This window comes from Pectobacterium carotovorum (assembly GCF_033898505.1).
Lineage (GTDB): Bacteria > Pseudomonadota > Gammaproteobacteria > Enterobacterales > Enterobacteriaceae > Pectobacterium > Pectobacterium carotovorum_J.
The window spans coordinates 1,844,750-1,960,092 of the sequence record NZ_JAXAFK010000001.1; the positions used below are offsets into that span (position 1 = coordinate 1,844,750).

The following is a 115,343-nucleotide window of genomic DNA, read 5'->3' on the forward strand; positions in this document are numbered from 1 at the left end:
TGGAGAACCTGCCGGACGACGCTCAGGGACATGCCGTGATCCGTGTCGACAGTGAAGCAGATAAACTCGCTATCGCTAAACCATCACAGCTACAGCTGCACTGGGTCGTTGGCGGAACAGAGGCAACCGACACACTATTGCAGCATTTTCAGGCATTTCCTCCGGTGGAGAATGCGTTTTACTGGTTAGCGGGTGAGGATCGCATCGTGGTTCAGCTTCGCCGCCATGTACGTCGCGAACGCGGGTGTGAACGAAATCAGATGTATGCCGTGCCTTACTGGCGAGAGGGGTTAAATGAAGAGGATTATCATCATAAACGTCACGATATCATGGATAATCCTGATGAATAACCACAAAAAACACATTTGATATTATCATGATAGGGAGAAGATACGCAGATTCTCCCTTTTCATTTAAATTTCATATCAAAGCGTAAAAATCCGTAAAACTCCCCGCATCGCGTCGACAATCTGTTATCATCTTGTTCGTTTCATTACGTTATAACTACTTTTTAGTAACCTTTTGCTGTTTATTATTGTTTTAAGAGCTTAACAAATTTTTTTAAGACCTTAATAAATGGCTTTATGCCCTGAATAAGTCGAGTGGCCGGTATGCTAGCTTGAAGTATGACGGGGATATTTTGCCGCATCATTCCTCTGGATAAGGAGAACTCCCGCAATGAAGTCTCATGCTGAGGTGGTCAAAACTCGCCATCATGAATACTCGCTCATTTTTCCTGTTATTGCGCTGGCCGTGCTCTACATGTGGGGCACTTCACAAAATTTTGTCGCCATTCTCGGCATCAACGCCATCGCGCTAGCCGGGATACTGTTCAGCGCCTTCAGCGTGGTACGTCACGCCGACGTGCTCGCACACCGTCTGGGTGAACCCTACGGTTCATTGATCCTCAGCCTGTCCGTCGTCATTCTGGAAGTCAGCCTGATTTCAGCCCTGATGGCAACCGGTGATGCTGGCCCGGATCTGATGCGTGACACCCTCTATTCCATTATCGTGATTGTCACCGGTGGTCTGGTCGGTTTCGCCCTCTTACTCGGCGGCCGTAAATTCGCCACCCAGTACGTCAACCTGAGCGGCATCAAGCAGTATCTGATGGCGATCTTCCCATTGGCGGTGATTGTGCTGGTTTTCCCCAGCGCCTTGCCCGGTGGTAATTTCAGCGTAGCGCAGTCGTTGATTGTTGCTGCTATTTCTGCGGCGATGTACGGCGTTTTCCTGCTGATTCAAACGCGTACGCACCAAAGCCTGTTTGTGTATGAGCATGAAGACGAAGGCGACGGTGACGATCCGCACCATGGTAAACCGTCCGCACACAGCTCCCTGTGGCACACCGCCTGGCTGCTGGTTCATCTGGTTGCCGTTATCGCGGTCACCAAGACGAACTCCATGCCGCTGGAAACGCTGCTGACCGAAATGAATGCGCCGACGCAGTTTACGGGCTTCCTGGTCGCGTTATTAATCCTCTCTCCTGAAGGACTGGGAGCGATCCGCGCCGTCCTGAAAAATCAGGTACAGCGCGCTATGAACCTGTTTTTCGGTTCCGTGCTGGCAACCATTTCACTGACGGTCCCTACCGTTACGATTATCGCTATGATCACTGGCCGCACGCTGAACTTCGGTCTGGATATGCCGCACATCGTCGTGATGCTGTCAGTGCTGGTGCTATGCCACATTACGTTCTCCACCGGCAGAACCAACGTATTAAGCGGTAGTGCGCATCTGGCACTTTTTGCCGCCTATCTGATCACCATCACGCTGTAACCCCTCTGCCGACGCGGTTTTCGCCGCGTCGGCCCCGCAAGATTGCACTTCTCTTGATGTATATCTGGATCTTCTGAGCGCGTCCGGCGTATCGTAAGGCTGTCGTCGACGGACCGGCAGGCCCGCCATGTTGATTTACTTCCTTACTTTGGTTTCTGCTTAGATGAAAACGCACGGAATTAACGGCGTCAGGCCGTTCAGCGCGCTGATTGACGCGTGCTGGCGCGAAAAATATACGCTGCAACGTTTTACCCACGACATTATCGCCGGCGTTACCGTCGGTATCATCGCCATCCCTCTGGCGATGGCGCTGGCCATTGCCAGCGGCGTTCCCCCACAGTACGGGTTATATACCTCGGCTATTGCCGGGATCGTCATCGCCGTCAGCGGCGGTTCGCGCTACAGCGTGTCAGGCCCGACAGCCGCCTTCGTCGTTATTTTGTATCCCGTGTCGCAACAGTTCGGGCTCTCTGGCCTGCTGGTTGCCACCTTGCTTTCCGGTGTGTTTCTGCTGCTGATGGGGATCTGCCGCTTCGGCCGCCTGATTGAATACATTCCGCTTTCCGTGACGCTGGGGTTTACCTCCGGGATCGCCATCACCATCGGTACTATGCAAATCAAGGATTTCTTCGGCTTGCAGATGACCGTGGTTCCCGAGCATTACGTCGAAAAAGTGGCAGCGCTGGCGCAATCGCTGCCTACCCTGCACCTTGCGGATACGCTGATTGGAGCCACGACACTGCTGGTTCTCATCGTCTGGCCCAGACTCGGCATTCGCCTGCCCGGCCATTTGCCCGCACTGCTGGCAGGCGTCGCGGTGATGGGGATCATGTCGCTGCTCGGTGAAAATGTAGCCACCATCGGTTCCCGGTTCAGCTATATGCTGGCGGACGGTTCGCAAGGGCAAGGCATCCCGCCCATTCTGCCGCAGCTCATTCTGCCGTGGGATATTCCGTCACCAGATGGAAAGACGATGACGCTGGATTGGCAAAGTATTTCCGCTCTGCTGCCTGCCGCATTTTCTATGGCGATGCTGGGTGCGATTGAATCGCTGCTGTGCGCGGTCGTGCTGGACGGGATGACGGGCAAAAAACACAATTCTAACGCGGAACTGATGGGACAAGGTTTCGGCAACATTATCGCCCCGTTCTTTGGCGGTATTACCGCAACCGCGGCGATTGCCCGCTCCGCCGCCAACGTGCGCGCAGGCGCAAACTCGCCGATCTCCGCCGTGGTTCACGCACTGTTGGTGCTATTGGCGTTGCTGATACTTGCGCCGTGGCTGTCTTATCTGCCGCTGGCGGCAATGGCGTCGCTGCTGTTGATTGTCGCCTGGAACATGAGCGAAGCGCACAAGGTGGTGGATTTACTGCGCCACGGACCGAAAGACGACATCATCGTGATGCTGCTTTGCATGTCGTTGACCGTGCTGTTCGACATGGTGATCGCCATTACGGTCGGCATCGTGCTGGCGTCCCTGCTTTTCATGCGGCGCATCGCGCAGATGACCCGCCTGAGCGAACTGCCGGACACCAAAATACCGGATCATCTGGTATTGCGTGTTAACGGCCCGCTGTTTTTCGCCGCGGCAGAGCGCATCTTCAACGATCTGACCGTGCGCAGCGAAGGCTATCAAAATATCATCTTGCAGTGGGATGCGGTGCCAGTGCTGGATGCCGGCGGGCTTAATGCGTTCCTGCGCTTTAGCGAAACGCTGCCCGAAGGCAAGCAGCTCATCATCACCGACATTCCCTTCCAGCCGTTAAAAACGCTGGCGCGGGCGAAGATCCACCCGATTGAAGGACGGCTCAGCTTCTACGGCTCACTCGCACAGGCGATTGAGGCGACGACGGTGCGCCCCAGCGTAGCAAAAACAGAGTAGAAATATCGTGCAGGCCACGCCGTGCTAATGCTGCACGGCTGGCATGTTGAACCGGACGGACAGGCGTTCGTCCCGCAACGTTAAATCCAGCGCCGCGTCACATTCGCGGCTAATGGTGCCCAATTGCTCGTCCGTCAACGAATAAGGCAGTTGGATATCAAACACGTTCAAGCCTTGCTGGCGTGCCAGCGTGATCAGCCTGATAATGTTGGTTTCGTCACTCACCTGCGTAGACAGCACCTGTAGCGCCAGTACCTTCAGCCGCTCTTTCGGCGCACTCTGCCGAGACGGCGCCGTCTTGGTCACCATGCCAAAAATCGGCATCACGCCGTACATTGCATCCATGAAGCGCCAGCGTTTCTTACACAGTGCCGCCAAATAATCCGTATAGTCCAGACAGAGTTGCTCACTGGAACTTGCAGACTCAGGGGATTTTTCCATATTCCCTTCTCTCCTCTTCGCCAGTGTTTTGCTGCGCACTACCCTGACGGGTATAAAACCGTAACCTGTATAGTGGTTAATTCAGGTATATTGTCACGCTTCGCCCCCTTTTGACTAGCGTGTTGAGGAGACCTAATTGTGACAACTTTTTCTTCTGCTCCCGTGTTAATTACCGGCGGCGCACGGCGTATCGGGCTGGCACTGGCGCGTTCGTTTCTGGCTCAGTCGATTCCGGTCATCATCAGCTATCGCACGCCTTATCCCGAGTTGGAAGCACTACAGCAGGACGGCGCAATCTGCCTGACCGCCGATTTTTCCACCACGGAAAATATCTATGCGTTTGCGGAGCAAATCCAGTCGCTCACGCCGCGGCTGCGCGCCATTATTCACAATGCCAGCCGCTGGGAGCCAGAAAGCTCCACCACACCACCAGAGCAAACGCTGGCCGATATGCTGCAAATTCATGTCTATACGCCCTACTTGCTCAACCAGTTACTGGAATCTTGCCTGCGCGGGCAAGGCGTGGCTGGCGCGGATATCATCCATCTGACGGATTACGTGGTAGAAAAAGGCAGCGACAAACACATTGCCTATGCCGCCAGTAAAGCGGCGCTGGACAACATGACGCGCTCGTTTGCCCGCAAACTGGCACCGGAGGTGAAAGTCAATGCGATCGCCCCCGGTCTCATCCTGTTTAATGAACAGGATGACGACGCCTATCGTCAGCAGGCGCTGGACAAATCCTTGATGAAAATTGCCCCCGGCGAAGCGGAAATTGTCCGACTGGTGGATTATCTGTTCAGCAGCAATTACGTCACCGGAAAAACGCTGGGCGTTGATGGTGGGCGGGCTTTGCGTTAAAGCCCTGAGTCTCAATGTGAGGATAAAAACATCACCACCAGCGAAGTTCGTCAGCAGTTGACTGCTCATTTGACGCGCCTATGGCGCTATGGACTGGTGCTGTCACGTAGCCATGAGGTGGCCGAAGAGCTCGTCCAGTCTACCTGCGTTCGTGCACTCGAAAAGAGTGCACAGTTTACGCCCGGCACGCGTATCGACAGATGGCTGTTCTCCATTCTTCATTCGATATGGATTTCCGAACTGCGCGCCCGTCGCGTACGTCAGGGACAAGGGTTTATCGAAAGCGAAGAATTACTGGCACCCGATACCCATGAGCAGGATGACAATCGCCTGCATTACCAGAAAATAATGCAGCGCGTCAGCGCGCTTCCAGAAGCACAGCGCAACACCGTCTTTTTAGTTTATGTCGAAGGGTTTACCTATCAGGAGGCGGCAGACACGCTATCAGTACCCATCGGCACCATTATGAGCCGACTGGCCGCAGCACGAGGTACGCTGGCGAAATCAATTGACACCCAGCCCTCGGCAAAGGAGAGACTGTCTTGAAAACAATGCGTTTTACGCCCCCTTACAGTGACGAAGCTATCGTTGCCTGGCTGGATGGCGAGATGAATGAGGCCGATGCGCAACGCTTCAAGGCGCTACTTGAGGGAGATGAACAGCTTGCAGAACGCGTCGCGGAGCGGATGAAAAGTCAGCTTGATTTTGAAGCAGCCTTCGCGCCCTTGCTCGACAAAGCGCCTGAGGCGAGGATGCAGGCCAGACTGGAGACGTTATTGACGGAAGCACCGACATCAGCCACTGCTTCATCTTATGCCGGTGTCAGCCGCCGTTCACTCATTGCTGCTTCACTCAGTTTTTTGGTGTTGGGATCGGGGCTAGGCTACCTCGCGCGTTCTCCTGGAATGATTCTCAGCGACAGCGAGAAAATTCGCGATCTTGAAGCGCAGTACATGTCTCTGTACCGCGCGGAAACCCTACTCGATGCGGACGACACCGCACAGACCTTGCAACGTGGACTCTCTCGTACTGCTCAGTACATTGGGTTGCATCTCAATGAGCAACAGCTGAGGCTTCCCGCTGCAGAATTGAAAATGGTGCGTCTACTGCGCTATGACCAGACATCGATTGCGCAGATTACCTGGTTGCATGCCGAATATGGGCCGATGGCGCTGTGTATTTCCCCCGAGCGTCAGGCAACGTCCACTGCGCTTAAAAATGAGCAACGTCATGATATGCAGGTTGTCTGGTGGTACGCCTACGGCTATCAGTTCGTCTTAATTGGCCGTAGCCCCGTAGCACCGCTCACAGAAAGTGCACTCAGATTACAAACGTCGCTGGCATAACCCATGAACGGCCCTCCGCACACGGACGACTCCACGTGTTGAAGGCCACTATTTATTTTATACGCGTGTCGGGTTATACGGCGTGCCGGGCTTTCGCCCGAATTTCAATATTAATCGCGACGCGATCGTCTACCACCCCGGTAAACCGATCCATGTTAAAAGACGAGCGCGAAATAGCGGTGGTGGCATGAAGAGACAGCGAACCGTCATGAGATGCGGTTCCGTCATGTTCTTCAAGCGTGGCCTCCAGAATGACCGGACGTTGAACGTTTTTTACCGACAGTGAACCAAAAACCCGAAAGTGGCCATGCCCCAGCGCCACAACCCTGCTGCTAGTGAAAATAATATCGGGATAGTGCTCAGCATCAAAAAACAGGCTGCTTTTTAACTGGTAGGTCAACAGGCTGTTGGAAGCCTGTAACGTTGTGATGGGAATTTTCACATCAATACGGTCATTCATTTCCTTTTCCGCATCCAGTGTGATGTTGCCCGTCACGCCGTCGAGAGAGGCCTGTGACAGGTGACCAAATGCTTGCCATGACAGCGCAATGGCCGTGTTATCCGTGGCAACGGTGTAGTTAAGGGGCATAGCATGCAACAGTGGACTGATGAGCAGTCCGGTGGCCAATACGGGAACGATGCGCGTCATAACAGGATTCTCCTCAGAGTAAACAACGCGTAAACGCTCAGGCGTGCTAATTTATTCGGTCAATCCTTATTATTTTTCTCGATGCGGAGAAAACACCGAGCGTTGATGGGGGGCGGGCTTTGCGTTAAAGCCCTGCCACAAAGACATAGCCGGATATTTCACGCCATGTCTTCTTCTCTTGCATCTTACGCGGCCGTTAAGTTAATGCTCTTAACATGAGGGATAAGCATAAAAATCAGGGACACACTACGTGATTTTTTTCCTGAGTGATTAACAGGCTTTCAATATTTTTCGCTGACAGTGAGCGATAAAAGAACCATCCCTGAATTAAGCAGTTTGCATCAATTTCTCTGGCAATCGCTAATTGCTCAGCATCTTCAACACCTTCAAAAACAATGTCTTTCCCCATATCTTTAATAAGCGAGCAGATTGCATGCAATATTTTTTCTTTATTCTTGTTGTCCAGATTTTTCATTAACGAACCGTCAAGCTTAACTTCATCAAATCTGAAACCGGTAAGCCATGCTAAGTTCGAATTCGCCACGCCAAAATCATCAATCGCCAATTTGATGTTCATTTTTGCCACATGCTCAGCAAAAAGCTGGATTTCCTTTTGCGATAGCTGGCAGCGTTCGGATATTTCCAACTTTATCTGAGCAGGCTCAACACCATGTAAAGCACACACCTCAATCAATCGGCTTATGAAAGTCGGTTCGCTAATCTCATGATCGGTTATATTTATAGACAGCGTCAGCTTCCTGTTGCCATTGAGAACAGCAGCCATCTCTCTCACTGAAGTTTTTATTACAAAATCAGATATTTTTGGGTAAAACCCGATTTTTTCTGAAATCTTTATAAAGATCTCAGGAGAAACAGAGCCATGTTTGCCATCACGCCATCTGACTAGCGCCTCAAGACCGGCTACTTTCCCATCATTAGCGTTCACCATCGGTTGATATTCAAGAAAAATATCCCCTCTCTTGATGGACTTCTTCAAACGGGATTTCAGCGACTGTCTTTTATCGACAATATTTAAACAGAAGAAAGTCAGGAATCCACCCAGCATCAATGCGACCACCATAACAAAAGACAGGAGACCCGTTGTGAGCGACAGCAGCCCGCTGCGCGCATTTTGCGCCATCACGCAAAACAACCACTGAGGACTACAAAGGCTGGTGTTGGCGGTAAATACTTTACTCAGTAACGGATTACCCGAAGCAACATATTCCTTCGAATTCGATTCAAAATACTTTTGCGATTTATCTGCTGATGTCATAACGAAATACCCATCCGTTACCGTATTCAATATACCTTCATAGGTTCCCCGCGCAACAAACACCGCAGCATGGCCTTGATAGAGCCCGATATTGTTATACAGCGTCTTACTATTATTTTTCACTTCAATTAATGCTGGCTTATTATCTTCTGTTTCATTTTTAACAGTAATATGCAAAGGAGGGTTCACTTCCCCCCAAAAGGCACTGCAATAAATACGCTTTTCTTTTAAAGAAGCAACATCTTCAATATTAAGATGACGCCACCTTATCATTCTTAATTTTTCAATATAGTTTGGCGAACAAACATCATCATCAATAGCGTTAACATCACCTAACGCAGACAGGGCCTGTTCTGCTAACATTTCAGCCTGAAAGCGTAATTTCTCAGAGCGCAATATCAATTTGCTTTCCTGATGATTAACTAATAATTTATTTAATAAAAATAAAAAAGAAAATGAGATAAAAGCCATCATAAAAATGGTTGTTGTTATTTTTTTAAATCCTGAAAAACGCATCGCAGTCCAATGTCAGTTAATACTCAAAAGAGCATTTAAATCCAGGCCAGCGATAGTAACCAGATGAAATTTTCGTGTCCAGTTCTTTCAAAAACACGCAGTTGAAATTAGCACGTTTTTATAATTCACTTCGGTTAATAAATCAGCTCTGTCTTATTAAGCAATATCGATTAAAAAACCATGGAAGTAACCATTTGATTACATAAAGAAATAACCAACCAGTCACACATTAATGCATTTCATATACATTATTACCGATAATTATTGCACCACCGCAGTCCACCGGCATGCACGCGCCCGAAAGCACGTGCAACAAGATGGCAGAAATTATTTCGCCTCTTTTTTCTTCGCTCGCCCCTTACGCTGGTACGCTTTATTGTCGGCGATATACATCAGATAAGCCGCACGCGTCAGGCCACCGGTTCGCAGCGCAAAGGCATCGTAAGTGGTATCAGGCGGAAAATCGAACTCGGCCAAGACCTGTCCCCAGGCTTCACGATGTTCTGGATTGTGTAGCGTTTTATCGTAGTCAGGGAAACCGCTCCCCGCAAAGCACTCGGCCGACACGCTGCTATAGGCCCCATTGTTCATGTAGCTGCGTCCTGCCCTGAAAACCGTATCCTGGCTGGCTTTATTGATCGAACAAGGCCCCCATGATAGGCGATAGTCGCTTTTCTGTGCGCTGATACTGGGGCCATAGCCCACCGGGAACAGAATGTCTTCTTCCGACAGCATTTTCGATCCCACATACGCATAATTACCGCGCAGAAAAGCGTCATCCATAACGATCCAGCACTTTTCAGACAAGGGCGATGCCACAATCTCCGACAAGGATGGGTTACGCTCAGTCGTGCGGAAAAGATAAGGCCGGACAAACAGCGGCATCGTCATCACATCATTCCAGATGCTGTGTTCAGCAAACAGCTCATCCTTTTGCATCTGACGCAAGTTGCCAATAACCAAAACATAACCATCGGTATGCAAATCTATTTCGACCCGAAAGATATCGCCAGGAACCGTTTTATGCTGCTGGTTTTTCATACCCATCAGCCGTTCCAGCTTGTGCGCATAATCAACCGGTAATCGTTCACGATAAGATTGCAGCCAGTCAACAATCTCTTCTTTGCTGGTCAAATGACGGCATTCTGGCAGCGGTAGCCGGATAGAATTTCGATAATTGCTGGCGTTGATATAGCCGTAGCTTCCCGAGTTCAGCGTTCTGACACCCGCAGAAAACACAATGCCATCGGCCATCACGCTGGAAACGCTGGTATAAGTTAGCTTCTTTTCTTTACCGCGCGCGGTTCTCGGCAGAATGACATCACGGCCGCGCGTGTGAATAATGACGTCTTCTTCCTGATAATTTAGCGCGGTGGCGGTAATACGTTTGCGGATCGTGTCGCCATCAAAGCAGATAAAATAGCCATCGCGTACGGTTACAATATCCCATTCAGACGATAACGGCTCCAGCCCAAAATAAGGGCGTAAGGCTTCCTGCATCCAGCTGTTTATCTGGTCAATCGGTTTCATCTTCAGCGCGGTTCCCAGTGGAATAATCGGTAATGGTGGCGTGGCCGTTCTCGGTAAACGACGAGAATCCGGTGCAATATCGCCTAAAAAAGCCTGCTCCGCAGCTTATCTAATTTGGGCAAGTAAACAAACACTTAACACCCATTTACGCTTCATTTCTCGTTTATCATCTATCATCAGGCTATGCTATCAGCAGTGAGATGGGGATGACGTAGATACCATGCATAAGATTGTTTTTATAGAAGATGATACCGAGGTAGGAAAATTGATCGCGGCCTACCTCGGCAAGCATGACATTGATGTTCAGGTTGAAGCACGAGGCGATCAGGCATTGGCCTTTATTGAACAGCAGCAGCCCGACCTTGTGCTGTTGGACATCATGCTGCCCGGCAAAGACGGCATGACAATCTGCCGGGAATTGCGACCACAGTACAGCGGTCCGATTGTGCTGCTGACGTCGCTGGACAGCGATATGAATCATATTCTGGCGCTGGAAATGGGCGCCGATGATTACATTCTGAAAACCACGCCGCCCGCCGTTTTGCTCGCCCGCCTGCGTCTGCATTTACGCCAGTACGCTACCGCGCCACAGGCTGTGGCGGAAAAAGCTGCACCCGCCGCCTTGCAGGTGCACAAATCCCTGCACTTCGGCCTGCTCTGCATCGATCCGGTCAATCGGGAAGTGACATTAGGGCAAGAGCACATCGTGTTATCCACCGCGGATTTCGATCTGCTCTGGCAATTGGCGACCCACGCCGGCCACATCATGGATCGGGATGCGCTGCTGAAAAACCTGCGCGGCGTCACCTACGATGGTATGGATCGCAGCATTGACGTTGCGATTTCCCGCCTGCGTAAAAAACTGTACGACAATCCGCTGGAGCCGTTCCGCATCAAAACAGTGCGCAACAAAGGCTACCTGTTCGCTCCTAATACCTGGGAGAGCGTCACGCTATGAGAAAGCTGTTCGTCCAGTTTTTTCTATTGCTGTTCGCCTGCTTTGTCGTCATGACGCTACTGGTCGGGCTGGTCTATAAGGTCACGGCCGAACGCGCTGGCCGCCAGTCTATGGATGACCTGATGAAAAGCTCGCTGTATCTCATTCGTAATGAGCTGCGCGCGATTCCACCCCGCGACTGGCATAAAACGATCAACCAGCTGGATTTGAACCTGTCGTTCAAACTGCACATCGAACCGGTGAGTAAATATGCGCTGAGTCCCAAGAATCGCCAGCGTCTGAATCAAGGGGAAATTATCGCACTGGATGACGAATATACGTTTATCCAACGTATCCCTCGCAGCCACTACGTTCTCGCTGTCGGTCCTATTCCCTATCTGTTCTTCCTGCACGAAATGCGGCTGCTGGATTTACTGCTGGTGATGCTGATTGGGTTATCGCTGGCGCTGCCGGTGTTCCTATGGATGCGGCCACACTGGCAGGCCATGCTAAAACTGGAGAATGCCGCCCAGCGCCTGGGAGATGGTCATCTGGAGGAGCGTATTCATTTCGATAGCACCTCCAGCCTGTTTCGGCTTGGCGTCGCTTTCAACCGCATGGCGGATAACCTGAACCAGCTCATCAACAGTAAAAAACAGCTGATTGATAATATTGCACACGAGCTGCGCACGCCGCTGGTCAGGCTGCGTTATCGGTTGGCGATGAGCGACAACCTGACGGAAGACGAGCAGCAGGCGTTAAACCGGGATATTGGTCAACTTGAAGCGCTGATTGACGAGCTGCTGACGTATGCCAGACTCGACCGTCCGCAGGTGACGTTACACCTTGCCAATATTGATATTCCTTCGTGGTTACAGGCAAAAGTTGACGATTTTCGGCTGATCCACCCTGATAAACATATTTCGCTGGATATGCCCCATTTAGCGCAGATTGGCGCACTCGATCTACGCCTGATGGAACGGGTCTTGAATAACCTGATCGGCAACGGATTACGCTTCTGTCATAGCCGATTACACATCAGCCTGACGTCGGACGCCGGGCATATCGCCTGTCTGCAAGTTGAAGATGACGGCCCCGGTATTGCGCCCGAAAGCCGGGAAAGCGTGTTTGAGCCGTTTATTCGTCTGGAAGCGGGTATAGAGAACAGCAGCGGCGGCTGTGGGCTCGGACTGGCCATTGTTCATGCTATCGCCCGAGCTTACGAAGGCAGTATTACTGTGGACGAAAGCCCGCTCGGTGGCGCTCGTTTCCGTTTTTGCTGGCCAGTAAAAACCACGACAGCGCAGGCTGCCATCACCAGTCAGCACTAGCACCGAGACGGCGGAAACCCCGCCGTTTTTCTCCTGTTCCCCTCGTCTTCCTGGCCTGTACATTAGGTTACACGCCGAAACCAATCACTCACTGAAGCCGCTCTCTGTTTCTCCTATTCTCTCTTCACCGGCCCAACCGAGGGCTACGAAACGTGAATGAGATAACGAGGAAATGATGATGAATAAAGTATTAGTTATGATCGCAGGTGCGGCACTGGGTCTGTCCTCTGTAGCGTTTGCCGCGGACACCGTAACCAGCGCACCAGCTCAGCCTACGGCGACCACTTCTGCTCCGGCTAAAGCCGTTCACCATAAAAAACAGGTGAAAAAAGCTAAACCTGCCGCTGAACAAAAAGCGCAGGCTGCTAAGAAGCACGTGAAGAAAGCTAAGCCAGCCCCAGCTCAGAAAGCGCAGGCTGCCAAGAAACACGTGAAGAAAGCTAAACCAGCCCCTGCTCAGAAAGCACAGGCTGCCAAGAAGCACGTGAAGAAAGCTAAACCAGCTCCTGCTCAGAAAGCACAGGCTGCCAAGAAGCACGTGAAGAAAGCTAAACCAGCTCCTGCTCAGAAAGCACAGGCTGCCAAGAAGCACGTGAAGAAAGCGAAAACTGCAAAACCAGCGACCACCACGCCAGCAGCGTAATCGGTCAGCACCCGCTCCTTCCCACGGGAAGGAGTGACTTTCGGTCAGTCCCGATTTGAATCAAATCGCTAAAGGATGACCACAATAGAGCAACTATCAAACACCCGGTTTACCGGGTGTTTATTTCATCGGGGGACAGGAAAATGATGCGTCGTTACTCATTTGAAATTATGTTATCCCTCGTTCTGCTCTGTGGCATTATCACCCTGAGTTTTTTTCTCTAATCCTCAGTATTCCTCTCTCGCCCGACTATCCCCGTATTTTCAATATCGAAACCATGCACAGAGAAAGCCTCACGTCGCTTTGATAACAAGTCTCATTAACAGTATTATTTCTTGGTATAATTTAATAGTTTTCGTTCCCATCCGACAGGTCAAACCAGATAAAAGACCATCCAAAACGAATAATATCAACATCTTATAAATACATACCTCACCTGCAATGACAAATAACCCAATAACAATTGAATTATCTAAATCTTAAACTACAATTTCGAAATCAATAATAATTAACATTAGATCTCAACTTAAGTTTATTATTAAAAATAAAGCACACTAACTACAAGGTTTAATTCCCTAAGATATCATGACATAAAAAACAACGCCGCATTGCGGTATTGCCTGTCATTTCATGGTACTAATGAAACATTACCCATATAGCCATTTAAACTAATGAGGCCTTTATTGATAAAAAGACAATAATATATTTAGTCGAATATGGATTGACTTTAAAAACCGCACAATTAATCACATACCTTTAAGGAACTGACATTCATCATAAGACGAAATGGACGCGTTATAACTCCATCATGTACAGGTTTTAAATGAAAGAATTAAATACATCTATTTTTCGCATCACAAAAATACTTTCCCCACACAGCAATATCGCAACCCCAACCAAGGTTATTAAAGGGAAACGGCTCTATTTCTTTTATCCATCAGGGGAGCAAGTTATTTACTTCCTGGATGAAGGAACATTCTTAATGAAGCAATCCATCGATGATAAGGTTATTTCTGTTATCTTATCACCTGCTATCATTGGCTGGTCCATGGTGACACTTGATGGTGGCGAACTCTATCTGGAAAGGGTCGATTATGGGAAAATTCGTAGTATTCCTTTCAATACCGCCATGCGCATCATTACGGCTTATGAACGTTTCGATGATGTCTTAACGATCGTCAACACCGGCTTTCATGCACTGATCGATCACTGTATTGGGAATCATGGCGATTCACTTTCTATCGTGCATAAAATGCTACGTTCGCTGAATCAGCTTCCCCCCGATGTCAAACTCCGCTTTTCTGCGCTGTCCTATATTTATCAACGGACATCACTATCAAAAAGCACGATAAAACGGGGGCTGAAACAACTGCAACAACAAGGTTTACTCACGTTGGAACGCGGTAAATTACGCCACCTCACAGAATATAATTAAATAATCACTTATTACGACGGGTCGCCTGACCCGTCACGTCTCTTCAATACCGTCTTCCAACGTTTACTGATAGGTTAAGGTAAATGTTGCATCCGCATTTGCAGAACCGACCGTGACGGGCGTACCAATCGCCACATACTGCCCATAAAACACTAGCGGCACGCGCGCAGCGTTTGCCGACAGCGCATAAACGGGTGTCGGTTGACCAAGCGCCAACCGCCGGCGTTCGCTATCCAGTATCGCCACAGCAACATTAGTCGCACTGCTACTGGCGTTAAGCGCAAGCAGCGTACTATCCCCCGCTGGCGCGCTGCCATAAAACGTGATCTCGACGCCAGATGCCGCGACGCCGCAGTTCTCCAGTACAATCTCGAAACGTGTAGGATTGGGGTTTTGCGATCCTACCGCAAACTGCTTACTTGGCCAGGTACCGAGGTCAACCGTTTGTTCCTGCGTCCCTGTGCTGACGCTACAGCTGTTCGCCAGCAGCGTCGCAGTAAGCCGCATATTGGTCAGCCCGAGATCGGCACGGACTGGATGCACGGCACACGTTATAAAGAACAGAGAAACCCAGCCGAAACGCGCGGCCCATGTTACTCGCGTACGCACCGCGCCAGTCATCACACCCTGAGATCGGTTCATCGATTCCCCCTTTTAGTAAAAACCGACTAGTAAAAATCGACGCGCAGATAGGCATTTGCTGTCGCGACGCCTTCCTGAGGCTTAGTTCCCGTCACGCTGACCGGATACGCAGTAATCGCCACATTAGCACTTGCAGCCTCATCCAGCGTAAAAGGAATCACGCTCGCAATATCATTGGGCGTCAATGGATTACTTCCACTGTCTGTGACAATAAAGCCGACATCAGGATTATCAGAAACCACCATATTGCCAGACGATTTATCAGCCTGAAGACGCATCGACATACTCGCCTGCGCATCGATACCGTTGCAGGCGATACCAATCGTCCGCGTCACCGGTGGAACCCCCTCCGGTTTTTCACCCGCCGTTTTAAACAGCCCTGATGAAATTCCGCCAAAATCAATGCTGATGATCTGACCCGCATTCAAAACACAACTTTGAGGAACCGTGATCGAACCGCTCATATAGCCAACCACCAGCGGCGACCCCACACTTTGCCCATTTCCCCCCTGATTGCCATAAAGGTAAAAAATGGGTGTCATCGGGATATTAGAAACCCCGACAAACTTGCGCTTGATACGGAAATTGACCTGAACCCGACTGCCCGTTGTCGCATTCCCACCGCACAGTCCCGCACAGTTGTTGTTTACATCGGTAAACGGCACATTATGAAAAGTGCCACCCGAGGTTCGGTTATAAACAAAAATACGCGATGCCACCTGGAGATAATCATTACCGGTAATATCAAACCAGTTCACGCCACTTTCCGTTGACGCTAAAACCAACGATGGACCGGACTGGGCGGAATAGTAGACCGTATCCCGGTTATTACATGGGCCACTTATCGCGTAGGAACCGGCATCGGTTTTTTCATTCCACCCCGTAACATACCCGACATTGTTCTGACTGGAAGCCAGCGCGTAAGTGTAGTCATACATTAAAGGTGAACCGCTTGAGGTCGTGCATTGTATCGCACTGGCCTGGCTGGCAATCCCCAGCAAACCCGCCACGCTAACGCCGCGCCACCACATAGCGCTTCGCGCTGCGCCACTGCTATTTTTCATTAATAATTTCATTGACATACCGCCTTCGCATAAGATACCGGTTGGTTTTCACTGCCGTCTGGAAGAGCGTAGCGAAGCGTGCATTGCTGCTGTGAACCACTTCCCCATGCAACCTTCAGCTCGCCTTCAGGGGTTAGCCCAGACAGAAAGACCTGCCCATCATCACCAACAATACCGGTGCTATCGCTGTCTACACGGGAGACAAGCGCACCAAAAGGAATCGGTCGGCCATTACGCTGCTGTAGCGAAATTAGCGCCCGCCCGCCTTGATAGGCGGTAAAGCTGGCACGAACCATCGCCCCTCGCGTCGGGACAAGGTTGGCGACAGTATTGTTGATCTCAGTGTTTTGATTTAACGAGTTGACGTCGAGGGCGATGCGGTTATTGCGATAAACGCTGGCGTAAGGAATAACGGCATAGCCACGCCAGTCAGTCTGGATACCGGTGGTATTCTCCACTTTGATACGGCTGGTACCGGGAACTTTGATCAATACATTGGTATCGCCCAACGGCTGACTAAACGTGACTCCATCGGCATGTGCCACCACACCGCCGCTCACCCCATAGTTAAGCTGACGGGTGTTGCGCGTATAGTTGTAGTTGGCGTTACTGTTGCCATAGGTGCCCTGATAGCCAAGCCCCGCGTTCCCACTATTCCCAATGCCGCGATTACCATACCCTTGGGAGACGTTGTAGTTGAGATTGCCATCCGATAGCATCGTGCCACTGAGCCCCACCTGCTGTAACGTGCGTCCCTGATTGTCCGACGTCATGTTGTAGGTGCCGTAAGCCATATTCTGTGAACGCCGCAGGTTAATTCCTTCACGATGTCCACTGAGCCACTGACTCAGTGGAACAGAGAGGTTAAAAGCAAATAGCTGGTTCCGTTCTTCCAGCCCTTGATTTTTGTTATAGCTGTAACTCAGGTTATAGCTCACACCGCGGTACACATTGCTGTAGCCGATTTGCAGCAGATCGTTCGTCCCCTCGGTATGCCAATAATCCTGCCGGCTTCCCGTTAAAAATAACGCCCCCATTCCCTTCCCTAATTGCTGGGTGATATTCATCTGCATCCTGCTTTTTTTCGCGTTATTCAGGTTGTAGTAATCGCGTACCACAGGTTGAACATCAGTAAAGTCGACCGTATAACCACTCATGTTTTTATAGCTGGCTTCATCCAGCGTAAAAAAACCTTTGGTTGAATAGCGATAACCCAGGATCTGAAAATTCGTCCCCAGATCATTCAGCGATTTGGCATACAGGAAACGCAGTGACTGCCCTTTATGATCGCTACCATCTGACAACGTGCTATAAGCCTGCGTGAGATCGGCTGAAAATGCGCCCCAGTCACCGAGGTTCTTCCCCGAACCTAACGTCAGCGCCTGATAATCTTCAGCCAGCTGTGTGCCGCCATACAACGTCACCCCGGCCGAACGCCCCCAAATCAGCGTGCCTTGACCAAATAAGGGCTGCTCCTGTTGCGGATTGTTGCTACGGTACTTACCAACCATCGCGGAATATTTCATCCGGTTCTCACGCTGGAGCAGCGGCACAGCGGAGTACGGCACGACAAAGCTGTTCGTCGAGTTATCGCTCTCAGTGATGGTTACCTGTAAATCGCCGCTGGATGACGTTGGGTAAAGGTCGGTAATTTCAAACGCACCAGGCGCAACATAAGCCTGATAAATCACATAGCTATTCTGTCGGATGGTGACGCGGGCGTTGCTTTTGGCAATCCCCCTGATCGTTGGTGCAAACCCTCTCAGGCTGTCCGGCAGCATCGCGTCATCGGACGCAATCTGCACGCCACGAAATCCCAAACTATCGAAAACCTCGCCTACTGTATTGCTGTCGCCGAGAGTCAATTCACTGCGCCAGGGAATAATGGCTCGCTGTAAATAGGTGCTGACGTGCTGGAATTCGTTATAGCGCTGGTTTGCATAGCGGGAATAACGCCAGGTAGAGTAATCACGCAGTCGCCAGCCGTTCCAGTTCACTCCGCTATCAAGATTGAGAAAATAGCTGTCGCTGCGAGCATCGCCGTGAGTATTACTGCCCGTGAACTGGTAATTAAATAGCGCTGACGTGATGCCCTCATCCCACTCTTCCGGCGAAATGTATCCCCGTCCGGCATTTTTCAGCGCGATTTGCGGCAAGCTGATGTTCAATCTCTGGAGTTCAAAGTCAAAGCGCACGCTGGCATCAGGAATCGCCTGAGGCACGTTGATGCACGCGGAAGCGGGTTCATCACGTAAGGAAGAAAACGATTGCAGATTGACATTAAGCTGTTCCAGCAGCGCTATCGTCAGGCAAGGCTCAAGACCCGTATCGTCACTGGACGGTTTATCGGATGGCGTGCGTAGTTGAAACGCAATATCACGAGAAACCGCATAGTCTGCATTAACATAAATCTCTACCCGATAGGTGCCCGGCGGTTGCCCTTCACCTTTATCAAAGCGAGAGAGATCGGCAATAGCTGAAGGATCGTCCGATAAAAATGTCGGATTAAAGAAAGTTTCAGCATCGCCAGCGAGTGGGAATGCCATATACAGCATCACGGCCGGGCACCAGCGCAGGCATGGACGGACTGCGCGATAAGGGGCGGCGGAACGCTGCGGTTTCGTCGGTTCTGAACGCATACAAAATTCCTCATCTATGATAGTGAAAAGCGCAGGCAATCGCTGTAATGCAGCTTGACGCCAGCCTGTACCTCACCGTTTCATAGCCCTTTACCTGTGACGCGCGGCGTCATGGCTCCGTAATCGTTAATGGTCTGGAAGCTCACTGCACCTGATGCTCGCCCAGACAGCGTCAGTGATGTCGAACCTTTTGGCGGCACCATCGTGTTGGGAAGTTTCTGGCTACCAGACTGGAGGTTGACCAGCGTAATAAAATAGGGAGAGGGGTTAGTGATCGTGAGCGCCGAGCCTGACTGCTGGAAGCGCAGCGTCGCGGGTGCGCTATCGGCCCCCGTTGGAAGATTCGCGGGTCTAACAAAAAGTTTAATGCGGGATAACACCGCCAATTGCAGCGCGTTCTTCTCCTCCAGCGATCGTTTCTCAACCGCCGGAATCGCTTTGACATTGACCCAATAAACGGATTCGCGATCGGTAGGCAAAGGTGTGCCAACATGCATCAGTCGCAATGTGTTCTCACCTTTGGGTTTCACCACAAAAAGCGGAGGTGTCGCCAGAAAATCTTTGGTTTTATTCCCGTCTTTATCTTCTACCCAGGATTGAATCAAAAAGCGGTTATTTTCATCACTGTTAATAATCGAAAGTGAAGCCTGATTGGCCTCTGCGGGATAGATCACCCGCGTAGCGCCCAGCGCAATCCCCCCTGCCTGTGCCTGATGAACAATCAATAAAGCAAAAAGTACCAGACCAAAGGTGAAAGATTGAAATAAGAGAGATGAGTTCTGCACACGCAACCTCACAATAAAGTGTTGTTGAATTGGATCTAAAGACACAGCGAAAGCCAGTCCCTGGCTTTATTTCCTCCCTAAGGCATCTTTATTGATAATCGATGGTGAACGTGGCATCGGCATCTGCCGCGCCCGGCGTCGTGGTTGCCTGCGTCGCTTTATAGCGGGCATTAAACGCCAGTACGTTGCTGCCATCGTTCAGCGTTTGTGGGGCTGAATAAACAGCGCCATTTGGCGTCAGAACCGCCCCAGTACGATCGGAGATTTCAATACCCACGCCGCCTGCCGCACCGGATGCTCCGCCACCAATGTTACTGACGGCCAAAACGGTGTTGTCATTCGAATCAGCCGTACCGGTAAAGGCAACAGCTGCCGTAGTAGAAACACTGGAATCACAATCTTCGAGGTTGATGGTAAACGGCACTTTGCCAGAGTAGGTTCCCACACCCGTAAAGCGCGCGGTACGGTATTGGCCCAGATTCACAATCTGATCGGCCGTATTGGTACTGACCGCACAAGCAGCGTTAACGATCTCACCTTTAAAATGAACCGTTCCACCCGCAACGGTGGCCGCAAAAACGGTCACACTGGATGACAATAATGAGGCGCCAATCAAGGTATTGAGTAGAGATTTATGCATAACTTATATTTCCTGATAACAGATAAAAGTTAACGATCGCATTAACAAAACAATCGTGGCTCTGTCGCTAAAGCGACATCTCGATCTTTTTCCTCAGTGCATCAGTCAGGGTCTCTTCTGACGTCCTTAGACGCAGAAAAATGCTTGGGCACGTTCCGTCGCGATGCGTTAATAAATATTTTTCATGATTGTTAATTTGTAAAAGTTGGTTGCTGCTTGATAGAAAAAGTAAAAATCCAGAATTAAAAACCAACAAAACAAAAAATATTGAAATTTAAAATCAAAAAATAAAAACAACCAGGGATATACGTTTGTTTTTTATTCAGCAGTGAATCCTCGCATAAAAAATACGAGCGCATGAAATGGGCCAAATGAGCCCGTATGTTTATTTTTTATGATGTTTCATGGTTGATTTCACAACGTAAAGCGAACCACTGCGATAAAAACGCGAGTGCGTCATCGAGAGATAGGAAATAAAAAAGCGGATCACACAGGAGAAAGAAAAAACGATGGTATTGGGGTAAGTAGCTAATGGAGAAACAATAGACATTGCGATGAAATACCCAATCAAACGGGGCAAAAGCGCGTAACCTTAGAGTGATGTAATTAACTGATTTAAAAAATGATTATTCACACTGGATGAACATCACTCAACAAAGGTTTAGGTGTAATAAAGTTTTATCATTTGATGCCGTTTATACCATTACACACCAGGCAATACCGAGAACACCATAATGAAAAAAATCCTGCAAAAAACAGCCATCTTGCTCTGCATTATGGCTGCAACACCGTATACCTTCGCCTCATCCTCTTCGTCGACAGGCATCATTCGCTTTGTAGGTGCCATCGTCGAGCCCGTTTGCGATATTACGACACAGTCAAGCAATGTGACTGTCAGTTGCGAACGGCAAGGAAGAGTACAAACGCTACAAATGAAAAACAGCTCACACTATGCGGCTTTACCACAAAACATCGGTTCTGTGAGCGCGAAAACCTTGAGTTCAAATGTACGTATCGTGACCGTCAGCTACGAATAAGGCTGATGGCGCTGCGAGATGTCATTTACTGATGCGAAAACGCTACGCCACGTAAAACTGCGGCGTAGCGTTTAACATATGGGGACATGGTGAAACAGCCACAGAACGGTTTATCGTAAATAATCGAGTATCTTAGAAAACCATTTTGACGATTGATAATCCCCTCAGTCACAGCGCCGTGATGTCATGCGCCACCTTTTACACTCAATAACATTTTAATTTTCAGTCTCTCACCAACAAATACATCTATAGTTAATCCAACGCGCTATATTTAGCGCCTCAAGATGACTTTTATCATAAGGTTTATTCACTGCATGCGCATATCAGCCTGGTTGTTATGTTCATTATCATTTATTGCCCCGCTAAGTTGGGCTGAATCCTCACCAACAGATACCGATGCACAGAAGCAGCAACAAATCTTATTTTTCAACCACGATGATCGGGATATTGTTCCTGATACGGCTGTCTGGCCGTGGCAGGCTATTGGGCAGTTGGAAACCGCCAGCGGTAACCTCTGTACGGCGACACTGATTTCCCCCCATCTGGCGCTGACGGCGGGGCATTGCGTGGTCACGCCACCGAAAGGCGAGATCGATAAACCTGTCGCGCTGCGTTTTCTGGCGACAGAAAATGGCTGGCGTTACGAAACGACGGAAATTGAGGCGCTGGCGAATAAAACGCTCGCTAGGAAATTGAAAGCCGACGGCGAAGGATGGATCGTACCGCCTTCAGCCGCACCGCTGGATTATGCCCTGATTCGGCTAAAGCAAACGCCGCCGGGGATTCGCCCGCTCCCGCTCTGGCAAGGCAGCCGTCAGGAATTGATGCAGGCGTTGAAGGATAACGGTCAGCGCGTCACGCAGGCCGGCTACCCGGAAGATCATCAGGAGACGCTTTACCGCCATCAAAACTGTGTGATCACCGGCTGGGTTCATACCGCCGTGATGGCACACCAGTGCGATACGCTGCCCGGCGATAGCGGTTCCCCTCTGATGCTGAATTCAGCGGCAGGCTGGGTGCTCATGGGCATTCAAAGCTCTGCGCCCGATGCCAGTGAACGCGAGCGAGCCGATAATCGTGCCGTTTCCGTTACCGCGATTCGTCAGCAGTTAGAAACATTGGCAAAACAACGCTAACCCCCCTCGCAGATGCGCCACCGCCAGGCAGAAACCGTTATTTCGGGGTTGCCTGGCGTCAGCGGCTTCCCGTCAGCGTCATGGTATAAAGAAATATCTGTTCTATTCTTATCAGAGATATAGGTTAATCATCCATATTGTTACTGTAACAATGGAGTAAACATTATCAGGATGTTATTTTTATCTTATGGAACATGCCATTTTTTATAATTAGATTCCCATTTATTCGCAGAGCATTTTCTCAGCCAAACCGTTTATCTCCGCCCGCAAGTGATGGGAAAATATCATAAATTCATATCGTACGTTGAAAACCGAAAACATGATTTAAGACAAAAAATCGCCGAAATCTTAACGGAAAGATAAAGGTGGTATAATAAGTTACCTCAATTTTTAGCCTCTATGTTATTGTGTCGCCGTTAAATTAAATTGATGTCGTCGCGATTATTATTGCGGAAAGGAAGAGTCTACATGTTAAAACATTTGAGTCATGACGAAAAAAAACGCATGCAGACTCTCGACGAATTAAAAAAAACCGATAGTTCTCAAGACGATATTCTTCACAAACTCACGAAACTGGCCTGCCAACTGCTTGAAGCCCCAACGGCACTCGTGACGCTAACCGGCACTAAATCTCTGCACGTTAAAGCAAAAACCCATTTCCCATTGGATGATATGGATAAAATCGGTTCATTCGACCATTTTACCGTACAAACGGGTCAAGCCTTTATCTGCCCCGATGCCATGCATGACGAGCGTTTTAACGACAGTCCTTACGTAACCGGCAAACCGTTTATCCGCTTTTATGCTGGCGTTCCGCTTAAAACCAAAGAAGGCTATTCCATTGGGACGTTCTGCGTTATTGATTATGTTCCGCGCACTTTCAGTAAAATCCAACTGCGGTTACTGCACGATTTAGCCGCCATTGCGATGGTATTAATGGAATACCGCAATGCGATTGGGCTGATTGATGCCGTGACCCTGTTGCCCAACCGCCAGCGCCTGATTGACGACATCAGCCACATTACCGACATCCACGAGCGCTACCTGCTTATTCTGATTGATACCATCGACATCTCTTACGCCTATGAAATGGGATGTGCGCTGGGGATGCCCACCGTAGAAGGTCTGCTAAAAGATATCGGCATCTTCCTGCGTCTCAGTTTGAGTTCGCCAGATAATATTTACTGCGCCGCCGTAGGACGCTTCGCCCTGCTGGTGAAGGCGGAAAATAAGGAACAGGTTTTGGCGGAGCTCGACGCCTGTGCCGAACGGATTCATGAAAGCATCACCAGCCATATACCACTCAAGCTGGAGTTTTTCGTTGGCTATACCGAATTCCAGATTCCGGCCAACGATCCTCAGCGAATCCTGCGTGAATCCATGAGCGCGCTGCGCGCCGCTATCACCAAAAATATTCGCCAGTTCGCCTACAACCGCGAGGCCGATAAGGCACAGCAGATCGCCTTTACCTTGCTCAATGAACTAGCCGATGTGTTGCAGAACAACAAGCCGGGTCTCTATCTGGTTTACCAGCCGAAACTAAGCATCAAGACGAATACCGTTATCGGTGCCGAAGCGCTGATTCGCTGGCGTCATCCCGATCTGGGCGAGATTTATCCTGACCAGTTTATCCCGCTCGCGGAAGGCACCACGCTGATGCGTCCGTTAACGGACTGGGTTACCCGGGAAGCAGCATGCCAGGTGAAACAGTGGCGCCAGGAGGGGCTAAACTTCCCGGTGTCGATTAACGTTTCTGCCAGAAACTTCTCCGAGAATGACTTTATCCCACGCCTCATCACCATTCTGGAGAACCACGGCCTTACCCCTCAGGACATTGACATCGAATGTGTCGAGACGCAGAAAATCATCGAAAGCACTGAAACGCTCGCTACCATTCAAACGCTGCAACAGCTCGGATTCACTATCGCTCTTGATGATTTTGGCACGGGATATAGCAACCTAAGCTATCTGCGCAATATCCCTTCTACGGTGATAAAGCTGGATAAGTCGCTGATTAAAGATATCAAAACTGACCATAAAAGCCGTGTCATTGTGGAATCGATTATCAGCATGCTGCACAAACTGAACTATGTTGTGCTGGCGGAAGGCGTGGAAAACAAAGAAACACTCGACTATTTGGCCTGCTTTGGATGTGATGAAGTACAGGGCTACTATTTTTCCCGGCCTATTCCTCCAGCGGCATTCACCGCCTGGTTAACGGCGCACGCGTCACAAACGCCGACATAACATCCCCGTCGGGCGGGCTATTCAACAAACGGTAGGAGAACGCGCATGACGCTTCTTACGTCGCAGGATGAGCTCGCTATCAGAAATGCCATGGCTCTGCTGGAAGCCCCCTCTTTTGCAATACAGGCGGCGAATCTGGTTGGAAAACCGATTGAATGGAGCCTATCGAAGTTACCCGCCATGGTGAAAAACAAAATACAGGATGTGGTTCACACGGCGCTGTACAAAGCGGTAGACGCCGCGCTCTATACGCTGGACGATGCTCCCGCTCGTGTGGCATCGCCCAAGACACATAAGCTGGCCGTCGCCGCGTCCGGCGCAGTCAGCGGTTTCTTTGGCGCGGCCGGTCTGCTGGTCGAACTGCCTATCAGCACTACGATCATGATGCGTTCCGTGGCTGATATTGCCCGCAGTGAAGGTTTCTCCCTCGCCGATCTTTCCGTCAAAGCCGCCTGTGTGGAGGTTTTCGCACTCGGTGGGACACAAGAAAGCGACGACGCTGCCGATTCCGCCTATTACACCTCACGCGCCGTTCTGGCTGATATCACCAGACATACCACACGTGAATTAATCGGCATCGCTGGCAAGAAAAGCGCAGGAAAAGCCTCTGCCCGAATGAGTACCTCGCAGGCAGGAAAAACGTTAGCAAAGCTGATTGACGCCGTCGCCACCAGACTGGGGGTGACCATGACGGAAAAAATGGCCGCGCAGATTGTTCCGGTAATTGGTGCCGCCAGCGGTGCTGCCATTAATACACTGTTTATTCACCACTACCAAAACATGGCGAAAGGCCATTTCATTATAAAACGTCTGGAGCAGACCTATGGTGAAGAGGCGATCAGGTCGGCTTACCTTGAGCTTAAAAACAGCCATCGCCGACCTGATGTGATAACAAAAAGTTAGCCTTCAACCTGCTCCATCGCCTGCAATACGCGCTTATCGGAAATAGGGAACGGCGTCCCTAGCTGCTGGGCAAAGTAGCTGACGCGCAGCTCCTCAAGCATCCAGCGCACCGCTTTCACGTCGTCGTCATCACGTCGCTCCGCAGGCAGCTTGTTCCACCACTGCTGCCACGCCTGTTGAACCTGCTCCACCTTCAACATCTGTGCCCGATCGCGGTGGACATCCTGTGCCAGCTTCTCCAGACGTCGCTCTATCGCTTGCAGATAACGCAGCACGTCCGGCAGGCGCTGCCAGCCGTTTTCGGTCACAAAGCCACGGAATACCAGACCGTTCATCTGACTCTTGATATCGCTTAACGCCAGCGCCATCGCCATGTCTACGCGCCCTTTCAGGCGCTTGTTAATGGTGAAAACGGCCGTCAGGATTTGCTCAACCTGTTTGGCGATATCCACTACCGTCTCGTTCAACTCCGCGCGCACTTTTTCATGCAGTTGCTGGAAGGCTTCCTCCTGCCAGACCGGACCGCCGGCTGATTCAATCAGCTTATCCACCGCGCAGGCGATACAGTCATCGATGAGATCCAGCACTTTGCCATACGGGTTGAAATAGAGACCGAGTTTCGCCTTGTTCGGCAGTTTGTCATGCAGATATTTGATCGGTGACGGAATATTCAACAGTAACAGGCGGCGAAGCCCCTGCCGCATCACCTGCTGTTGCTGGTGCGGCGTATCGAACAGACGAATCGCCACGCTATCCTTTTCATCCACCAACGCCGGATAGGCTTTAACCGAGTAGCCGCCCCGTTTCTGCTCATAGCAGTCCGGCAGCGAACCAAAGCTCCAGAGGTGCAAACCGCGCTGCTCCAGCCCGTCATCCGCCACGGATGACAGCGTTTGCTGCACTTTATCTTTGAGCTGATCTTTCAGCGCGTTCAGGTCTTTGCCTTCCCGCTGCGTCCGGTTCTTCTCATCGATGACGCGGAACGTGATTTTCAGATGATCGGGCACCTGATCCCACTGCCACGCTTCGCGCGGTACCGTCACGCCCGTCATCAGCCGTAGCTCACGCTCCAGCGCATCCAATAGCCCTTTCTCTAATGGCGTGGTACGCGCCAGAAACGCCTCGGCATAGTTTGGGGCAGGAACAAAGTTACGGCGTAACGGTTTGGGCAAGGATTTAATCAGCGCAATTGTCAGTTCGCGGCGCACGCCGGGAATCTGCCACTCGAAGCCCTCTTCACGCACCTGATTGAGAATGGGCAGCGGAATATGCACCGTCACGCCATCCGCATCCGCGCCCGGCTCAAACTGATAGGACAGCCGTAATTTCAAGCTACCCTGATGCCAGAAGTTCGGATAATCCAGCGCGCTGACCTTCTCCGCACCGTCTTTAATCAACATGCTCTTTTCAAAATTAAGCAGGTCGGCATTATCCCGGCTGGCGGCTTTCCACCACTTGTCAAAGTGGCGTGACGAGATGATATCGTGCGGCAAGCGCTGATCGTAGAAAGCAAACAGCGTCTCGTCATCCACCAAAATGTCGCGGCGGCGCGATTTATGCTCTAAATCTTCGACCTCCGCCAGCAGCTTGAGGTTGGCGCGGAAAAAGGCGTGATGCGTTTGCCAGTCGCCTTCCACCAGCGCATGGCGGATAAACATCTCACGCGCCAGCGTCGGATCGATTTGGCTGTAGTTCACCTTGCGTGCCGCAACAATCGGCAGCCCGAAGAGCGTCACCTTCTCCTGCGCCATCACCGTGCCCTGCGCTTTCTCCCAGTGAGGTTCGCTGTAGCTCCGCTTAATCAGATGCTGAGCCAGCGGTTCGATCCACTCGGGTTCAATACGCGCGGCAATACGTCCCCACAGGCGGCTGGTTTCCACCAGTTCAGCCACCATCGTCCACTTAGGCGGCTTTTTGAATAGCCCAGAACCAGGGAAAATCGCAAACCGGGCGTTACGCGCGCCGCTGAACTCCTGTTTTTCAATATCTTTCTGCCCGATATGCGACAGCAAGCCGGTGAGCAGCGCGCAGTGGATACTCAGGTAATCGGCTGGTTCACTGTTGACCGGTAGCCCCAGCTCCTTCACCACCTGACGCAGCTGCGTGTAGATATCCTGCCATTCGCGAACGCGCAGATAGTTAAGGAAATCCGTGCGGCACTGGCGACGGAACTGGCTGGATGACAGCGCCTTTTGCTGGTCACGCAGGTAGTCCCACAGATTGACGAAAGCCAGAAAATCGGAGTCTTTATCAGCAAAACGACGGTGTTTCTCATCCGACGCCTGCTTCTTATCCAGCGGCCTTTCACGTGGATCCTGAATCGATAACGCGGCGGTGATGATCATCACTTCACGCACACAGCCGGTTTTACGCGCTTCCAGCACCATTCGCGCCAAGCGTGGATCGATAGGCAATTGCGCCAGCTGTTGCCCCTGCGGCGTCAGGCGGTAATGCCCATTTTCCGCCAGATTAATCGCGCCTAATTCCTCCAGCAACCGCACGCCGTCTTGAATATTGCGCTTATCCGGCGCTTCAACAAACGGGAACGCAGCGATATCGCCGAGCCCCAGCGACGTCATTTGCAGAATGACGGAAGCCAGATTGGTACGCAGAATTTCGGGATCGGTAAACTCGGGCCGCGACAGGAAATCCTGCTCGGAATAGAGACGAATACACACCCCGGCGGCGACACGGCCACAGCGCCCTTTACGCTGATTCGCCGACGCCTGCGAAATCGGTTCAATCGGCAGGCGCTGTACTTTGGTGCGGAAGCTGTAGCGGCTGATGCGCGCGGTGCCGGGATCGATCACATAACGAATCCCCGGCACAGTGAGCGAGGTTTCCGCCACGTTGGTCGCCAGCACGATGCGGCGGCCATGATGTGACTGAAAGACGCGGTTCTGTTCCTGATTCGACAGGCGCGCGTACAGCGGGAGGATTTCGGTATGCGGCAAGTCAAGACGGGTCAGCGCCTCTGCCGTATCGCGAATTTCACGTTCGCCGCTCATGAAGACCAGAATATCCCCCGGCCCTTCGCGCGTCAGCTCGTCTACCGCATCAAAAATCGCCTGTAGCTGATCGCGTTCGCTGTCGTCGGCGTCTTCCACCACAGGACGATAGCGCACATCTACCGGATACGTCCGCCCGGACACTTCGATGATTGGTGCGTTATTAAAGTGGTGAGAGAAACGCTGCGGGTCGATAGTAGCGGATGTAATAATCACTTTTAAATCAGGGCGTTTTGGCAACAGCTGACGCAAATAGCCCATAATGAAATCGATATTCAGGCTGCGCTCGTGCGCTTCATCGATAATCAGCGTGTCGTACTGCATCAACAGGCGATCCTGCTGAATTTCCGCCAGCAAAATACCGTCCGTCATCAGTTTGACCAGCGTATTGTCACTCACCTGATCGTTAAAACGAACTTTATAGCCGACGCTGCCCCCCAGCGGCGTTTCCAACTCGGCGGCAATACGGTCGGCGACGGTTCTGGCAGCCAAACGACGCGGCTGCGTATGGCCAATCAGGCCGTGCACGCCACGCCCCAGTTCGAGACAGATTTTCGGCAACTGCGTGGTCTTCCCCGACCCCGTTTCGCCCGCGACGATAATCACCTGATGATGACGCAGCGCATCCAGTATTTCGTCTTTTTTCTGGCTAACGGGAAGTTGTTCAGGGTAGCGAATCGCCGGACAGCTTGCCCGCCGGTTCTCGACCTTCTGGCGAGCCGCGACAATTTCCCCCTCAATTTCCTGAGCGATTGCAGCCTGAGCCTGCGGGCTGCTGACTTTCTCTGCGCCCTGCAAACGGCGGCGCAGACGTTGCCGATCGCGAAGCATTAGCTCACTTAACTGCGTAGATAATGCACTGAGAGGTGATTTCACGTTGCTCTTCCTTAATTGTTTCTCTAATTCTTTTCTCTGCCGGGACAATGCTCGTCCCGAATCTGGCTCGATTGAGCCTAACCTGATTCCAAGGCACGGCATGTTTAAACGATGAAAATGATTAAGCCGTGGGGATTTTTAAGACGTGGATAGTAGCACATTGTCATAGGCGGCTCTAATCGCCCCGCGCAGTCTTATTCAAACGTCGTCTTATTCAAGAAAATCGAATAAAGACCTCGAATATTTGCACTTTTCACTTTCCAGAGCACCGCATAAGATGTGACGCATCAAAGGGCGTTATGTTGTCGCCCACTTCAATCACTAAAGGAATTGGCAATGAGCAAAGTATTGGTTCTGAAATCAAGCATTCTGGCAGGTTATTCTCAGTCAAACCAACTGGCCGACCACTTCACCACCGAGTGGCAGTCTGCACATCCAAACGACAGCATCACCGTACGCGACCTGGCCGCTCAACCGATTCCGGTTCTTGATGGCGAATTAGTCGGCGCGCTGCGTCCTTCCGATGCGACGTTGACCCCGCGCCAGCAGGAAGCCCTGAAACTGTCCGACGATCTGATCGCAGAGCTGCAAGCGCATGACATTATCGTGATTGCCGCACCAATGTATAACTTCAACATTCCTACCCAGTTGAAGAACTACTTCGACCTGGTTGCCCGCGCTGGCGTAACGTTCCGCTACACCGAACAAGGCCCGGAAGGTCTGGTGAAAGGTAAACGCGCTATCGTATTAACCAGCCGTGGCGGCATCCATAAAGGTACACCAACCGATCTGCTGGAACCGTACCTGCGCGTATTCCTGGGCTTCCTCGGCCTGACCGACCTTGAATTCGTGTTCGCTGAAGGCTACGGCTACGGCCCAGATGTGGCGCAGAAAGCCACCGACGCGGCGAAAACCCAGCTGTCTCAACTGGTCACCGCATAACGAATCCTTGTTCGTACGAATAAGTGTTACCGACCTTGCCATTGGTTTACTTGGCTTAATTATTGCGCGCCTTCCGGCGCGCTTTTCTTTATCTCATCACCGGCCGCATTGTCCGATTTTTCGAGCAGTTGCGTCGCTTCTTTGTCCGCCTTGATGTGAATTTCATGCTCGATCTTCACGTTCATATTAATGGTAATGGGCTCTTTGGGCGCAGCCACCTCGATACGCGGCACGCATCCCGTCAGGAAAACGACCGTGCAATATGCCGCCAGCAATATCTCGCTCTTGTTCATTGTTCTGCCTTGAATTTATTCATTTGCCTGCTGTTCCAGCGTATCCCGCAAGTTATCGCCAAAACGTAAGCTGCGCCATAGCTGGAAGATATTCTCCTGATGGCGATAGTTAAGAATAACCTGCCGGTTCGCACTGAGCTGAGGATTTTTCCCCTGCACCTGCGAGGTCAATGTCAGTTCGCCCTGATTATTCAGGTCAAGCGTGGCATAGGAACGTCCGATCTCCAGATAGCGCAACCAGCCAATCGCCGCGCCGCCCGCCAGATTTTTACTCGCTAGCTCATCAGCCAGTTGGTTATCCAGCCGCAGCGTCAGGAAGCCATCATTGGTAATTCGCCCGCCTTCAATCAACATGGTCGGGTGATTAAAATTCAACGGAAGCGTGCCGCTCACGCGCCCGGACAGCGCGAACTGTTTTTGCTTCAATACCGTCAGCAGCTCGCTGAGATCCACGCTCTTAACGGTGAACAGCGCAGGTTCCCGCTGCGGCCAGCGCAGCGTCGACAGGCCGATATGCCCATCCAATACGTCCATATCAGCCTGTGACATAACCAACGGTCGCCGCTCGCTGTACGGATAAAATCCTTGTAGATCGACGCGAATATTACTCATCCGAAACAGGTTATCCAGCACGTCAATTCGCAACGTAACGGGCTGTCTGACGCCCAACTGCCAGCGCTGATCTTTCAAGCGGTAAGGCAGGACGAAGTTTACGCCGCTGACTTCCCCATCCTGTAGCCACAGGCCGCCATTTTTCACGACCCAATGTCCACCCGCGCTGAACCCTTCTTTACGTGCGGCGGAGAATGCCGCCTGTGCGTAAAACTGCCCGGCGCGAATGTTCATTTTCAGCAGTGGGGAAAGCAGAGGCTGAAACACTTTAAGCGGCTGTGTCGGCCACCATGCGCCACCGCGTAGCCGTTCGCCATCCCAGCGCCCGCGCAGCCTCACCGGGCCAATATCTTCGGCCTGTAGCTGCCCCTGTAGCTGGAAATCATCCGGGTTGCTCCCCTGCATCGCCAGCGTTAACAACGAAGGCGGCAGATAGCCGCCGTTGCTGAAATGCGTTTGCTCTGAGGCCAGTTGCAGCGCCCCTTGAAAATATTCGCCTGAACGGGCTCGCTGCCAACGGATCGGCTCAGTAATCGTCAATCGGGGCTGGTGTACCGTTACAATGCCATAACCCAGTTGATCCAAGCCACTCGACAGCTGACTGACTTCAATCAGGGTATCCTGCCACTGGCCTCGCCCGGCCACGTCCCACTGACCTTTCAGCGGCGGCAGGTGGCCACTCCCCCAATAACGCCATTGCCACTGCCCTTGATCCGGCCAGAAATCCTGCGCCTGACCATCAAGATGCAGGTTAAAACGCCCCCAATATTCCTCCCGCGCCTTCACAATCGCCTGTAGTCGCCCATTTACGCCAGTCGCACTGACCCGAACGCCCGCCAGCGGCCAGCGCGCTTCTTCCAGATAAACCTGCGGCGCAGGCGTTCCCCAGGCGCGCAGCAGCGCCCCCGGTAAGAGAACGAATTCAGGATTGAGAATCGAGCCCTGCAACACCCCCGGCAGCGTCGCCGTCAGAGAGAGCGCCGGTAGATTAGCCTGCCCGGTAAGTTGAAAGCGCAATTCGCTGTTGAGCAGACCAATATTGCCCGGCCCCAGCACCAGCACGGCGTTCGCCTTGCCGTTATGCCCTTGCGTCAGCATGTTCAAACGCGCATTAATCGTGGTGGCATCCAGCCCTTGCCGCCAATGCTGTAAGGTCATGGCGACTTGCCCAGAGAGCGGCTGATCGGCATAAGGCCAGCGCCAGATACCGTTAGTCACCTGAATCACCTCGTCCGTCAGTTGCCACGGCAGCGATATCAGCGGCGTTTCATCATGCGCCGCATTCAGCACCAGCTCACCTTGCCGGTTATGCCAGTCCAGCAGGAGCGAAAGTGGATCCGGTGTCTGCCCTGAATCCAGTTTTCCAGTCAGTCGTCCCTGCGTCGGAGCTGCACCCAGCATATCGGCCAGCGTCATCTCACCGCTAACCTGTAGGCGTATAAATCCCGCTGGCGTTGCGAGCATGCCTTCATGCAGGGTCAGCTGTGCCTCATTCAGCTCTGCCCTCACCACCAACTGATCGCCCTGATAATCGAGCGTTTGGTGCCGTTTACCGTCACTACTGAGCCGCACCTGCCCGGCATAATCCTGCCAGGGCTGTAGCGTAAACGCCTTTATCTGAATATCGGCAGCCGGCAATCGCTGTTGCCACTGCGCCAGTTGCGCGGGAGGCTCGGTACTGCCACTTGCCGACACATGTTGCAGGCAGTCGCTGTTTAATGTCACGGCATCAATATCGACATGCCAGCGCCAGCGATGCCAACTCAGCGTCATATTCCGTACATCAACGAGCGTGCACTCCCCGGCCATAATACTGACCCCCGCGCTATGTAGCCCACCGTCCTGCCAGCCAGGCGTCCCATTCACGGACAAAGACATCTCCGCCGGTAGCCAGATTGTGGCGATACGTGGCAGCCACTGCGGCAGTGTTCGCCAGGAAAGAAACAGCAGTACGGCAAGCAGAAAAGCGGCTGGAAGTGCATGTTTTTTAATCATTAGCGCGAGTTAAGCATCCTGTTCAATTGCGGTAAAAATTCGTCCTGTATGCCTCTGTCGATTATTCATTCACAAATAGCTCTTTTTGTTAACAAACAATCCTATCCAACTCACATTTACCACCATTGTGCGTACATCCTCATTACCCTTTCGTGGTAAAATGTTTAATTGAGGTTATATTTTGTAATGAATCGCGTTATCTCATCATGAACAAAGCGTTTCCGGGTGAATATCAGGATTATCTCCTTCTGCCCGAATCGCCTTAAAAAAAGCAATGAGCAACCTGAACCATTACCGCTATCCGCTGATTCATCTTCGTGGGTATGCCTCAGTTAAATCAGTATTCGGACACAGCATATCAAGGACTGCTTCATGCGTAATAACACCCCTGTCACCGATCGCCAGATCCCTCTTTCTGAAAAAACCAGACTTATGTCGGTCACCACGCCAGAAAGCCATATTACCTACGCAAACAAAGATTTTATTGACGTCAGCGGTTATAGCACCGATGAGTTAATGGGGCAGCCCCATAATCTTATCCGACACCCGGATATGCCACCAGCCGCCTTCGCGGATATGTGGAAAACGCTGCGGGCGGGCAATATCTGGACGGGGATTGTGAAAAACCGCTGTAAAAATGGCGACCATTACTGGGTAAAATCCAGCACCACGCCATTGAGAAAAGGTGGAGAGATTTCCGGGTACATGTCAGTGCGCACTGCCGCATCGCCCGAAGAAATCCGTCAGGCTGAAGCGCTCTACGCCAGTGCAAACGAAGGGAAACTGAAATACCGTACCTTCCATCACGGCCTGCTCATTTATACCGGCCCATTGCGCATTCTGAGCCTGTTTAAAACCATGCCGTTACGCTGGCGTATCCGCAGCTATTTTCTGCTCTTTAGCCTGATCCCATTGATTGCCGCCTATTCCCTGTTGGCGGGAACGGCATTGGCTTCCGTACTCTTTCCTCTGCTCATCGCCTGCTGTTTTGTCAGTGGCGAGCTTCTGGTACACCATGTTGCCCGTCCCATCGAGCAAATCCTGTCTCAGGCCATGCGTTCCGCGGCCGGACAGGCAGATAACCTGACGCAGCTTAATCGCGTGGATGAAATTGGCATGTTAATGCGGGCAGTAAACCAGTCCGGTATGAATTTCCGCACCTTCGTGGACGATGTGAACACCAATTTGAGCGAGCTGAAAAACGCCTGTAATGAAATCGCGCAAGGCAACCAGACGTTGGCGCAGTGCTGCGAGGAAACGGAAGAAAGCCTGCAACAAACGGCCGCCTCCGTGGAACAGCTTACCGCGACGATAAAAAGCAATGCGGAAGCCTCACTTCAGGCTTCGATATATACGCAGGATGTGAATCAGGCGGTGAACTCTGGCGAGCAGGCCGTCAGCCAGGTCTCTGATACGATGGAGACGATCACCCGTTCCAGCGAACGCATTACCGATATCGTCAGCGTGATGGATAATCTCGCGTTCCAGACCAATATTCTGGCCGTGAACGCCGCCGTTGAAGCCGCACATGCCGGGGAACAGGGTAAGAGCTTTGCGGTAGTTGCCAGTGAGGTTCGCTCGCTGGCACAGCGTAGCGCTTCCTCTTCCAGCGATATTTCAACCATTATTGATGAAACGTTGAATAGTATCCGCACCGGTGAGCAGCAGGTTTCGCATACACACAAATCCATGAGCAATATTCTGCTTCAGGTTCAACACGTCACCAACTTGATGAATGAGATCAGCCTCGCAACGCAGGAACAATCTCTGGGGCTGGAACAAATCAATGAAGCGGTGAACCGCATCGATGAGCTCACGCACCAGAATACCGCGCTGGCCAGTCAGTCACATTCAGCCACCGATCATCTGCAACAGCAGATATCGAGCATGGTACAGGCGGCATCCGTCTTCAGTCTTTCCCGCTAATATCATCCTCACGGGCGTTCATATCAGGGCGCCCGTCGCCGCCTTTTCTCACCGTTCCCCCGCACTCCAGCGTGCGTTGCCCGCAGTGCAAATTCACAGACTCATAATATACTTAACAAATGAATGCTTTTGGTCATCGGCACAGGCATCTATCACGATTCGGGGGAGGTAACTACTTTCCTGAAGAAAAAATAACGGGCGAAATTAGTGACAATATATAAGTCTACCCGCTAATTATTTCGCAAATATTGCCGTTAATTAAATAGCATCAACCGCCTTTCTGTTCGCTAATAGATCTAAAAACATCATATTTATGCTTGCTTATACTAAAAGGATCAATAAATGCGTAAGAATTTTCCGGTCAGTGATATTCAGTATTTATTAGATGAAAAAGCCAAGCTAATGTCGGTGACCACCACCGATAGTCATATCACTTATGCAAATGACGATTTTATTGATGCCAGTGGTTACGACTTTGAGGAAATCCTCCACCAACCTCACAATATCGTGCGCCACCCGGACATGCCCCCGCAGGCGTTTGCCGACATGTGGGCAACGCTAAAGGCAGGTAAAATCTGGACAGCCGTCGTCAAGAACCGCCGCAAGAATGGCGATTACTATTGGGTCAAAGCCAGTACGACGCCGTTGATGAAGAACGGGAAAATAACAGGATATATGTCGGTGCGAACCCGAGTTTCACAGGAAGAGATTCGGCAAGCTGAAGCGCTTTACCATCAAATGAATGAGAATAAATTAAAAAACCGCCGACTCTTTCAGGGACTGCTGATTTATAAAGGCGCGCTAAAATTTCTTAGCTTATTTAATGTTATTCCCGTACGTTGGCGGATAAGAAGCTATGTATTCCTTTTCATGCTATTCGCGCTGCTTTTCTTACTTGCAACGCTTCCACTCACAACGCCGCTATTAATTTTTGTTTTGGTGCTGCTCGCTGGCGCAGCAATAACCAGCGAATTATTAGTTCAACACTTAGCAAAACCACTGGAAAAAATTCTACGTCAGGCCATTAATTCCGCGTCCGGGCAGGCGGATAACTCGTTTCAACTAAATCGCGTGGATGAAGTGGGTATGTTATTACGCGCCGTCAATCAATCTGGCATGAATTTCCGCACGTTTGTCGATGATGTTAACGGCAAGCTAGCAGAACTGCGCCACGCCTGCGGCGAGATCGCCTCCGGGAATTACACGCTGAGCCAGCGCTGTGAAGATACCGCACAAAGTTTGCAATCCACCGCATCGTCAATGGAAGAGCTGACGGCGACGATTCAAAGCAACGCCTCTGCTTCGCAGTTGGCAACACGCTGTGCGAACGATGCTAATCAGGCCGTGGATGCTGGTGAGAAAGCAGTGAGTCAGGTCACGGACACCATGGCGGTTATGACCCGCTCCAGCAAAGAGATCACCGACATCATCAGCGTGCTGGATAACCTGGCGTTCCAGACCAACATTCTGGCGCTCAATGCGGCAGTCGAAGCCGCTCACGCGGGAGAACAGGGTAAGAGCTTCGCTGTAGTCGCAGGGGAAGTCCGTATTCTGGCGCAGCGTAGTGCTGCCGCTGCCAAAGATATCGCCGCCATTATCGATACCACGATCGCCAACATTCACACTAGCGATAAATTGGTCAACCACACCAGCCACTCGATGCACAATATATTGACGCAGGTGCAGCAGGTGACTCAGCTTGTGAATCAAATCAGCCTGGCGACACAAGAGCAGTCGCAAGGTCTGGGGCAGATTAACTCCGCGGTGAACAATATTGATGAATTGACACGCCAGAACACGATTTTGGCGACGCATTCTAGTTCTGCTATTAACAGCCTGGAACAGCAGATCTCCACAATGTCCGAAGCCGTGTCGGTTTTCAGTACGCCTCGCTAACCCCGTTCTTACATTATTATCGCCCCTCAATTTCAAACCGTTACTGTCAGTCAGGTAACGGTTTGTCACCGCCCTATTTTCTGATAGCTTAATCTAAGGATTTTTCGGAGAAACTATCAATGAAACTGGCAATTTACAGCACTAAGCAGTATGACCGTAAATATCTGGAGCAGGTCAATCAGCAGTTTGGCTATGAGCTGGAGTTTTTTGATTTCATGCTGACGTCGCGCACTGCCAAAACAGCGGCGGGCTGTCAGGCCGTCTGCATTTTTGTGAACGATGACGGTGGTCGTGAGGTGCTGACCGAACTGGCAGAGATGGGCATTAAAACGCTGGCGCTACGTTGCGCAGGGTTTAACAATGTCGATTTGGAAGCCGCTAAGGAACTGGGTATCAGTGTGGTGCGCGTTCCCGCGTATTCCCCTGAGGCCGTCGCCGAGCACGCCGTCGGCCTGATGCTGACGCTTAACCGCCGCATTCACCGTGCCTATCAACGTACTCGCGACGCGAACTTCTCTTTGGAAGGGCTGATTGGGTTCAATATGCACAACCGGACGGCGGGCATTATCGGCACCGGAAAAATCGGCATCGCGACCATGCGTATCCTGAAAGGTTTTGGCATGCGCCTGCTGGCCTTCGATCCCTATCCGAATCCGCAGGCATTGGAATTAGGGGCAGAGTATGTCGATCTGAAAACGCTGTATGCCAACGCGGACGTCATTTCCCTGCACTGCCCGCTGACGCCGGAGAATCATCACCTGCTGAATCATGCGGCCTTTGCGCAAATGAAAAACGGCGTCATGATCGTCAATACCAGCCGTGGTGGACTAATCGACTCACAGGCGGCCATCGATGCGTTAAAACAACAGAAAATTGGCGCGCTGGGTATGGACGTTTATGAAAACGAACGCGATCTCTTCTTTGCCGATAAATCCAACGATGTGATTCAGGACGATGTTTTCCGCCGCTTATCCGCGTGCCACAACGTACTGTTCACCGGACATCAGGCATTCCTGACGGAAGAAGCGCTGATCAGCATTTCACAAACCACGCTACAAAACCTGAAAGACATCAGCCAGAACGCACCCTGCGCCAATCTGGTGACATCTTGACCTTCTATACCCTAAATAATTCGAGTTTCAGGAAGGCGGCAAGAGAAGGAATCCCGATGAGCTTACTCAGGTAAGTGATTCGGGTGAGTGAACGCAGCCAACGCACATGCAACTTGAAGTATGACGGGTATATTGCGGCAGTGCTGACTGCCGCACACTTACCCCGCCGGACAGCTTCCATTCATCAGCGACTGTTCGCTACAGCGCTTACCATTGGCTAACTGGCAGGCCCCCACGCTCGCACCGTCCAGTTGTCGGGAGATCGCCATTGTCCCGCCAATCAGCGTACAGTTAACGTCAACCGGAGAACTGCTTTTTAGCAACACGACAGCATTCTTATCATCATTTTGCGTGGCGTCTTGCTGGGTCGCAGCAGTGTTCTCACTATGGTTGCTGCATCCCGCCAGCAACAACACAGCGGCAGTACATAGCCATGGCAATAATTTCATGTTTTGGCCTCGGATCGGGTGGGGAGTCGGTTCTGACGCCACGTTTGGCATCAATACCTATCAAATAGATTTTTCAGACGAGGACTATATCTATCACACCTCACGCCGACAACACAGGGCTCAATGCAGGTAAACGGGAAAAAGATCAAGGAAATGGTGGGTTATCTTAAGGGGCGAAACTATTTTGATGTAGACATAGTTGATGTAGACATAATGACAGAGCCACCACTGTCGGGTGACTCTGTCGATCATTTTATCTCATTATTACCACCATGGAGGTGTTCTTCCTGACAGCAAATACACAGCATCAAGGTAAGGATCCCATGAGTTATAGGTATCATTATCAATATCTTGCTGAATAAGATCAGCTTCCCTTCCCCTACGCGTTGAATAAGCATCACCGAACGCACGCAACTCTTTCACCAAAGCACTCCACTCTTGCTTAGTGATATACCCCCAGGCCTTTGGTGTTGCCGATTTAAGATTTACGCCATATTGATACGCTAAATCTGTGATTGCCGTTCGCGTATTAGGCGGTAAATCATTAAAACTTATATTTTTCGCATCAGCATTGAATAGATTTTCTACATCTGCCGTTACTTTTTGTACATAAACACTAGACAGTTTATTCGCTTGTTCTTCCGTCAATGTAAGAGGAGATGTGCGCAATTTTTCTTTTGCGGCATTACCTTTTAAAGTTGTATAAGGTTTTAAAATATCAACAATATCTTTAGGCACACCATCGCTCAGCAACTCTGCTTCCGTCCGTTGTCCCAAGTCAACACCCATCCCAATGGTAACACCGGATTTATCGAGAACATTGCCATTCTTATCTTGTGGTACATAGCCTTCGCTTTCAAAACCTTCAGATGTTTTTAAAAAACCTAAATTAATGCCAAGCCAATCAGAAATAAGCCGTTCCTCCGCTTGTTCTTCATCTTCCAGCAGTTCTTCCGCCTTGGTGCGGATAACACAGTCGCTTTGTGGATAGGCTATGCAGGTCAATATGAATTTTTCTTTCTGCTTATCGGTTAGAAACGATCCATCAGACTGATCAACCTGACCACTAACGAGGAGCGCTACACACGAAGAACACGCTCCGGCACGACATGAATAAGGTGCATCAACACCATTCAGTTCAAAAGAATCCAGAATATATACATCATCCGGAGCTTCAAACTCTGCCCCTGTTTCCATATCCTTAATGATATAAGTCGCCATTACAATACCCTTTCATTTATCTATTTAGATTATTCTCACCGTGCACAAAAACACTTCGCGCGATTGCACCCAGGCCGTCTTTTATTTGAGTCATCGGCGCGACGCTCTTTATCAACCACCTCCTCTTTTTTATTAATGTCTTCTGACACACGTTCATTCTTCAAACGTTCATTGTTCTCTTTTTCCATTTATCCCTCTCTATTAAATTGATTCGTGAGCATGGTGGAAATTTCCGCTCAGCCGATAACATCTGTCACAACGCGAGAGATATATTACGTTTAATGTCTATTTTATTATTTTAAAGCACTTTGCTAATCAGACGGTTGCTGGTCAGCACCGAATACGGCTCGGCTTGCATTACCGAGCGAGTAAGCGGCAGCCGAAATGTACAATAACCTTCGATGGCAATACCATGAGGAAAGGAAATAGCGTTCAGAACGTAACGTGGTTAGTCGGTGGCGTGTTGCATAAGCCTCTTGATATTTACATCAACACATATAATCATTTTAATGGTTACGAAATTGATTTTTAAGTACATTAATTACTAAAAGATCACCTAAAGGCCCTTGCTTTATTTTTCGATATTCTTCCATTTTATTCATATAAAGAGAATAGCATTCCTCCTTGCCAGAAAAAATTAAATAACCTAGTCCCATTTCACAGCCCCGTGAATATATTAATAGGACGACACAGCAATACATTGTCAATCAAATTGAATGAGGTGAAATAATGTCAGATCAACTTTCTGGTGGATGGACTGCTTTCCGTGATTTGAATGATGCGGATAAATCACTTTTTAAATCTACCGTACATTTGCTGGGTGTGGCTTATACACCACTATTTGTTGCAACACAGGTGGTATCGGGCACGAACTACTCCTTTCTGACGAAGGGTACGGTAACCTCGCCAGAAGCTCCGCTAAAAATTGTCAAAATTCATATTTATAAGCCGCTGAGCGGCGATGCGCACATTACTAAAATTGAAGAAGTCCTGCCGCAATAACGCTACGGCTAATTGATTTATCTCGCTAGCCGTAGCGTTGTTTTATATCGTCTACTTCCCTGCTTTGCCAGAACCGCGTCTTTGAACCAACATCTGACGGTGACGCAGGCATTTGTGACGAAGCAGTTGCTTTCGCCAGCAGATCTTCTGCATTTTTGACACGTTACACTTCCAGCACATCATGAGGAATAGTGTGTTTACCATCCCAGCAGAGAATACTTTTCACGGCGCTATTGCTTTCATCAGCATCAGTTAGCTGTTGAATCGTGGTCGTCTGTGGTTATGCAGTTACGCTCGACGTAAGCGTGGTGATATCGCCCTTATTTTCTTGCTGCCCATGCGAATAAGCGCTCTAACAAAAACGCTTATCGGCACAAACAAAAAAGCCACCCGAAGGTGGCCGATACTGATTTTGTGGTATAAAAAAACCGGAGCAGCTTTTTAAGGCATACTCCGGTATCTTTCGCGAATTTAGCGCGTATTAATTAAGAACACAAGCAATTAACTTTAAGTTAGAAGCCATATTTTTTATCAGTTACAAATTTTGGAGCAACCCAATTAGGTCCTTTTACAACGATGCCGTTCTTATCTTCAAGGATGCCCCTGTGGAAAAGCTCATTGTATTTAGCGGAAAGCTCACCGCTGGATATAACATCGAAATTAGTATAAGTATAAAGTCTATCCAATTGTTTATAATCCGATGTTAATGCAAAAACAGTAAGAACATCTTCCAATGTTTCATTTTGGATAACTTCTTTCATATTAGCCATTTTTCCCTCCTAATGCGTCTTTGAGTTCCTGTTCGTAGGCTGCCTGCAAAGCAGCATCAGTGTACAACGGTTGCTCTTTCTCATTAATCTTGTAGTCTTCAAGCGTCGCTGTATGCGTGTCGTTCCAAACAGAGCTTTCTTCTTGAATGCTACTAGGCACTTGGCCATCTTTGATACCTAAATTTCTGTAGCGCTCCAACTCTCTTAGTTCATGCGTATAGAATCGCTTGTCGGTATCCGTGGCAGTAAATTGCCCATTCAGTATGTTTTCTAAGCGTTCAATCATCACTTTGTTTTCAGCCGATATCTTAAAACGCCCTGTGTGTAATTTAACATTGTCCACACCTGTACGGTCAATCTTAACGTTTTGCCAATCCAGCTCCAAGATCGGACCGCCTGCCTTATCTGGATTATAATAACGTTTACTATATTTTCCTTTCTCTGTCCCACCATACGGATTACTGTTAAACACAACATAAAATGGTTCAACACCAGAGCCAGAAGCGGTTGGCAACCAGATTATATAGTCATCAATATCCACTGAATCAGCAACTGGCGTTATCGTAACGGTGATTTTATCAACAGGTTTAATATCAACACCAGTATTCAGTAATGCTTTATAGTCAGGAGCAGTATTACCCGTATTGCCGACATTTCCAATCGGAGGAAACGCTGGGTTTTCCAGTACAAGGCGATGGGAATATCCAGATTTCCATTTTTCTTGGCTAAATCGTCAAAGTTAGTAGGAGACTTATATCCCGGGATATCTTTTACTGGGATGGAAAATAAAATATCGACATCCTTCCCAACAATCTTACCGCCGCCAATCATCCCTTGTGGCTTATATGAAAAAGAGGCTAATGCCCCCGAAGGAACACTTTGGGAAATAGATGCAGTAGATCCAGATGTAGCAGCATAAAATGCTGACAACAGTGTACTAAGTTGAGTTTGTACTGTGCCAAATGTTGATACATTGACTCTGTTACGTTTTATCTCTTTTTCTTCGGCAAGCGTTCGCTCCGTTTCAACCTGAAGCAGATTATTCTCAGCAAGCAATTGCTCAGCCTTAGACAGATCAGAACGAGCCTGGTTCAGAACATGACTCTCTTGTTCCAATGCATTATTTGCTCTGAAATAAGCCTGATGAAAGTTATTCATCGTTTGCCATAAAGCAAGATAAATAGGATATCCCGGTCCCCCAGTTATACCCGCACTTAACAGACCTCTATTTTGATTATAAAAATTGTCGCGATTTTTTGCAGCGGTATTCACCTGTTCTTGATAAACCGCAACAGTTTTAGTTTTTTCTGAAATGGTTGCAGTAGAGCTTTCTTTTAGCTGTTGAGCAAAAGAGAGCACTTGGCGGATTTCAGTTAATTTTCGTTCCGCAGCAGTAATTGGATGACGCAATAACCACTCCTGCTCACGGCGCTTGGCCTCTTCAACCTGTTTTTTCTCTTCCTCTGCTGTGACAATTTTTGAAAGAGACACGTATACCGGTTCATGGTCGCTACCAAAATCAATAAAAGCATGGTGCGTATCCGCTACAGGCGTGGACAGAAAAGAAGAAACCTGAACATCATCTTTTACTTTCGGCGGATTCTGTGCCAAAGCAGGTTTGGTATTATCTACCTTGATTTGGAATGCAGGTTCACCAGCAATAATTTTCGCTGAGTACACGCCGGGTACTGCGGTTTTCTCTGCTTTAACTACGGGAATATTCGCAACTGGCGCATTCACCGCTGGCTGAGTAAGCGTAAGTTGACGCTGGGAAAGTTCAGTATTAATCACACTCTGAGCCAATAAACTGGCGGGAGCCGTTGGCAATGATGTAATTTCACTGACGGGTAGACTACTAACTAGCCCCGCAGGCATTGCTGTAACGTTATACCCTTTATTTAGCACTCCCTGTTGAGCAGCTAACTGGGCTAAGGCCTGCTGATGTGCCTGATTGTATATAGAATCGAGACTACTGGGAGCGGTACTGGAAGGCCACATTGCACCTACAGTAACACCCAATAGCCGCCCAGCAACGGGGAGCGCACTGCTAATTACTGCACTAATTTTGGCGAGGCCCGTCTCAATTGCTACCGTATTTATTGTAAATCCTGGCGTTCCAAAAATAGGATAGACCGGCATCGGTAGCGCGATTACCAAATAGGGATTAATGATAGCCTGCTTTTCAGGATTTTTACTAAAATCAACGGCAGAGCCACCTTTACTATTGTCCCTGTCATTACCACCTTTGCGGTCATCGTTTGAAACCCAACCACCACCGCCATCTACGGTCATGGTGTCTCCATCGTTTGGAGCATATAAACGGTACTTAATCATTGAAGTTCTCCATTATAAAATGCCAATACTGTATTTTTATACAGTATTGCATTATAGAGACTTCTCTGATCTGGCTAAAGCATTCGCCTAATTTCATAAACACAGTTAATAAACTGATTTTAAAAGTCTATTTTATCAATCTGCCTCTGAATGCTCTGCATCATCTGTGCATTCAACACCTCAATTTCCCGCGTCGTGTTCTCCATATCCTTTCACAGTATCCTTAGTTAAACTGACACTGGAATCACTTCAATCTCAAATGAAAATCAGGGGGAACAAGCATACCGACGATATTATCTATCATTACAAAGAACATGGTCTTACTGAAATCCAACGCTTACGCTTCGTTTTTCTACCGCGAATACGCAACGGTGAGCAAAAAAACCAATTACGCATGCGGCACTATAGGGCCATTGTGGAACACTGCTGTAAAACGATCTGGCATTCGTCGCCGTAATCCGTACCATACACGCCATGATCGTGCAGACCGTGTTGGCGTCTGCGCTGAACCGTTTTCCATCCGCAACGCCTTTTGCAACGAGCACAGATAAAAATGTCAGAAAAACAAGAGATTAACCCTAAAACTCAGTACAACCTCAACAAATTGCAAAAGCGCCTGCGGCGTAACGTCGGCGAAGCTATCGCTGATTTCAATATGATTGAAGAAGGCGACCGCATCATGGTGTGCCTGTCCGGCGGGAAAGATAGCTTCACCATGCTGGAAATTCTGCGCAATCTGCAACAGAGCGCGCCCGTTAACTTTTCTCTGGTCGCGGTGAATTTGGATCAGAAGCAACCTGGGTTTCCAGAGCACGTTCTGCCGCAGTATCTTGATAGCATCGGCGTGGAGTACAAGATCGTCGAAGAAAACACCTACGGGATTGTAAAAGACAAGATTCCAGAAGGGAAAACCACCTGCTCACTGTGCTCACGCCTGCGCCGTGGGATTTTGTACCGTACCGCAACGGAACTCGGCGCAACGAAAATCGCCCTTGGTCACCACCGCGACGATATTCTGCAAACGCTGTTCCTGAATATGTTCTACGGTGGAAAGCTGAAAGGCATGCCACCGAAGCTGATGAGCGATGACGGTAAACATGTCGTTATCCGCCCACTTGCTTACTGCCGTGAAAAAGATATCGAGCGCTTTGCTGAAGCTCGCCAATACCCGATTATTCCGTGCAATCTGTGCGGTTCGCAGCCAAACCTGCAACGTCAGGTGATTAAAGATATGCTGCGCGACTGGGACAAACGCTATCCTGGCCGTATTGAGACCATGTTCAGCGCCATGCAGAACGTTGTGCCTTCTCATCTTGCCGATCATGCCCTGTTTGATTTCAAAGGCATTCGTCACGGTAGCGACGTGGTGGATGGTGGCGATCTGGCTTTTGACCGTGAAGAACTGCCGTTGCAGCCCGTTGGCTGGCAGCCGGAAGACGATGACGAGACATCGTCACTCACCCGCCTGGATGTGCTGGAAATAAAGTAAGCGCGACTTTCCCGAAAGAATAATGACACGGTGGCAAGCAGCAGCAATTGCTGTTTCGCCACCGTTTTTATTTCCGTTTTCTACGTCTATCGACCTTGCGGTGGGTCAGTGACAGGTTCGTGTTCCGGCCCTGTCGGCGGTGGGTCAGGAATGGGCGGTGGATCGGGAAGCGGACGAGGTGTCGGATCGTTCGGTATAATGGGAATCGGTTCAACCGGAACCGTGTCAGCTTGCAGATAATCCGTCGCGTCTTGAGTGAGCATATTTTCCTCCTCGGTGTTGGATAATGTAAAAGCAAATCCAGCTACTGAAGCAGTACAGACATGCGTTACGGCTGGCTGATCGGTGCCAACCCTTCCCCTTAAGCGTAGTAAGCTAATGAATAAAATGCCAAAGGCATTTTACAACGTCGCCTGCGACGGCCCGAAGGGGGTGGCGCGTAGCCCACCATAATAAAATGCCAAAGGCATTTTACAACGTCGCTTGAAGGATGACGGAAAAGGCTAAGATCGAGGAGCAAAAAAAAGCCGACAAAACTGTCGGCATGGTGTGAATCAATTGTGCTATGCAGTAATTCAAAAAAGGAAGTAAGACAATATGGAGCGCAACGCCCATCGCTTGACGTTGCATTCACCTGCGGGAATGATAGTGCCGCACAACAGGGTAAAAAATGTTGATATTGCTCAATTTACGCGTGGTTTTTTAGCCGTTCGCGACAGTTTGTGATTATCGGCGCACCCAGTCGCCGCAAGTCGTTATAGCCATTTACTGCGTTTTAACCACCATGCAACGCCGCCAACCAATATCACCAACATCAGGCAGAAAGTGAAAAAACCAAACGGCGCATCGCCGCCGGGAATTCCCCCTAAATTGACACCAAATAGCCCGGTTAAGAACGTCGTCGGTAAAAAAACCATCGCCAAAAGCGACATCGTATAGGTGCGGCGGTTCATCGCTTCTGTCATCAGCGCGGTGATTTCATCCGAAAGCACCGTGGTACGTGCAATGCTGGCATCCAGATCTTCCAGCCCCCGCCCTAACCGATCGGCAATTTCCTGCATTCTGCGGCGATCGTCGTCCTGCATCCAGGGCAGTTTCTCACCGGAAATACGCGAGAACACATCGCGCTGTGGCGTCATATAGCGTCGTAGGACGATGAGCTGTTTGCGGATCAGCGCCAGCTCACCGCGCGGTGGAATCTTCTGTTCCAGCAAATCGTCTTCCAGATCGATGATTTTCTCATGCAAATCATCAATAAACTCGCTGGTATGATCGGTCAAGGATTCCGCAATGGAGACCAGCCAGCTTCCGCTGTCCGTTGGACCATTGCCTTCCTTCAGATCGGTAAGAATCTCGTCGATAGCCAGAATTTTACGGCGTCGGGTAGAAATAATCAGCTTGTCGGTAATGAATACCCGAACAGCTACCAGTTGATCCGGCCGCGCATTGGCATTCATGTTAATGCTGCGCAGCGTAATTAACGTGCCTTCCCCCAAACGTGTCACTCTGGGGCGGACGCTTTCCCCCGCCAGCGCATTGCGCACGCTATCCGGCACCAGTGTCGTTTTATTCAACCAGCGCGCGCTGGCGGGCAATGTAGAATCCAGGTGCAGCCAGCAGGGTTTTTCGCTGTTAACCACGTCCTGCTCGCCAATCGGGGTTATGCCCCCTTTTCCATCCAACTGATACGCATGAACCGCACCGCTGTGTTGCAACTCTTTTCCTGCAAAAGATTCCACGTCTTGCCTCCAACGGTTTGCTATCTGTTCTTTACTATCAATTCCTTTACTATCAACTGTGCGATTGTCAGCCGGAATGACCATCATGACCACTCCGGCTTTATCGCTACATCATTCGATGCGTCAATCTGGTATTTAATGCTTTTCGATGTAAAGCATATGGCTGTATGCCACGTCTTCAGGGTTAGTAATGGGGTAGCCCTTCACCCACGGTTTGATCAAACGTCCGTTGGTATATTGATAGATCGGCGCAATCGGTGCTTCATCCATCAAGATCTGCTCTGCCCGGTTATAGTCGGCATTCAGCGCCTGCGGGTTAGTCTGGTTCCCCGCTTCATCCAATACGCGATCGTAATTCGCGTTTTTAAAGCGCGCGATGTTACCGCTGTGGTGCGACGTTAGCAGAGAGAGGAATGTTGACGGTTCGTTATAATCACCCACCCACGACGCCCGCACGACATCAAAATTGCCACTATTGCGGCTGTCGATGTAGGTTTGCCACTCTTGATTGGACAGGCGGACGTCCACTCCCAGCGTTTTTTTCCACATGGATGCTACGGCAATCGCAATCTTCTGGTGGCTTTCCGAGGTGTTGTACAGCAGCGATAATTTCAGCGGATTGTTTGGACCATAGCCCGCCGCCGCCATCAGCGCTTTTGCCTGCGCATCCAGTTCATCCTGAGAATACTGCTGCAACAGGCTTTCCGTCGGTTTGAAGCCTGCGGTGACGTCCGGCGTGAAGTGCCAGGCTGGTTTTTCCCCCGTGCCCAGTACTTTTTCCGCAATCACTTTGCGATCGATAGCGTAAGACAGCGCTTTTCGCACTCGGGCATCGTTGGTCGGCGCCCGCTGCGTGTTAAACGCGTAATAATACGTACCAAGCTGATCCGGCGTATAAACCTGACCGGGCAAATCTTTCAGCAGCTTTTGATACTGGTTTTTAGGGAACGATTCGGTGATATCGATATCCCCGGACAGATAGCGTTTTGTCGCGTTCGATTCCTGATTGATGGGAACAAAGGTCACCTTTGTCAGGCGCGTGTTGGCGTTATCCCAATAATATGGATTCTGCGTGAGCACCAGCTTCTCATTAACCACGCGCTGATCCAGCTTAAACGCGCCATTGCCAACCAGATTGCCCGGCTTCGTCCAGTCATTCCCGAATTTTTCGACCGTAGCCTGATGTACCGGAAACAGGCTGAAATTCGCCGTCAGGCTGACAAAATAAGGGACTGGCTTGCTGAGTTGTACTTTCAGCGTATGGTCATTGACGGCCGTCACGCCAAGCTGATCGACAGGCAGTTTACCCGCAAGAATCTGTTCGGCATTCTGAATCCCCGCCAGTCGGGCAAACCAGGAGAACGATGAGCTGTTTTCCGGTGTCACCAGACGACGCCAGCTATAGACAAAATCGTTTGCCGTAACGGGTTCACCGTTAGACCAGCGGGCATTATCGCGCAGGGTAAAGACAAACGTACGGTTATCGGTCGTCTGCCAGCGTAGTGCTACGCCCGGAACGATGTTCCCGTTGGCATCCTGATTGACCAGCCCTTCAAACAGATCGCGATCCACTTGAGCTTCCATCAGCCCCACCGCTTTTATCGGGTCGAGAGAAGCCGGTTCATCTTTAATGTGGCGAACGATTTCCTGTTTCTCAGCCAGAACCGTTCCCGCCGGAACCTGTGCCGCGACGGCATTGCCCGTCATGGCCGCCATCAACGCGGCATAGAATGCAGAATATCCATAGTGCATGATGATTTGACCTGAAAGCATAATGAAATGATTGAAGAATATAATAGTCAGAAATCAGCGCTATCATCCAGCGATACCCCCGCAATTTGTCAGCCCACATCGCCGTTTGCGTCTCTGGGCCGATTTTTTTATGATGAAACGCATAGGTAACCACAGGGCGACAACATGGAAAACCCGATCATTCCTCTTCAGGCGCGCCAGCAACGAGGCAATTTACCTTCGCTGGGTGAACCTTATGGAAAATCACTGCTGGGCGCACCGCTGCTGTATTTCCCCGCCGAGCTAGCGCCCTCGGAGAGCGGGCTGATTATTGCCGGAACGCACGGCGATGAAACCGCGGCGGTTGTGGCACTTTCTTGCGCGCTGCGTACTCTCTTTTCAGGGCAGCGTCGCCACCATGTAGTTCTTGCGGTAAACCCGGATGGTTGTCAGTTGGGCCTGCGCGCCAACGCTAACGGCGTCGATCTCAATCGCAATTTTCCGGCCAGTAACTGGCAGCCGGGGAAAACGGTATACCGCTGGAATAGCGCCGCAGATGAACGCGATGTCGAGCTATCCACGGGGGAAACCGCAGGTTCAGAACCGGAAACGAAAGCCCTTTGCACACTGATTGAGAAACTTAATCCCCACTGGGTTGTCTCTTTTCATGAGCCACTCGCCTGCATTGAAGATCCACATCGTTCCGAATTAGGGCGATGGTTGTCGCAGCAATGCGAGCTGCCGTTAGTATCGAGTATCGGTTACGACACACCCGGCTCTTTCGGAAGCTGGTGCGCCGATCGTTCGCTCCACTGCATTACCGCTGAGCTTCCGCCGATCTCGGCAGATGCCGCCAGCGAATGCTACCTTAACGCGATGGTCGCGTTGCTAAGCCAGCAATTTTAATCGTAATTTTTATACCAATGTTGCTAATGTTGCCCTAAACTGAGCAGCGTGTTAATCACCTGTAATTAAGGACGCAAACATGTCACAGAACGTACATTTTCAAGGCAATCCTGTGCCAGTAGCAGGGTCATTCCCAGCCAAAGGAAGCAAAGCCCCGGCATTTACTCTGGTGGCTAAAGATCTGTCAGATACCCCGCTCAGCAACTATGCTGGCAAGCGCAAAATCCTGAACATTTTCCCAAGCATCGATACCGGTGTTTGTGCCGCGTCCGTGCGCAAATTCAACCAACTGGGTTCTGAGCTGGATAACACTGTTGTTCTGTGTATCTCTTCCGATCTGCCGTTCGCGCAGTCCCGTTTTTGCGGCGCGGAAGGTCTGAACAACGTCGTTGTACTGTCTACCCTGCGTGGCGGTGAGTTCAAAGAAAACTATGGTGTTGCTATCGCCGATGGCGCGCTGAAAGGCCTGACCGCTCGCGCGGTTGTCGTACTGGATGAAAACGACAACGTGCTGCACAGCGAACTGGTGAACGAAATCACCACTGAACCAGACTACGATGCAGCACTGGCTGTTCTGAAATAAGATAAGCTACGCTGACATTATGTGAAAAACGGCTGCTTGCGCAGCCGTTTTGTTATTTACTCCTCGTCGTCCCCCGCCGATTTGCGTTGGCTGAGTCCATATTCCCGTAGTTTGTTGGCTATCGCCGTGTGCGATACCCCTAGCCGCTTCGCCAATTTGCGCGTACTTGGATAGGATTGATAAAGACGGGTCAGCACGGAGCGTTCGAAACGCTTGTTGATGTCATCCAGCGAACCATCAAGCAGGGTTTCATCCTGTGGCGAATCAATCGAAAACGCCGGGAGATCGATGTCCTGCATATGCAGTTCGTTACCTTCCAGTTGCGTTAGCGCCCGATAAATCGTATTCCTCAACTGCCGAACGTTACCCGGCCAGCCGTACTGCGGCAGGAAATGTTCCACATCTGCCGCCAATTTAGGCCTTGAAATCCCCTGCTCATCGGCAAACCGCGCCACAAAGAGCTCGGCCAGCGGCATAATGTCCGCCGGACGATCGCGCAGCGGCGGTAACATCAGCGTGAGTACATTGAGGCGATAATAAAGATCCTCCCGAAACTCACCGCGCTGCACCAGTTCCAACAGGTTTTTCTTGGTCGCGCAAATCACCCGCACATCGACATGGACTTCGTGATCTTCACCCACGCGACGGAATGTCCCGTCATTCAGGAAACGCAGTAATTTAATCTGCATCTGTGCCGACATTTCACCGACTTCATCTAGCAGAACTGAACCGCCGTTAGCCTGTTCGAAGAAGCCTTTTTTGCCTTCCTGCGCGTTGAGATACGCGCCGGACGCATGGCCGAACAGTTCACTCTCCATCACATCATCGGGTAACGACGCGCAGTTCAGCGCCAGGAAAGGATTCTTACCACGCGGCCCGCGCAGGTGGCATGCTCGCGCCAACATATCTTTGCCCGTCCCCGTATCGCCCACAATCAGCAACGGCGCGTCCAACATTGCCAGCTTGCGCGCCTGCTCAACCACCTGACGCATTTTCGGGCTAACGGCAACGATGTGATCGAATTCATTCTCATCGTTTACGGTGAGATTCTGTAACTGCCGTCCCATGCGGGCGGCCGATTTGAGCATCACCAGCGCCCCCGCCGTAGCGGCTTTGCCGGCATCATCTTCCAGACGGACCGGCGTCATTTCCAGCAGGAAATCCTGACTGCGAATCACGACGCGCTCGGCGACGACAGTGCTACTTTTTTCCAGCCAGTTGGCGAAATTGAAACCGGGGATCATGCTACCAATCGTCAAATCGCTGATGGTCTCTGCCGATTGTTCAAACAGCGCCAGCGCGGCGGGGTTAAACAGTTCCGGCTTCCCTTTCATATCCAGCGAGAATACCGGTTCCGGCATGGATTCCAGCAGCGCATTCAGCGCCCGATGCTCGCGCTCAGACGGCATAAACGCCACGGTACGCACATCGCTGACGCTGTCAATGCGACGAATTTCCGTCATCAGCAGGCGAAAAGCATCAAAATCGAGAGTGGCAAAATTGAGGTAAATACGGCCAATGGGGGCAATTTCGATGCCGCGTAAATCAATATTGCGTGACGCAAGCAGATCTAACAGTTCACGGACCATACCAATGCGGTCTTCACAAATCACTTCCAGATGCATCAACGGCTACCTTCTTCAAGAGACACGATATGGCTATTACTGCTGATAATACCCTTTCGTTTGCACCGGATGAAGTAAGGTGGCAGCAAAAGTTGACACATCTGTACGTTTTTTCCACGTCAATAGCGAAACGGGATTATGACAGCGGCGTCGTTGCCATCGCCACAATGGTGCGAATACCTTCCAGATAGTTACCGAGACGTAAATTCTCATCAAAACTATGCTGATTATTATCGGCATTCACCAGAGGAACGATGACGTACGGCACTTTCAGCACGCTGACTGCCCCACTCATCGGCAACGTCCCGCCCATCATACGGTTCTTCTCCGGTGCGATGCCACGCGGCGCGGTTGTGGTTGCGACTGCCCAACGTCCCAGCGGGGAGTCTATCTCGGTTCTGGCCGCATAGGCGCTGCTCGGATAGGCCGTCAGGCTAAGGGAAATCAGATGCGGATACTGCTCACGCTCGGCCTGCGTAGGCGCTTCACCGGTAATGATATGAAAACCTTTGCTGGCGATATACTGGCGTAACAGCGCATACATATCATCCGGCGGCGTTTCCGGCACGGTACGAATATTCACGCTGGCCGTCGCGGTTGACGGAATGGCGTTCGAGGCCTTTTTGCCCGTGTCGCCCGCTTTAATGCCGAGAATATCCAGCGAAGGATATTGCACTGCCTCTGCCGCATTGTTGGCGACCTTCTCTAACTGAGCAACACCAAAGCGTTTCTCCAGCGCACCTGCGGGCGGCACGGTCTCTGCGACTTGTTTTTTATCGATCTCGCTAAGCGTGACGCGGTCATAGTAACCGGGGATCGTGACCTTACCGTCCGCATCCTTCATGCTGGCTAGCAGCGTAACCAGATTTTGCACTGGATTCGGAATGACATTGCCATAGCCGCCGCTGTGCGCCGCCGCATTCGCACCGAAAACCGTCATATCGATTTGGATTGATCCGCGATTGCCAAAGTTGATGCCAGGGAGGTTGCTGGACGGCATTGCACCGTCATAAATCACCATCCCATCGCTTTTCAGCAGCGTAAGATGATCGGCCATCACCGTTGTCAGGCCGGGCGAACCTTTTTCCTCTTCGGAATCCAGCAGCACTTTGATATTGATGGCAGGTTCAACGCCCTTATCTTTCATGGCGTCCATGGCAGCGAGAAACATCGCGATCGGTCCTTTATCATCGGCCGATGCCCGGGCGAAGAGACGCCATTCCGGGTTGATATCCCCTTTTAGAAGACGCGACTCAGGCAGCGTCTGCCATTTGCCAGCGGCATCTTTTTCTTTCAGTACGGGCTGCCACGGCGGCGTTTGCCATTCGGCGGGATTCACGGGCTGTCCGTCAAAATGCATGTAGAACAAGATAGTTTTACGATCGGCTCTTGGCGTGCCCAGCTCAGCATAAACCAGCGATTTATCACTATTCGTTAGCTGCTGCGTGGTGAAGCCGCGTTTCTGAAAGGCCTTTTCCAGCCAGTCGGCATTGCGCTGGATATCCGCAGGCACGGCAGCATCATTTGGCAGCGTGAGCAATTCGAGATATTCAGGGAAGCTGTGTTGCGCGTAACGCTCAGCATCAGCAGGTGCCAGCACCAGCTGTGCGCTGGCAGGTAAACAGAGAATGGCTGCCGACAGCGACAGTGCCGCCAGCGTCAATTTTTTACCGGGAATCATAAAAACGTCCTGTTATATAGCGATGAGGAGTTTTTATCCTACACACGATTCTGTAACAGCGGTACTGTCTGCCGTACCAGTCTTCTGCTTGTTCGGAGTAACCTACTATCGCAATGCATCACGCACATGGCTGATAGATTGCCCTTCGATGAAGGAGTGAGGGAACTGCCGTGACTGTATAAGATAATCCTTACGGGTCAGTTTCATCAGAATTTCTCTTGCCCCGTATTCCGCCATTTCTTTTACCGGGTAAACCACGCTATCAATATGCGGCGCCAGATATTCAGTAAGTCCAAAGCTGTCAAAAGAAATAACCGAAATATCGTCAGGAACAGATAAACCCTGTAAGCGTAACGTCTTTAATCCTCCCGAACAGGCTCGCTCACCACAATAGACAATCGCGGTCATATCGAGTTTTCGTTCTATTAATGTTAACGTCGCTTTCTCACCAAAGACATGATCATAACTGCCTTGAATATAATATTCGTCGTTCCATTCTTTATTCACCGCGCGAATGGCATCAACGCAGCCTTTTAATCGTTGAGACGCGCTGTGACGCGACTCGGGGCCACCAATTACCGCGATATTTTTATGGCCTGCTGCAATCAATTTATTTGTCGCATCAAACGCAGATAAATAATGATCGAATGAAACCGAGTGAATATCCGCTGAACCAGAGGAATCGAGTAATACTACGGGTTTATTTTCCGTATAGGCTTTAATCGTTTCGGTTGATAAATGACGGGTATAGAGAAGAAATCCATCACAGTTAATTTCATCCAATTTTCTTAATGCATTTTCTTCTTCAGCTTGACCGGCGCTTTCCAGCACCATGAGCATTTTTCCTTTGGCATTCACTTCTTTATGAACCGCGCTCATCACCGAGCCAAAGAAACCTGACACGTTGTTAGGAATAAGCATGCCTATCACGCCGCTACTTTTGCTCACCAAAGAACGGGCGCTTAAATTGGGTTTATAGTTCAACAGCCTAATGGCATTCTCGACGCGTAACTTTGTCTCTACCTTAACTTTTTCCGGCTCGTTAAGTACGCGGGTGACCGTTGCGCGCGAAACATTTGCCATCCGTGCCACATCGACTATTGTTGACATAGAATTCCATTATAAAGAAAAGCAATGCCTGACTGCGGCACTGCTTATTTACTAGTAAATTAACTGAAACTATTACACTTTATCGCGATAAACTTCAATCATTTCTTTGATCAAGTCATTCGCCAGCATCGAGGTCATTAAATGATCTTGTGCATGCACCATAACTAGCGTGACGGGGATTTTACCTTCCCCTTCATCCATACCGATCAATTTAGTTTGCACGCCATGCGCTCGGCTTGCCGCCTCTCGAGAACGAAGCAATGCATTATCACAGGCTTCCCACTCGCCTTTTTTCGCATGCTGTAATGCGATCATCGCTTCGCTTTTACTTTCTCCCGCATTGGTAATGATCTCCATTATTTCCAATTCAAGATCCATAAAGTCACCCTCTTTCAACATTAAATTATCTGTTACGCTTTTGATTCTGCTTCTTGCGCTAAAAGTTGTTTTTCATATGCCCGGTAAAAAGGGAGCCAAATCACACAAGAAATAGCGAAATTAGTCAGCACTAAGAGTATTGGCCCCAGTGACCACCCAGCCGCCCATGGGGCACCTAAAATAGAAGGCGTCGTCCAGGGAACAATAGACATTGGTTTATCAACAAATCCCGAACTCAATGCAAACCAGGCGACGGTTGCATTAATTAACGGCGCACCCACGAAAGGAAGTAGCATCAGAGGATTCATGATAATTGGCGAACCAAAAATAACGGGTTCATTGATATTAAAAAATGAGGGAACGACGCTCAATTTTCCGATCGAACGCAAATGCACGGAACGGCTACGCAAATACATGATGACCAGCGCAAGCGTAGAACCACAGCCGCCAATAACAATATAGAAGCGCCAGAATGGATCAACGAAGCTATGGGGAAGCGCCTGCCCTAATTCCAACGCTGTTTGGTTAGCCGCAATATTCGCCAGCCAGAACGGTTGCAGTAAATTGGTCACGATAGCGGCACCATGAATACCGCAGAACCATAGCAGGTGGGAAACCAGCACACAGATGAGTATTGCCGTTAAGCTATCGGAAGCAGCCACAAACGGTTTGAAGGCAGCCATAATCACTTCAGGAACCAGCATGCCAGTAAAGTGCTGAATCAGCAGCGATAAGGGATAGAGCGTCGCAATCATCACCAGTACAGGTACAAGTAACTCAAATGACTGGGCGATCTTTTCCGGCACCTGTTCCGGCAGACGGATAGTCAGGTTTCTGGTTTTTAAAAACCGCATTAGCTCGACGGAATATATCGATGTCAGCAATGCCGTAAAAATACCGGTGCCTCCCATAAATGCCGCCGGAATGCTGCCGTTGGTAAAAGGCGCGGCAACAATAAGGAAAGAACAGAGTGACAGTAATCCGCCCATCAGCGGGCTAAGATTATAACCCTGTGAAAGGTTATACCCGATCCCAACGGCAATATAGATGGTCATAATCCCCATTGTCATGCGGAACGGCATCATGATTGCGTCTTTATTATTGGTCGCGAACTCCAACCATATCTGCCCTAACGTGAACGTCGTATCTTTTGAAAAAGGCGGAAACGCCATAATCATCAAGAAGCTGCCGACAATCATGAAAGGCATAGCGGAAATAAAACCATCGCGAACGGCAAGCACGTGCCGTTGTCCACCAATACTCCCGGCTAAGGGTGCAATTTTTCTTTCAATAAAAGAGATTACATTATTATAGATGCTCATTATCATCCCCCTGGTGTTGACAAAAATTTATGCAAGCAGGCCGAGGGCGAATTTAAGTACATTATCGCCTTTCATCATGCCGTAATCCATCGGGTTTATTGCCTCCACTTTTTTGTTCTTCTGTGCGGCAATTTTCTTGAACTCATCCAATTTATATCTCACCTGAGGGCCTAATAAACACAGGTCGTATTGCTCAATTCCTTCATTGAATTTCTCTAACGGGAGCGCTGTCAGTTCCACATCAATATTTTCTGCCGCGGCGGCTTCTTTCATTTTTTTTACGAGCATGGATGTGCTCATTCCTGCATTACAGCAAAGGAAGATCTTTTTCATTTTTTCACCTTAGCAAGTTTATTTATTGAAAATATGCTTTTTAAAATTCGATAAATAATCGAAATTTAACGTCACACCTAAACCTGGCTTCATTTCACCGACGGTGAAATAGCCATTTTTAGCCTGTGGTTCTAAAGCCTCCAGCACAATGTGGTAGCGCTCATCCTGCCAATAGGGAAACCACTCTTGTATTGGTACATTTGTCGTGCAGATATCAAATTGAATACAGGCTGCGGTTAAGATTGGCCCTGAGGCGTTATGCGGTTGAACCTGGATCTGATGTGTTTCCGCATAAGAGGCAATTTTTTTCATTTCCGTAAATCCGCCAGCCAGCCCCATATCTGGCTGAATCAGTTCGAATACCCGATTTTCAATAAAAGGTGCGAAGTCAAAGCGGGTATATAAGCGCTCTCCGCCAGCCAGCGATAAATTAACGCCTGCTTTTACCTCCAGACTTGAATTGATTAATAATGTATCCGTCGGCTCTTCATAAAAATAAGGATTACATGCTTCTAATTTTTTTCCCCATTTAATGGCATCAGAAACACTCAGACAACCGTGCAGGTCGAGCATAATATCGACATGTTCACCCACCGCCTCTCTGACCGCTTTCACCCGAGCAACCGCCATATCCCCCCATTCTTTACTGATAGGACGCGATGGCGTTGATTTCTCTCCCGTTGGCGACATTTTGAAAGGATCAAACTTTAATCCGGTATAGCCGTCGTTGATCACCTTCAGTGCTTTTTCCGCAAATTCTTCAGGACGCCAGGCATCAAAATACCAATGGTTGGCATAAAGCCGGATAGTATCGCGGCATTTTCCTCCCAGCAGTTGGTAAATCGGGACATTTAATAGCTTGCCTTTGATATCCCACAGCGCCATATCTATGGCGCTAATCGCACCATAAATCGCCAGCGAGCGCCCTCTTCCCCAATAGGTATTATCAAAGCATTGCTGGAAGATTTTCTCAGAATCGAATGGCGATTGCCCGATCAGGAATTTTTTCGTGAGCGCATCTAATATCGGAATGACCGACTTAGCGCCCACACCATAACTCATCGCCACTTCGCCAATCCCCGTCACTCCCTCATCGGTTTCAATCTCAACAACGATAAGGTTGTGTGCAGGTGCCCGGTGTCTTAGATCCACATCGTAAACATTTAACTGCGTAACTTTCATAATTCACCCCGAATACAGCCTGCGGGCATTATGTGCACGTTCACATTTTCATTCAAGACTGAAAAATAGATCAAGATCACAGATAAAGCACAAATGTGAACGTGAACATTTTTATATTAACGGGTGTTTTTTGCATGACTGTATGGAGAATAAACAAAAGAAAAAGGAAAGGGATTCCCTTCCTCAGACCGTTGACAAGCTTATTTGTGCAGAATGAAAACGGGAGTAACGGACGACCTATCCGTTACTCCCGCTTGGCGACCTTTGTCAGCTATCCATGACTACCGCTCGATATGCTTTTCACCCCTAACGCCCTTTTTGCAGCGTTTCTTTTACCTGACCAATAAGCTCGCGGCGGAAATCGCCGAGGCGCGGTTTGTCATCCAACCACGGCAGCGGGCGGCACAGCTCCATCGCTTTGATGCCCAGACGCGCAGTCAGCAGCCCCGCACCAATGCCTTGTGCAGCACGGGTTGATAACCGCGCGGCAAGATCCTGCGACATCCAGTCCATGCCAATTTCCCGCACCAGCTCCGATGCGCCAGCAAACGCGATATTGACCAGCACCAGCCGGAACAGACGAATGCGGCTGAAATAGCCGAGTTCGATGCCGTACAGCGCGGCAATACGGTTAATCAGGCGCAGGTTACGCCAGGCGATAAATGCCATATCCACCAGCGCCAGCGGGCTGACGGCGATCATCAAGGTGGATTCCGCCGCCGAGCGGCTGATTTCACGCCGTGCCTGCGTATCCAGTACAGGCTGAACCAGACGTGCATAAAGCTCCAGCACTTCGCGGTCATTGTGGGTTTCATGGAGTGAAGCCTGCCAGCGCTGTATCGCCGGATGGCCGCTATCCAGTCCCGCCTGACGCGCCAGCTTTTCACAGAATTCACGCCCGCGCCCCACGCCGTGGCTGTGTAGCAGATCGCGGGCCACATCACGCTCTTCCGCCCGTTCCCGCAAGCGATAAAGCCGTCGCCACTCGACGGCCAGCGAACCGACGCCCGCCGCCACAATCAGGCTACCCGCGGTAATGCCGCCCAGTGCGATCCAGTCCTGCTGCACCCAGGCGTTATGCAGCGACTGCACGCCTTGTGCCAGCGCGCTGACGCCAAACAGCCCTATTCCCGCCATCACCATACGCCGCCACAGGCTGCGCTTCGGGCGCAGCGCCGCGCTGAGGGCCTCTTCCGCCGCGCCTTCTTCCGGCACTTCTTCTTCGCGGCTGATAGGGGAAAATGGCGTGCCGCTCTGCTCGTCAAATGCTAACCCGGCACGCAGCTGCGGTTGCGGCTCTTGCGGTAAAGCATCATCGAACGTGACACGGGGTTTCAGTGGCTCGTTCATCGCAATTTATCCTTTAACAAAAAGTCCATAACCGTATCCAACCGGATATGCGGCAACGGCGTGTCTACCGTCATTTCTCGCGGACGAAATTGATCGAAATGGAAGCCCTGCGTTTGCCAGAATGCCGCACCCGGTAAACGCGCGGGCACTTCGCCGGGGTAGACCGTCAGCGGCTGGCCGTCGCTGAGCCGATGCCCTTTCAGCGCCGGAATTTTCTGGCCCTGATGATCGACTACCCCGCTCTGCGTTGACTGGATCGACGCAATGCCTTCACAGCGCATATCGATGCCTTCAAACGCGGCGTTCTGCCACGCCTCTTGCACCAGTTGCTGAAGCAACGACACCAGATTGGCGTGCTGATCGGCAGTAATGTGATCCGCTTTACTCGCCGCAAACATCAGCTTGTCGATACAGGGCGAGAACAAACGCCGGAAGAGCGTGCGTTTCCCGTAGTGAAAACTTTGCATCAGTTGGGTCAGTGCCAGCCGCATATCGTTAAACGCGTGAATACCGCTATTGAGCGGTTGCAGGCAGTCAACCAGCACAATCTGCCGATCGAAACGGACGAAGTGATCCTTATAAAACCCTTTGACGACCGACTGACAGTAATAGTCAAAACGCTTGCGCAGCATGCCGATATTGGTTTTTTCATCCGCCTGCGCCAGTTTGGCTTCACCGATCTGATTCACCTGCGGCCAGGGGAAGAATTGCAGCACTGGCGCGCCCGCCAGATCGCCCGGTAGCACAAACCGCCCCGGCTGAATAAAATGCAGCCCTTCCTGTTTGCAGCGATGCAGATAGTCGGTATAAGCCTGCGCCACCTCGGCGAGCTGGTTTTCATCCGCCGGAGCCAGTGGATCGATTTTCTCACATAGCGCCAGCCAGGGCTTCGCCCACTCAATGCGTCCCCCTTGCAGCAAGCCGCCCATTTGCTGCGACCAGCTCAAGTAGGTTTGTTCCAGCAGCGGCAGATCCAGCAGCCATTCACCGGGGTAATCGACAATTTCCAGATAGAGCGTCGAGGTATCTTTAAAGTGGCGCAGCAACGAATCTTTAGAGCGATAGCGCAGTGCCAGACGAATCTCACTCACGCCACGCGTCGGCGTCGGCCAAGCTGGTGGGGAACCATACAGCGCGGCCATGCCTTCATCATAAGCGAAGCGCGGCACGCCCAAATCGCGCTGCGGCACACGTTTAACCCCCAGCAAACGCTCTTCGCGCACGGGGGAAAACATCGGCAAATGGGCCCCGCTGTGGGTATTCAATAATTGATTGACGAACGCGGTAATAAACGCGGTTTTGCCGCTGCGGCTCAACCCGGTGACGGCAATCCGCAGGTGGCGATCCACGCTGCGATTGACCAGAGAGTTAATTTCGTTCTGTAGTCGACTCATTGAATGAACCATCACTCCTTTGGTTGAGAGATATATCGTATCAATATAATAAAATCAGACAAACGCCTCACGCTCACACCGATATAAGTTCAACCACGATCACCTATCTCATACCGTATTTTTACCGCCAAAATGTAAAGAAACGATAATTTTAAGACAACTCTTAGCAAGCAATAAGACAACTCTTAGCAAACAAATTGTTAACGTATATAACCTGAAATTGTACCAAGTAACCAATTGTTTCTGTAAACGAATAGTGTCCCAATAACAATCAATAATTCAGGTTAATTAATTATGCTACGGAATGCGTCGTTCACTGACGGGTATCAACCTGCGCGTCTCAGCCCACTTGCGCTATTTATTTTATTAACCACCTCAGCAAGCAGCTGGGCGGCAGATAATAATCTGACGCCTCTTGCCGCACCGGACCGGGTGGATGAACAGCTGAATATCAACCAGCAGGATCGCCAGCGTGCGATGCAGCAGCAATTAGCGCCACAAACGCCTGATGTGCGTTTGCAGCCCCCCTCCTCATTCTTTACTACGCTGCAGTTTCCGCAGGAGCAACAGTGCTTTACGCTGTATCACATCATACTGACCGGCAAAGAAGACTTCCCCTCCTGGCTGCGCATGCCGTTACAACAGCTGGCCGATCAGGGTAAAGGGCAGTGCCTGGGTGCTCAAGGTGTCAACCTGCTGATGAGCGCACTGCAAAACCGTCTGATCGACCATGGCTACGTCACCGCGCGCGTAATGGCGCCGCCGCAAAACCTGAAAACCGGCACCCTGCATATCACCCTGATTCCGGGCAAAACGCGCCAAGTCAAACGGACCAAAGAGAGCGATCGCTACGTGAGCCTCTGGAGCGCCCTGCCTGCGCGTGAAGGCGAACTGCTGGATTTGCGTGATATTGAGCAGGGACTGGAAAACCTGCAGCGCGTGCCCACCGTACAGGCAGAGATGGCGATTGTACCGGGCGAACAGCCCGGCGAAAGCGACATTGACGTCACCTGGAAACAGGAAAAAATGTGGCGTCTCGGCGCGACGCTCGATGACTCGGGCACCGAAACCACCGGTCGTTATCAGGGCGGCCTGACGCTGTATATCGATAACCCCTTCGCACTCAGCGACCTGTTCTACATTTCCGGCAACCATGACCTTGAATCCGGCAGCGAAAAAGGCAGCAAGAACTACATGCTGCACTACTCCGTGCCGTTCGGTTACTGGATGGCGGGCGTCACCGCCAGCGGATACGACTACAACCAGAATGTGGCGGGCGCGTATGAAGACTACAACTACAGCGGCAACAGCAAGAACCTTAACTTCCAGCTGAGCCGGGTGCTGTACCGCAGCGGCAGTCAGAAAACCTCGATGAGCTATGAAATTCTGACGCGCGAATCACAGAACTTCGTCAACGATACCGAAGTGGATGTGCAGCGGCGTAAAACCAGCGCCTGGCGTCTGGGTCTGCAGCATCGTCACTACTTCGGCGCCACCACGCTTGATGCCGCCGTGAGCTACCAGCGCGGCACCCGCTGGTTCGGCGCGATTCCGGCGCAGGAAGAGTATTTCGATGAAGGCACCGCGCTGGCGAAAATTATCCAACTCAATGCCCAACTCGATATGCCGTTTACGCTGGGTAATCAGACCTTCCGCTACAACGTGCAGTATCTGCGCCAAATCAACCATACCAAACTGACGCCACAGGATCAGCTGTCGATTGGTAACCGCTGGACCGTGCGCGGCTTTGATGGTGAACGCACCCTGACGGCCGACAACGGCTGGTTCGTGCGCAACGATCTGGCCTGGCGCACGCCGCTGCCCAACCAGGAACTGTATCTCGGCGCTGACTACGGCGAAGTGGACGGCACGCGTGATTACCTCGCCGGAAAACATCTGGCGGGCGGCGTGCTTGGTCTGCGCGGTAACGCCTTTGACACCGGCTACGACCTGTTTGTTGGTGTGCCGTTCTCCAAACCGGAAGGTTTCCACACCAGCCCGGTCACTCTCGGTTTCAACCTCAGCTGGCAGTACTAAGGAGGCGCGTGATGAAGATTCCTGTTAATGGCTATCAGTTAAGCGCCCCGCTGCTCGGCGGTCAGTTCAGCGAAGCGGAAGCGCTTGGCGCGGCGGTCTGGCTGTGGATGCATTCGGAACAGCACCGCGATATTCCTCTCAGTGTGCTGCCGACGCTGCTGCTGCCCGCCATCAAACATCAGCAGTTTGTTATCGCCAGCCGTGATGACAAACCCATGTTTTTCCTCAGTTGGGCGTGGATGGACGAAGAAGCGGAACAGCGCTACCTCACCGGCCCCGGCATCCTGGTGCAGCCGCAGGACTGGACCAGTGGCGACCGTCTGTGGTTCCGCGACTGGGTCGCGCCATTTGGCGACCAGCAGGCGTTTCGCCGCATCGTCGGTGGCACGCTGTTTCCCCACTTATGTGGCCGTGCGCTGTACCACAAAGGGGCGGAACGCGGACAACGGGTACTGCAGTTCCGTGGCGATGACGTCACCCAACAACAATTCAGACTCTGGCAGCAGAACACGCCGCTGGTTGCTTAACATCACTTTTAGCAGGGATAACTTTTCGTGAATAAGAACCTCTATCGCATCATTTTCAACAAGGCTCGCGGCCTGTTAATGGTGGTTTCCGAAATCAACCGTGGCCAGGGCAAAAGTGGCGCAAATGGCGTCGGCCATACGCTGAGCCAGTTGATTGGCCGGATGAAGCCCACCGCCTTCCTGACCATGACCGCACTCGGTCTGGTCACGCTCGCGCCACAGGCGCTGGCAGCAGGGATTGTTGCCGACAAGAGCGCCCCAGGCGGCCAGCAGCCGAATGTCATGCAGAGCGCCAACGGCACGCCGCAGGTTAATATCCAGACGCCGAGCGCGGGTGGTGTTTCGCATAACAAATACACCCAGTTTGACGTCGATAACAAAGGCGCGATTCTTAATAACTCGCACAAACAGGTGCAGACCCAGATGGGCGGCTGGGTGGCGGGTAACCCATGGCTGGCGAAAGGCGAAGCCAAAATCATTCTTAACGAGGTCAACTCGCGTGACCCGAGCAAGCTGAACGGTTATATCGAAGTCGCAGGCCGTAAGGCGCAGGTGGTCATCGCCAACCCGGCGGGCATCAGTTGCGACGGCTGTGGCTTTATTAACGCCAACCGCGCCACCCTGACCACCGGCACACCGCAAATCGCCAACGGTGAACTGCGCGGTTACCGCGTGGGCAATGGTGAAATCGTGGTGGAAGGTGCAGGCATGGACAGCAGCCGTCAGGATTACACGGACCTGATTGCCCGCACCGTGAAGGTCAATGCCGGTATCTGGGCGAAAGATGTGACGGTCACCACCGGTAAAAACGAAGTGGCAGCCGATAACAATAAGCTTGTCGATAACAACAGCGCCACCGCCAGCAGTGCAGCGGAGAGCGACAGCAGTGACGTCAAGCCGACACTGGCAATCGACGTAGCCCAACTGGGTGGCATGTATGCCGGTAAAATCCGTCTGGTGGCGACCGAGCAAGGGGTCGGCGTCAGCAACAAAGGCACACTCGGCACGCAGGCGGGTGATATCACCATTAACGCTAATGGCGATATCGTTAACAGCGGCACAGTCAATGCCGGACAGGATCTGCTGCTGGGCGGTAAAAAAGTCGATAACAGCGGCACCCTGTTTGCCCAGCGCGACCACAGCACCACCGCCAGTGACGAGGTGACCAACAGCGGTCTGATCGCCGCCAAAGGCAACTCCCGTGTGCGCGGCGCCACCATCCACAACAGCAAAGGCGCGGCCATTGCCGCCGGGATGAAAACCGATGGCACGCTGGCCGACAGCGGCAATCTGACACTCGCCAGCGACGGCAAACTGGCCAGCCAAGGTCAGGCGCTGGCCGGTGGCGATCTGAACGCCAGCGCCAGCCAGATTGATCTCAGCGGCAGCGATACCGCCGCACATCACGCCACGCTGACCAGCAGCAGCGATATCATCACCGACGACGCGCAGCTGCTGGCAAGTGGCGATTTGAAACTCTCCGCTGCCGGTAAACTCAGCAACGATCGCGGCGTGATTAACGCCAATGCGCTACAGGTCAGTACGCCAGTTATCAGCAACCGTGGCGGCCAGTTACTGCAAAGCGGCGACCGCGATCTGCAACTCAGCAGCGACAGCATTGATAATCAGAATGGCCGCATCGCCGCCAACGCCAAAAAATTCAGCGTGCAGAGCGCCAGCCTGAACAACCAGAGCGGCACCATCATGGCGGCCGGTTCCGGCTCGCTGGATGTTGCGGCCAGCAGTGAACTGAATAACCAGAGCGGTACGCTGGCCGCCGCCAGCGATCTGGCCATTGCCACGCCGGTGCTGAACAACAACCAGGGGCAGATCTCCGCCAATAAACAGCTGACGCTCGATCAGCAAAACACCAGCGCCCTCTCCCGCGCCGCAGCCACCAACAGCGATCTGCGTATCAGCAATGAAGGTGGTCGTCTGGTGGCGGGTCAGCAACTGACCTTCCGCGGTCGCGAGATTAACGGCAGCGGTGAAATTCTGTCGCTTGGCGATATGGATCTCAGCTTCGCGGACGGCTTCAGCAACAACAATAAAACGCTGGCAAATGGCGATCTGACACTGAACGTCAACAACAGCTTGATTAACAATGCGCTGCTTGGCGCAGGCGGTAAGCTGAATGTGCAGGCCAGCAACATCGACAACCAGATCGCAGGTGAACTGAGTGCGCAGCAGACCACACTGAATGCCAGCGATACGCTGAGCAACCGTGGCCTGATCGACGGCGTGCTGACCCGCATCAATGCCAGCACCGTCAACAATATCGGTACCGGTCGTATTTATGGTGACGGCCTGGCGATCAGCGCAGCGACACTGAATAACCTGGCAGAAAATAATAGCAGCGCCACCATTGCAGCGCGTCAGCGTCTCGATCTGGGCGTCGGCACGCTGAACAACCATACTCATTCCCTGATCTACAGTGCTGGCGATCTGGCCATCGGTGGCAACCTCGATGAAAACGGTGTGGCCAGCGGCAAAGCGGGCAACCTAAACAACCACAGCGCCACAATAGAGTCTGTCGGCAATATGGCGCTCAGCTTCACCGCGCTGAACAATATCAACGACAATTTTGTCACCCGCTTCGTACAACTGTCACAGAAGCAGAAAAATGAGTATATGGTGGTCAGCCTGAATAATGGCGTTCACTATAGCCCTGACGACTACAACATCAGTTTCTACAAAAATGAAGTGCGTCATATCTGTATTGAAGGTGTGGTGTGTGGTCGTGACCACTATTATCAGTACAGCTACACCGAAACGGTGCGCGAAGAACAGATTGCACAGAGCGATCCGGCGAAAATTATCGCGGGCGGCCAGATCTCACTCTCCGGCGATAAGCTGCTGAACGACAAGAGCCAGATTATTGCTGGCGGCAGCCTGCTGACCGCCGTCAAAGAACTGGTGAACACCGAAGTCACCGGTCAGAAACTGACGGAAAAAGTCGGACAGGTGATTGAGTGGGATCGTATTCACAAGAAAGGCACCGACAGCCAGAAAGCCAGAGCGTCCGCCTATACCCCGCCAACGGAAATTCAGTCCATCAGCCTTAGCCCGAGCGTGATGAAGGAGAATACTCAAGCGACCAGCAACGCGCCATCGCTGGCGGATTATGCCGCGCAGCGCGTGGAAGTGGCTGGACAGAACACCGATGTCATTCGCTCGATGACACCGGACGCTTCTCTGCCAACCGGCAGCCTGTTCACTACCCTGCCGGACGCCACCAGTAGCTATCTGATCGAAACCGATCCGCGTTTCACCAATCAGAGAATCTGGCTGAGTTCCGACTATATGCTGAGCCAGTTGCGGACCGATCCGTCGATCACGCAAAAACGCCTCGGCGATGGTTTCTATGAACAGCGCCTGGTGCGCGAGCAGATTGTTGAGCTGGTCGGCCAGCGTTACCTGGCGGATTACACCAGCGATGAAGATCAGTACAAAGGCCTGATGGAAGCGGGCGTCAGCTTCGCGAAGACATTCAACCTGGTGCCGGGCGTGGCGCTGACCGCCGAGCAGATGAAACAGATCACCCAGGATATGGTGTGGCTGGTGGCGCAGGATGTGAAAATGCCGGATGGCACCACCCAGAATGTGCTGGTACCGCAGGTGTATGCACAGGTACAGCAAGGCGATATGGACGGCAGCGGTGCGTTACTGGCCGGTAAGAACGTCAGCATTGGCGTCAGCGGCGGTATGCTGAACAGCGGTCGCATCAGCGCCACCCAGTTGGTCAGCATTTCCGGCGACGATATCGTGAATGTGGGCGGCATCATCGCCGGTAAGTCCGTGTCGCTGCAGGCGACCAACGACATCACCAATACCGGTGGCACGGTGCGTGCGACCGATACCCTGCTGGCGCAGGCCGGACGTGATATCACCGTCGCCAGCGAGACCAATCACGCAGAGAGCCAGAACGGCAGCAACCGCTTCAGCCGTGACAATATCGATCGCGTGGCGGGCATATATGTACAGGGTGACGACGGTAAACTGCTGCTGCAGGCAGGCCGTGATGTCAATCTGCAGGCCGCGCAGGTGGTCAGCTCCGGTGAAAACAGCCAGACGCAGATCGCCGCTAACCGCGATATCAATATGACCACCATTACCACCGGCAGTAGCGACAAGGTGGTGTGGGATAAAGATAACCACGTCACGCAGACGCTGACTCAGGTACAGGGCAGTGAAGTCACCAGCGACGGCACTATCACGCTGAATGCCGGCAATAATATTAACGCTCAGGCGGCGAAACTGAATGCCGATCGGCAGCTTGCGCTGACGGCCACCAATGATATCAACCTCGGCAGCGCCAGCAGCCAGGAATATCTCGATATGAACTCGAAGGTGAAAGGTTCCGGCTTCCTGTCGAAACGCACCACGACCACCCGCGCCGGCTACGATGCCACGCTGGCGAACGGCAGCAGCCTGGGTGGGGAAAATATCGCCGTCAGCGCGGGTAACAACCTGAATATCACCGGCAGCGATGTGGCGGCGGATCGGGATCTGGCACTGCGTGCTGGTAATGACCTCAACGTCACGGCAGCGGAAGAGCACCGCGACAGTTGGTCGATGAAGAAAACCACCAAGTCGGGCCTGATGAGCAGCGGCGGTATTGGCTTCTTTGTTGGTTCGATTAAAGAGAGTTCAACCTCCGATACTGCGGCGCTGACCCACAACAACAGCACGCTGGGCAGCGTCGATGGCGATACCAGCCTGGTGGCGGGCAATAATATCGCCGTGCAGGGTTCTGATGTGATCGCCGGTAACGACATCAATATGGTGGCGAACAATATCACCATTGATGCCGCGAATAACCAGAGCACCACCGACACCACTTACGAACGCAAACAGACGGGGCTGACGTTGGCGCTGTCCGGCGCGATTGGCAGCGCGATCAACACCGCCTATACCAGCGCGAAAGCCGCCGATGAGCAGCAGGATGGCCGTATGGCCTCGCTGCAGAAGCTGAAATCCGGTCTGGCAGGCGTACAGGCCGCTCAGGCGGCGGTACTGGCAGCGCAGAGCACCACCGACCAGAACGCTATTGGTGTCAGCCTGTCGCTGAGTACCTCGAAGTCGAAGAGCGAGAGCCACAGCGAAGCGGTCAACGCCTCCGGCAGCACCGTGCAGGCGGGCAACAATATCAATCTGGTGGCGACTGGCTCAGAGAATGGCGACGATGGCGATCTGACCATCGGCGGTAGCCAGCTGAAAGCGGGCAACGATGTATTGCTGTCGGCAAACCGCGATATCAACCTGCTGTCAGCGCAGAATACTCAGTTGCAGACCGGTAAAAACAGCAACAGCGGTGGCGGCATCGGTGTCAGCATCGGTGCGGGCCAGGGCGGTGCAGGAATCAGCGTGTTTGCCAATGCCAGTAAAGGTTCCGGTAACGAGAATGGCGATGGCCTGACACATACAGAAACCACCGTCGACGCCGGTAATAAGCTGACGGTCAACAGCGGGCGTGACACCACCCTGCGCGGCGCACAGCTGAGTGCCGATCAGGTCGTCGCCAATGTCGGCCGTAACCTGACGTTGCAGAGTGAGCAGGACGTTAACAACTACGACTCGAAGCAGAAGAACAGCTCAGCAGGCGCCAGCTTTACCTTTGGCAGTATGACTGGCAGCGTCAGCGCCAGCGTGGCGAAGGACAAAATCCACAGCACCTATAACAGCGTGCAAGAGCAGACCGGCATCTTTGCGGGTGACGGTGGCTTCGATATCAACGTCGGTAACCACACGCAGTTGGATGGCGCCGTGATTGGCAGCACCGCCAGCGAAGATAAAAACCGTCTCAGTACCGGCACGCTGGGCTTCAGCAATATCAACAACCGTGCGGAGTTTGAGGTATCGCACAGCAGCGTCGGTATCAGCACTGGCGGGCTGGGCGCACAGGATCTGCTGAAAAATGCCGTGCAGAATCTGGCGGCCAATAGTCTGGGCGCGGATGGCAGCGATGGGAAGGCTTCCGGCACCACGTATGCAGCCGTTTCTCCAGGATCGCTGATTATCCGTGATCAGGCGAACCAGCAGCAGGATGTCAGCGCACTGAGCCGCGATGTCGAGCACGCTAACCAAAGCATCAGCCCAATCTTCGATAAAGCGAAGGAACAGCAGCGCCTAAGCCGATTGCGATTGATTGGTGATATAGCGAACCAGGCTGTCGATATTACCCTGACTCAAGGCCAGATTCAGGCGAACAATGCGGGAATTAAAGAAGCTGGGGAGTGGGATGGTAAAGAAAAGCGTGATGTTTACTGGAATCGAGTCAAAAACACAGAAGCTTATAAAAGCGTGAGTGACCAGTATAAGGCAGGGGGTGATCTTGACCGTGGAGTTCGAGCTGCTGCGGCTGCAATTACTGCTCTGGCTGGTGGAGACCCAGCGAAAGCGCTGGCCGCCGGAGCTGCGCCTTACATGGCTGGAGTAGTCAAAGGTATGACAGTAGGTTTTGATGAAAACCCTACTGCCGGTCAAATTGCGGCAAATGCCATTGGACATGCTGTATTAGGTGGTGTGGTTGCGGAATTGTCAGGAACAAATGCAGCTGCAGGCGCCATAGGCGCGGCGAGTGGAGAACTCGCTGCACGTGCTATTCGTGAATATTTATACCCTGGTGTTAAAACGGAAGATCTCAAACCAGAAGAGCGCACTAAGATTAGCAATCTGGCATCACTGGCGGGAGCCCTTGCTGGCGGGCTCAGCACGGATACTTCTTCTGGTGTTATCACTGCACATGATTCCAGTAAAAATGCAGTGGACAACAATGATTTGTTAAGCCCTGGTATGATGTCCTGGGGTTCTGGTGCGGTGTCACTCGCCAAATATGAGATTGAGCAGGGTAAAACACCTGAGCAGGTCAGTGAATCATTACGCATCTACAACAGAGGCACCCTTTCCGAGAATCAGGATCCGGTAAGAGGATTATTGCAAGCCTGGGGCTTCTTTATGGTTAATGCCCTGACACTCGGTGGAGGTAGTACAGTGACGGGGGGTGCAATCACAGTCAATGGAATCATCGGTGGTGCAGCCAATATTAATAACCAGGTAATAACGATGAAACCGGGTGAAAAAATAAGTTACACCGATGCTTTAATTGCTACAGGCATCAGCGCCGTCACCACTGGGAAGAGCTTCCTGGCAACCCAGGTTTGGGGGATGAGCGGAGCCTATGTTGGCAGTAAAATTAAGGGTGATCAAGATTCTACTGGGGCTGTTACTGGCGCTGGTGTCGGTAACGTTGCCGGTGCCACTACGTCGACCATTATCAGTGGCGCAGCGGGTACGAAATTGCCGAAACCTGCCGCGGATATGCTGGGAAGTACTTTTGGAGCCGCGGTTTCTGAGGGAACCGGGACGGTAATCCAGAAAGCAATTGATAAGAAACCACAGGATCAACAAGGAAAATAAGCCGTGAGTACAAAAAAACCTGGCTTTAGTACGCTTTTATTTCTGATGGGAGGCTGCTTCCTGGCGCTCTCCTGCACGGTGGCACTTGTCTATTTTGGGGTATGGCTCTACTACCAGTTTATCCTGCACATGCCATCAGGTATGCAGTGGCAGCCATTACTGGCTCAGGCTCTGCGAATTGGCATCGCTTCAGGGCCAGTGATTGGCCTGGGTGTCTGGATACATATGCGCATGGAATACAGTAAAGGAGATAAACGGTGAAACGGTTGCTGCGTTCTGCGAACGCAGCGGTCATTCTGATCGCTGCAGGCTGTGCCATTATTCCAGACCATACTTTTTTCGTTCCCCCACCTCAAAGCGCTCATGCTCCATGGCTGAGAATTGTCGATAACACTGAACAAACCAGCCTTTATCAAATGGTCAATGGTGAGAGCAAAGGTGGCCTGATACGATCCAGTGAGTGGGTATTACAGAATACAGTGGATCGGGGGATGCCAAAAGTTGCCGGAGAGAAATACAATATTGACTACTACGAAACGCAACTCATTGCAGGTGCAGAAACCGAAGTCGTTAATGTTTACGTTGAAGGTAAGCATACCTGCCTTGTGGATACTTATTTCACGCCGGAAGAAGGGAAGTTTTATCAGTTCCAACTGGAAACCGATACATTGCGGTTCCGCTGTCGCGTTCATGCCAGTGAAATCGTGAAAGACAGTAATGGTATGTGGCAGTTGAAACCATTAAATACGGTACGCTACACAGCCAAAGAAGGCAGTGGCTGGCACCCGATGCACAGTAGCATTTAATTTTTAAATATCAAACAGATAGATCATCATGGTTGTACTGGATAAAAACTGGGTGCCTGAATTTGGCACCATGTTTACTTGGTTTGCGATGGACAAACACAGCAGAATCGCCGTTATGGTAAACAACTGCTTTGGTGATCTGCCGAAAGCGCTTTTATCTATCGATAATGCCGAATTATTACTCGATCAGTTAAATGAGTTTTTATGGGAAGAATCGGAACGCTTTACCGTCTATCCGGAGAATAAGTGCGGTCAGACGGTGTCAGACCTCTATTCCGGCTTACGATTTAGCCATATGGCTAGCAGAGAAGAATTTGATCGATGGCTAAAAGAACGATCCGGCCATGAACAAAAAATCGGGGAATATACTGTCCCCTCAGTAAAGGGATTTTTTGTCTATCATGGGATTGAGGGAAGTTCTGAAGGCGAAGATTATCTTGTTGGCTATGAAGGTAACACGAAAATGGGTGATTACTTCCGCTTCTTAACACCTACGGTTTATGGTTCGATAGACGATTTTCCCAGCGAGCTACGTCATGGCATTGCCGTATCTGATGTAGTCGACTTCACAACGGATCGACTATTTGATAACGCAAAAATCAACGACTACTTCCCCCGAATGTATAGTGAGTAATCGTATAGCCTCAGCGTAATGCTGAGGCTGATTTTACTCTGGTTGAATAAAACGTTTAGCTATTATTCTCCCCTTTCACTAGATGATTTGAATAATCCAGTATCGAGGAAATGAAAGTGAAATTTTTACGGCTAACCAACCTTGCTGCGATAACTATTTTAGCTTCAGGCTGCTCCATCATGCCGAATAATTCCTTTTTTATCCCACCAACTGAAAAAAATGATTCACCCTGGGTACGTATTGTTGATAACACAGAACAGACAAGTATCTACCAGACGTTAAACGGCAAACGCACTGGCGGTCTTATTCGTTCCAGTGAATGGGTATTACAAAACACTCAGGATCGCGGTATGCCGAAAGTCTCCGGTGAGAAATACAATATCGATTACTACGAAACACCCTTAGTACCTGGTCTTGAAACCGCAATTATCAACGTTTATGTCGAAAGCAAATATTCATGCCTGATTACCACCCGCTTTATTCCGGAAAAAGGCAAAAAATATGAATTCCAGCTGGAGACCGATACGCTGCATTATCAATGTCGTGCGATTGCCAGCGAAATCGTGCAGGACAGCAATGGTCAATGGCAGCGCATACCACTGCAAAACGTGCACTACAGCGCGAAAGAAGGAAATGGCTGGCATCCGATGCACAGTGGGATCGGATCATAGAGATTGCAGCGAAAAAGCGCGCGACATTATCCACTCTCGACCCCAGTCGTACGGTGGATAACGTCAGCGAAAGTGTATGACCGATGACAAATTACAGGTGACGAAAGCGGTTCTGAACGCCAAACGTCTCTGAGGTGACATAGCGCTCAATGTTACGCAGGCGCTGTTCGCTGGCCTGCAATGTCGCGTCCGCCTCATTCAGCAGTTGGCTGGGCGTTCGGGTCACCTTTTCATCCTCCCCCACCATTCCCGCCGGAGCCGGATCGAGCATAAAGGTCAGAATGATATAAGCCACGATGGTGAAAAAGAACAGGCCGAAAAACATCGACAGCACCACGATTATCCGCAGGAGTTTCACCGGCACGTCAAAATAACGCGCTAAACCAGCACAAACCCCTTTCAGCATGCCCTCTTCCGGTATGCGGTATAACGTTTTACCTGACCACGTATTTTTCATTACGATTTTCTCCAGTCTGGGTGTTCTGCATCCAGAATATCTTCCAGCGCTCTGATACGCTCACGCATGCGGTTGGACTCTTCCGTTAAGCGTGTCAGACGTTGCATATCATTTTGTCCCAGTTGAGCACTGTTTTTACGCTGGCTGTAATGTAGCCAAAGCCATATCGGTGCCACAAACAACATGAAAATGGTCAACGGAATGGCAAGAAACAACGCACTCATTGTGTCTCCTTAGTTATTATTCACACGCTGGTGGCTGTCGTTTTCTCACGACAGCCATCCGATGGCATCTATGCTTTATTCGTCTTATTACTCTGCTGGCTTAACTTTAGCTTTAAGTGCCGCCAGCTGCGCGCTGATTTCATCGTCCGCTTTCAGCTCGGCAAACTGCTGATCCAGCGATTTTTGTTTCCCCAGCCCGTGGCTTTCGGCTTCCGCTTCCATCGTGTCGATACGGCGCTCGAACTGATCGAAACGTGCCATCGCTTCGTCCAGCTTACCGCTGTCCAACTGGCGGCGCACATCACGCGACGATGCCGCCGCCTGATGACGCAGCGTCAGCGCCTGCTGGCGAGCACGCGTTTCGCTTAATTTGTTTTCCAGTTCGCCGATTTCACGCTTCATACGCTCCAGCGTTTCATCCACACTTTCGGCTTCATGCTGCAACACCGCAATCAGGTCGGTCAGTTTTTGCTTCTCAATCAGCGCGGCACGAGCCAGATCGTCTTTATCTTTACGCAGCGCCAGTTCCGCTTTTTCCTGCCATTGATCTTGCTGACCGTGCGCTTGTTCAATGCGGCGGGCAATCTGTTTCTTTTCTGCCAACGCCCGCGCAGAGGTCGAACGCACTTCAACCAACGTATCTTCCATTTCCTGAATCATCAGCCGCACCAATTTCTGCGGATCTTCAGCTTTATCCAGCAATGAATTGATATTGGCGTTCACGATGTCGGCAAAACGAGAAAAAATACCCATAATTACATCCTCTTCATGATTTCCAGCGTCTGATTACGCCTGATTTATCACCGAGGCTGACCAAGCCAGCCGCGATCTCCCTATAGGTATATCAATAAGCATGCCAACTTTTAATTTCTTTTAACTAACTGAAAATAAAGAAATAGATAATTTTGACTATTTTTCTCTTTTCGTTAGATTAGTCAAATACACTAATAGTTAGTAAAAATAATACGGTGGAACATCATGCTTCAGGAAAAAGAGAACCTGCTGGGCGAAGCCAACAGCTTTTTGGAGGTACTGGAACAGGTGTCGCAACTGGCACAGTTGAATAAACCCGTGCTGGTGATTGGTGAAAGGGGCACTGGTAAAGAGCTGATTGCCAGCCGCCTGCACTACCTTTCTCCGCGTTGGCAAGGGCCGTTCGTTTCTCTCAACTGTGCAGCACTCAACGAGAACCTGCTTGATTCCGAGCTATTTGGTCATGAAGCCGGTGCGTTTACCGGCGCGCAGAAGCGTCATCTGGGACGCTTCGAGCGCGCCGACGGTGGAACGCTGTTTTTGGATGAGCTCGCCACCGCACCGATGCTGGTGCAGGAAAAATTACTGCGAGTGATTGAATACGGCATGCTGGAGCGCGTCGGCGGCAGAGATCAACTACAGGTAGATGTGCGACTGGTGTGCGCGACCAATGACGATCTTCCTGCGCTTGCCGCGAGCGGTAAATTCCGTGCGGATCTGCTCGACCGTCTGGCTTTTGACGTTGTGCAACTTCCGCCGCTGCGCGAACGCCAGCAGGATATCATGCTGCTGGCCGATCACTTCGCGATTCAGATGTGTCGCGAATTGCATTTGCCGCTATTTCCCGGTTTTACGCCCGCCGCGCGCGACACACTGCTGAATTACGGCTGGCCGGGCAATATTCGTGAGCTGAAAAACGTGGTTGAACGTTCGGTCTATCGTCACGGCGACAGCGAACAGCCTCTTGATGCCATCATTCTAAATCCCTTCCGCCGCACTCCCGCCGTTCAGGATATCTCCTCACAGGCGACAATCGGCCTGCCGGATTTACCGCTGGAGATGAAACCGTGGCTGTTGGAACAAGAGAGAAGCTTGATCGAACGGGCATTGAATCAGGCAAAATTTAACCAGCGTAAGGCCGCTGAACTGCTGGGATTAACCTACCACCAACTGCGTGGATTGCTGAAGAAACACGATATTGTGGTGAATGAATGAAGTCTGGAAAGAAAAGGCGGGCGAATTCACGCCCGCAGAGTAAGTCATGCCGATCGCTTAAGCATCGGGATATACGGGGCGACCACAGGGGTGAGGCCTCTCTACGGATACCTCCCCCTGTGCTTCCCCTAATACCAGGCTTAAGTGACCGTATTACGATTAATACGTTAACAGCACACGGTTACGGCTCGACGCCCCATACCAGCGTACCTTTATCGTGCACGGTGATCTTATCCCAGTTCGTGTAGCTCGTGACGTTAGCACCGTATGAATAGTCATTCGTTTCATTCACGTTGCTCCAGTCACCGGCGTGGATACGCACCTGTACTTCACCGGTTTCCGCGCCAGGCTGAAGAGAGCCGGCTCCGCTGCTGAAGGTCACCAGAACGTAGCGGTTAGCCTTATCAGTGCTGGCGGAAGGGGTGCCTGTGCTGGTCACGATGTTTTGCGGACCGACGTTCGCCCAGTCAACAAAGAGGTTCGCACCAGGTTTGCCATCATCATGGAAGTAGTAGCGCACTTGCAGATCGCTCAGTTTGATCGGCGTACTTCCAGTATTTTTGATGTTGACAGCCATACGAATCGCATCATCAGAAGGGTTGTTATCCACATTACGATATTGCAGTACGATGTCGCCCGTGGTTCCACTACCTGGATTAGTCGGTTCCGTTGGCGTGGTTGGCGTATCGCCGCCGCTTAGGTTCGCCGCCGCACGAATCTGTGCTCTGACAAATTTCCCTGACGTTGACAGATTTTGCTCCGTCCAACCGCCTGATTTGCTCGCTCCCGGAGCCAACGCCGCGGACGCCTCGGCTTTGTCGGTAAGCGACCAGTTCACCCAGCTCACGCCACGGTTGTTCAGGAAATCGATCCAGGTCTGCGATTCAGGCAGGAACGGCCCGCCGTTGCCGGATGCATCGCTGGTGCCCCACTCGCTGACAAAAATCGCCGCGCCACGGCTTTGTGCATAGTCAATGCGATCGCGCAGGAACTGCCCGTGCGTACCGGCATAGAAATGCAGCGCGTATAGGGTATTAGGATCGGGCAACTGATTATCCGCCGCGTCATGGATATCCTGACTCCAGGTACCCGTACCAACGATAATGAGGTTATCGGGATCTTTACTGCGGATAGTATCAGTCACTTCCAACGCATAAGGCCGAATCTGTCCGTTCCATGTCACGCCACCGTTGGGTTCATTGGCGATTTCATAAATCACGTTCGGCGAGTTACCGTACAGCCCCGCCATTTCGGCAAAGAAGGTTTTTGCCTGTGCTTTATAAATATTAGGATCGTTGTCTGACAAGATATGCCAGTCGATGATGATGTAAACGCCGAGGCTTTGTGCCGCTGCAACGGCCTCTTTTACCTTATTAGCAAGGGAAGGATTGGAAATATAGCCATCCGCCGCCGTGTACATGGCGACACGGAATACGTTAATCCCCCAGTCGTCACGCAGCCATTTCATCGAGTCCTTGTTGACATAATCACCAAACCACTGCAAACCGTGTGAACTCACCCCTCGCAGTTGCACCCTTTTTCCCTGTTCATCCACCAGTCGACCATTTTCAATGGACAGCTGACCATGCGTTTCCACCGGCGTGGCGGATAATGCTGAGAAACTGAGCGACATGCCCAGTGCTGCGGTTACTACACCTAACGTCAATTTCCTGACGAGTTGATTCCTTCTGATCCACATATTCCTTATCTCCATTGTGAACACCCATGATCTTGGGTACAGGCATGATAAGGGAGATTTTTGCTCCCGCAAATAATTTAAGAAATATCCCAATGATATTGATTTTATTAATTATTCACAGAAAAATAGTAAGCATATAATGTTGTTGCCCTTGCCAAAATATGCGCAGCTCATTTTCGTCATCCGCCGTTGCTTCATATCCGAACCGGAATGAAGAACGCGCGGCCTTAAGCGCGCGCGTCCAGAAAGATAACGTGCTTACCATCCTGATTGCAGTGACGTGGCCTTAGCGCGTTTTATCTCCCAGCGATATCCCCGACCGCCGGAAATCTGGCTGCGGCGCTCAGTACCGCCAGCACCGAAGCCGTGATGATGTTCGGATGTCGCCCAACACCGAAGCGCGATCCCGGTACACCGGGCAATGCGGCTTCCACAATGGCTAACGCGACGGCATCCGCCCCTGCCCCCAGACTGCGCTCCTCATAGCTGTCGATACGCAGCGGTAACCCCAGCGCGTCCACCATAGCGGAAATCGGGCCATTTCCCTTTCCCCGATAGTTTTGTGGCGAACCGTTGGCATCAATGAGTTCCAAATCAATCGCCTGCCCTTCGGGATGGTCTGACAGGTGATGTGCACGGTAGATAAAACCCGGTTGATCAAGAACCGGAGAGAGGTAAGTCTGTTGGAAAACCTCCCAGATGTTCTCGCTGCTCAGTTCGGTTTCACTGGTTTCCGCCAGTGACTGAACGATAGCACTGAACTCCACTTGCATACGACGTGGCATAACAATGCCACGATCGCGTTGCAGCAGAAAAGCGATGCCGCCCTTACCAGATTGGCTGTTAACACGCACGATACTGTCATAGGTGCGCCCCAGATCCTGAGGATCGATAGGCAGGTATGGGACGCGCCACGGTGCGTCTGAATGCTGTGCGGCAAAACCCTTGGCGATAGCGTCCTGATGCGAACCGGAGAATGCCGTGAAAACCAGGTCTCCGACATAGGGATGACGCGGATGGATAGGCAGCGCGGTACAATCCTCAGCCACGCGAGCCACAGCGGCAATGTCAGAGAAGTCCAAACCGGGTGAGATGCCCTGGGTGTACAGGTTTAACGCCATCGTCACCAGATCAAGATTGCCGCTGCGCTCGCCATTTCCAAACAGGCAACCTTCGACCCGCTGAGCACCTGCCAGCAATGCCAGTTCCGCACAGGCGATGCCGGTGCCGCGATCATTGTGTGGATGAACGGACAGCACGATGTGCTCGCGCCGCGCCAGACGCTGGTGCATCCATTCGATCTGGTCCGCGAAAACATTGGGCGTCGAGACTTCTACCGTTGTTGGCAGATTAATGATCATCGGGCGCTGCGGTCCCGCATCCCAGGCTCTGATGGCCGCGTTGCAGAGCAGCAGGGAAATATCCAGTTCGGCCATGCAAAAAGTCTCTGGAGAATACTGGAGAACCCACTGCGTTTGGGGATGCTCTGCCGTTAACTGTTTCAGCAGCGCAATATGATGCTCGACCATCTCGACGATCTGCGCCACGCTCATACCAAACACGATCTCACGCCAGGCGGGGGCAATGGCATTGTAAAAATGAACAATCACTCGTCGCGCGCCAGCCACACTGCGTACCGTTTCTTTCACCAGATCATCACGCAGTTGGGTAATGACCATCGGCGTCACGTCCTCAGGTATCAGGTCGGCATCAATTAAGTGGCGCACGATTTCAAAATCGGTGCGTGATGCAGAGGGAAATCCAACTTCAATCTCCTTAAAACCGATACGCACCAATTCCTGAAACAGATGCAGCTTACGTTCACGGTTCATCGGTTCGAAGAGCGCCTGATTGCCATCACGCAGATCCGTAGAAAGCCAGACAGGGGCGCACGTCAACGTACGCGACGGCCATTGGCGGTCGGCCAAATCAACAGGGGGAAAGGGGCGATATTTTTGTGAAGGATCGGTCAACATAACAATCTCCAGGGAATCAATAGAACCTGATCCCCGGACTAAAGAAAAGCGGACCGGCGTCGGGGTCAGGAAGAAACAGGATGGTGCATGATGCGAACGAATGCATACCGACCCCGACCGAGAGACCATCGTCGTAACGAACAGGAATAATGGCTGGACGGCAGCATGTACGAGAGACTCAAGGTTGTCATTACACGTCCATATTAGGTTTGCACAATTCGTCCATCTACATGAAAATAGACATTCAATTGTTTGTTTTGGACAAAGTGAATCGATATGGGTTTTTCTTCCCCCGGAGACGGTGGACACGCGCTTGACTTAAACGCGGCCGAAGCTTCAGAGCTGCCTGTCACGGGGGTCTCCATGCATTACCCGCAGGGGCATGTGGTTCCCATGCACCACCACCGCAGAGGTCATCTGATTTATGCGGATAGTGGACTGGTGCAGGTGGAGGCGCCAACCGGACAATGGCTGGTTCCGCCCACCTCTGCCGTATGGCTGCGTCCAGGTGTTCCCCATCGCCTGATCATTCCGGTCGCTTCACAGGCAAATGGCATCTTCGTGCGTGAAGATATGTGTACACAACTGCCCACCGCAGACTGTGTCGTACGCGTGTCTGGGTTGGCCAGAGAATTGATAGCCCGACTCACCGATGCAGACAGTCACGCAACCACGCCGCGCTATACGCTCCTGCTAGGAGAGCTATTAATCGAGGAACTGCGCACAACGCCACATCTCCCCTTTCATCTGCCCTGGCCGCAGGACATGCAGATACAGACGGTTTGTCAGATACTCATGAGCGACCCAGGTGATACCGCGACGGCAGACGACTGGGCTGGAAAGTTGGCGATTAGCGGCAAAACCTTTCATCGCCGCTTTCTGAAAAGCACAGGGATGACGTTCGGCAAGTGGCGTCAACAGTTGCGTCTAATGTCATCATTAACCCTGCTGGTGCAAGGTGCCCCCATCACTCAGGTCGCCCTGAGCAGCGGTTACGACAGCCATAGTGCCTATACGACGGCATTCAGAAAACAGTTCGGGCAGTCACCATCGGCATTTATGGGCGACAGACGGCGCAACACATAACGCCGTCACAGGAAGGGTTGGGAACAAAAAAAAAGCCAGCACATAGGCTGGCTAAAATAATACTGGAAGCAATGTGAGCAATGTCGTGCTCTCCTTCAGTGCCTGCGAGAAGCCACTGCTGAAGTGCGAAAATGATGATAATAGTTATCAGTATCATCTGTAAAGCACTTTGTTGAGAATTTTTCTCATTTCCATACTGACTATAGGGTTCTTGCCATCGTAACTCACAGCAGAAATACCGGTAGAATAGGATGACTTATCTCCCCTCTGCTGACAGTGCTGGTGGCTTAAGCGGTTGGAAAGTCGCCAGACGCGCATAACAAGAGTGGGGAGGATGCCAAGAGTGCGATACACTCTGTCTATAACCGTCTTGACTGAAAAATCCCGTATGTTCGGAAAAACCTGTTTCGCACTGGCACTCACCTGGCTGGCTTTGCCTGCACTGGCCGCACTGCCGTCCGTGCCAACGTCACCTGCTCCGCAGGAAAGTATTCGCCAGAGTGGTTTTGTCTATTGCGTCAATGATGTCCTGAACACGTTTAACCCGCAGATGGCACGCAGCGGCGTCACCATTGATACGCTGGCGGCGCAGCTTTACGATCGTCTGCTGGATGTCGATCCTTATACCTATCGTCTGATGCCAGAACTGGCCCAGCGCTGGGAAGTCTTAGACAACGGTTCGACATACCGTTTCTATCTGCGCCGCGATGTACCGTTTCAGAGCACCGCCTGGTTCAGCCCGACCCGCAATATGAACGCCGATGACGTGATATTCAGCTTCCAGCGCATGCTGGACGAAAAGCACCCATATCATGATGTCAACGGCGGCGAATACCCCTATTTTGACAGCCTGCAATTCGCCGATTCGGTACAAAGCATCCGTAAGCTGGGCGAGTATAGCGTTGAAATTCGGCTCAACAGCCCGGATGCCTCTTTCCTCTGGCATCTGGCTACGCACTACGCGCCGATTCTGTCCGCGGAATACGCGCAACGTCTGGCGAAAGAGGACAAAAAGGAGCTGCTGGATCGTGAACCAGTCGGCACTGGCCCCTATCTGCTCGATGAATACCGCAACGGGCAATATATCCGGCTGACGCGTAACGGCGATTACTGGCGCGGTTTGCCACGTATGCGGCAGGTCGTTGTCGACCTCGGTTCTGGCGGTACAGGTCGCTTATCCAAGCTGCTGACGGGCGAATGTGATGTTCTCGCCTATCCGGCTGCCAGCCAGTTGACGATTCTGCGTAACGACCCCCGTCTGCGTCTGTCGCTGCGCCCCGGCATGAACGTTGCCTATCTGGCCTTCAACGTGCGTAAACCGCCGTTGGACGACCGCCGCGTGCGGGAAGCCATCGCGCTAGCGATCAATAACGACAGGCTGATGCAGTCGATCTATTACGGCACGGCAGAAACCGCAGCGTCGATTCTGCCCCGCGCCTCGTGGGCGTACGATAACGAATCGCAGATTACGGAATATAACCCGCAGAAAGCGCGGCAAATCTTGCAGGAACTGGGGCTGACGAACCTCAACCTGCGCCTGTGGGTGCCCAGCGCCTCACAGTCCTACAACCCCAGCCCGTTGAAAACCGCAGAGCTGATACAGGCCGATCTGGCACAAATTGGCGTCACCGTGACCATCGTTCCGGTGGAAGGCCGTTTTCAGGAAGCGCGGCTGATGGAACTCAGCCACGATTTAACGCTGGCAGGCTGGGCAACAGACAGTAACGACCCGGACAGCTTTTTCCGACCGTTGCTAAGCTGCGCGGCAATTCGCTCCCAAAGCAACTACGCGCACTGGTGTGATCCGACGTTTGACGAAGTGCTGCAAAACGCGCTCTCGTCACAGCAGCTTTCTAAGCGGATTGACTATTATCAGCAGGCACAGCGTATTCTGGCAGAACAGTTACCCGTTCTACCGCTGGCGTCGTCATTGCGATTGCTGGCATACCGCTATGATATGAAAGGGCTGGTATTGAGCCCCTTCGGCAATGCCTCGTTCGCGGGCGTCTTCCGCGAGGATCAACAGGCGCAGCAGAAACCCTCTGCACCGGAAACCGTGGAGGAAGCACAGCCGTGATTATTTTTACCTTGCGACGTCTGGTGTTACTGATAGTGACGCTGTCACTATTGACGCTGGTTGGCTTTAGCCTCAGTTACTACACGCCCAACGCCCCGCTCAACGGCGCGGCGCTATTTGATGCCTATCATTTTTACCTCACCAGCCTGCTTCAGGGGGATTTCGGTCGCTCCAGCATTAACGGCCAGGCCATCAGCGAGCTGCTGAAAGAAGTGTTCCCGGCGACGATCGAGCTTTGTCTGCTGGCGTTTGCGCTCTCGCTGCTGGTCGGCATTCCGCTGGGGATTACCGCTGGCGTAATGCAGAATCGCGGCGCGGACATTGTGATCAGCACGTTGGCGCTCATCGGCTTTTCCCTGCCGGTATTCTGGCTGGCGCTACTGCTGACGCTCTTTTTCTCGCTGCACCTCGGCTGGCTACCGGTTTCAGGCCGCTTCGACCTACTCTATCAGGTGAAAACCGTCACCGGATTTGCACTGATTGATGCCTGGCTGTCAGACTCGCCCCATCGCGGTGAAATGATCGTCAGCGCCATCCGCCACCTGATTTTGCCGATTACCGTGCTGGCCGTCGGGCCGACCACCGAAGTGATCCGCCTGATGCGCGTCAGTACCACGGACATTATCAGCAAAAACTACATTAAAGCGGCGGCGACTCGCGGACTGTCGCGCTTTACGATCATTCGCCGCCATCTGATTCACAACGCGCTGCCGCCGATTATTCCCAAACTAGGATTACAATTTTCCACGATGCTGACGCTGACGATGATTACCGAAGTGGTCTTTAACTGGCCGGGTATCGGTCGCTGGCTGGTGAACGCCATTCGTCAGCAGGACTTCGCTGCCATTTCTGCGGGCGTAATGGTCGTCGGCGCAATGGTCATCACGGTCAACATCCTGTCCGATATTTGGGGTGCCATGGCAAATCCGTTGAAACATAAGGAATGGTATGCCCTTCGATAACGTTTATAGCGAAAAGCGGCTGCCTAGCCGACTAGGCGATACCTGGCGGGCATTCCATCAGGATATGCTGGCGATGATCGGGCTCTACGGCTTTCTGATCCTGATTGGCCTGTGCCTGTTCGGCAAATTTCTTGCGCCTTATGAGGTTGACCAGCAATTTTTGGGCTACCAGTTGTTGCCCCCCTCCTGGTCGCACTACGGTGAAGTCTCGTTCTTTCTCGGCACCGACGATTTAGGCCGCGATCAGCTAAGCCGTCTGCTGAGCGGTGCAGCGCCAACCGTTGGCGCATCGCTCATCGTCACCTATGCGGCCGCGCTGTGCGGCATCGTATTGGGCGTCTTTGCGGGCGTGACCCGCGGGCTGCGCTCCGCGATGCTCAACCACATTTTGGATACGCTGCTGTCGATTCCCTCATTGCTGCTGGCGATTGTGGTGATTGCCTTTATCGGCCCTAAGCTCGAACACGCGATGCTCGCCGTTTTGCTAGCGCTGCTGCCGCGCATGGTGCGCACCATCTACAGCGCCGTACACGCTGAAATGGACAAAGAGTACGTGATCGCTGCCCGTCTTGACGGCGCGTCCACGTTTTATCTGGTGTGGTATGTCGTATTGCCGAACATCGCCGCGCTGCTGGTTTCCGAATTTACCCGCGCGCTGTCGATCGCCATTCTGGATATCGCCGCGCTGGGTTTTCTCGATTTGGGCGCACAGTTGCCGACGACCGAATGGGGCGCCCTGCTTGGTAACTCGCTGGAACTGGTTTATGCGGCACCGTGGACCGTGATGCTGCCCGGCGCGGCTATCGCGCTGAGCGTGTTAATCGTCAACCTGCTGGGCGACGGCATCCGCCGCGCGCTCGTCGCGGAAACGGAATAAGAGGCGCCGACTCCCTATGCCATTACTTGATATCCGTAACCTGACGATTGAATTCCTGACCGCCGACGGCGCGGTAAAAGCCGTCGATCGCGTCAGCATGACGCTGAGCGAAGGGGAAATTCGCGGGCTGGTGGGCGAATCCGGCTCAGGTAAAAGCCTAATCGCCAAAGCCATCTGCGGGATCACCAAAGAAAACTGGCGCGTGACCGCCGATCGCTTCCGCTTTGATGATATCGACCTGCTGCAACTGTCGTCGCGCGAACGGCGTAAGCTGGTTGGCCATAACGTCTCGATGATTTTTCAGGAGCCGCAATCCTGTCTCGATCCGTCTGAGAGTATTGGTCGGCAATTGGTACAGGCGATTCCCGGCTGGACGTATAAAGGCCGCTGGTGGCAGCGGTTTAACTGGCGCAAACGTCGCGCTATCGAACTGCTGCACCGCGTCGGGATTAAAGATCATAAAGATATTATGGGCAGTTACCCTTATGAGCTGAGCGACGGCGAGTGCCAAAAAGTGATGATTGCCATCGCACTGGCAAACCAGCCGCGCCTGCTGATTGCCGATGAACCCACCAACGCGATGGAATCCACCACGCAGGCGCAGATTTTCCGCCTGCTGTCGCGCCTGAATCAAAACAATAACACCACGATTCTGCTCATCAGCCATGACCTGCAAACCATGAGCAAATGGGCCGACCGAATCAACGTACTCTATTGCGGGCAAACGGTAGAAAGCGCCACCAGTGAAGATTTGATCACCGCGCCGCACCATCCCTATACGCAGGCGCTGATTCGCGCGATGCCCGATTTCGGTCGCTCGCTGCCGCACAAAAGCCGGCTGAACACGCTAACGGGTGCGATCCCCTCACTGGAGCACCTGCCGATCGGCTGCCGGCTCGGCCCCCGCTGCCCGTATTCGCAAAAACAGTGTATGCAAACACCGCCGCTGCTTTCCGTTAAGAACCACTTATATGCCTGCCACTTCCCGCTCAACATGGAGGAACCGTGATGGTTGAGATGCTGCTTGAAGCCCGCAACCTGACCAAGACGTTCCGCTATCGGACCGGGCTATTCCGCCGTCAGCACGTTGAGGCGGTGAAATCCGTCAGCTTTACGCTGCGTGAACGACAAACGCTCGCCATTATCGGTGAGAACGGATCGGGGAAATCGACGCTGGCTAAGATGCTGTCGGGCATGATTGCCCCGACGTCTGGCGAACTGGTTATTGACGATCACCCTTTGCACTACGGCGATTACCGTTATCGCAGCCAGCGCATCCGCATGATCTTTCAGGATGCGAGCAACGCGCTCAATCCGCGCCAGCGCATCGGGCAACTGCTGGATGTCCCGCTGCGGCTAAATACCGATCTCAGCGCCGAAGCGCGCGAAAGAGCGATTAATCAGGCACTGCATCAGGTCGGGCTGCGTCCCGATCACGCCTATTACTATCCACATGCGCTCGCGCCGGGGCAAAAACAGCGTGTCGGTCTGGCACGCGCGCTGATCCTGCAACCGAAGGTGATTGTTGCCGATGAGGCGCTGGCCTCACTGGATATGTCTATGCGGTCACAGATTATCAATCTGATGCTGGAGTTACAGGAAAAGCACGGTATCTCTTATATTTACGTGACGCAGCATCTGGGCATGATGAAGCATATCAGCGACCAGATTCTGGTGATGCAGGCTGGCGAAGTGGTCGAGCGCGGCAGTACCGCCGATGTGTTGTCCGCCCCGCTACATGACCTGACGAAACGTTTGATTGCCAGCCACTTCGGCGAAGCGCTCAGCGCCGACGCCTGGCGACGCGACGGCGCACAACGTTAATCTCCGCGCACCACGGCGGCATCCGCGCGACAGCCATAGGGCTGTGGAAAAAGGCGGATACTGCTCGGAGTACCCCTACCGTCCCCAACATGGTAGAATTGCGCGGTTTATTCATCTCGGTCGTCACTTGCCACGTATGTTTACGGGCACAGAGGTGGCGATCGCAGCAACAATGATCACAAGGATTACTGCTATGGGTTTTCTTACCGGTAAGCGCATTCTGGTAACAGGTGTTGCCAGCAACCGTTCTATTGCCTACGGTATTGCACAAGCAATGCAGCGTGAAGGTGCCGAACTGGCCTTCACGTATCAGAACGACAAATTGAAATCACGCGTTGAAGGCTTTGCCAGCGAACTGGGTTCCAGCATCGTTCTGCCATGTGATGTCGCTGAAGATGCCAGCATCGAAGCACTGTTTACCGAATTGGCTAACGTATGGCCGACCTTTGATGGCTTCGTGCACTCCATTGCTTACGCACCGGGCGATCAACTGGACGGTGACTACGTTGATGCCGTGACCCGTGAAGGTTTCAGCATTTCTCACGATATCAGCTCTTACAGCTTCGTCGCGATGGCGAAAGCCTGCCGTAAGATGCTGAACCCGAACTCTGCGCTGGTTACCCTGTCCTACCTGGGTGCTGAGCGTGCCATCCCTAACTACAACGTAATGGGTCTGGCAAAAGCGTCTCTGGAAGCAAACGTACGTTACATGGCGAACGCCATGGGTGCTCAGGGCGTGCGCGTCAACGCCATCTCTGCGGGCCCGATTCGTACACTGGCTGCATCCGGCATCAAAGACTTCAAGAAAATGCTGTCGCATTGCGAAGCCGTTACGCCAATCCGCCGTGTCGTTACCATTGAAGACGTGGGCAACTCTGCTGCGTTCCTGTGTTCCGATCTGGCTGCCGGTATCTCCGGTGAAGTTCTGCACGTTGACGGCGGCTTCAGCATCGCCGCAATGAACGAGCTGGAACTGAAATAAGTCATCACGGTAAACTGTTTTTGCTCAAAATGCGCTCTTATAAAAGAGCGCATTTTTATTTCCCCAACCCCAAAAAGGAGAGACAGTCATCAGTAAAATCACCCTTCATCCATAAAATGTGAGGATTGGTTTTAATTAAATTAATACTCATAGTAATAATATGCATGAATAGCATTACATAAAGAATAAATCACCAGAAAAAATAAAATTTCATATTATAAATAACGTTTAGTTCATGATATTGGTTTTTTGTGTTGTTTTTCCATTTATTTATGAACAAACCCACACAAAGAATAGTTATTAAATAACAAAGAAATAGCGAGTTCGTTACAGATTTATTAAAAAACAAATCCTATTAAATCAAAAAAATAAAAAATAAAAATCAGCATTTAAATTAGATCGCGAAAAATGAATCCTCATCTATTATTTATCTGCGCACCCATCGCGCCGTATTTTATCTTGCTGAAAAATTCACACGCTAATTATTTGATGTTGAGTCAAATAATATACTTACTATATCCCTTTGAAACGAGGTCATTATGAGTAGCAATGATGCGTCTAATTTAAAGTCCAGCAACAGCATTATCAATATTATTGTCGTTATCGATACAGATAGTATCATTCGCGATTTTACAGGCAAAAATCCGAGTCAGGACGCCAATAAACCTACCGGCATTTCACACCAATATTCTTATATGGTGGTCTCCTCCGGTTCTGCCCTTCAGGGTCAAGCGTCCGCCGATCTCAATATAAAGGCCAATGTGGGTGATGTGATTCGCTGGACCGGAACATCAGAGTCCGATAACTTTGATTCCAGCGTTTTGGTTTATGGTTTACCAAAATTTGGCGGCACAGATGTCTTTACGGGTACAACATTCAAAATGTACACGAAGACATCTATGTTACCGAAACAAAATGGTCCTTTCCCAGTAACTTATACAGACCAGTCATATTGGTTTATTCAGGCCGATATTAATCAGAAAGGGACCGAAAATTATCAAATTCAATTTGGATTGTATTATCGCCCTGATGGCGGTGCTCAGAAGTTGTTTGGGTACTTCTGCTGGGATCCAACCATTACCGTATCTAACTAAATAAAAGTTCTCGTTTAATTGTTCAAAATAAAACCAAATAAATGGCTAGTAATGTATCTAGTCATTTATTTGCGTTTTTAGTAGTCATTAATGCTGAGTAACTAAATAATCCTTATCCAGCAATTCAAACGTATGATGTCCCTGAGAAGAAAAAATAATCTCTCGGCTTTTCGTCACAAAGATGGCTTCGATATCCGGCCGGTTTTGTAGAAAGTGAATGCCAGTGCTCACGCCCATGCCATAGAGCAGCGTGGTGTAGATATCGCCGTCGAGAGAGTCGTTCGAGATAACCGTTACGCTGTGCAGTTCATTATCCAGCGGGTAACCCGTCCGGGGATCGATAATATGATGATAAATACGATCGTCCACGGTAAAAAAGCGTTCATAGATACCGGATGTTACTACGGATTTGTTCTTCACCTTAATAATGCCCAGCAGGCTATCGCGATCCGCGAAAGGTTTCTGCAACCCGACGCTCCATAGTCCCTGCTCATCCGTCAGCGCGCTGCCAATCGCGAGCACGTTTCCCCCCAGATTGATCAACGCATCCTGAATATCATGTTGATGCAGAACATCCCGGACGATATCGGCGATATAACCTTTCGCAATCGCGCCCAGATCGATCTCCATTCCCGCGCTCTCTAGCATCACGGCGCAGTCCTGCTCTCTGAGAATAATGCGTTCAGGGTCCGTTAATGCCAGCGTCCGCTGTATCGATTCCTGATCAGGCACCGTGCTGCCGCTAAAACCGATTTTCCATCGTTTGACGACGGGACCAATTGCGACGTTAAAGGCGCTATTTTCAATCAGGCTCACCGCTTTGGCGCGCTTAATCAGCTCAAAAACAACCGAGCTGACCGAAACGTATTCTTTACCTGCCGCGTGGTTGATGCTCATCACTTCCGACTGTGCCCGATTAACGGTTAGCAAGTCTTCAAGCTGCTTGATGCGATGAAAAACCTGCCTGACAGCGGTTTCATCATGGACAAAGAGTTTGAGCAGAATGGGACTGCCCATCAGATGAACGGAATAAACATAAGCGTTATCGACTGAAGGCATAAGGCGGCTCCCATGAACGAATGGCGATACAGAGAGGAAAGCATCGAAAAATCGCGGACGCCTTTTCAGACGTCCGAGATTAGCACTACGGTTCTATCACTTACTCGGCTACCAGCATCGGCTGGTTTTCAGCCGTTTTCGCAAACTTTGGCTTACGCACTTTCGTCGGAAAAACGTCGGAACGACGCGGCGCTCGCGCATAGGCTGCCGCCTGAATCCCCGCCTGAATACCGAAGATAATGATATCCGCTACGGCGTTGCCGCCAATGCGGTTCGCCCCGTGAATACCGCCAACCACTTCCCCTGCGGCATAAGCCCCGGAGATCGTCTCTTTATAGCGGTTCAATACTTCCGCTTTCTCGTTGATCGTAACGCCACCCATCGTGTGGTGTACGCCCGGTGCCACTTTAATCGCGTAGTAAGGCGCTTGATTCAGCGGATCGCGCATCCCCGTGGTACGGCCAAAGTCTTCATCATGTTTATCGGCAATAAAGGCATTGTAACGGCCGAGCGTGGCGTGCAGCGCAGCTGGCGGCATATCCAGCTTGTCGGCCAGTTCCGCGACGCTGCCCGCGCTAACAGTCAGCCCTTGCGCGACATACTCTTCGACCGCTCGATTACGGCCTCTCACCTGCTCGTCAAACAGGATGTACGCATAGCCCTCCGGCAGGTTCACGATGGCGGACGAGACGTTATCCCGCGTCTCCATTTCGTTAAAGAAACGCTCCCCGCGCTGCGACACCAGAATAGCCCCGCCGCCGCGAATAGATTCGGAGATCAGATAAGAGGTTGTTTGTTCAACCGTCGGATGGGTCTGAATTTCCCCCATGTCCACCGTATCCGCGCCGATCTGTTCCAGCAGGCGAATGCCACCGCCCGTCGCTCCTTTATGGTTAGTGGTGACGAAACCTTTCAGGTCTGGGCGGTATGACTCCACCATGGCCTGATTGGCACTAAAACCGCCCGTCGCAACAATCACCGCTTTTGTCGCAATGTGGCTCTCTTCCTGCTCCTCATTGACGACTCTGACGGCGGTAACCTTGCCCTTCTCCTGCACAATTTCAGTCACTGACGTTTCCAGCAGCACCTCAATATTGTATTTATTGAGGTTTTTAATCAGCCCGCTGACCAGATAGCCGCCCACCGCTGCGCCGTTGGCTGGCCGATGCGTTCTGTCAACGCTCATCCCGCCCGTCGTGGTGATGTCGCTCAGTTCAATATCGTGCTGTGCCAGCCAGTTAATCGCGTCAGACGCATGGTCGACGAAGTATTGTACCAACGCAGGATTGTTCTTCTGTTTGCCGCTTTTCAGGGTTTCGTCATAGAACAGCGCCTGGCTATCTTCGATACCTTTATTTTGCTGGAAGACGGTTCCCGCCGCGTTCATACCGGCAGAGGCCTTGATGGTATTGCCGCCGATGACCGGCATCTTTTCAATCACGATAACGCGCGCGCCTTCTTCGCTGGCCTGAATCGCCGCCGCCAGCCCCGCGCCGCCGCTGCCAATCACCACCACATCCGCTTCACGACGCGCGTCTGGGTTACCGCCGTCGGCAATAATGGCGTCTTTGCTCGATTTCACCATCGCCTTGGTAACGGCTTTTTTAATCGCTTCACTCTGCGCCGTTGCGCCCGTTACGGCATCAACGTGGGGGCTATTGGTATCCAGAATGCGTTCGCGGATAATCTCAAAACTGATTTTCAGTGAATCATCAATCTCGCTATTCTCCAGCGCGATATCGGCGACCCGATTCTGCTCAAAATGAACATGAATTCGCAGCTCGCCACATTCATCCTGAACGCTTTCCTGATAAACCCCGGATTTAAATTTTTTGCCGGTTAAATTCACGTCCCGAATCATGGCTTCAACTAATGAAAAACGCCACAGCGGTTCAGGTATCATTAATGCTTCACGTTTATCGCTGGCAATATAAAGTTCGGGCTTTTCTTGAGCGGCAATACGATCTGTCCAGTCTGGATAAGCAATACAGGCTCTACCGACGGCAATCAGGTCATAACCATTTTCCAGCGCCGCGTCTGTGTCGGCCTGATTAACAATATCTCCTACGCCAATAACCGGAATCGCGGCTAATGTCGCGGAACGGCGGGCAACATATTTCTTAATCAGCGGCGTCGGGTCATTAGTCTCGACAATGGACGAGCGCAGAATATTTCCCATCGAGAAATGAACGTAATCCAGCCCGCGTGCCGCTAATTTTTCCAGCAGATAGAGTGAATCATCAAAATGAATGCCCGGCTCTTCGATCTCTTCCGGCGAGAACCGATAACCGATAATAAATGCGGGATCGGCGTATTTATCCGCGACCTCATGGGTGATATCCAGTACCGCCAGCGGAAATGCTGCACGGTTGTCACGGGTGCCGCCCCATTTATCTGAGCGCTGATTAGAGTGCGGAGAATAGAATTGTTGGATCAGGTAAGTGTTCGCGCCGTGAATTTCCACGCCATCGAAACCCGCCTGAATGGCACGATGAACGGCATCACCAAACTTGCCAATCATGGCGTCAACCTCGTCGCCCGACAGCGCGACCGGAACGATGGCACCCGCGCGCGGCGCGGCAATGGCACTCGGCGCAACCGGCGTCGCACCACCGATAAAACGCGGTTCGACCATACGGCCGCCGTGATAAATTTGCAGGATCGCCGTCGAGCCTTTTTCTTTAATCGCCGTCGCAATTTTGGCCAGCCCGGCAATTTTGTCGTCGTTGTCGATTCCTATCGCACCGGGAAAAGCCAACCCTTTGTCATCAATAAAACAGCATTCCACAATCACGGTACCAATGCTGCCGGCCCTGGCCTGATAATATTCCACCAGCTCTTTGGTCACGCTCCCATCGTAAAAGCCACTACAGGTGGTCATGGGCGCCATCAGTACCCGATTTTTCAGCGTTGCGCCGTTGGGGAGTGTAAAAGCGGCAAATAGATCATGGTGATTATTCTTCATAGCGAATACTCCACTTAAAATAGAAACTCTGTTCGCAAATGAACCAGAAGCCGCCATGTTTGTTTTTATTAATTATTTTGGCTGATAATTCGCGAACTTATTACTTACCAAGTATCTATTTTTTTTGATGTTATAAAATGTTTTCTTACTATTTAAACTATTTTGTAGATCCGCTTTTATTAAGGGTATTCGCACAACTCTTTTTTATATTTAATATTCCATTCACTTCATTAACATCTCCTTATCCTAAAAATAACCAATCGAATATTATTTATATTCTGCATAACAAAAAACGCCCCGGTAAAAAAAATAAGACCGGGGCGCAACAGGAAATAAAATGGGATGGCTATTGGTGTTGATAGGTATCCGTGTGAACGCCGTTGATGTATAGCTGGCGTTGCTCACCCGCTGGCAGGCGCAGCGTCGCGTGCCGCCAGGCGGGCTGGTATCGCCCTTCTGACGTAAACGTCACGTCAATCCGTTGACTATCCGTATGAATTTCCCAACGCAGCCACAGCGCGTTACCTTCACGCCATTGCCACGTTTCGCCATCGTCTTCAAACAGCAGCCCGCTGTCCGTACCGCCAGCGACGGGCGGGAAGAGCAGGAATTCACGCTGTTCGTCTTCCTGTGGGCTGACGTGCGCCGTTCGCCCAGACAGCGGGATCATCGCTCCCGCACGGACCAGCAGCGGGAGCCGTTCCAGTGGCGCATCCAGCACGATCGTCTGTCCGCCGCTGAACCATTGGCCGGAATGGAAATCGTACCAACCAGATGTATTCGCCGGCAGGTAGACCGTCCGCTGGCGCTGCTCTGGTTCCACCACGCTGGCAACCAGAATATCTCGTCCCAGCATGAAATCGTCAGTTTCCTCCAGCGTCGCACTGTCGTGCTCGTGGTCGAGGAATGTCGGGCGCAGCATCGGCTCATCGTCTGCGCTGGCTTGCCACAGCAAGGTGTAAAAATACGGCAACAGGCGATAGCGCAGTTCAATGGCACTGCGAATCGCAGGCGTTACCGCGGGATACATCCACGGTTCGTTCACCGTATGGTCATCATTCCAGGAATGAATGGTGAAACGCGGGTGCATCACGCCGTTTTGTACCCAGCGCACAAACAGCTCGGCATCCGGCTTGTCGCCCGAAAATCCGCCGACGTCGTGTCCCACATTAAACAGACCGGACAGGCTCATTCCGATTCCCATTCGGGTGTTGTAGCGCAGCGTCTGCCAGTTGGTGCGGTTATCGCCGCTCCAGGTTTGCACGTAGCGCTGCATCCCCGCACAGCCGGAACGCGAGATCAGATAAGGCCGCAGCGTCGGAGCAAAACGCTGCTGTGCCTCCAGCGAGGCGCGCATCATCAGCAACGGCATCAGCGGGCGAATATGTTTGATCGCCATCGTGTCGCCGAATCCGTGGCAGCGGGCTTCGCCATCCCAGACTTCATATTCGTTGTTGTCATTCCACGTTGAATCAATCCCTTTCTCCAGCAGTTGCCGGGTGACGTTCTCCTGCCACCACGCCACCGTTGCCGGGTTGGTGAAATCAAGGTGCGAACCTTCGTCATCCCAAAAGCTGGAGCGCTCAGGCACATCGGATTCGGAATCGAGGATAAACAGCCCCTGTGCCGATACCTCTTTGTATTTCGGGTGATCTTGCAGTAAACAGGGCTTGATATTGGCAGCCAGCTTGAGGCCCGCAGCATGAAAGGCCTGCGACATCACCTCCGGCTGAGGGACTTTGTCGTAGTTCCAGTTAAACACATAGCGCTTATTGTTAATCGACGTGTAGCCCGACGAGAGTTGAAACGAATCACACGGAATGTGGTGATCACGGCACAACGCGATAAATTTCATCAGCTGCTGCTGCGCATCGGGCGCATCGGTGTAATGCATGGTGGAACCGCTGTAGCCGAGGCTCCACTTTGGCCCAAAGAGCGTTTTGCCCGTCAGGCGCACAAACGCTTTCGTCACATCCAGCACGCGCGGCCCGATAAACAGGTAATAGTCGAGATCGCCCGCCTCCGCCTGATAGCGCCGATAAGCCAGATGATAGTTATCGATTTCATTGCCGAGATCGAGCCAGGTCGTGCTCAGGTTATCGTAAAACAGGCCGAAGCTGACATCCTCACGCCGGGTAATGGTGAACGGAACATGCTTATACAGCGGATCGGTGCTCGCCGCGTTGTAGCCCATCGCATCCAGATTGCGGAACTCAAACCGACGTCCAGTGCGTTCCAGATCGCCCGCCTTCTCACCCAGCCCATAATAGCGCTCCGTCGGGAAACGGCGCTGATAGTGCGCCACGCCTTCACCGTGTGGATTCAGCAAGTAGGCGCTGGTGGGGCGATCGGCGGCAAACGGCTGCCATTCGCCCTGTTCATCGCGGTACTCCCATGCCAACCACAGCGGTTGATGAATCGTAATTCGCATCCGTGCGGTACTGATACGAAAGGTATCGTCCAGATTTTCCAGCGAGAATCCCGGCAGGCTGAAACCGGCGCTGCTCTCACGACTGCGCCCCTGCCAAGGGACATCCTGCTGCGGCGCGATGCTCCAGGTGCGGTTCAGTTTCAGTTCACCATGTTGTTTAACCAGCACACGGGCCAACATCGGTTCCAGCACGTACAGACGAAACACATGTTTGTCGTCCACCAACAACTCAACATGATCGGCGCTCTGATGACGAAACACCCAATTTTTCAACGTTTTCATACAGCGTCCTTTTCAGGAAAAAATAAACTCGTCGTTATGCTTAATGCAGGTCCCTTAAGCCCATTTTTAGGAGAAACACGGGGATGAGGTTCCCTTAGGGAAGCCTCGCCCCGTGGTCGCTCCGTGTATCTCGCGTCTTAAACGAATGGAATAAGCCGTTATGCCTGCGGCCGCGTTTTCCCGCGACGTTCAGCAATAAACGCAATCAGGAAGACGGCACCGATCAGATCGAAGAATCCCATCGCGACAAACAGCGGGTTAAACCCAATTTTGTCGGCGGTGACGCCAATCAGCAGCGAGAACAGAAAGCTGGCAATCCAGGCGAATGAACCGCGCATCCCATTCACCGTTGCCATCTGCCCTTTATCAAACGATTCCACCACCAGTGCGCTCAACATGCAGGAAATGACCTGATGACCGAATCCGCCGATGGAAATCAGCAGAATCGCCACCCATGGATCTTTGCTGATAGCCACCAGCGCCAGCGATAACATCAGGAATGCGCCCGTTACCGAACTGGCCACAATCGAGTTGACGCGAGAGCAGCCGAACCAACGGACGTAAAGTCGAGTGAGGTAGCCGCTGGCGACGCTGCCGAGATCGGCGGCAAGAAACGGCAGCCACGCGAACATCGCAATTTGCTTCAGATCCATACCGCGTTCATTCGCCAGATAAAGCGGCACCCAAAAGCTGAGCACCGCCCACGCGGGCTCCGCCATAAATGCCGGGATCGCAATACCGTAGAAGCGTTTGTTTTTTGAGACAGTTTTCAGCGCGGTGAAGAAAGGCAGTTTGACGGGAGGCGCTTCGTTGTCCTGACGAATGAAATCCAGCTCTTCGCGGCTTAAATTCGGGTGTACTTCCGGGTTATGGTAGAACAGCCACCACAGCACCACCCACAGCAGCGCCAGCCCACCGGTAAATATGAAAGCGCCCTGCCAGCCCAGATAGGCATGTGCAACGACGATGATCGGCGGTGCCAGCATCGCGCCGATAGAGAAACCCACACCGGCCCAGCCTGCCGCAATCGGGCGTTCCTTTTTAGGAAACCACTCGCCCAGCGTTTTAGCGTTCGCCGGCGTCGCTGCTGCTTCCGATGCCCCCATAAAGAAACGCAGGATCGCCAGATGCAGCCAACTCCCCGCCCCTGCGTGGAAGATGCACATCAGCGCCCAGATTGTGGCACAGATCATGAAGCCCATTTTCAGCCCGATGACATCGATTAGCCAGCCGCAAATCGGCTGAAAAATGGTATACGCCAGCTGGAATGCGCCCACAATCCAGGAATATTGCTCGGTGGTGATGCCCATGCTGGTTTTCAGTTCTGGTGCCAGAATGCCCAGCGAATTACGCGTGATGTAATTCACGGTAACGCCAAGCAAAAACAGGCCAAGAACCCACCAGCGCAGATTTCTGAATGTCCGTTTACCTTTGGTAGCGATGGAGGACGAATTGATGTCGAGACTCATGGTGACTCCTATACAGGAAAGTAGGTTACATTGGTCTGATATCTCGGCGGCATTTTTTTATTTATCGCCTACCGAACAATCAAACTATTTTCATGTCATTGTATTTATTAATTTAAATCCTGTTTTATTACATCTAACTGCTAAAATTGGTTTACCAAATCGAGAGTAGAACAATTGAAAATCGTGAAACACTCACTTTTTTGAAAACATTTTCATGCTATGGTCAAAATGCAATCAAAAAACCGGTTATAGCGCCTGAAAACAGGCGATAGATAACGATGAAAACTTTGTCATTTTCGAAGGTGAACGGGATCACAAAATGAAAGGAAACCTGAAAATACGAGAAATTGCGCAGCGGACAGGCTACTCGATCAGTACGGTTTCACGCGTATTGTCTGGTCAGTCCAATACCAGCGAGCACGCAAAGGCAGACATTCTCAACTGCGCCCGCCAGTGCGGCGTGCTGGCCGATCTCGCCAATGGTCGCCTGCTATTGAACGGGCTGACTATCTTCGCTCCGCCGCGCGCTTTTGATATTCGGTCCGACATCTTCTATCACAAGGTGGTGCAGAGCATCATTGATGCCCTGAAGCCACACGATGTGCGAGTGCGCTACTGTGGGCTGGAGGAAAATGACAGCGATGCGGCGCTCTTTTTAGACAAAATGCGCGATCCGGCCACGGAAGCGGCGCTGCTGATCGGCATCGACGATCCCTATATTCACGCGCTGGCGGCGGACAGCGGTAAGCCCTGCATATTGATTAACTGCATCGACCGTAAGATGCGATTACCGGGTGTGGCGCCTGCACATCGGTTAATTGGCGAGTTCTCCGCCCACTATCTCTTCGAACAGGGGCACCATGCCGTATTGACGCTATTATGCCTGCGTCGCTACACGATGGAACTGCGTCTGGACGGCATCCAGGATGCCTATCAGTACCATAATCTGCCGTTTTCTACCGGGGACAACCTGCTGTCGTTAGATAATTTCAGCACGGCAGACGCGGAACAGGCGATGACCGCCTTTTTGTCCCGCTGCCCGCAGGATAAATGGCCTACAGCTATTCTGGCAGGCGGTGACTTCATCGCGGTCGGGGTGGTGAATGCGCTGCACAAGGCGGGACTGCGCGTACCGCAGGACGTTTCGGTGATGAGTATGGATGGATTCAATCTGTCGGCCATTCACGACGTGCCGCTAACGTCGGTACATGTACCGCGTGAGGCGCTGGGCGAAGAGGCCATCAGGCTGTTGCAATACCGCCTGATCCGTCCCGAAGCTCCGGTTGGCAACACACTGCTCAACGGTACGCTGGTGGTGCGCCAGTCCGTCAGGCGGCTGCGCGCCAGTAAATCGGTGGCACCGGTACAGGACGAAAGCCTTTACGACTAAGAACCTATCCCAGTAGGCGTTATTGGTGCAGTCAGTTTGGACACGGACAGCGCGCAGAAACCGGAGCGTACACGTAGTACGTGAGGATTTATTCGCTTCGCTCACCCTACGGGCCACCCTGAAGTGTGTTCAAACGCTATCGCGTTTATGCGAGCACTGCCCAGGTTCAAAAATGGCAAATGAAATAGCCCTAATGGGATAGGTTCTAAGCCTGCAACCACGCCTGCGCAGCATCAAAGAAGTTCTGCGCCAGCGGTGTCGCTCTGCCTGCCTGTGCGACAACAACCGCCGCACGACGACGCATCGGCGGAAATTGCAGCGGCCGCAGCGTTAACGCAGGCGTCATTTCTGGAATCAGGCTGCCATGGGGCACAATCCCGCACCCGAGCCCAACATAGGCACTTTGAATCAGTTGCAGAACGGAAGAACTTTCCACCTTGACCCACGGCGAGACACCCATTTCACGGAAATGGCTATCCAGATAGCGACGGAAATAGCGGCTGGCCTCCGCCAGACAGAGCGGCACGTCGGAAAGCGCGGCGAGAGGCAGCGGCGTTTCCCCCACCAGCTGCGGAAAATGGTGAGGATGGAACAGCAGGTCAATGCCCTGCTCCGTCAGCGGCGACGCCTGAAAGTGCAGTTCCTGTAGCGTCGAAAATTCAAAAAAGCCAATGCCGACATCCACCGAATGCGCATTCAGCGCTTCCAGCAGTTGATCCGCACTGAATAGCGAGATCTGAAAGTCCAACTGCGGGTAGACCTCGTTGACCGCCGCCAGCAGGCTCGACAACGCGATACTGCTTTGCGGCACCGCACCGATGCGTAAGACGCCGCTAACGCCGCGTTTCAGCGACGCGACTTCCAGCTTCAACCCCTGATAAACCGAGACGATTTCCCGCGCCCAGGCCAGCACGCGCTCACCTTCGGCCGTGAAGCCTTCAAAATTGTTACCCCGATTGATTAACGCCAGATCCAGCTCTCGCTCCAGATTTTTCAACCGCATGGAGAGCGTTGGCTGACTGACAAAACTGGCTTCCGCTGCCCGGCCAAAATGGCGCTCTTTCTCCAAATTGCACAGGTATTGCAGTTGCTTAATATCCATCGTCAGGCTCGATCGTCAGACACAGTAGTGGGTAAGCCCCGAGTATATACTGATAAACCGCCTCTATCCCACCATAGCCGCATTTGATTAGACGGGATCGCCGACGACACCTAAACTTCCCTCAAGAGCAAATATTTAAACTTTTGTTCACATAAAAAAAACAAAACCCTAAATAATTCGAGTTTCGGGCCGACGGCAACGCAGCGAGTCCTCAGGAGCTTACTCAAGTAAGTGACTGGGGGGGAGCGAGGCAGCCAACACACCAACAACTTGAAGTATGACGGGTTTATTCACCTGCGGAACGTATATGAAATTCAAACCATCCATCAAGCCATACCGCAACGCGGCTGGCGGCTGGGGCTCGTTGGAAGCCACCACGCGCTTTGTGCTCGACAGCAAACAAGCGCTGAAAAATATCCGAAACTTGTTGCGGGTCAATAAATCGAAAGGTTTTGACTGCCCCGGCTGCGCCTGGGGTGATGACAACAGCAGCACGTTCAGTTTCTGTGAAAACGGCGCGAAAGCGGTCAGTTGGGAAGCGACGCGCAAAGCGGTCGATCTGGATTTCTTCGCCGCCCACAGCGTCACGACGTTACGCCAGCAAAGCGACTATTTCCTTGAGTATCAGGGACGCTTAACCCATCCGATGCGCTACGATCGCGCCAGCGATCGCTATGTTCCCATCGATTGGGACGCGGCGTTTGCACTGATCGCTCGCCATATCAAGAGTATGGCCCACCCCAATCAGGTGGAGCTTTATACGTCCGGCCGTGCCAGTAATGAAGCCTCTTATCTGTATCAGCTTTTTGGCCGCATGCTGGGCACCAACAATTTCCCTGACTGCTCGAATATGTGCCATGAGGCCAGCGGAATCGGTCTGAAACAAAGTGTCGGCGTGGGTAAAGGCACGATCCGGCTGGATGATTTCGAACACGCTGACGCGATCTTCGTTTTTGGTCAAAATCCTGGCACCAACCACCCGCGTATGCTGCACAGCCTGCGTCACGCCGCCGATCGCGGCGCGCATATCGTCTCCTTTAATACGCTACGCGAACGCGGTCTGGAACGTTTTGCCAACCCGCAGAATCCGCTGGAGCTGCTCACGCCGCTGTCCGGCACTATTAGCGAAACCTACCTGCAACCTAATCTGGGCGGCGATATGGCTGCCGTGCGCGGCATGGTAAAAGCGCTGTTGGAAACGCATCGCCAGCGCTTGTCTGCCGGGGAAGCGGGTTTATTCGATCAAGATTTCTTGTCTACGCATACCCAACAGGTGGACGCGTATCTGGCCGTTGTCGACGCGACAAGCTGGCAGAAAATCGAACAGCAGTCCGGCCTGAACGAAGCGCAGCTGCGCTATGTCGCGGCGATTTATCAGCAGTCGCCGCGGGTGATTTGTACCTGGGCGATGGGGATTACCCAGCACAAGCACTCCGTCGCCACCGTGCGGGAGATCGTGAACCTGCAACTGCTGTTCGGGCAGTTGGGGAAACCGGGTGCAGGACTGTGCCCAGTGCGCGGCCATAGTAATGTGCAGGGCAACCGCACCATGGGGATCGATGAGAAACCGACGGCGGCATTTCTCGATCGTCTGGCAGCGCATTATGACTTCACACCGCCTTACGCCGCCGGCCACAACACGGTAGAAGCACTGGAAGCGATGCTGCGTGATGAGATCAAAGTACTCATCGCGCTGGGCGGTAACCTTGCCGCTGCCGCACCGGATTCGGCGCGTACCGAAGAAGCGCTCAGCCGCTGCGATCTGACCGTGCACATCAGCACCAAGCTCAACCGCAGCCACCTGATTACCGGCAAGGTCGATGCGCTGATTCTGCCGACACTCGGCCGTACCGATCTCGACATGCAGGCCAGCGGCCCGCAGTTTATTACCGTTGAAGACTCCTTCAGTATGGTGCATGCGTCACAGGGCGTCGGACAGCCGCTTTCGCCGTTGCAGCGCTCGGAAACAGCCATTGTCGCCGGGATTGCCAATGCGGTGCTCGGTCATGAAAAGCTCGACTGGCTGGCGCTGGCGGACGATTACTCACGTATTCGCGACCATATCGCCGCAACCATTCCCGGTTTTACCGATTTCAATGCCAACTGCGACCTACCGGGCGGGTTCTATCTCGGTAATGCTGCCGCCGAATTGCGTTTCAATACCCTCAATGAGAAAGCGCAATTCAGCCATGCCGCACTGCCCGATACGCTGTTCCCACAACTACAAGGCAGCGATGTGCCTTTTACCCTGCAAACTCTGCGTTCACACGACCAGTACAACACCACCATTTATGGATTGGATGACCGCTATCGTGGCGTGTACGGGCAGCGGGAGGTGCTGTTCATGCACCCGGATGACATCAGCGCGCTGGGGCTGGAAGATGGCGATCTGGTCGATATCGAAACGTTGTGGAACGACGGTATCACCCGCGTCGTCAACGGTTTCAAGCTGGTGAGCTACGCCATTCCGCGCGGCAATCTGGCAGCCTATTACCCGGAAACCAACCCGCTGGTACCGCTGTCCAGCTTCGGGGATGAAACGCACACGCCGACCTCTAAATCGGTACCGGTTAGCGTTCGTCGTAGTATGCAAACGGAGTCTCTGCTGCGTATCGCCTAGGCATCAGTCCACTAGGCGCCGCATCAAAAGCTCCCCCTGTCGTGCCGTAAAATCGATAGCGTGCACGGCAGGGGACGTGTTCAAGTCGGCCCTGACTTGACTCGAATTTATCCGCGCTTTGGCCGCCGCTCTGCGCCCACCTTCTCCCCGATTATTCTTGCCGCCAGCACCCGATTCGAGTAAAACTGTGAACCGCTAATTGAGCCATTCACAACCGTATTTCTGGACGCTATGTTTCAAGATAATCCGCTGCTTGCACAGCTAAAACAGCAACTTCACTCTCAGACACCACGTGTTGAAGGTGTCGTCAAAGGCACCGATAAAGGATTTGGCTTTCTTGAAGCTGACGGACAAAAAAGCTATTTCATTCCCCCTCCGCACATGAAAAAAGTGATGCACGGTGACCGGATTACCGCCACCCTGCATACAGAAAAAGAGCGGGAAATTGTCGAGCCAGAAACGCTCATCGAACCCTTCCTGACCCGATTTGTTGGGCGCATTCATAAAAAAGACGATCGTTTATCCATTACGCCTGACCATCCGCTGCTGAAAGATGCCATCCCTTGCCGCGCCGCGCGCGATGTGACGCACAATTTTCAGGAAGGCGATTGGGCGGTGGCAGAAATGCGCCGTCACCCGCTGAAGGGCGACCGTGGATTTCATGCAGAACTGACGCAATACATCACCACGGGCGATGACCCGCTGGTGCCGTGGTGGGTGACATTGTCACGTCATAATCTGGAGCGTGCTGCACCGGACGTTGAAGCAACAGAACGTCATGACGGCGAACTCGTCCGCGAAGATCTGACCGCGCTGAGCTTTGTCACTATCGACAGCGCCAGCACTGAAGATATGGACGATGCGCTGTACGTGCAGGACAACGGCGATGGTTCGCTGCAATTAACCATCGCTATCGCCGATCCAACCGCCTATGTCGACGCGGGTAGCGAATTGGACAAGATTGCACGCCAGCGTGCCTTCACCAACTACCTACCCGGTTTTAACATCCCGATGCTGCCGCGCCCGCTGTCGGACGATATCTGTTCCCTGCGCCCGGACGAGCGTCGCCCTGTCCTCGCTTGTCGCGTGACGATTGCCGCCGACGGTGCGTTAGGTGACGATATTCACTTCTTTGCCGCCTGGATTGAGTCCAAAGCCAAGCTCGCATATGACGATGTCTCTGACTGGCTGGAAGAACAAGGCGAATGGCAGCCGCAAAACGACGCGATTGCTGAACAAATCCGTTTGCTGCACCGCCTCTGTCTGGCTCGCAGCGAGTGGCGTACCACCCACGCGCTGGTGTTTAAAGATCGTCCGGATTACCGCTTCCTGCTGGGTGAAAAAGGCGATGTGTTGGATATCGTGGTTGAACACCGCCGCATTGCCAACCGTATCGTTGAAGAATCCATGATTGCCGCCAACGTCTGTGCTGCCATTGTGCTGCGCGACAAACTGGGATTTGGCATCTATAACGTCCACAACGGCTTCGATCCGGCATCAATTGATCAGGCTGTTGCCGTGCTGGACACCCACGGCATTCAGGCCGACGCCCAGGCGCTGTTGACGCTGGAAGGGTTCTGTAAGCTGCGTCGCGAGTTGGATGCCCAGCCGACACAGTTCCTGGATAGCCGTATTCGCCGCTTCCAGTCTTTCGCGGAAGTCAGCACCACGCCGGGGCCGCACTTTGGTCTGGGGCTGGAGGCCTATGCCACCTGGACATCCCCTATCCGTAAATACGGCGATATGGTGAATCACCGTTTGCTGAAAGCCGTTATCACCGGACAGGCTGCGGAAAAACCGCAGGACGACGTTACGGTACAACTGGCAGAACGCCGTCGCCTTAACCGTATGGCCGAGCGCGATGTCGGCGACTGGCTGTATGCTCGCTACCTCAGCGACAAAGCGGGTACCGATGTGCGCTTCAATGCGGAAATCATTGATGTCACGCGCGGCGGTCTGCGTGTCCGCCTACTGGATAACGGCGCAGTGGCGTTTATCCCGTCTTCCTTTATCCACGCCGTGCGCGATGAACTGGTATGCAGCCAGGAAATGGGCACGCTCGCAGTGAAAGGCGAAGTCGTCTATCGCCAGGGGGATACGCTGGACGTCGTCATCGCGGAAGTGCGTCTGGAAACCCGCAGCATCGTGGCAAAACCAGCCGCATAAGCATCATACCGCCGACTCATCTCGGCGGCAGCATCTCCGCGCGGGCGTTCATAGTGAACTGGCCCGCGCGTCATCATCGTTTGTTCCGCTATATGATTTACCAACGACATACTTTATCAATCAATTATTTACCAATGATTTTTTTATAAAAAACAGCAACGTCTGACCCGTTTTTAGAGCAATCAACGGCAGGCCTGCAACCCTACTAACAGGAGTGTTCCCGATGAAGAAAATGGCAATCGGTACATCCGCAATACAGGCTTCCAACATTGCGCTGGGCTGTATGCGAATGGCGAAGAAAAGCACGAGTGAAGCGGCTGACATCCTCAATGCTTCCGTTGAGGCAGGCATCGATTTCTTCGATCACGCGGATATCTATGGTTCCGGCTTGTCGGAGGAGATTTTCGCCGCCGGTTTACAGAAGACGTCCATCCAACGGGATTCGATTTTTCTGCAATCCAAATGCGGCATTCGTAAGGGATTTTTTGACTTCTCTAAAGCACACATCATCGCCTCCGTTGAAGGCAGCCTACACCGTTTAAAAACGGACTATCTTGATACGCTCCTGCTGCACCGCCCGGACACGCTGTTTGAACCCGATGAAGTTGCCGCCGCTTTCGATGAGCTGGAAAGCAGCGGGAAAGTACGCCACTTTGGCGTCAGTAATCAGAATCCGTTGCAGATTGAACTGCTGAAAAAATCCGTGCGCCAGCCGCTTATTGCCAACCAATTGCAATTCAGCATCATGCACACGGGCATGATTGATGCGGGTTTTAACGTGAATATGACGAACCCGGCATCGGTGAATCACGATGGTGCAATTCTGGAATACAGCCGCCTGAATACCATGACCATTCAGGCCTGGTCCCCTTTCCAGTACGGCTTTTTTGAGGGAGTTTTCCTCGATAACGAGAAATTCCCTAAGCTGAACGCGACGATTAATCACATCGCCGATCAGCATCACGTGACCAATACCGCGATCGCCACCGCGTGGATCTTGCGTCACCCTGCCGCGATGCAGGTGATTATCGGCACCATGAGCCCGGAACGCATCCGTGACATCGCGGCAGCGTCTACCCTGTCGCTCAGCCGCGAAGAATGGTACGAGATTTACCGCGCCGCCGGAAACGTTCTGCCTTAAGAAACGAGTTGTCTTAAGCGTGTAGTCTTAAGTGCATAGGCTCTGCGTCTCTGGTAACAAAGACGCGTTATAAACTGGGCATAGGGCCACGCTCAACAAAGGTCGACAGAACAATATAGCTACGCGTACTGTCGACACCTTCCACTTCCTGTAGCTTACCTAACAGTTCCTCTAAGTCTTCCGTATCCCGGGCACGAACCTTGAGCATGACGCCACAATCTCCGGCAACGGTATGAAACTCCTCAATTTCCGGCAAATCACTCAGTGCCAATAAACGTTTGGTGCTCACGACATTCTTCGTGTTTACCAGCACAAAAGTTAATAAGGTCCGACCGACCTTACAGCCATCAATCTTTGCAACGGTACCCTTGATGACTCCGTCCTTTTTTAGCCGCTTCACTCTCTCATGCACGGATGGCGCAGAAAGGTGCAGCGCTTCCCCTAACTCGGCATAGCTCCGACTGCTGTCGGTGGCCAGAAGGGCTAATATCTTTCGGTCCACGTCATCCAGTTTTGCGGGGATGTGCCTTTCTTGCCTAAGCACATTCGTTTTTTCTTTTTCATTAGTCATTTTATTTCCTTGCCCTAATAGCATTAGGCATAATTTATCACATGCAAAAATTGTTAGACATAGGGGATATCATGCCTATTGCTTTATGGGCCCTGGTTATTGGTGCTTTTGGTATTGGAACGACAGAATTCATCATCGCGGGTTTGTTACCCGCAATCGCTACCGATTACGGAGTGACGATCCCTGTGGCGGCGTATATGGCGACAAGCTATGCACTTGGGGTTTTTGTCGGCGCGCCTGTGCTCATTATTCTGGGCTCCCGGTTACCCAAAAAAACCATGCTGGTTTTTCTTGCTGGACTTTTTGTTCTGGGGAATTTGGTCACGGCTCTCGCCCCTTCTATCGGGGTCGCTATCGCCGGACGCATTATCACCTCTCTGACGCACGGCGCCTTCTTCGGGATTGGCTCTGTACTCGCCGCTGAAATGGTGCCTAAAGAGAAACGTGTCAGTGCCATCGCCTTTATGTTCTCCGGCCTTACGGTCGCTAATCTTATTGGCGTGCCCGTGGGAACCTGGATTAGCCATCAGTTTTCCTGGCAAGCGACGTTCTACGTCATCACGCTGATTGGGGTGGCTACGGCGGTCGGCGTACTTATGCTTATTCCTCCCACAGCCAAACCCAAAGCACAGCATATCGGGCATGAGTTTGCCGCCTTCGGAAACTCAAAAGTCCTGCTCTCCATGGGCATCACCATCCTTGGGCCCGCCGCCTTCTTTACCTCAATTACCTATATCGCGCCCATGATGACGGAAGTGGCGCACTTTTCAGAGGGATCGATCACCTGGCTGTTGATGGTATTTGGTTTGGGCTTGTTCGTTGGCAACTGGCTGGGCGGTCGTTTCGCAGACAGAGCGTTAATGCCCATGCTGTATATCACGCTGTTTGGACAGGCTGCCATTTTGTTCATCTTCCATTTGACGGCCAGCAGCCAGATTGCCTCGGTGTTGTGCATATTCCTGATGGCGGCTTTTGGATTTGCGACCGTTTCTCCCATTCAGAAACTGGTGATGGACAAGGCCAGAGCCGCAGGCGCGCCAACGCTCGCTTCAGCGGTCAATATTGGGCTCTTTAATCTTGGTAATGCCCTCGGTGCCTGGGTGGGCGGGAGCGTTATCGCCAATGGCTTCGGTTTCACGGCACCAAACTGGGCCGGCGGGATCCTGTCGCTGAGTGCGCTGCTCCTTGCTATCGCGGTTGGTGTGGTCGATAAACGAAGCAGCCCGTTGACAGCATCAGTAGAATACCATTGATGAAATAGACAGCACATACAAAAATGCGCGGGTTATGCCCGCGCATTTCGTTAGCCTTTGTTTGAGCTTTAATTTTCTTTACAAAAATTCACCTTCGCTCACATTTTCTCATCCATTCCCTTCTCTTCGCCATTAAACCCACTATTGTTAAATTGCATTAACACTCGCGCTATACCCTTTCTGAATAACGAAGGAGCCGTTGTTATGAGTAACGTAAAGAGCATTGTGATCTGGCTGCTAGTCGGCCTGGCGGGCGCCTTTGCGTTCGCCACGCTGGCACTGAGCCGCGGTGAACACGTCAATGCCGTGTGGTTAGTCGTGGCTGCTGTATCGTGTTACAGCATTGCCTATCGATTTTACAGCCTGTTTATCGCCAAAAAAGTATTTGAGCTCGACGATCGCCGCCTGACACCAGCGGAGCGTCATAACGACGGCCTGGACTACGTTCCCACCAATAAATGGGTCCTGTTCGGCCACCACTTCGCCGCGATCGCCGGAGCCGGACCGCTGGTCGGGCCAATCCTCGCCGCACAGATGGGCTTCCTCCCCGGTACGATCTGGATTCTGGTCGGCGTTATGCTGGCGGGTGCCGTGCAAGACTTCCTGGTGCTATTTATCTCCACTCGTCGGGATGGTCGTTCTTTGGGCGAGATGGCGAAACAGGAACTCGGGGCGTTCGCGGGTATCATCACCATGCTCGGTGCGTTGGGCGTGATGATCATCATTCTCTCAGCGCTGGCGCTGGTCGTCGTTAAGGCGCTGGCAGAAAGCCCGTGGGGGCTGTTCACCATCGCCGCCACTATCCCTATCGCGCTCTTTATGGGCGTTTACATGCGCTTTTTACGCCCGGGTAAGATCGCGGAAGTGTCCATCATCGGTTTTGTGCTGATGATGCTGGCGATTGTGTATGGCGGTAACATTGCCGCACACCCCTACTGGGGGCCGTTCTTCACGCTGAAAGGCACGTCGCTCACCTGGATTCTGGTGATTTACGGCTTCATCGCCTCTGTGCTGCCGGTCTGGCTGCTGCTGGCGCCGCGTGATTACCTCTCCACCTTCCTGAAAATCGGGGTCATTATCGGGCTGGCCTTCGGTATCGTGTTCGCGATGCCGGAAATGAAAATGCCCGCCGTTTCCCGCTTTATTGACGGCACCGGCCCGGTCTTCTCCGGTACGCTGTTCCCCTTCTTGTTTATTACCATCGCCTGTGGCGCGATTTCCGGCTTCCACGCCCTGGTTTCCAGCGGCACCACACCGAAGCTGGTTGAACGTGAAAGCCACATCCGCTTCATCGGCTATGGCGCAATGCTGATGGAATCCTTCGTCGCAATCATGGCACTGATTTGTGCCTCGGTTATCGAACCGGGCATCTACTTCGCCATGAACTCACCTGCCGCGCTGATCGGCACCACGGTTGAGAGCGCCTCGCAGGCCATCAATAGTTGGGGATTTGTGATTACCCCGCAGGAATTGAGCGCGATTGCCCATGACGTTGGCGAAGCCTCTATTCTTTCCCGTGCTGGCGGTGCACCGACCTTCGCGGTAGGCATGGCCTACATCATCACCGAGATCTTTAACAGCCGGGCGATGATGGCATTCTGGTATCACTTCGCCATTCTGTTTGAAGCCCTGTTCATCCTGACCGCGGTTGACGCAGGAACGCGCGCCTGTCGTTTCATGGTGCAGGATTTGGTTGGGATCGCGATTCCCAGACTGGCCAACAGCCACTCCTGGCTGGGGAATCTGGCCGGTACGACTGTCGCTGTTTCCGGTTGGGGATTCTTCGTGTATCAGGGGGTCATCGATCCGCTGGGCGGGATCAATACGCTCTGGCCGTTGTTCGGTATCGGTAACCAGATGCTAGCATCGATGGCGTTAATTCTCGGCACCGTGGTGTTGTTTAAGATGAAGAAACAGCGCTATGCGTGGGTGACTATCGTTCCTACCGTCTGGCTGTTTATTACGTCGATGACGGCAGGTTGGCAAAAAATCTTCCATGAAAAACCCAGCATCGGTTTTCTGGCACAGGCAAAACGCTTCGCGGCGGGTATTGAGCAGAACACGCTGATCGCACCGGCCAAATCGATTAAAGACATGGAAACCATCGTCTTCAGTAACCAGATCAACGCCGCGCTGTGTGGGTTCTTCATGCTGGTGGCGGTAACGATGCTGGTTTCCGCCTTCTTCGTCATTCGCCGTGCGCTGAACAGCGATGTGCCAACGGCAAAAGAGACGCCAATTGTTTTACGAGACGGTGCTCAACCTTAAACGCCACCGTCGCCCATTCCTCAATCCCTCCCTCGTGGAGGGATTTTTTATGGCGTGTAACCCCTGCCCCTTACCCAAGCCCCATAAATAACAATAGCGCCGCATTTGCGACGCTATGTGGTTTTAAAGGTAACGAGAAAGACACCGCGGCGGTTTATTGTCCGTAATACGCGTTCTTACCGTGCTTGCGTAAATAGTGTTTATCCAACAGGGTTTGCTGCATCTCACCCAACTGAGGCGTTAGCTGGCGCGAGAAAATCCCCATGTAGGCCAGTTCTTCCAGAACAACGGCGTTGTGTACCGCGTTGTCGGCATCTTTCCCCCACGCAAAGGGGCCGTGCGAGTTAACCAATACGGCAGGGACATCTACCGGTGAAATACCACGCTGGCGGAAAGTTTCAGCGATAACTTGCCCGGTTTCCCACTCGTAACGACCGTTGATTTCCTCATCCGTCATCAGACGCGTGCAAGGAATCGAGCCATAAAAGTAGTCTGCGTGCGTCGTTCCCCAGGCGGGGATATCTTTACCGGCCTGCGCCCAGATCGTGGCATGGCGAGAATGGGTATGCACAATACCGCCAATATCGGCAAACGCCAGATACAGCACACGGTGGGTATCGGTATCTGACGACGGTTTCTTCGTGCCTTCTACCACCTTGCCGCTTTCCAGCTCAACGACAACCATATCCTCCAGCGTCATAGCTGAATACTCCACGCCGGAAGGTTTGATCACCATCAGGCCACGCTGCCGATCTACCGCGCTGACATTTCCCCACGTAAACGTCACCAGATTGTGCTGCGGCAAGGCCAGATTGGCTTCCAGCACCTGTTTTTTTAGCGTTTCTAACATGTCGGCCTCCCATCGGCGAGATGACACCATTTTCGCGGCCTGACGAGCGCGTCGCTATGGGCTAAATCGCTAAAGACCTAGCGGTGTTCTGCTATGGGAAAAAGAAAGAGACACACCACAGAATTGTGCAAAAAACAGCCAAATTTATCAATTATTGCTATCGTTAACATAACGGAGGGGAATTAAGATTTTTTACCTGTTGCAGTTTTTTCCGATGATTATACTTGTCATCAAGCGGTAAAAGGCCCTGTTTCTTTATTTAATACCGTAAAAAGCACGTTGTTCGATATTTCCTCACAAGAAACGTGAGACCAAGAGCAGAAGGGGAAAAAGATGAAATTAAACAAACGTTTTGCAACAGCCGCTCTGGCGATTACGCTTGCTGTTACGCTCGCAGGCTGTTCAAACATGTCTAAACGTGACCGTAATACCGCGATTGGTGCCGGTGCCGGTGCGGTAGGTGGGGCTATCTTAACGGATGGCGGAACATTAGGAACGCTGGGCGGTGCAGCTATCGGCGGGCTGATTGGCCGTCAGGTCGATAAATAACGAATTCGTGAGCAGCAGGTTCACGGGAGTAAACCTGCTGCTTTTTATACTCGTCATACTTCAAGCCGCATGTGTGTTGGCTACGCTCAAATACTCGGCCCGTCGTGGGCCTCGCCCTGAAGGGCCGCTGCAAGCAGCGTTCAAATCTGCTCCCGGCAGATTTGTCACCCGAATCACTTACCTGAGTAAGCTCATCGGGATTCCCTCTCTTGCCGCCTTCATGCAACTCGAATTATTTAGAGTATATTTATATGCTTAGCCACCAGCCAGCTTAACCTTCATTCCTTTTGCTTCCAGGAGCTGTTTTAGCAGATCGCGTTTATCTCCCTGGATTTCGATCACGCCGTCTTTCACTGAACCGCCGCAGCCGCATTTTTTCTTCAATTCAGCCGCCAGCTTATCCAGCGCAGCATCATCAAGATCGAGACCGCTGATCAGGCACACGCCCTTCCCTTTGCGTCCGCTAGTCTGACGCTGGATACGCACGATGCCATCACCTTTTGGCCGAGCGACTTGTTCTTCTTCCGGCTTAATACGCCCGGTTTCCGTGGAGTAAACCAGCTGGCTATTCTCGTCACGACGCATGTTCATGAGGCAGCCCCGTTTAGCAGTGAAGCACGAATCTCACGCAGCGTCTGTGCCGGATCCTCCGATTGGGTGATCGGACGCCCAATCACCATATAATCTACGCCAGCCTGCTGCGCCTGAACCGGCGTCATGATGCGGCGCTGATCGCCAACATCGCTGCCAGCGGGACGAATACCCGGCGTGACCAGCTTAAATGCCTGCCCGCATACCTGCTTCAACCGCTGCGCTTCATGCGCGGAACACACCACGCCATCCAGCCCGCTGTTATGCGTTAACACCGCCAACCTTTCCACCTGCTCAGCCGGGCTGACGGTAATACCAAGTCCGTGCAGATCGTCTTCGTCCATGCTGGTTAACACGGTTACGGCAATCAGCAGCGGTGCATCTTTACCAAACGGCACCAGCGCTTCTTTCGCCGCCGTCATCATGCGTGAGCCACCGCTGGCGTGGACATTCACCATCCACACGCCAAGATCGGCCGCGGCCGCAACGGCGTGAGCGACGGTGTTCGGAATATCGTGGAATTTCAGATCGAGAAACACATCGAAGCCGCGCTGTTGTAACGTCTGCACGAACTGTGGGCCGAATAAGGTAAACATCTCTTTGCCTACCTTCAAACGGCAATCCTGCGGATCGATACGGTCAACAAACGACAGCGCCGCTTGCTGATTGGCATAGTCCAGCGCGACTACAATCGGGGATGATACCGTTTGATTCTTTTGCTGTAGATTCTCGTTTTTCATTCGTCACCCAGTCTCTTGCGAAGCCAAAATTCCCGCCGCATTCTACATGCCCCGCCCCCGAAATCCCAGCAACCTGAAGACTCACACAGTTAAAGAGGCCGACTGGAATCGAAATCACACAACGTTTTTAGTATGTTGTAACTAAATGAGATAAAGAACATCCGCTTGATATAGTGAGACGTTACTGACCGTCGAGCCCGCGGATCGGCTTTATGCTGGCCCAGGTGCGGCAGGAAGGACACTGCCAATAGAGTGATTGTGACGTGAAGCCGCATTTGCGACAGCTGTAGCGGGGTTTGGTGCGAATCTGTTCGCCCACCATGTCGCGCAATCCCTGAAGATTTTCTTTTGTTCGTCCGTCTTCCGCTTCATGCAGGTGAAAATCCATCAGGCGATGGAACACACGCATTGTGGGATGGCGTTGAAGCTGACGGTTAATATAAGCCTGTGCCACCTCTGCGCCCTCTTCTCTTTCGAGGATGTCGGCCAGCATTAATTCCGCCGTCGCACCGGTATTCTCTTCCACGCAGCGTTTGAGGAAATTCGCCCAATCTAAGGGCTTATCTAAGTGCTGATAGCACTCCTGTAGCATCGGCAGTGTTTCACTGACCAGCTCTTTATCCTGAGCGAGAACCTGTCGCAGCGCTTCCACGGCGCGCGCATAATCCTGCTGAGCCATATAAATACGCCCCATCATGATAGACGCGCGGGCACACTGATTGTCCGCCGCTGCTCCTTTCTTCAGGAGCGTTAACGCTTTATCCAGATCGTCGCTGCCCATCGCCAACAGCGCCAATTCGCAATAAAAATGGGCGATGTCCACGCGGAGCTGATCTTTTCCCATCTTGACCAGTTTTTCCGCGGCATCAATCGCCGCCGGCCAGTCGCTGGTCGCCTGATAAATCTGTAAGAGCTGCTGCAGGGCGCTACGCCGAAAATCTTCTTCATCCACCAACTGGTTGAAACTTTCTTCGGCACGGTCGTACAGCCCGGCGGCCATGTAGTCACGACCCAGCTGTTGCACCGCCAGCAGACGTTGTTCAAAGGTTAAGGATGCGCTTTCGGTCAGCGCCTGATGAATACGAATCGCACGGTCAACTTCGCCGCGCGAACGGAACAGGTTACCGAGCGTGAGGTGGGCTTCAAAGGTGTTGCTGTCATCCTTAAGCATGTCGAGGAACAGCTCAACCGCCTTATCCTGCTGATTGGACAACAGGAAGTTAACCCCGGTGACATACTCACGGGACAGGCGGTTGGACTCCTGCTCTTTGTCCTGCTGCGCACTTCTGCGCCCCATGTACCAGCCGTACGCGGCGGCCACGGGCAGCAACAGAAACAGCAGTTCTAACATAGAGAGAATTCCTTAGTGGGTGACCGTCTGCACTGGCGCCACGTTCTCCTCGGTGGAGGTAGAAAGTTGTTGTTCCAGACGCTTGATTTTACGTTGTGCACGGCCAAGCGCAATGCGCTGACGCAGATAAAACAGACCACAGATAACCCAGCCAAGGACAAAGCCCAGGGCAAACAGCGTGGCAAGCAGTGTGGAGATACGATACTCCCCCTGTGCCAGCAGGTAGTTAAATGTCACAACCTGATCGTTGTGCGCGCCCAGTGTGACAGAAATGATGAATATCGCCAGCACGAGTAAAAAAATCAGCAAATATTTCACATTGTCCTTCCTGTGATATCCATTAACCGGATGAATTATGCCAAATTTTGGCGACAAACCCCATTAAATTACCATGTCCGGCACGGACAGGGAAATCATGGCGTCAGCCCGATTTTTGTCGCCGCACTTATCACCACACTTCCACTGTACAAAAAACCAAAAACAAGAACCGCGCTCCACTGCCGTCTACGCTTGTTATTTATTCTGTGCTGAATAAAAATGACAGTAGCATGCCAGCAAGGGGAAAAGTCATGTCAAAGCAGGACGAACAGCGATTATTGGTCAAGATCGCTACGCTCTATTATAGCGAAGGGATGAAACAAGCAGAAATTGCTGCCTCACTCCATTTGTCACAGTCTTTTGTCTCCCGCGCCATTACGCGCTGTGTTAAAGAAGGTGTGGTCAAAATCAGCGTAATTCAACCCCCGAACATGTTCATGGGGCTGGAAGCGGCGATTCAGAAGCGCTACGGCATCGATCAGGCTATCGTGGTAGATGTCGCCGATAACGCTACACTGACGCAAATCAAGCAGGCGATTGGCTCTGCGGCCGCGCACTATGTCCAGACCAGTATCCGTCCTGACGATCTGGTGGGTATCTCCTCCTGGAGCAGTACGCTGCGGGCGATGGTAGACAGCCTGCATCCGCAAAGCGTCAAGGCTCAGGGCGTCATCCAGTTGCTAGGTGGCGTGGGGCCAAACGGCAACGTGCAGGCGACGATTCTGACGCAAACCTTAGCCAATCAGCTGAGTTGTCCCGCTTACCTTTTGCCCGCGCAGAGCATCGAGCGGTCGGTAGAAGATCGCGCTCGTTTGGTGACCAGCGATGAGGTTTCCAACGTGGTCGATAAATTTAGCGAGGTGAGTCTGGCGCTTGTGGGTATTGGCGTACTGGAACCATCGCAGCTGCTGAAAAATTCCGGTAACTACTATCACGAAGCGATGCTACAACAGCTGGCGGAACGCGGCGCCGTGGGCGATTTATGCCTGCATTACTACAATGCGGAAGGCGAACCGGTGTTGCAGGACGACGAAGATCCGGTGATTGGTATGGCATTGCAGCAGCTACGTCAATGTCCGCGCGTAGTGGCACTGGCGGGCGGTGTCGAGAAAAGTGCGGCGATTCGCGGCGCGTTGACCGGCCATTACGTTGATGTGTTGATTACCGATCGATTAACCGCCGAGACGCTGATCTAACGTACTCATCACTCGTGGTGAGCAATAAGAGTAACGTCAGGCGCAGGATAACTCCCCCCTGCTCCGCGCCTGACGAACCGTGACGAAATTACTCGTTAACGTTAATGGATGACAGCAGCGCATCCTGCACAATCCGCTGCGCCTGTAACGGATTCTGTGCTTCCTGCGCCGCCTGAAGCGCCGGGATGTCCAGCTTGTCCAGCGCACGATAGATGTGCTTCAGGAAACGAATGGACAGCTGCGCCGCCTCAACGTGGTTCTCGCGGAACGGGAACTGATCGAGCTGCCAGACGCCCTGCCAATTATTGATTTTCAGCACGTAGAAGAATTCAAAGATCTCGGTCATATGCACCGTGCCAACCACCAGATCGTCATCCCAGCCGCGCAGGTTGTCATTTACATCCATGCCGAACAGCCGACCGCGATCGATAATCAACTGGGCCGAGTCGGCCGGTGATTCACCGCCATACAGCGCATGCCCGAAGTCCAGCAGCACACCGACGTTATCCAGCCCAATATCTTCAATCCCCAGCAGCGTTCGCGCGGCAGAATCCCAGGTCATTTTCACGCGCGGTTCACGCGGCTTGTACTCAATAGCGAATTTCACATCGGGGTTAGCTCCCGCCAGATCGCGCATGCCGTCAACCGCCAGCTTCCACAGATTTTTATGGCTGACCTGGAACGGATAATCCCAGCCATCCTGACCCGGCCAGACTTTGACGTAATTCGCACC

Annotated in this window: 93 protein-coding genes and 1 pseudogene (2 of these 94 running past the window's edge); 46 read left to right on the forward strand and 48 right to left on the reverse strand. The window is 52.0% G+C overall.

Going from position 1 to position 115,343, the window contains the following annotated elements; translation table 11 throughout:
• The 3 genes from R9X49_RS08185 to dauA all read left to right on the forward strand — a co-directional run.
• Positions 1–350, forward strand: the 3' portion of a protein-coding gene (locus R9X49_RS08185) for a siderophore-interacting protein (RefSeq protein WP_319847914.1). Its footprint begins 454 nt before the window's first position; only the last 350 of its 804 coding nucleotides appear in the window; the start codon falls outside the window, past its left edge; the stop codon is at positions 348–350.
• A gap of 328 nt (positions 351–678) precedes the next feature.
• Complete coding sequence (gene chaA, locus R9X49_RS08190) at positions 679–1,779, forward strand: sodium-potassium/proton antiporter ChaA (RefSeq protein ID WP_319847915.1); 1,101 nt, start codon at positions 679–681, stop codon at positions 1,777–1,779.
• A gap of 163 nt (positions 1,780–1,942) precedes the next feature.
• On the forward strand, positions 1,943–3,661 hold the full coding sequence (dauA, locus tag R9X49_RS08195; RefSeq protein ID WP_319847916.1) for a C4-dicarboxylic acid transporter DauA: 1,719 nt from the start codon (positions 1,943–1,945) through the stop codon (positions 3,659–3,661).
• A gap of 24 nt (positions 3,662–3,685) precedes the next feature.
• Here the strand turns inward: dauA and R9X49_RS08200 are convergent, their stop codons facing one another.
• Positions 3,686–4,102 carry a hypothetical protein gene (locus R9X49_RS08200; RefSeq protein ID WP_319847917.1) on the reverse strand — a complete coding sequence of 139 codons (417 nt, stop codon included), beginning with the start codon at positions 4,100–4,102 and terminating at the stop codon, positions 3,686–3,688.
• Positions 4,103–4,240: 138 nt separating this feature from the next.
• Here R9X49_RS08200 and folM point away from each other — a divergent pair, with 138 nt between their 5' ends.
• The 3 genes from folM to R9X49_RS08215 are packed head-to-tail and all read left to right on the forward strand — an operon-like array spanning position 4,241 to position 6,309.
• Positions 4,241–4,963 carry a dihydromonapterin reductase gene (gene folM, locus R9X49_RS08205; RefSeq protein WP_319847918.1) on the forward strand — a complete coding sequence of 241 codons (723 nt, stop codon included), beginning with the start codon at positions 4,241–4,243 and terminating at the stop codon, positions 4,961–4,963.
• Positions 4,964–5,020: 57 nt separating this feature from the next.
• Entirely contained in the window at positions 5,021–5,509 is a 489-nt protein-coding gene (locus R9X49_RS08210) for a sigma-70 family RNA polymerase sigma factor (protein ID WP_413775877.1), read from the forward strand.
• Entirely contained in the window at positions 5,506–6,309 is an 804-nt protein-coding gene (locus R9X49_RS08215) for a hypothetical protein (protein WP_319847919.1), read from the forward strand. The genes R9X49_RS08210 and R9X49_RS08215 overlap by 4 nt, the downstream gene beginning before the upstream one ends.
• Before the next feature lie 73 nt (positions 6,310–6,382).
• Here the strand turns inward: R9X49_RS08215 and R9X49_RS08220 are convergent, their stop codons facing one another.
• The 3 genes from R9X49_RS08220 to R9X49_RS08230 all read right to left on the reverse strand — a co-directional run bounded on the left by R9X49_RS08220 (position 6,383) and on the right by R9X49_RS08230 (position 10,280).
• Complete coding sequence (locus tag R9X49_RS08220) at positions 6,383–6,958, reverse strand: YceI family protein (protein ID WP_319847920.1); 576 nt, start codon at positions 6,956–6,958, stop codon at positions 6,383–6,385.
• Between the two features lie 235 nt (positions 6,959–7,193).
• A complete protein-coding gene (locus R9X49_RS08225) occupies positions 7,194–8,750 on the reverse strand; it encodes an EAL domain-containing protein (RefSeq protein ID WP_319847921.1) in 1,557 nt (518 codons plus the stop codon).
• A gap of 327 nt (positions 8,751–9,077) precedes the next feature.
• Complete coding sequence (locus R9X49_RS08230) at positions 9,078–10,280, reverse strand: immunity 26/phosphotriesterase HocA family protein (protein WP_319847922.1); 1,203 nt, start codon at positions 10,278–10,280, stop codon at positions 9,078–9,080.
• A 220-nt stretch (positions 10,281–10,500) separates the two neighbouring features.
• Here R9X49_RS08230 and rstA point away from each other — a divergent pair, with 220 nt between their 5' ends.
• From rstA to R9X49_RS08250, 4 genes are all read left to right on the forward strand, one after another.
• Positions 10,501–11,238, forward strand: a complete 738-nt coding sequence (rstA, locus tag R9X49_RS08235; protein ID WP_263057413.1) for a two-component system response regulator RstA — start codon at positions 10,501–10,503, stop codon at positions 11,236–11,238.
• The gene (gene rstB, locus R9X49_RS08240; RefSeq protein WP_319847923.1) at positions 11,235–12,548 is read left to right on the forward strand and encodes a two-component system sensor histidine kinase RstB; all 1,314 of its coding nucleotides are present in this window, start codon (positions 11,235–11,237) and stop codon (positions 12,546–12,548) included. Before rstA ends, rstB begins: the two co-directional genes overlap by 4 nt.
• Positions 12,549–12,726: 178 nt before the next feature.
• Complete coding sequence (gene asr / locus R9X49_RS08245) at positions 12,727–13,191, forward strand: acid resistance repetitive basic protein Asr (protein WP_319847924.1); 465 nt, start codon at positions 12,727–12,729, stop codon at positions 13,189–13,191.
• A gap of 823 nt (positions 13,192–14,014) precedes the next feature.
• Complete coding sequence (locus R9X49_RS08250) at positions 14,015–14,626, forward strand: helix-turn-helix domain-containing protein (RefSeq protein WP_319847925.1); 612 nt, start codon at positions 14,015–14,017, stop codon at positions 14,624–14,626.
• 63 nt (positions 14,627–14,689) lie between these two features.
• Here R9X49_RS08250 and R9X49_RS08255 read toward each other — a convergent pair whose 3' ends face one another.
• The 5 genes from R9X49_RS08255 to fimA all read right to left on the reverse strand — a co-directional run bounded on the left by R9X49_RS08255 (position 14,690) and on the right by fimA (position 20,396).
• Positions 14,690–15,268 carry a fimbrial protein gene (locus R9X49_RS08255; protein WP_319847926.1) on the reverse strand — a complete coding sequence of 193 codons (579 nt, stop codon included), beginning with the start codon at positions 15,266–15,268 and terminating at the stop codon, positions 14,690–14,692.
• A gap of 26 nt (positions 15,269–15,294) precedes the next feature.
• Entirely contained in the window at positions 15,295–16,332 is a 1,038-nt protein-coding gene (locus R9X49_RS08260) for a fimbrial protein (protein WP_319847927.1), read from the reverse strand.
• An 8-nt stretch (positions 16,333–16,340) separates the two neighbouring features.
• Complete coding sequence (locus R9X49_RS08265; protein WP_319847928.1) at positions 16,341–18,971, reverse strand: fimbrial biogenesis usher protein; 2,631 nt, start codon at positions 18,969–18,971, stop codon at positions 16,341–16,343.
• Positions 18,972–19,051: 80 nt separating this feature from the next.
• Positions 19,052–19,756 carry a fimbria/pilus periplasmic chaperone gene (locus R9X49_RS08270; protein WP_413775878.1) on the reverse strand — a complete coding sequence of 235 codons (705 nt, stop codon included), beginning with the start codon at positions 19,754–19,756 and terminating at the stop codon, positions 19,052–19,054.
• Positions 19,757–19,844: 88 nt separating this feature from the next.
• On the reverse strand, positions 19,845–20,396 hold the full coding sequence (gene fimA / locus R9X49_RS08275; RefSeq protein WP_319847929.1) for a type 1 fimbrial major subunit FimA: 552 nt from the start codon (positions 20,394–20,396) through the stop codon (positions 19,845–19,847).
• A gap of 734 nt (positions 20,397–21,130) precedes the next feature.
• Between fimA and R9X49_RS08280 the strand changes: the two genes are divergently transcribed.
• From R9X49_RS08280 to R9X49_RS08295, 4 genes are all read left to right on the forward strand, one after another.
• Positions 21,131–21,433: a type 1 fimbrial protein gene (locus tag R9X49_RS08280; protein WP_205555081.1), complete on the forward strand. Its 303-nt coding sequence runs from the start codon at positions 21,131–21,133 to the stop codon at positions 21,431–21,433.
• 314 nt (positions 21,434–21,747) lie between these two features.
• Positions 21,748–22,569, forward strand: a complete 822-nt coding sequence (locus tag R9X49_RS08285; RefSeq protein WP_319847930.1) for a serine protease — start codon at positions 21,748–21,750, stop codon at positions 22,567–22,569.
• A 468-nt stretch (positions 22,570–23,037) separates the two neighbouring features.
• Complete coding sequence (locus R9X49_RS08290) at positions 23,038–24,816, forward strand: EAL domain-containing protein (RefSeq protein WP_319847931.1); 1,779 nt, start codon at positions 23,038–23,040, stop codon at positions 24,814–24,816.
• 45 nt (positions 24,817–24,861) lie between these two features.
• A complete protein-coding gene (locus tag R9X49_RS08295; RefSeq protein WP_319847932.1) occupies positions 24,862–25,719 on the forward strand; it encodes an EcsC family protein in 858 nt (285 codons plus the stop codon).
• Here R9X49_RS08295 and hrpA read toward each other — a convergent pair.
• Positions 25,716–29,603 (reverse strand): ATP-dependent RNA helicase HrpA, encoded by a 3,888-nt coding sequence (hrpA, locus tag R9X49_RS08300; protein WP_319847933.1) that lies wholly within the window; start codon positions 29,601–29,603, stop codon positions 25,716–25,718. The two genes, R9X49_RS08295 and hrpA, sit on opposite strands and share 4 nt — an antisense overlap.
• Before the next feature lie 336 nt (positions 29,604–29,939).
• On the opposite strand from hrpA, the gene R9X49_RS08305 reads away from it, so the two are divergent.
• Positions 29,940–30,545, forward strand: coding sequence for an FMN-dependent NADH-azoreductase (locus R9X49_RS08305; RefSeq protein ID WP_319847934.1), 606 nt, complete (start codon positions 29,940–29,942; stop codon positions 30,543–30,545).
• Positions 30,546–30,604: 59 nt separating this feature from the next.
• Here R9X49_RS08305 and R9X49_RS08310 read toward each other — a convergent pair whose 3' ends face one another.
• Positions 30,605–30,838: a YnbE family lipoprotein gene (locus R9X49_RS08310; protein WP_319847935.1), complete on the reverse strand. Its 234-nt coding sequence runs from the start codon at positions 30,836–30,838 to the stop codon at positions 30,605–30,607.
• 15 nt (positions 30,839–30,853) lie between these two features.
• Positions 30,854–33,445 (reverse strand): YdbH family protein, encoded by a 2,592-nt coding sequence (locus R9X49_RS08315; RefSeq protein WP_319847936.1) that lies wholly within the window; start codon positions 33,443–33,445, stop codon positions 30,854–30,856.
• 372 nt (positions 33,446–33,817) lie between these two features.
• Here R9X49_RS08315 and R9X49_RS08320 point away from each other — a divergent pair, with 372 nt between their 5' ends.
• The 3 genes from R9X49_RS08320 (at position 33,818) to R9X49_RS08330 (ending at position 38,379) form a co-directional block, all read left to right on the forward strand.
• Entirely contained in the window at positions 33,818–35,371 is a 1,554-nt protein-coding gene (locus tag R9X49_RS08320) for a methyl-accepting chemotaxis protein (protein ID WP_319847937.1), read from the forward strand.
• A 342-nt stretch (positions 35,372–35,713) separates the two neighbouring features.
• Positions 35,714–37,267, forward strand: a complete 1,554-nt coding sequence (locus tag R9X49_RS08325; RefSeq protein WP_319847938.1) for a methyl-accepting chemotaxis protein — start codon at positions 35,714–35,716, stop codon at positions 37,265–37,267.
• Between the two features lie 119 nt (positions 37,268–37,386).
• Positions 37,387–38,379: a 2-hydroxyacid dehydrogenase gene (locus R9X49_RS08330; protein WP_319847939.1), complete on the forward strand. Its 993-nt coding sequence runs from the start codon at positions 37,387–37,389 to the stop codon at positions 38,377–38,379.
• A 158-nt stretch (positions 38,380–38,537) separates the two neighbouring features.
• Here the strand turns inward: R9X49_RS08330 and R9X49_RS08335 are convergent, their stop codons facing one another.
• The 4 genes and pseudogenes from R9X49_RS08335 to R9X49_RS08345 form a co-directional block, all read right to left on the reverse strand.
• Positions 38,538–38,828, reverse strand: coding sequence for a DUF333 domain-containing protein (locus R9X49_RS08335; RefSeq protein WP_319847940.1), 291 nt, complete (start codon positions 38,826–38,828; stop codon positions 38,538–38,540).
• A 264-nt stretch (positions 38,829–39,092) separates the two neighbouring features.
• On the reverse strand, positions 39,093–39,797 hold the full coding sequence (locus R9X49_RS08340) for a pesticin C-terminus-like muramidase (protein WP_413775886.1): 705 nt from the start codon (positions 39,795–39,797) through the stop codon (positions 39,093–39,095).
• A pseudogene (locus R9X49_RS23155) lies at positions 39,771–40,049 on the reverse strand (2Fe-2S iron-sulfur cluster-binding protein); the annotation flags it as partial. The gene R9X49_RS08340 and the pseudogene R9X49_RS23155, both read right to left, overlap by 27 nt.
• A gap of 35 nt (positions 40,050–40,084) precedes the next feature.
• On the reverse strand, positions 40,085–40,237 hold the full coding sequence (locus R9X49_RS08345; RefSeq protein WP_319847942.1) for a hypothetical protein: 153 nt from the start codon (positions 40,235–40,237) through the stop codon (positions 40,085–40,087).
• A gap of 541 nt (positions 40,238–40,778) precedes the next feature.
• Between R9X49_RS08345 and R9X49_RS08350 the strand changes: the two genes are divergently transcribed.
• Positions 40,779–41,051 (forward strand): hypothetical protein, encoded by a 273-nt coding sequence (locus R9X49_RS08350; RefSeq protein WP_205594285.1) that lies wholly within the window; start codon positions 40,779–40,781, stop codon positions 41,049–41,051.
• A 512-nt stretch (positions 41,052–41,563) separates the two neighbouring features.
• Here R9X49_RS08350 and R9X49_RS08355 read toward each other — a convergent pair.
• Genes R9X49_RS08355 through R9X49_RS08365 form a run of 3 tightly spaced genes read right to left on the reverse strand, consistent with a single transcriptional unit; the run spans position 41,564 to position 44,155 of the window.
• On the reverse strand, positions 41,564–41,821 hold the full coding sequence (locus tag R9X49_RS08355; RefSeq protein ID WP_319847943.1) for an immunity protein: 258 nt from the start codon (positions 41,819–41,821) through the stop codon (positions 41,564–41,566).
• Positions 41,814–42,506 (reverse strand): S-type pyocin domain-containing protein, encoded by a 693-nt coding sequence (locus R9X49_RS08360; RefSeq protein WP_319848614.1) that lies wholly within the window; start codon positions 42,504–42,506, stop codon positions 41,814–41,816. The genes R9X49_RS08355 and R9X49_RS08360 overlap by 8 nt, the downstream gene beginning before the upstream one ends.
• Positions 42,428–44,155, reverse strand: coding sequence for a colicin-like bacteriocin tRNase domain-containing protein (locus R9X49_RS08365; RefSeq protein WP_319847945.1), 1,728 nt, complete (start codon positions 44,153–44,155; stop codon positions 42,428–42,430). Before R9X49_RS08365 ends, R9X49_RS08360 begins: the two co-directional genes overlap by 79 nt.
• 553 nt (positions 44,156–44,708) lie before the next feature.
• Here R9X49_RS08365 and ttcA point away from each other — a divergent pair.
• Positions 44,709–45,644 (forward strand): tRNA 2-thiocytidine(32) synthetase TtcA, encoded by a 936-nt coding sequence (ttcA, locus tag R9X49_RS08370; protein WP_319847946.1) that lies wholly within the window; start codon positions 44,709–44,711, stop codon positions 45,642–45,644.
• A gap of 86 nt (positions 45,645–45,730) precedes the next feature.
• On the opposite strand, the gene R9X49_RS08375 is transcribed toward ttcA, so the two are convergent.
• The 3 genes from R9X49_RS08375 to R9X49_RS08385 all read right to left on the reverse strand — a co-directional run bounded on the left by R9X49_RS08375 (position 45,731) and on the right by R9X49_RS08385 (position 49,135).
• Positions 45,731–45,907 (reverse strand): hypothetical protein, encoded by a 177-nt coding sequence (locus R9X49_RS08375; protein ID WP_319847947.1) that lies wholly within the window; start codon positions 45,905–45,907, stop codon positions 45,731–45,733.
• 492 nt (positions 45,908–46,399) lie between these two features.
• Positions 46,400–47,383: a zinc transporter ZntB gene (gene zntB / locus R9X49_RS08380; protein WP_319847948.1), complete on the reverse strand. Its 984-nt coding sequence runs from the start codon at positions 47,381–47,383 to the stop codon at positions 46,400–46,402.
• A 135-nt stretch (positions 47,384–47,518) separates the two neighbouring features.
• Positions 47,519–49,135, reverse strand: coding sequence for a peptide ABC transporter substrate-binding protein (locus tag R9X49_RS08385; RefSeq protein ID WP_319847949.1), 1,617 nt, complete (start codon positions 49,133–49,135; stop codon positions 47,519–47,521).
• Between the two features lie 165 nt (positions 49,136–49,300).
• Here R9X49_RS08385 and mpaA point away from each other — a divergent pair, with 165 nt between their 5' ends.
• On the forward strand, positions 49,301–50,020 hold the full coding sequence (mpaA, locus tag R9X49_RS08390; RefSeq protein ID WP_319847950.1) for a murein tripeptide amidase MpaA: 720 nt from the start codon (positions 49,301–49,303) through the stop codon (positions 50,018–50,020).
• Positions 50,021–50,099: 79 nt separating this feature from the next.
• Positions 50,100–50,603, forward strand: a complete 504-nt coding sequence (gene tpx / locus R9X49_RS08395; protein ID WP_039288920.1) for a thiol peroxidase — start codon at positions 50,100–50,102, stop codon at positions 50,601–50,603.
• 56 nt (positions 50,604–50,659) lie between these two features.
• Here the strand turns inward: tpx and tyrR are convergent, their stop codons facing one another.
• The 9 genes from tyrR to R9X49_RS08440 form a co-directional block, all read right to left on the reverse strand.
• Positions 50,660–52,228, reverse strand: coding sequence for a transcriptional regulator TyrR (gene tyrR, locus R9X49_RS08400; protein WP_319847951.1), 1,569 nt, complete (start codon positions 52,226–52,228; stop codon positions 50,660–50,662).
• Between the two features lie 136 nt (positions 52,229–52,364).
• Positions 52,365–53,909: a M20/M25/M40 family metallo-hydrolase gene (locus R9X49_RS08405; RefSeq protein WP_319847952.1), complete on the reverse strand. Its 1,545-nt coding sequence runs from the start codon at positions 53,907–53,909 to the stop codon at positions 52,365–52,367.
• A gap of 105 nt (positions 53,910–54,014) precedes the next feature.
• Entirely contained in the window at positions 54,015–55,019 is a 1,005-nt protein-coding gene (locus tag R9X49_RS08410) for a LacI family DNA-binding transcriptional regulator (RefSeq protein ID WP_319847953.1), read from the reverse strand.
• Between the two features lie 72 nt (positions 55,020–55,091).
• On the reverse strand, positions 55,092–55,397 hold the full coding sequence (locus tag R9X49_RS08415) for a PTS lactose/cellobiose transporter subunit IIA (RefSeq protein ID WP_319847954.1): 306 nt from the start codon (positions 55,395–55,397) through the stop codon (positions 55,092–55,094).
• 32 nt (positions 55,398–55,429) lie between these two features.
• Complete coding sequence (locus tag R9X49_RS08420) at positions 55,430–56,719, reverse strand: PTS sugar transporter subunit IIC (protein ID WP_319847955.1); 1,290 nt, start codon at positions 56,717–56,719, stop codon at positions 55,430–55,432.
• 27 nt (positions 56,720–56,746) lie between these two features.
• A complete protein-coding gene (locus tag R9X49_RS08425) occupies positions 56,747–57,052 on the reverse strand; it encodes a PTS sugar transporter subunit IIB (RefSeq protein ID WP_319847956.1) in 306 nt (101 codons plus the stop codon).
• 18 nt (positions 57,053–57,070) lie between these two features.
• Entirely contained in the window at positions 57,071–58,234 is a 1,164-nt protein-coding gene (locus R9X49_RS08430; RefSeq protein WP_319847957.1) for a mandelate racemase/muconate lactonizing enzyme family protein, read from the reverse strand.
• Between the two features lie 306 nt (positions 58,235–58,540).
• Complete coding sequence (locus tag R9X49_RS08435; RefSeq protein ID WP_319847958.1) at positions 58,541–59,584, reverse strand: YcjF family protein; 1,044 nt, start codon at positions 59,582–59,584, stop codon at positions 58,541–58,543.
• Entirely contained in the window at positions 59,581–60,978 is a 1,398-nt protein-coding gene (locus R9X49_RS08440; RefSeq protein WP_319847959.1) for a YcjX family protein, read from the reverse strand. Before R9X49_RS08440 ends, R9X49_RS08435 begins: the two co-directional genes overlap by 4 nt.
• Positions 60,979–61,272: 294 nt before the next feature.
• Between R9X49_RS08440 and R9X49_RS08445 the strand changes: the two genes are divergently transcribed.
• The 7 genes from R9X49_RS08445 to R9X49_RS08475 all read left to right on the forward strand — a co-directional run bounded on the left by R9X49_RS08445 (position 61,273) and on the right by R9X49_RS08475 (position 73,072).
• Positions 61,273–63,015, forward strand: a complete 1,743-nt coding sequence (locus tag R9X49_RS08445; RefSeq protein WP_319847960.1) for a ShlB/FhaC/HecB family hemolysin secretion/activation protein — start codon at positions 61,273–61,275, stop codon at positions 63,013–63,015.
• A gap of 11 nt (positions 63,016–63,026) precedes the next feature.
• Positions 63,027–63,542, forward strand: a complete 516-nt coding sequence (locus R9X49_RS08450) for a toxin-activating lysine-acyltransferase (RefSeq protein ID WP_319847961.1) — start codon at positions 63,027–63,029, stop codon at positions 63,540–63,542.
• Between the two features lie 27 nt (positions 63,543–63,569).
• The gene (locus R9X49_RS08455) at positions 63,570–70,961 is read left to right on the forward strand and encodes a hemagglutinin repeat-containing protein (protein ID WP_319847962.1); all 7,392 of its coding nucleotides are present in this window, start codon (positions 63,570–63,572) and stop codon (positions 70,959–70,961) included.
• A gap of 3 nt (positions 70,962–70,964) precedes the next feature.
• Entirely contained in the window at positions 70,965–71,222 is a 258-nt protein-coding gene (locus R9X49_RS08460; protein ID WP_319847963.1) for a hypothetical protein, read from the forward strand.
• Positions 71,219–71,767: a hypothetical protein gene (locus R9X49_RS08465; RefSeq protein ID WP_319847964.1), complete on the forward strand. Its 549-nt coding sequence runs from the start codon at positions 71,219–71,221 to the stop codon at positions 71,765–71,767. Before R9X49_RS08460 ends, R9X49_RS08465 begins: the two co-directional genes overlap by 4 nt.
• Positions 71,768–71,795: 28 nt before the next feature.
• Positions 71,796–72,401 carry a hypothetical protein gene (locus tag R9X49_RS08470; RefSeq protein WP_319847965.1) on the forward strand — a complete coding sequence of 202 codons (606 nt, stop codon included), beginning with the start codon at positions 71,796–71,798 and terminating at the stop codon, positions 72,399–72,401.
• A 116-nt stretch (positions 72,402–72,517) separates the two neighbouring features.
• Complete coding sequence (locus R9X49_RS08475; protein WP_319847966.1) at positions 72,518–73,072, forward strand: hypothetical protein; 555 nt, start codon at positions 72,518–72,520, stop codon at positions 73,070–73,072.
• A 91-nt stretch (positions 73,073–73,163) separates the two neighbouring features.
• On the opposite strand, the gene pspC is transcribed toward R9X49_RS08475, so the two are convergent.
• The 3 genes from pspC to pspA all read right to left on the reverse strand — a co-directional run bounded on the left by pspC (position 73,164) and on the right by pspA (position 74,506).
• Positions 73,164–73,529 (reverse strand): envelope stress response membrane protein PspC, encoded by a 366-nt coding sequence (gene pspC / locus R9X49_RS08480; protein WP_225084884.1) that lies wholly within the window; start codon positions 73,527–73,529, stop codon positions 73,164–73,166.
• Positions 73,529–73,753: an envelope stress response membrane protein PspB gene (gene pspB, locus R9X49_RS08485; RefSeq protein ID WP_010276759.1), complete on the reverse strand. Its 225-nt coding sequence runs from the start codon at positions 73,751–73,753 to the stop codon at positions 73,529–73,531. Before pspB ends, pspC begins: the two co-directional genes overlap by 1 nt.
• 87 nt (positions 73,754–73,840) lie before the next feature.
• Positions 73,841–74,506, reverse strand: coding sequence for a phage shock protein PspA (gene pspA, locus R9X49_RS08490; RefSeq protein ID WP_010276756.1), 666 nt, complete (start codon positions 74,504–74,506; stop codon positions 73,841–73,843).
• A 225-nt stretch (positions 74,507–74,731) separates the two neighbouring features.
• On the opposite strand from pspA, the gene pspF reads away from it, so the two are divergent.
• Positions 74,732–75,721 carry a phage shock protein operon transcriptional activator gene (gene pspF / locus R9X49_RS08495; protein WP_263057445.1) on the forward strand — a complete coding sequence of 330 codons (990 nt, stop codon included), beginning with the start codon at positions 74,732–74,734 and terminating at the stop codon, positions 75,719–75,721.
• 181 nt (positions 75,722–75,902) lie between these two features.
• On the opposite strand, the gene R9X49_RS08500 is transcribed toward pspF, so the two are convergent.
• Both R9X49_RS08500 and R9X49_RS08505 read right to left on the reverse strand, forming a co-directional pair.
• On the reverse strand, positions 75,903–77,420 hold the full coding sequence (locus R9X49_RS08500) for a cellulase family glycosylhydrolase (protein ID WP_319847967.1): 1,518 nt from the start codon (positions 77,418–77,420) through the stop codon (positions 75,903–75,905).
• 296 nt (positions 77,421–77,716) lie between these two features.
• Positions 77,717–79,396 carry a 2-isopropylmalate synthase gene (locus tag R9X49_RS08505; RefSeq protein ID WP_319847968.1) on the reverse strand — a complete coding sequence of 560 codons (1,680 nt, stop codon included), beginning with the start codon at positions 79,394–79,396 and terminating at the stop codon, positions 77,717–77,719.
• 276 nt (positions 79,397–79,672) lie between these two features.
• Here R9X49_RS08505 and R9X49_RS08510 point away from each other — a divergent pair, with 276 nt between their 5' ends.
• The 8 genes from R9X49_RS08510 to R9X49_RS08545 all read left to right on the forward strand — a co-directional run bounded on the left by R9X49_RS08510 (position 79,673) and on the right by R9X49_RS08545 (position 88,298).
• Positions 79,673–80,482 carry a helix-turn-helix transcriptional regulator gene (locus R9X49_RS08510; RefSeq protein WP_319847969.1) on the forward strand — a complete coding sequence of 270 codons (810 nt, stop codon included), beginning with the start codon at positions 79,673–79,675 and terminating at the stop codon, positions 80,480–80,482.
• A 388-nt stretch (positions 80,483–80,870) separates the two neighbouring features.
• Positions 80,871–82,559: an ABC transporter substrate-binding protein SapA gene (gene sapA / locus R9X49_RS08515; RefSeq protein WP_319848615.1), complete on the forward strand. Its 1,689-nt coding sequence runs from the start codon at positions 80,871–80,873 to the stop codon at positions 82,557–82,559.
• Positions 82,556–83,521 carry a putrescine export ABC transporter permease SapB gene (gene sapB, locus R9X49_RS08520; RefSeq protein WP_319847970.1) on the forward strand — a complete coding sequence of 322 codons (966 nt, stop codon included), beginning with the start codon at positions 82,556–82,558 and terminating at the stop codon, positions 83,519–83,521. Before sapA ends, sapB begins: the two co-directional genes overlap by 4 nt.
• Positions 83,508–84,398 carry a putrescine export ABC transporter permease SapC gene (gene sapC / locus R9X49_RS08525; protein WP_319847971.1) on the forward strand — a complete coding sequence of 297 codons (891 nt, stop codon included), beginning with the start codon at positions 83,508–83,510 and terminating at the stop codon, positions 84,396–84,398. The genes sapB and sapC overlap by 14 nt, the downstream gene beginning before the upstream one ends.
• 16 nt (positions 84,399–84,414) lie before the next feature.
• A complete protein-coding gene (sapD, locus tag R9X49_RS08530; protein ID WP_015840560.1) occupies positions 84,415–85,407 on the forward strand; it encodes a putrescine export ABC transporter ATP-binding protein SapD in 993 nt (330 codons plus the stop codon).
• Positions 85,407–86,222, forward strand: a complete 816-nt coding sequence (sapF, locus tag R9X49_RS08535; protein WP_010276730.1) for a putrescine export ABC transporter ATP-binding protein SapF — start codon at positions 85,407–85,409, stop codon at positions 86,220–86,222. The genes sapD and sapF overlap by 1 nt, the downstream gene beginning before the upstream one ends.
• Before the next feature lie 193 nt (positions 86,223–86,415).
• Positions 86,416–87,204, forward strand: coding sequence for an enoyl-ACP reductase FabI (fabI, locus tag R9X49_RS08540; RefSeq protein WP_319847972.1), 789 nt, complete (start codon positions 86,416–86,418; stop codon positions 87,202–87,204).
• Positions 87,205–87,743: 539 nt separating this feature from the next.
• Positions 87,744–88,298, forward strand: coding sequence for an inclusion body family protein (locus tag R9X49_RS08545; RefSeq protein WP_319847973.1), 555 nt, complete (start codon positions 87,744–87,746; stop codon positions 88,296–88,298).
• Between the two features lie 87 nt (positions 88,299–88,385).
• On the opposite strand, the gene R9X49_RS08550 is transcribed toward R9X49_RS08545, so the two are convergent.
• The 4 genes from R9X49_RS08550 to R9X49_RS08565 form a co-directional block, all read right to left on the reverse strand.
• Positions 88,386–89,357, reverse strand: a complete 972-nt coding sequence (locus R9X49_RS08550; protein WP_319847974.1) for an FAD:protein FMN transferase — start codon at positions 89,355–89,357, stop codon at positions 88,386–88,388.
• Between the two features lie 100 nt (positions 89,358–89,457).
• Positions 89,458–92,322: a flavocytochrome c gene (locus R9X49_RS08555; protein ID WP_319847975.1), complete on the reverse strand. Its 2,865-nt coding sequence runs from the start codon at positions 92,320–92,322 to the stop codon at positions 89,458–89,460.
• A gap of 346 nt (positions 92,323–92,668) precedes the next feature.
• Complete coding sequence (locus R9X49_RS08560; RefSeq protein ID WP_319847976.1) at positions 92,669–95,035, reverse strand: glycoside hydrolase family 31 protein; 2,367 nt, start codon at positions 95,033–95,035, stop codon at positions 92,669–92,671.
• Positions 95,036–95,193: 158 nt separating this feature from the next.
• Positions 95,194–96,504, reverse strand: coding sequence for an MFS transporter (locus R9X49_RS08565; protein ID WP_319847977.1), 1,311 nt, complete (start codon positions 96,502–96,504; stop codon positions 95,194–95,196).
• Between the two features lie 319 nt (positions 96,505–96,823).
• On the opposite strand from R9X49_RS08565, the gene R9X49_RS08570 reads away from it, so the two are divergent.
• Positions 96,824–97,894, forward strand: coding sequence for a LacI family DNA-binding transcriptional regulator (locus tag R9X49_RS08570; protein WP_319847978.1), 1,071 nt, complete (start codon positions 96,824–96,826; stop codon positions 97,892–97,894).
• 205 nt (positions 97,895–98,099) lie between these two features.
• Here the strand turns inward: R9X49_RS08570 and R9X49_RS08575 are convergent, their stop codons facing one another.
• Positions 98,100–98,996 (reverse strand): LysR family transcriptional regulator, encoded by an 897-nt coding sequence (locus R9X49_RS08575; protein ID WP_319847979.1) that lies wholly within the window; start codon positions 98,994–98,996, stop codon positions 98,100–98,102.
• Positions 98,997–99,303: 307 nt separating this feature from the next.
• Between R9X49_RS08575 and R9X49_RS08580 the strand changes: the two genes are divergently transcribed.
• The 3 genes from R9X49_RS08580 to R9X49_RS08590 all read left to right on the forward strand — a co-directional run bounded on the left by R9X49_RS08580 (position 99,304) and on the right by R9X49_RS08590 (position 104,923).
• A complete protein-coding gene (locus R9X49_RS08580) occupies positions 99,304–101,616 on the forward strand; it encodes an FdhF/YdeP family oxidoreductase (protein ID WP_319847980.1) in 2,313 nt (770 codons plus the stop codon).
• Positions 101,617–101,847: 231 nt separating this feature from the next.
• Complete coding sequence (locus R9X49_RS08585) at positions 101,848–103,782, forward strand: exoribonuclease II (RefSeq protein WP_319847981.1); 1,935 nt, start codon at positions 101,848–101,850, stop codon at positions 103,780–103,782.
• A gap of 223 nt (positions 103,783–104,005) precedes the next feature.
• The gene (locus R9X49_RS08590) at positions 104,006–104,923 is read left to right on the forward strand and encodes an aldo/keto reductase (RefSeq protein WP_319847982.1); all 918 of its coding nucleotides are present in this window, start codon (positions 104,006–104,008) and stop codon (positions 104,921–104,923) included.
• A 67-nt stretch (positions 104,924–104,990) separates the two neighbouring features.
• Here the strand turns inward: R9X49_RS08590 and R9X49_RS08595 are convergent, their stop codons facing one another.
• Positions 104,991–105,494, reverse strand: a complete 504-nt coding sequence (locus tag R9X49_RS08595) for an Lrp/AsnC family transcriptional regulator (RefSeq protein ID WP_319847983.1) — start codon at positions 105,492–105,494, stop codon at positions 104,991–104,993.
• Positions 105,495–105,565: 71 nt separating this feature from the next.
• Here R9X49_RS08595 and R9X49_RS08600 point away from each other — a divergent pair, with 71 nt between their 5' ends.
• Positions 105,566–106,747, forward strand: coding sequence for an MFS transporter (locus tag R9X49_RS08600; RefSeq protein WP_319847984.1), 1,182 nt, complete (start codon positions 105,566–105,568; stop codon positions 106,745–106,747).
• A gap of 204 nt (positions 106,748–106,951) precedes the next feature.
• A complete protein-coding gene (locus R9X49_RS08605; RefSeq protein ID WP_319847985.1) occupies positions 106,952–109,015 on the forward strand; it encodes a carbon starvation CstA family protein in 2,064 nt (687 codons plus the stop codon).
• 154 nt (positions 109,016–109,169) lie between these two features.
• Here the strand turns inward: R9X49_RS08605 and araD are convergent, their stop codons facing one another.
• Positions 109,170–109,865 (reverse strand): L-ribulose-5-phosphate 4-epimerase, encoded by a 696-nt coding sequence (gene araD, locus R9X49_RS08610; RefSeq protein WP_319847986.1) that lies wholly within the window; start codon positions 109,863–109,865, stop codon positions 109,170–109,172.
• Positions 109,866–110,198: 333 nt separating this feature from the next.
• Between araD and osmB the strand changes: the two genes are divergently transcribed.
• Positions 110,199–110,414: an osmotically-inducible lipoprotein OsmB gene (gene osmB, locus R9X49_RS08615; protein WP_010276685.1), complete on the forward strand. Its 216-nt coding sequence runs from the start codon at positions 110,199–110,201 to the stop codon at positions 110,412–110,414.
• Between the two features lie 255 nt (positions 110,415–110,669).
• Here osmB and yciH read toward each other — a convergent pair whose 3' ends face one another.
• The 4 genes from yciH to R9X49_RS08635 form a co-directional block, all read right to left on the reverse strand.
• Positions 110,670–111,005: a stress response translation initiation inhibitor YciH gene (gene yciH, locus R9X49_RS08620; RefSeq protein ID WP_010306267.1), complete on the reverse strand. Its 336-nt coding sequence runs from the start codon at positions 111,003–111,005 to the stop codon at positions 110,670–110,672.
• Complete coding sequence (gene pyrF, locus R9X49_RS08625; protein WP_319847987.1) at positions 111,002–111,745, reverse strand: orotidine-5'-phosphate decarboxylase; 744 nt, start codon at positions 111,743–111,745, stop codon at positions 111,002–111,004. Before pyrF ends, yciH begins: the two co-directional genes overlap by 4 nt.
• Before the next feature lie 181 nt (positions 111,746–111,926).
• On the reverse strand, positions 111,927–113,096 hold the full coding sequence (gene lapB / locus R9X49_RS08630) for a lipopolysaccharide assembly protein LapB (RefSeq protein WP_319847989.1): 1,170 nt from the start codon (positions 113,094–113,096) through the stop codon (positions 111,927–111,929).
• A 12-nt stretch (positions 113,097–113,108) separates the two neighbouring features.
• On the reverse strand, positions 113,109–113,414 hold the full coding sequence (locus R9X49_RS08635; RefSeq protein WP_225182441.1) for a LapA family protein: 306 nt from the start codon (positions 113,412–113,414) through the stop codon (positions 113,109–113,111).
• Between the two features lie 251 nt (positions 113,415–113,665).
• Between R9X49_RS08635 and R9X49_RS08640 the strand changes: the two genes are divergently transcribed.
• The gene (locus R9X49_RS08640) at positions 113,666–114,610 is read left to right on the forward strand and encodes a sugar-binding transcriptional regulator (protein WP_039471701.1); all 945 of its coding nucleotides are present in this window, start codon (positions 113,666–113,668) and stop codon (positions 114,608–114,610) included.
• Positions 114,611–114,698: 88 nt separating this feature from the next.
• On the opposite strand, the gene R9X49_RS08645 is transcribed toward R9X49_RS08640, so the two are convergent.
• Positions 114,699–115,343, reverse strand: partial view of a sugar phosphate isomerase/epimerase family protein gene (locus R9X49_RS08645; protein ID WP_319847990.1) — the 3' portion only. It continues 354 nt past the right edge of the window; 645 of the gene's 999 nt are visible here — the last part of the coding sequence; the start codon falls outside the window, past its right edge — the gene reads right to left on this strand; it ends in the stop codon at positions 114,699–114,701.

What these genes read in the sequence shown, in the direction of transcription:
- pyrF (WP_319847987.1), bottom strand. Translation starts at nt 111,745, where the DNA reads ATGAAAAACGAGAATCTACAGCAAAAGAATCAAACGGTATCATCCCCG.
- R9X49_RS08430 (WP_319847957.1), bottom strand. Translation starts at nt 58,234, where the DNA reads ATGAAAGTTACGCAGTTAAATGTTTACGATGTGGATCTAAGACACCGG.
- R9X49_RS08290 (WP_319847931.1), top strand. Translation starts at nt 23,038, where the DNA reads ATGTTAAAACATTTGAGTCATGACGAAAAAAAACGCATGCAGACTCTC.
- R9X49_RS08585 (WP_319847981.1), top strand. Translation starts at nt 101,848, where the DNA reads ATGTTTCAAGATAATCCGCTGCTTGCACAGCTAAAACAGCAACTTCAC.
- fabI (WP_319847972.1), top strand. Translation starts at nt 86,416, where the DNA reads ATGGGTTTTCTTACCGGTAAGCGCATTCTGGTAACAGGTGTTGCCAGC.
- R9X49_RS08550 (WP_319847974.1), bottom strand. Translation starts at nt 89,357, where the DNA reads ATGCCTTCAGTCGATAACGCTTATGTTTATTCCGTTCATCTGATGGGC.
- araD (WP_319847986.1), bottom strand. Translation starts at nt 109,865, where the DNA reads ATGTTAGAAACGCTAAAAAAACAGGTGCTGGAAGCCAATCTGGCCTTG.
- R9X49_RS08220 (WP_319847920.1), bottom strand. Translation starts at nt 6,958, where the DNA reads ATGACGCGCATCGTTCCCGTATTGGCCACCGGACTGCTCATCAGTCCA.
- R9X49_RS08375 (WP_319847947.1), bottom strand. Translation starts at nt 45,907, where the DNA reads ATGCTCACTCAAGACGCGACGGATTATCTGCAAGCTGACACGGTTCCG.
- R9X49_RS08500 (WP_319847967.1), bottom strand. Translation starts at nt 77,420, where the DNA reads ATGTGGATCAGAAGGAATCAACTCGTCAGGAAATTGACGTTAGGTGTA.
- R9X49_RS08335 (WP_319847940.1), bottom strand. Translation starts at nt 38,828, where the DNA reads ATGAAATTATTGCCATGGCTATGTACTGCCGCTGTGTTGTTGCTGGCG.
- osmB (WP_010276685.1), top strand. Translation starts at nt 110,199, where the DNA reads ATGAAATTAAACAAACGTTTTGCAACAGCCGCTCTGGCGATTACGCTT.
- R9X49_RS08420 (WP_319847955.1), bottom strand. Translation starts at nt 56,719, where the DNA reads ATGAGCATCTATAATAATGTAATCTCTTTTATTGAAAGAAAAATTGCA.
- R9X49_RS08305 (WP_319847934.1), top strand. Translation starts at nt 29,940, where the DNA reads ATGAGCAAAGTATTGGTTCTGAAATCAAGCATTCTGGCAGGTTATTCT.
- rstA (WP_263057413.1), top strand. Translation starts at nt 10,501, where the DNA reads ATGCATAAGATTGTTTTTATAGAAGATGATACCGAGGTAGGAAAATTG.
- pspF (WP_263057445.1), top strand. Translation starts at nt 74,732, where the DNA reads ATGCTTCAGGAAAAAGAGAACCTGCTGGGCGAAGCCAACAGCTTTTTG.
- R9X49_RS08310 (WP_319847935.1), bottom strand. Translation starts at nt 30,838, where the DNA reads ATGAACAAGAGCGAGATATTGCTGGCGGCATATTGCACGGTCGTTTTC.
- pspB (WP_010276759.1), bottom strand. Translation starts at nt 73,753, where the DNA reads ATGAGTGCGTTGTTTCTTGCCATTCCGTTGACCATTTTCATGTTGTTT.
- R9X49_RS08445 (WP_319847960.1), top strand. Translation starts at nt 61,273, where the DNA reads ATGCTACGGAATGCGTCGTTCACTGACGGGTATCAACCTGCGCGTCTC.
- R9X49_RS08425 (WP_319847956.1), bottom strand. Translation starts at nt 57,052, where the DNA reads ATGAAAAAGATCTTCCTTTGCTGTAATGCAGGAATGAGCACATCCATG.
- yciH (WP_010306267.1), bottom strand. Translation starts at nt 111,005, where the DNA reads ATGAACATGCGTCGTGACGAGAATAGCCAGCTGGTTTACTCCACGGAA.
- R9X49_RS08355 (WP_319847943.1), bottom strand. Translation starts at nt 41,821, where the DNA reads ATGGCTAATATGAAAGAAGTTATCCAAAATGAAACATTGGAAGATGTT.
- asr (WP_319847924.1), top strand. Translation starts at nt 12,727, where the DNA reads ATGAATAAAGTATTAGTTATGATCGCAGGTGCGGCACTGGGTCTGTCC.
- sapD (WP_015840560.1), top strand. Translation starts at nt 84,415, where the DNA reads ATGCCATTACTTGATATCCGTAACCTGACGATTGAATTCCTGACCGCC.
- lapB (WP_319847989.1), bottom strand. Translation starts at nt 113,096, where the DNA reads ATGTTAGAACTGCTGTTTCTGTTGCTGCCCGTGGCCGCCGCGTACGGC.
- R9X49_RS08265 (WP_319847928.1), bottom strand. Translation starts at nt 18,971, where the DNA reads ATGCGTTCAGAACCGACGAAACCGCAGCGTTCCGCCGCCCCTTATCGC.
- sapC (WP_319847971.1), top strand. Translation starts at nt 83,508, where the DNA reads ATGCCCTTCGATAACGTTTATAGCGAAAAGCGGCTGCCTAGCCGACTA.
- R9X49_RS08350 (WP_205594285.1), top strand. Translation starts at nt 40,779, where the DNA reads ATGTCAGATCAACTTTCTGGTGGATGGACTGCTTTCCGTGATTTGAAT.
- R9X49_RS08570 (WP_319847978.1), top strand. Translation starts at nt 96,824, where the DNA reads ATGAAAGGAAACCTGAAAATACGAGAAATTGCGCAGCGGACAGGCTAC.
- R9X49_RS08405 (WP_319847952.1), bottom strand. Translation starts at nt 53,909, where the DNA reads ATGATTCCCGGTAAAAAATTGACGCTGGCGGCACTGTCGCTGTCGGCA.
- R9X49_RS08365 (WP_319847945.1), bottom strand. Translation starts at nt 44,155, where the DNA reads ATGATTAAGTACCGTTTATATGCTCCAAACGATGGAGACACCATGACC.
- R9X49_RS08510 (WP_319847969.1), top strand. Translation starts at nt 79,673, where the DNA reads ATGGGTTTTTCTTCCCCCGGAGACGGTGGACACGCGCTTGACTTAAAC.
- R9X49_RS08435 (WP_319847958.1), bottom strand. Translation starts at nt 59,584, where the DNA reads ATGAACGAGCCACTGAAACCCCGTGTCACGTTCGATGATGCTTTACCG.
- chaA (WP_319847915.1), top strand. Translation starts at nt 679, where the DNA reads ATGAAGTCTCATGCTGAGGTGGTCAAAACTCGCCATCATGAATACTCG.
- R9X49_RS08200 (WP_319847917.1), bottom strand. Translation starts at nt 4,102, where the DNA reads ATGGAAAAATCCCCTGAGTCTGCAAGTTCCAGTGAGCAACTCTGTCTG.
- fimA (WP_319847929.1), bottom strand. Translation starts at nt 20,396, where the DNA reads ATGCATAAATCTCTACTCAATACCTTGATTGGCGCCTCATTATTGTCA.
- R9X49_RS08255 (WP_319847926.1), bottom strand. Translation starts at nt 15,268, where the DNA reads ATGAACCGATCTCAGGGTGTGATGACTGGCGCGGTGCGTACGCGAGTA.
- R9X49_RS08605 (WP_319847985.1), top strand. Translation starts at nt 106,952, where the DNA reads ATGAGTAACGTAAAGAGCATTGTGATCTGGCTGCTAGTCGGCCTGGCG.
- R9X49_RS08555 (WP_319847975.1), bottom strand. Translation starts at nt 92,322, where the DNA reads ATGAAGAATAATCACCATGATCTATTTGCCGCTTTTACACTCCCCAAC.
- ttcA (WP_319847946.1), top strand. Translation starts at nt 44,709, where the DNA reads ATGTCAGAAAAACAAGAGATTAACCCTAAAACTCAGTACAACCTCAAC.
- R9X49_RS08440 (WP_319847959.1), bottom strand. Translation starts at nt 60,978, where the DNA reads ATGAGTCGACTACAGAACGAAATTAACTCTCTGGTCAATCGCAGCGTG.
- R9X49_RS08320 (WP_319847937.1), top strand. Translation starts at nt 33,818, where the DNA reads ATGCGTAATAACACCCCTGTCACCGATCGCCAGATCCCTCTTTCTGAA.
- R9X49_RS08330 (WP_319847939.1), top strand. Translation starts at nt 37,387, where the DNA reads ATGAAACTGGCAATTTACAGCACTAAGCAGTATGACCGTAAATATCTG.
- R9X49_RS08545 (WP_319847973.1), top strand. Translation starts at nt 87,744, where the DNA reads ATGAGTAGCAATGATGCGTCTAATTTAAAGTCCAGCAACAGCATTATC.
- R9X49_RS08575 (WP_319847979.1), bottom strand. Translation starts at nt 98,996, where the DNA reads ATGGATATTAAGCAACTGCAATACCTGTGCAATTTGGAGAAAGAGCGC.
- R9X49_RS08560 (WP_319847976.1), bottom strand. Translation starts at nt 95,035, where the DNA reads ATGAAAACGTTGAAAAATTGGGTGTTTCGTCATCAGAGCGCCGATCAT.
- R9X49_RS08450 (WP_319847961.1), top strand. Translation starts at nt 63,027, where the DNA reads ATGAAGATTCCTGTTAATGGCTATCAGTTAAGCGCCCCGCTGCTCGGC.
- R9X49_RS08280 (WP_205555081.1), top strand. Translation starts at nt 21,131, where the DNA reads ATGAAAAAAATCCTGCAAAAAACAGCCATCTTGCTCTGCATTATGGCT.
- sapF (WP_010276730.1), top strand. Translation starts at nt 85,407, where the DNA reads ATGGTTGAGATGCTGCTTGAAGCCCGCAACCTGACCAAGACGTTCCGC.
- R9X49_RS08325 (WP_319847938.1), top strand. Translation starts at nt 35,714, where the DNA reads ATGCGTAAGAATTTTCCGGTCAGTGATATTCAGTATTTATTAGATGAA.
- R9X49_RS08260 (WP_319847927.1), bottom strand. Translation starts at nt 16,332, where the DNA reads ATGAAAAATAGCAGTGGCGCAGCGCGAAGCGCTATGTGGTGGCGCGGC.
- R9X49_RS08250 (WP_319847925.1), top strand. Translation starts at nt 14,015, where the DNA reads ATGAAAGAATTAAATACATCTATTTTTCGCATCACAAAAATACTTTCC.
- R9X49_RS08385 (WP_319847949.1), bottom strand. Translation starts at nt 49,135, where the DNA reads ATGCACTATGGATATTCTGCATTCTATGCCGCGTTGATGGCGGCCATG.
- R9X49_RS08640 (WP_039471701.1), top strand. Translation starts at nt 113,666, where the DNA reads ATGTCAAAGCAGGACGAACAGCGATTATTGGTCAAGATCGCTACGCTC.
- mpaA (WP_319847950.1), top strand. Translation starts at nt 49,301, where the DNA reads ATGGAAAACCCGATCATTCCTCTTCAGGCGCGCCAGCAACGAGGCAAT.
- R9X49_RS08600 (WP_319847984.1), top strand. Translation starts at nt 105,566, where the DNA reads ATGCCTATTGCTTTATGGGCCCTGGTTATTGGTGCTTTTGGTATTGGA.
- R9X49_RS08230 (WP_319847922.1), bottom strand. Translation starts at nt 10,280, where the DNA reads ATGAAACCGATTGACCAGATAAACAGCTGGATGCAGGAAGCCTTACGC.
- R9X49_RS08470 (WP_319847965.1), top strand. Translation starts at nt 71,796, where the DNA reads ATGGTTGTACTGGATAAAAACTGGGTGCCTGAATTTGGCACCATGTTT.
- R9X49_RS08295 (WP_319847932.1), top strand. Translation starts at nt 24,862, where the DNA reads ATGACGCTTCTTACGTCGCAGGATGAGCTCGCTATCAGAAATGCCATG.
- pspA (WP_010276756.1), bottom strand. Translation starts at nt 74,506, where the DNA reads ATGGGTATTTTTTCTCGTTTTGCCGACATCGTGAACGCCAATATCAAT.
- R9X49_RS08565 (WP_319847977.1), bottom strand. Translation starts at nt 96,504, where the DNA reads ATGAGTCTCGACATCAATTCGTCCTCCATCGCTACCAAAGGTAAACGG.
- tpx (WP_039288920.1), top strand. Translation starts at nt 50,100, where the DNA reads ATGTCACAGAACGTACATTTTCAAGGCAATCCTGTGCCAGTAGCAGGG.
- R9X49_RS08595 (WP_319847983.1), bottom strand. Translation starts at nt 105,494, where the DNA reads ATGACTAATGAAAAAGAAAAAACGAATGTGCTTAGGCAAGAAAGGCAC.
- dauA (WP_319847916.1), top strand. Translation starts at nt 1,943, where the DNA reads ATGAAAACGCACGGAATTAACGGCGTCAGGCCGTTCAGCGCGCTGATT.
- R9X49_RS08285 (WP_319847930.1), top strand. Translation starts at nt 21,748, where the DNA reads ATGCGCATATCAGCCTGGTTGTTATGTTCATTATCATTTATTGCCCCG.
- R9X49_RS08410 (WP_319847953.1), bottom strand. Translation starts at nt 55,019, where the DNA reads ATGTCAACAATAGTCGATGTGGCACGGATGGCAAATGTTTCGCGCGCA.
- R9X49_RS08505 (WP_319847968.1), bottom strand. Translation starts at nt 79,396, where the DNA reads ATGTTGACCGATCCTTCACAAAAATATCGCCCCTTTCCCCCTGTTGAT.
- rstB (WP_319847923.1), top strand. Translation starts at nt 11,235, where the DNA reads ATGAGAAAGCTGTTCGTCCAGTTTTTTCTATTGCTGTTCGCCTGCTTT.
- R9X49_RS08345 (WP_319847942.1), bottom strand. Translation starts at nt 40,237, where the DNA reads ATGGAAAAAGAGAACAATGAACGTTTGAAGAATGAACGTGTGTCAGAA.
- R9X49_RS08580 (WP_319847980.1), top strand. Translation starts at nt 99,304, where the DNA reads ATGAAATTCAAACCATCCATCAAGCCATACCGCAACGCGGCTGGCGGC.
- R9X49_RS08590 (WP_319847982.1), top strand. Translation starts at nt 104,006, where the DNA reads ATGAAGAAAATGGCAATCGGTACATCCGCAATACAGGCTTCCAACATT.
- pspC (WP_225084884.1), bottom strand. Translation starts at nt 73,529, where the DNA reads ATGAAAAATACGTGGTCAGGTAAAACGTTATACCGCATACCGGAAGAG.
- R9X49_RS08225 (WP_319847921.1), bottom strand. Translation starts at nt 8,750, where the DNA reads ATGCGTTTTTCAGGATTTAAAAAAATAACAACAACCATTTTTATGATG.
- R9X49_RS08415 (WP_319847954.1), bottom strand. Translation starts at nt 55,397, where the DNA reads ATGGATCTTGAATTGGAAATAATGGAGATCATTACCAATGCGGGAGAA.
- tyrR (WP_319847951.1), bottom strand. Translation starts at nt 52,228, where the DNA reads ATGCATCTGGAAGTGATTTGTGAAGACCGCATTGGTATGGTCCGTGAA.
- sapA (WP_319848615.1), top strand. Translation starts at nt 80,871, where the DNA reads ATGTTCGGAAAAACCTGTTTCGCACTGGCACTCACCTGGCTGGCTTTG.
- R9X49_RS08315 (WP_319847936.1), bottom strand. Translation starts at nt 33,445, where the DNA reads ATGATTAAAAAACATGCACTTCCAGCCGCTTTTCTGCTTGCCGTACTG.